General features: G+C 61.7%; 117 protein-coding genes and 2 tRNA genes (2 of these 119 cut by a window edge). 85 read left to right on the top strand and 34 right to left on the bottom strand.

The genetic code is table 11. The features are described 5' to 3' along the window. A protein-coding gene (locus tag JJ889_RS08610; protein WP_291893833.1) for a polyprenyl synthetase family protein crosses the window boundary here: on the top strand, window positions 1-730 show its 3' portion. The gene continues 164 nt to the left of window position 1, outside the view; 730 of the gene's 894 nt are visible here — the last part of the coding sequence; the start codon falls outside the window, past its left edge; the stop codon is at window positions 728-730. Between the two features lie 16 nt (window positions 731-746). Then, the gene (gene dxs / locus JJ889_RS08605) at window positions 747-2,672 is read left to right on the top strand and encodes a 1-deoxy-D-xylulose-5-phosphate synthase (RefSeq protein ID WP_291893829.1); all 1,926 of its coding nucleotides are present in this window, start codon (window positions 747-749) and stop codon (window positions 2,670-2,672) included. A gap of 190 nt (window positions 2,673-2,862) precedes the next feature. Here the strand turns inward: dxs and JJ889_RS08600 are convergent, their stop codons facing one another. Next, on the bottom strand, window positions 2,863-3,402 hold the full coding sequence (locus tag JJ889_RS08600; RefSeq protein ID WP_291893827.1) for a hypothetical protein: 540 nt from the start codon (window positions 3,400-3,402) through the stop codon (window positions 2,863-2,865). Between the two features lie 163 nt (window positions 3,403-3,565). On the opposite strand from JJ889_RS08600, the gene JJ889_RS08595 reads away from it, so the two are divergent. Next, on the top strand, window positions 3,566-4,291 hold the full coding sequence (locus JJ889_RS08595) for a TlyA family RNA methyltransferase (RefSeq protein ID WP_291893824.1): 726 nt from the start codon (window positions 3,566-3,568) through the stop codon (window positions 4,289-4,291). Window positions 4,292-4,362: 71 nt separating this feature from the next. Here JJ889_RS08595 and JJ889_RS08590 read toward each other — a convergent pair whose 3' ends face one another. The 4 genes from JJ889_RS08590 to JJ889_RS08575 form a co-directional block, all read right to left on the bottom strand. Further along, the gene (locus JJ889_RS08590) at window positions 4,363-5,124 is read right to left on the bottom strand and encodes a hypothetical protein (protein ID WP_291893821.1); all 762 of its coding nucleotides are present in this window, start codon (window positions 5,122-5,124) and stop codon (window positions 4,363-4,365) included. 406 nt (window positions 5,125-5,530) lie between these two features. Next, window positions 5,531-7,042, bottom strand: coding sequence for a glycine zipper domain-containing protein (locus JJ889_RS08585; protein WP_291893818.1), 1,512 nt, complete (start codon window positions 7,040-7,042; stop codon window positions 5,531-5,533). Window positions 7,043-7,142: 100 nt separating this feature from the next. Continuing rightward, window positions 7,143-8,234 carry a chorismate synthase gene (gene aroC / locus JJ889_RS08580; protein WP_291893815.1) on the bottom strand — a complete coding sequence of 364 codons (1,092 nt, stop codon included), beginning with the start codon at window positions 8,232-8,234 and terminating at the stop codon, window positions 7,143-7,145. Window positions 8,235-8,340: 106 nt separating this feature from the next. Then, a complete protein-coding gene (locus tag JJ889_RS08575; RefSeq protein ID WP_291893812.1) occupies window positions 8,341-8,847 on the bottom strand; it encodes a J domain-containing protein in 507 nt (168 codons plus the stop codon). 91 nt (window positions 8,848-8,938) lie between these two features. Here JJ889_RS08575 and pdxH point away from each other — a divergent pair, with 91 nt between their 5' ends. Together pdxH and JJ889_RS08565 are read left to right on the top strand one after the other, a co-directional pair. Next, entirely contained in the window at window positions 8,939-9,607 is a 669-nt protein-coding gene (pdxH, locus tag JJ889_RS08570) for a pyridoxamine 5'-phosphate oxidase (protein ID WP_291893810.1), read from the top strand. A gap of 29 nt (window positions 9,608-9,636) precedes the next feature. Next, window positions 9,637-10,497, top strand: coding sequence for a DUF1499 domain-containing protein (locus JJ889_RS08565; protein WP_291893807.1), 861 nt, complete (start codon window positions 9,637-9,639; stop codon window positions 10,495-10,497). On the opposite strand, the gene JJ889_RS08560 is transcribed toward JJ889_RS08565, so the two are convergent. Continuing rightward, window positions 10,473-11,381 (bottom strand): MBL fold metallo-hydrolase, encoded by a 909-nt coding sequence (locus tag JJ889_RS08560; protein ID WP_291893804.1) that lies wholly within the window; start codon window positions 11,379-11,381, stop codon window positions 10,473-10,475. The genes JJ889_RS08565 and JJ889_RS08560 overlap by 25 nt on opposite strands. After that, complete coding sequence (locus tag JJ889_RS08555; protein WP_291893800.1) at window positions 11,382-12,323, bottom strand: hypothetical protein; 942 nt, start codon at window positions 12,321-12,323, stop codon at window positions 11,382-11,384. Between the two features lie 363 nt (window positions 12,324-12,686). Between JJ889_RS08555 and JJ889_RS08550 the strand changes: the two genes are divergently transcribed. Both JJ889_RS08550 and JJ889_RS08545 read left to right on the top strand, forming a co-directional pair. Further along, window positions 12,687-13,619 (top strand): ABC transporter permease, encoded by a 933-nt coding sequence (locus JJ889_RS08550; RefSeq protein ID WP_291893796.1) that lies wholly within the window; start codon window positions 12,687-12,689, stop codon window positions 13,617-13,619. Further along, window positions 13,616-14,524 (top strand): ABC transporter permease subunit, encoded by a 909-nt coding sequence (locus JJ889_RS08545; protein WP_291893794.1) that lies wholly within the window; start codon window positions 13,616-13,618, stop codon window positions 14,522-14,524. The genes JJ889_RS08550 and JJ889_RS08545 overlap by 4 nt, the downstream gene beginning before the upstream one ends. Before the next feature lie 70 nt (window positions 14,525-14,594). Here the strand turns inward: JJ889_RS08545 and JJ889_RS08540 are convergent, their stop codons facing one another. Continuing rightward, entirely contained in the window at window positions 14,595-15,260 is a 666-nt protein-coding gene (locus JJ889_RS08540; RefSeq protein ID WP_291893792.1) for a hypothetical protein, read from the bottom strand. Between the two features lie 128 nt (window positions 15,261-15,388). Between JJ889_RS08540 and JJ889_RS08535 the strand changes: the two genes are divergently transcribed. Then, complete coding sequence (locus tag JJ889_RS08535) at window positions 15,389-17,011, top strand: peptide ABC transporter substrate-binding protein (RefSeq protein WP_291893789.1); 1,623 nt, start codon at window positions 15,389-15,391, stop codon at window positions 17,009-17,011. Between the two features lie 68 nt (window positions 17,012-17,079). Further along, complete coding sequence (locus JJ889_RS08530) at window positions 17,080-18,324, top strand: DUF3667 domain-containing protein (protein ID WP_291893786.1); 1,245 nt, start codon at window positions 17,080-17,082, stop codon at window positions 18,322-18,324. Window positions 18,325-18,406: 82 nt separating this feature from the next. On the opposite strand, the gene sppA is transcribed toward JJ889_RS08530, so the two are convergent. Then, window positions 18,407-20,191 carry a signal peptide peptidase SppA gene (gene sppA / locus JJ889_RS08525; protein WP_291893783.1) on the bottom strand — a complete coding sequence of 595 codons (1,785 nt, stop codon included), beginning with the start codon at window positions 20,189-20,191 and terminating at the stop codon, window positions 18,407-18,409. A gap of 205 nt (window positions 20,192-20,396) precedes the next feature. Then, a tRNA-Pro gene (locus tag JJ889_RS08520) sits at window positions 20,397-20,473 on the bottom strand. A 203-nt stretch (window positions 20,474-20,676) separates the two neighbouring features. On the opposite strand from JJ889_RS08520, the gene JJ889_RS08515 reads away from it, so the two are divergent. The 11 genes from JJ889_RS08515 to JJ889_RS08465 all read left to right on the top strand — a co-directional run bounded on the left by JJ889_RS08515 (window position 20,677) and on the right by JJ889_RS08465 (window position 30,209). Next, window positions 20,677-20,751: transfer RNA gene (locus tag JJ889_RS08515), tRNA-Gln, on the top strand. 524 nt (window positions 20,752-21,275) lie between these two features. Beyond that, window positions 21,276-22,070 (top strand): DUF3450 domain-containing protein, encoded by a 795-nt coding sequence (locus JJ889_RS08510; protein WP_291893780.1) that lies wholly within the window; start codon window positions 21,276-21,278, stop codon window positions 22,068-22,070. Window positions 22,071-22,094: 24 nt separating this feature from the next. Next, window positions 22,095-23,480 (top strand): MotA/TolQ/ExbB proton channel family protein, encoded by a 1,386-nt coding sequence (locus JJ889_RS08505; protein WP_291893777.1) that lies wholly within the window; start codon window positions 22,095-22,097, stop codon window positions 23,478-23,480. Window positions 23,481-23,494: 14 nt separating this feature from the next. Next, window positions 23,495-24,022: a MotA/TolQ/ExbB proton channel family protein gene (locus JJ889_RS08500; RefSeq protein ID WP_291893774.1), complete on the top strand. Its 528-nt coding sequence runs from the start codon at window positions 23,495-23,497 to the stop codon at window positions 24,020-24,022. A 2-nt stretch (window positions 24,023-24,024) separates the two neighbouring features. Beyond that, the gene (locus JJ889_RS08495; RefSeq protein WP_291893771.1) at window positions 24,025-24,438 is read left to right on the top strand and encodes a biopolymer transporter ExbD; all 414 of its coding nucleotides are present in this window, start codon (window positions 24,025-24,027) and stop codon (window positions 24,436-24,438) included. A gap of 16 nt (window positions 24,439-24,454) precedes the next feature. Beyond that, complete coding sequence (locus JJ889_RS08490) at window positions 24,455-24,859, top strand: biopolymer transporter ExbD (protein ID WP_291893768.1); 405 nt, start codon at window positions 24,455-24,457, stop codon at window positions 24,857-24,859. Between the two features lie 11 nt (window positions 24,860-24,870). Continuing rightward, window positions 24,871-25,488, top strand: a complete 618-nt coding sequence (locus JJ889_RS08485; RefSeq protein WP_291893765.1) for an energy transducer TonB — start codon at window positions 24,871-24,873, stop codon at window positions 25,486-25,488. Between the two features lie 134 nt (window positions 25,489-25,622). Continuing rightward, window positions 25,623-27,140, top strand: coding sequence for a tetratricopeptide repeat protein (locus JJ889_RS08480; protein ID WP_291893762.1), 1,518 nt, complete (start codon window positions 25,623-25,625; stop codon window positions 27,138-27,140). Window positions 27,141-27,334: 194 nt separating this feature from the next. Further along, window positions 27,335-28,774 (top strand): hypothetical protein, encoded by a 1,440-nt coding sequence (locus tag JJ889_RS08475; protein ID WP_291893759.1) that lies wholly within the window; start codon window positions 27,335-27,337, stop codon window positions 28,772-28,774. 11 nt (window positions 28,775-28,785) lie between these two features. Next, window positions 28,786-29,415, top strand: coding sequence for a hypothetical protein (locus tag JJ889_RS08470; protein ID WP_291893756.1), 630 nt, complete (start codon window positions 28,786-28,788; stop codon window positions 29,413-29,415). Window positions 29,416-29,600: 185 nt separating this feature from the next. Continuing rightward, window positions 29,601-30,209 carry an energy transducer TonB gene (locus tag JJ889_RS08465; protein WP_291893753.1) on the top strand — a complete coding sequence of 203 codons (609 nt, stop codon included), beginning with the start codon at window positions 29,601-29,603 and terminating at the stop codon, window positions 30,207-30,209. Between the two features lie 308 nt (window positions 30,210-30,517). Here the strand turns inward: JJ889_RS08465 and JJ889_RS08460 are convergent, their stop codons facing one another. From JJ889_RS08460 to JJ889_RS08450, 3 genes are read right to left on the bottom strand one after another with little or no spacing between them, the layout of a single operon-like run. Then, complete coding sequence (locus JJ889_RS08460) at window positions 30,518-32,779, bottom strand: S9 family peptidase (RefSeq protein WP_291893750.1); 2,262 nt, start codon at window positions 32,777-32,779, stop codon at window positions 30,518-30,520. A gap of 26 nt (window positions 32,780-32,805) precedes the next feature. Then, window positions 32,806-33,207, bottom strand: a complete 402-nt coding sequence (gene msrB / locus JJ889_RS08455; RefSeq protein ID WP_291893747.1) for a peptide-methionine (R)-S-oxide reductase MsrB — start codon at window positions 33,205-33,207, stop codon at window positions 32,806-32,808. Further along, window positions 33,191-34,501, bottom strand: a complete 1,311-nt coding sequence (locus JJ889_RS08450; protein WP_291893744.1) for an MFS transporter — start codon at window positions 34,499-34,501, stop codon at window positions 33,191-33,193. Before JJ889_RS08450 ends, msrB begins: the two co-directional genes overlap by 17 nt. A 129-nt stretch (window positions 34,502-34,630) precedes the next feature. On the opposite strand from JJ889_RS08450, the gene JJ889_RS08445 reads away from it, so the two are divergent. From JJ889_RS08445 to JJ889_RS08380, 14 genes are all read left to right on the top strand, one after another. Then, window positions 34,631-35,062, top strand: a complete 432-nt coding sequence (locus JJ889_RS08445; protein WP_291893739.1) for a DoxX family protein — start codon at window positions 34,631-34,633, stop codon at window positions 35,060-35,062. Window positions 35,063-35,362: 300 nt separating this feature from the next. Continuing rightward, complete coding sequence (locus JJ889_RS08440) at window positions 35,363-36,451, top strand: DUF2336 domain-containing protein (RefSeq protein ID WP_291893736.1); 1,089 nt, start codon at window positions 35,363-35,365, stop codon at window positions 36,449-36,451. A gap of 181 nt (window positions 36,452-36,632) precedes the next feature. Further along, window positions 36,633-37,136, top strand: a complete 504-nt coding sequence (locus JJ889_RS08435; RefSeq protein ID WP_291893733.1) for a Na+/H+ antiporter subunit E — start codon at window positions 36,633-36,635, stop codon at window positions 37,134-37,136. Further along, window positions 37,136-37,453 carry a monovalent cation/H+ antiporter complex subunit F gene (locus tag JJ889_RS08430; RefSeq protein WP_291893730.1) on the top strand — a complete coding sequence of 106 codons (318 nt, stop codon included), beginning with the start codon at window positions 37,136-37,138 and terminating at the stop codon, window positions 37,451-37,453. The genes JJ889_RS08435 and JJ889_RS08430 overlap by 1 nt, the downstream gene beginning before the upstream one ends. After that, the gene (mnhG, locus tag JJ889_RS08425; RefSeq protein ID WP_291893726.1) at window positions 37,450-37,821 is read left to right on the top strand and encodes a monovalent cation/H(+) antiporter subunit G; all 372 of its coding nucleotides are present in this window, start codon (window positions 37,450-37,452) and stop codon (window positions 37,819-37,821) included. The genes JJ889_RS08430 and mnhG overlap by 4 nt, the downstream gene beginning before the upstream one ends. Further along, on the top strand, window positions 37,818-38,384 hold the full coding sequence (locus tag JJ889_RS08420; protein ID WP_291893723.1) for a DUF4040 domain-containing protein: 567 nt from the start codon (window positions 37,818-37,820) through the stop codon (window positions 38,382-38,384). The genes mnhG and JJ889_RS08420 overlap by 4 nt, the downstream gene beginning before the upstream one ends. Beyond that, on the top strand, window positions 38,381-38,839 hold the full coding sequence (locus JJ889_RS08415) for a Na(+)/H(+) antiporter subunit B (RefSeq protein WP_291893721.1): 459 nt from the start codon (window positions 38,381-38,383) through the stop codon (window positions 38,837-38,839). The genes JJ889_RS08420 and JJ889_RS08415 overlap by 4 nt, the downstream gene beginning before the upstream one ends. Window position 38,840: 1 nt before the next feature. Further along, window positions 38,841-39,413 carry a cation:proton antiporter subunit C gene (locus tag JJ889_RS08410; protein WP_291893719.1) on the top strand — a complete coding sequence of 191 codons (573 nt, stop codon included), beginning with the start codon at window positions 38,841-38,843 and terminating at the stop codon, window positions 39,411-39,413. Further along, on the top strand, window positions 39,413-40,936 hold the full coding sequence (locus JJ889_RS08405) for a monovalent cation/H+ antiporter subunit D family protein (protein WP_291893716.1): 1,524 nt from the start codon (window positions 39,413-39,415) through the stop codon (window positions 40,934-40,936). The genes JJ889_RS08410 and JJ889_RS08405 overlap by 1 nt, the downstream gene beginning before the upstream one ends. Before the next feature lie 3 nt (window positions 40,937-40,939). Beyond that, a complete protein-coding gene (locus JJ889_RS08400; RefSeq protein ID WP_291893714.1) occupies window positions 40,940-42,415 on the top strand; it encodes a proton-conducting transporter membrane subunit in 1,476 nt (491 codons plus the stop codon). Next, window positions 42,415-42,720, top strand: a complete 306-nt coding sequence (locus JJ889_RS08395; protein WP_291893711.1) for a hypothetical protein — start codon at window positions 42,415-42,417, stop codon at window positions 42,718-42,720. Before JJ889_RS08400 ends, JJ889_RS08395 begins: the two co-directional genes overlap by 1 nt. Further along, the gene (locus JJ889_RS08390; protein ID WP_291893709.1) at window positions 42,713-44,452 is read left to right on the top strand and encodes a Na(+)/H(+) antiporter subunit D; all 1,740 of its coding nucleotides are present in this window, start codon (window positions 42,713-42,715) and stop codon (window positions 44,450-44,452) included. The genes JJ889_RS08395 and JJ889_RS08390 overlap by 8 nt, the downstream gene beginning before the upstream one ends. A gap of 157 nt (window positions 44,453-44,609) precedes the next feature. Beyond that, on the top strand, window positions 44,610-44,987 hold the full coding sequence (locus JJ889_RS08385) for a helix-turn-helix domain-containing protein (protein WP_291893707.1): 378 nt from the start codon (window positions 44,610-44,612) through the stop codon (window positions 44,985-44,987). A 53-nt stretch (window positions 44,988-45,040) separates the two neighbouring features. Continuing rightward, entirely contained in the window at window positions 45,041-45,679 is a 639-nt protein-coding gene (locus JJ889_RS08380) for a DUF6456 domain-containing protein (protein WP_291893704.1), read from the top strand. On the opposite strand, the gene JJ889_RS08375 is transcribed toward JJ889_RS08380, so the two are convergent. The 3 genes from JJ889_RS08375 to JJ889_RS08365 form a co-directional block, all read right to left on the bottom strand. Further along, window positions 45,676-46,092 (bottom strand): SufE family protein, encoded by a 417-nt coding sequence (locus tag JJ889_RS08375; protein WP_291893701.1) that lies wholly within the window; start codon window positions 46,090-46,092, stop codon window positions 45,676-45,678. The genes JJ889_RS08380 and JJ889_RS08375 overlap by 4 nt on opposite strands. 55 nt (window positions 46,093-46,147) lie before the next feature. Continuing rightward, the gene (locus JJ889_RS08370) at window positions 46,148-46,411 is read right to left on the bottom strand and encodes a hypothetical protein (protein WP_291893698.1); all 264 of its coding nucleotides are present in this window, start codon (window positions 46,409-46,411) and stop codon (window positions 46,148-46,150) included. A gap of 235 nt (window positions 46,412-46,646) precedes the next feature. Then, complete coding sequence (locus JJ889_RS08365) at window positions 46,647-47,636, bottom strand: hypothetical protein (RefSeq protein ID WP_291893695.1); 990 nt, start codon at window positions 47,634-47,636, stop codon at window positions 46,647-46,649. 197 nt (window positions 47,637-47,833) lie between these two features. On the opposite strand from JJ889_RS08365, the gene JJ889_RS08360 reads away from it, so the two are divergent. The 4 genes from JJ889_RS08360 (at window position 47,834) to JJ889_RS08345 (ending at window position 52,178) form a co-directional block, all read left to right on the top strand. Continuing rightward, entirely contained in the window at window positions 47,834-49,564 is a 1,731-nt protein-coding gene (locus JJ889_RS08360; RefSeq protein ID WP_291893691.1) for a HAMP domain-containing sensor histidine kinase, read from the top strand. Window positions 49,565-49,690: 126 nt separating this feature from the next. Then, the gene (locus tag JJ889_RS08355) at window positions 49,691-50,068 is read left to right on the top strand and encodes an SgcJ/EcaC family oxidoreductase (RefSeq protein WP_291893686.1); all 378 of its coding nucleotides are present in this window, start codon (window positions 49,691-49,693) and stop codon (window positions 50,066-50,068) included. Window positions 50,069-50,283: 215 nt separating this feature from the next. Continuing rightward, complete coding sequence (locus JJ889_RS08350) at window positions 50,284-50,973, top strand: DUF6445 family protein (protein ID WP_291893683.1); 690 nt, start codon at window positions 50,284-50,286, stop codon at window positions 50,971-50,973. Between the two features lie 227 nt (window positions 50,974-51,200). Then, window positions 51,201-52,178, top strand: coding sequence for a DPP IV N-terminal domain-containing protein (locus tag JJ889_RS08345; protein WP_291893680.1), 978 nt, complete (start codon window positions 51,201-51,203; stop codon window positions 52,176-52,178). Window positions 52,179-52,327: 149 nt separating this feature from the next. On the opposite strand, the gene JJ889_RS08340 is transcribed toward JJ889_RS08345, so the two are convergent. Further along, window positions 52,328-53,230: a hypothetical protein gene (locus JJ889_RS08340; protein ID WP_291893677.1), complete on the bottom strand. Its 903-nt coding sequence runs from the start codon at window positions 53,228-53,230 to the stop codon at window positions 52,328-52,330. Between the two features lie 43 nt (window positions 53,231-53,273). Continuing rightward, complete coding sequence (locus JJ889_RS08335) at window positions 53,274-54,956, bottom strand: cellulose biosynthesis cyclic di-GMP-binding regulatory protein BcsB (protein ID WP_291893674.1); 1,683 nt, start codon at window positions 54,954-54,956, stop codon at window positions 53,274-53,276. A 57-nt stretch (window positions 54,957-55,013) separates the two neighbouring features. On the opposite strand from JJ889_RS08335, the gene JJ889_RS08330 reads away from it, so the two are divergent. The 5 genes from JJ889_RS08330 (at window position 55,014) to JJ889_RS08310 (ending at window position 60,976) form a co-directional block, all read left to right on the top strand. Next, complete coding sequence (locus JJ889_RS08330; RefSeq protein ID WP_366940068.1) at window positions 55,014-55,349, top strand: DUF1491 family protein; 336 nt, start codon at window positions 55,014-55,016, stop codon at window positions 55,347-55,349. Between the two features lie 52 nt (window positions 55,350-55,401). Continuing rightward, window positions 55,402-55,815: a hypothetical protein gene (locus tag JJ889_RS08325; RefSeq protein WP_291893671.1), complete on the top strand. Its 414-nt coding sequence runs from the start codon at window positions 55,402-55,404 to the stop codon at window positions 55,813-55,815. A 41-nt stretch (window positions 55,816-55,856) separates the two neighbouring features. Next, complete coding sequence (locus tag JJ889_RS08320) at window positions 55,857-57,461, top strand: peptide chain release factor 3 (RefSeq protein WP_291893668.1); 1,605 nt, start codon at window positions 55,857-55,859, stop codon at window positions 57,459-57,461. Beyond that, a complete protein-coding gene (locus tag JJ889_RS08315; RefSeq protein WP_291893666.1) occupies window positions 57,461-58,627 on the top strand; it encodes a mechanosensitive ion channel family protein in 1,167 nt (388 codons plus the stop codon). Before JJ889_RS08320 ends, JJ889_RS08315 begins: the two co-directional genes overlap by 1 nt. A gap of 306 nt (window positions 58,628-58,933) precedes the next feature. Further along, window positions 58,934-60,976, top strand: coding sequence for a S9 family peptidase (locus JJ889_RS08310; protein ID WP_291893664.1), 2,043 nt, complete (start codon window positions 58,934-58,936; stop codon window positions 60,974-60,976). Window positions 60,977-61,258: 282 nt separating this feature from the next. On the opposite strand, the gene JJ889_RS08305 is transcribed toward JJ889_RS08310, so the two are convergent. Then, complete coding sequence (locus tag JJ889_RS08305) at window positions 61,259-62,341, bottom strand: DUF2336 domain-containing protein (protein ID WP_291893661.1); 1,083 nt, start codon at window positions 62,339-62,341, stop codon at window positions 61,259-61,261. A gap of 91 nt (window positions 62,342-62,432) precedes the next feature. Beyond that, on the bottom strand, window positions 62,433-62,813 hold the full coding sequence (locus JJ889_RS08300) for a PAN domain-containing protein (protein ID WP_291893658.1): 381 nt from the start codon (window positions 62,811-62,813) through the stop codon (window positions 62,433-62,435). 100 nt (window positions 62,814-62,913) lie between these two features. On the opposite strand from JJ889_RS08300, the gene JJ889_RS08295 reads away from it, so the two are divergent. Next, window positions 62,914-63,789: an ion transporter gene (locus JJ889_RS08295; protein WP_291893655.1), complete on the top strand. Its 876-nt coding sequence runs from the start codon at window positions 62,914-62,916 to the stop codon at window positions 63,787-63,789. Here the strand turns inward: JJ889_RS08295 and JJ889_RS08290 are convergent. Then, window positions 63,717-65,696 (bottom strand): transglycosylase domain-containing protein, encoded by a 1,980-nt coding sequence (locus JJ889_RS08290; RefSeq protein ID WP_291893653.1) that lies wholly within the window; start codon window positions 65,694-65,696, stop codon window positions 63,717-63,719. The two genes, JJ889_RS08295 and JJ889_RS08290, sit on opposite strands and share 73 nt — an antisense overlap. A gap of 72 nt (window positions 65,697-65,768) precedes the next feature. Between JJ889_RS08290 and JJ889_RS08285 the strand changes: the two genes are divergently transcribed. Beyond that, a complete protein-coding gene (locus tag JJ889_RS08285; protein ID WP_291893650.1) occupies window positions 65,769-66,227 on the top strand; it encodes a YcgN family cysteine cluster protein in 459 nt (152 codons plus the stop codon). Window positions 66,228-66,245: 18 nt separating this feature from the next. Here the strand turns inward: JJ889_RS08285 and JJ889_RS08280 are convergent, their stop codons facing one another. After that, window positions 66,246-67,271: a hypothetical protein gene (locus JJ889_RS08280; protein ID WP_291893645.1), complete on the bottom strand. Its 1,026-nt coding sequence runs from the start codon at window positions 67,269-67,271 to the stop codon at window positions 66,246-66,248. A gap of 311 nt (window positions 67,272-67,582) precedes the next feature. Here JJ889_RS08280 and JJ889_RS08275 point away from each other — a divergent pair, with 311 nt between their 5' ends. Further along, on the top strand, window positions 67,583-67,924 hold the full coding sequence (locus JJ889_RS08275; protein WP_291893642.1) for an STAS domain-containing protein: 342 nt from the start codon (window positions 67,583-67,585) through the stop codon (window positions 67,922-67,924). A 226-nt stretch (window positions 67,925-68,150) separates the two neighbouring features. On the opposite strand, the gene JJ889_RS08270 is transcribed toward JJ889_RS08275, so the two are convergent. Beyond that, window positions 68,151-68,405, bottom strand: coding sequence for a hypothetical protein (locus tag JJ889_RS08270; RefSeq protein WP_291893640.1), 255 nt, complete (start codon window positions 68,403-68,405; stop codon window positions 68,151-68,153). A gap of 109 nt (window positions 68,406-68,514) precedes the next feature. On the opposite strand from JJ889_RS08270, the gene JJ889_RS08265 reads away from it, so the two are divergent. Genes JJ889_RS08265 through JJ889_RS08245 form a run of 5 tightly spaced genes read left to right on the top strand, consistent with a single transcriptional unit; the run spans window position 68,515 to window position 72,692 of the window. Then, complete coding sequence (locus JJ889_RS08265) at window positions 68,515-69,726, top strand: terminase family protein (RefSeq protein ID WP_366940088.1); 1,212 nt, start codon at window positions 68,515-68,517, stop codon at window positions 69,724-69,726. Between the two features lie 26 nt (window positions 69,727-69,752). After that, complete coding sequence (locus JJ889_RS08260; protein ID WP_291893634.1) at window positions 69,753-70,790, top strand: phage portal protein; 1,038 nt, start codon at window positions 69,753-69,755, stop codon at window positions 70,788-70,790. Then, window positions 70,780-71,022 carry a hypothetical protein gene (locus tag JJ889_RS08255; protein ID WP_291893632.1) on the top strand — a complete coding sequence of 81 codons (243 nt, stop codon included), beginning with the start codon at window positions 70,780-70,782 and terminating at the stop codon, window positions 71,020-71,022. The genes JJ889_RS08260 and JJ889_RS08255 overlap by 11 nt, the downstream gene beginning before the upstream one ends. Continuing rightward, entirely contained in the window at window positions 71,022-71,459 is a 438-nt protein-coding gene (locus tag JJ889_RS08250) for an HK97 family phage prohead protease (RefSeq protein ID WP_291893630.1), read from the top strand. The genes JJ889_RS08255 and JJ889_RS08250 overlap by 1 nt, the downstream gene beginning before the upstream one ends. 18 nt (window positions 71,460-71,477) lie before the next feature. Next, on the top strand, window positions 71,478-72,692 hold the full coding sequence (locus JJ889_RS08245) for a phage major capsid protein (protein WP_291893627.1): 1,215 nt from the start codon (window positions 71,478-71,480) through the stop codon (window positions 72,690-72,692). On the opposite strand, the gene JJ889_RS08240 is transcribed toward JJ889_RS08245, so the two are convergent. After that, on the bottom strand, window positions 72,689-73,027 hold the full coding sequence (locus JJ889_RS08240) for a hypothetical protein (protein WP_291893623.1): 339 nt from the start codon (window positions 73,025-73,027) through the stop codon (window positions 72,689-72,691). The two genes, JJ889_RS08245 and JJ889_RS08240, sit on opposite strands and share 4 nt — an antisense overlap. Before the next feature lie 23 nt (window positions 73,028-73,050). On the opposite strand from JJ889_RS08240, the gene JJ889_RS08235 reads away from it, so the two are divergent. From JJ889_RS08235 to JJ889_RS08110, 26 genes are all read left to right on the top strand, one after another. Continuing rightward, on the top strand, window positions 73,051-73,641 hold the full coding sequence (locus tag JJ889_RS08235; protein WP_291893618.1) for a hypothetical protein: 591 nt from the start codon (window positions 73,051-73,053) through the stop codon (window positions 73,639-73,641). Then, window positions 73,638-74,057 (top strand): DUF3168 domain-containing protein, encoded by a 420-nt coding sequence (locus JJ889_RS08230; RefSeq protein ID WP_291893615.1) that lies wholly within the window; start codon window positions 73,638-73,640, stop codon window positions 74,055-74,057. Before JJ889_RS08235 ends, JJ889_RS08230 begins: the two co-directional genes overlap by 4 nt. Continuing rightward, on the top strand, window positions 74,054-74,470 hold the full coding sequence (locus tag JJ889_RS08225; protein ID WP_291893612.1) for a phage major tail protein, TP901-1 family: 417 nt from the start codon (window positions 74,054-74,056) through the stop codon (window positions 74,468-74,470). The genes JJ889_RS08230 and JJ889_RS08225 overlap by 4 nt, the downstream gene beginning before the upstream one ends. Further along, the gene (locus tag JJ889_RS08220; RefSeq protein WP_291893609.1) at window positions 74,470-74,709 is read left to right on the top strand and encodes a hypothetical protein; all 240 of its coding nucleotides are present in this window, start codon (window positions 74,470-74,472) and stop codon (window positions 74,707-74,709) included. Before JJ889_RS08225 ends, JJ889_RS08220 begins: the two co-directional genes overlap by 1 nt. Beyond that, a complete protein-coding gene (locus JJ889_RS08215; RefSeq protein WP_291893607.1) occupies window positions 74,706-74,906 on the top strand; it encodes a phage tail assembly chaperone in 201 nt (66 codons plus the stop codon). Before JJ889_RS08220 ends, JJ889_RS08215 begins: the two co-directional genes overlap by 4 nt. Continuing rightward, window positions 74,890-75,384 (top strand): phage tail tape measure C-terminal domain-containing protein, encoded by a 495-nt coding sequence (locus JJ889_RS08210; RefSeq protein WP_291893604.1) that lies wholly within the window; start codon window positions 74,890-74,892, stop codon window positions 75,382-75,384. The genes JJ889_RS08215 and JJ889_RS08210 overlap by 17 nt, the downstream gene beginning before the upstream one ends. Then, complete coding sequence (locus tag JJ889_RS08205; RefSeq protein WP_291893602.1) at window positions 75,381-76,004, top strand: DUF2460 domain-containing protein; 624 nt, start codon at window positions 75,381-75,383, stop codon at window positions 76,002-76,004. The genes JJ889_RS08210 and JJ889_RS08205 overlap by 4 nt, the downstream gene beginning before the upstream one ends. 1 nt (window position 76,005) lies before the next feature. After that, entirely contained in the window at window positions 76,006-76,671 is a 666-nt protein-coding gene (locus JJ889_RS08200) for a DUF2163 domain-containing protein (RefSeq protein WP_291893599.1), read from the top strand. Beyond that, window positions 76,668-77,099, top strand: coding sequence for an NlpC/P60 family protein (locus JJ889_RS08195; RefSeq protein ID WP_291893596.1), 432 nt, complete (start codon window positions 76,668-76,670; stop codon window positions 77,097-77,099). Before JJ889_RS08200 ends, JJ889_RS08195 begins: the two co-directional genes overlap by 4 nt. Window position 77,100: 1 nt before the next feature. Further along, window positions 77,101-80,826 carry a glycoside hydrolase/phage tail family protein gene (locus JJ889_RS08190; RefSeq protein ID WP_291893594.1) on the top strand — a complete coding sequence of 1,242 codons (3,726 nt, stop codon included), beginning with the start codon at window positions 77,101-77,103 and terminating at the stop codon, window positions 80,824-80,826. A gap of 71 nt (window positions 80,827-80,897) precedes the next feature. Next, entirely contained in the window at window positions 80,898-81,818 is a 921-nt protein-coding gene (locus tag JJ889_RS08185) for a DnaJ C-terminal domain-containing protein (RefSeq protein WP_291893591.1), read from the top strand. Between the two features lie 64 nt (window positions 81,819-81,882). After that, window positions 81,883-82,215: a PepSY domain-containing protein gene (locus JJ889_RS08180; RefSeq protein WP_291893589.1), complete on the top strand. Its 333-nt coding sequence runs from the start codon at window positions 81,883-81,885 to the stop codon at window positions 82,213-82,215. A 9-nt stretch (window positions 82,216-82,224) separates the two neighbouring features. Further along, on the top strand, window positions 82,225-82,902 hold the full coding sequence (locus tag JJ889_RS08175) for a response regulator transcription factor (RefSeq protein WP_291893586.1): 678 nt from the start codon (window positions 82,225-82,227) through the stop codon (window positions 82,900-82,902). Next, window positions 82,899-84,278: a sensor histidine kinase gene (locus JJ889_RS08170; protein ID WP_291893583.1), complete on the top strand. Its 1,380-nt coding sequence runs from the start codon at window positions 82,899-82,901 to the stop codon at window positions 84,276-84,278. The genes JJ889_RS08175 and JJ889_RS08170 overlap by 4 nt, the downstream gene beginning before the upstream one ends. A gap of 60 nt (window positions 84,279-84,338) precedes the next feature. Next, window positions 84,339-85,703 (top strand): hypothetical protein, encoded by a 1,365-nt coding sequence (locus JJ889_RS08165; protein WP_291893580.1) that lies wholly within the window; start codon window positions 84,339-84,341, stop codon window positions 85,701-85,703. 53 nt (window positions 85,704-85,756) lie between these two features. Continuing rightward, complete coding sequence (locus JJ889_RS08160) at window positions 85,757-86,422, top strand: DUF938 domain-containing protein (RefSeq protein ID WP_291893577.1); 666 nt, start codon at window positions 85,757-85,759, stop codon at window positions 86,420-86,422. Next, window positions 86,409-86,879: a cytochrome c maturation protein CcmE gene (ccmE, locus tag JJ889_RS08155; RefSeq protein WP_291893574.1), complete on the top strand. Its 471-nt coding sequence runs from the start codon at window positions 86,409-86,411 to the stop codon at window positions 86,877-86,879. The genes JJ889_RS08160 and ccmE overlap by 14 nt, the downstream gene beginning before the upstream one ends. A gap of 76 nt (window positions 86,880-86,955) precedes the next feature. Further along, window positions 86,956-88,176, top strand: a complete 1,221-nt coding sequence (locus tag JJ889_RS08150; protein WP_291893571.1) for a bifunctional alpha/beta hydrolase/OsmC family protein — start codon at window positions 86,956-86,958, stop codon at window positions 88,174-88,176. Window positions 88,177-88,295: 119 nt separating this feature from the next. Next, window positions 88,296-89,804 (top strand): Do family serine endopeptidase, encoded by a 1,509-nt coding sequence (locus tag JJ889_RS08145; RefSeq protein WP_291893568.1) that lies wholly within the window; start codon window positions 88,296-88,298, stop codon window positions 89,802-89,804. 23 nt (window positions 89,805-89,827) lie between these two features. Continuing rightward, the gene (locus JJ889_RS08140) at window positions 89,828-90,499 is read left to right on the top strand and encodes a response regulator transcription factor (RefSeq protein ID WP_291893565.1); all 672 of its coding nucleotides are present in this window, start codon (window positions 89,828-89,830) and stop codon (window positions 90,497-90,499) included. A gap of 30 nt (window positions 90,500-90,529) precedes the next feature. Continuing rightward, entirely contained in the window at window positions 90,530-91,954 is a 1,425-nt protein-coding gene (locus tag JJ889_RS08135; RefSeq protein ID WP_291893562.1) for a HAMP domain-containing sensor histidine kinase, read from the top strand. Window positions 91,955-91,984: 30 nt separating this feature from the next. Beyond that, window positions 91,985-94,855, top strand: a complete 2,871-nt coding sequence (locus JJ889_RS08130) for a bifunctional [glutamine synthetase] adenylyltransferase/[glutamine synthetase]-adenylyl-L-tyrosine phosphorylase (protein WP_291893560.1) — start codon at window positions 91,985-91,987, stop codon at window positions 94,853-94,855. A gap of 73 nt (window positions 94,856-94,928) precedes the next feature. Further along, window positions 94,929-95,444 carry an EF-hand domain-containing protein gene (locus tag JJ889_RS08125; protein WP_291893558.1) on the top strand — a complete coding sequence of 172 codons (516 nt, stop codon included), beginning with the start codon at window positions 94,929-94,931 and terminating at the stop codon, window positions 95,442-95,444. Window positions 95,445-95,487: 43 nt separating this feature from the next. After that, window positions 95,488-96,126: an RNA polymerase sigma factor gene (locus JJ889_RS08120; protein WP_291893556.1), complete on the top strand. Its 639-nt coding sequence runs from the start codon at window positions 95,488-95,490 to the stop codon at window positions 96,124-96,126. Then, on the top strand, window positions 96,123-96,524 hold the full coding sequence (locus JJ889_RS08115; RefSeq protein ID WP_291893553.1) for a hypothetical protein: 402 nt from the start codon (window positions 96,123-96,125) through the stop codon (window positions 96,522-96,524). Before JJ889_RS08120 ends, JJ889_RS08115 begins: the two co-directional genes overlap by 4 nt. Then, window positions 96,521-97,063, top strand: coding sequence for a periplasmic heavy metal sensor (locus tag JJ889_RS08110; protein WP_291893550.1), 543 nt, complete (start codon window positions 96,521-96,523; stop codon window positions 97,061-97,063). The genes JJ889_RS08115 and JJ889_RS08110 overlap by 4 nt, the downstream gene beginning before the upstream one ends. Before the next feature lie 7 nt (window positions 97,064-97,070). Here JJ889_RS08110 and JJ889_RS08105 read toward each other — a convergent pair whose 3' ends face one another. From JJ889_RS08105 to JJ889_RS08090, 4 genes are all read right to left on the bottom strand, one after another. Beyond that, window positions 97,071-99,689 carry an ATP-binding protein gene (locus tag JJ889_RS08105; protein WP_291893547.1) on the bottom strand — a complete coding sequence of 873 codons (2,619 nt, stop codon included), beginning with the start codon at window positions 99,687-99,689 and terminating at the stop codon, window positions 97,071-97,073. Window positions 99,690-99,766: 77 nt separating this feature from the next. After that, entirely contained in the window at window positions 99,767-100,336 is a 570-nt protein-coding gene (locus JJ889_RS08100; RefSeq protein ID WP_291893545.1) for a response regulator, read from the bottom strand. Between the two features lie 18 nt (window positions 100,337-100,354). Continuing rightward, window positions 100,355-101,920 carry an EAL domain-containing protein gene (locus JJ889_RS08095; RefSeq protein WP_291893542.1) on the bottom strand — a complete coding sequence of 522 codons (1,566 nt, stop codon included), beginning with the start codon at window positions 101,918-101,920 and terminating at the stop codon, window positions 100,355-100,357. Between the two features lie 77 nt (window positions 101,921-101,997). Then, window positions 101,998-102,549 (bottom strand): hypothetical protein, encoded by a 552-nt coding sequence (locus JJ889_RS08090; protein WP_291893539.1) that lies wholly within the window; start codon window positions 102,547-102,549, stop codon window positions 101,998-102,000. Between the two features lie 128 nt (window positions 102,550-102,677). On the opposite strand from JJ889_RS08090, the gene dusA reads away from it, so the two are divergent. Next, complete coding sequence (gene dusA / locus JJ889_RS08085) at window positions 102,678-103,673, top strand: tRNA dihydrouridine(20/20a) synthase DusA (protein ID WP_291893537.1); 996 nt, start codon at window positions 102,678-102,680, stop codon at window positions 103,671-103,673. Then, a complete protein-coding gene (locus tag JJ889_RS08080) occupies window positions 103,673-104,488 on the top strand; it encodes a sulfite exporter TauE/SafE family protein (RefSeq protein WP_291893534.1) in 816 nt (271 codons plus the stop codon). Before dusA ends, JJ889_RS08080 begins: the two co-directional genes overlap by 1 nt. Here the strand turns inward: JJ889_RS08080 and JJ889_RS08075 are convergent. From JJ889_RS08075 to JJ889_RS08065, 3 genes are read right to left on the bottom strand one after another with little or no spacing between them, the layout of a single operon-like run. Further along, window positions 104,485-105,183 carry a TIGR02281 family clan AA aspartic protease gene (locus JJ889_RS08075; RefSeq protein WP_291895185.1) on the bottom strand — a complete coding sequence of 233 codons (699 nt, stop codon included), beginning with the start codon at window positions 105,181-105,183 and terminating at the stop codon, window positions 104,485-104,487. The genes JJ889_RS08080 and JJ889_RS08075 overlap by 4 nt on opposite strands. 20 nt (window positions 105,184-105,203) lie before the next feature. Next, window positions 105,204-105,401 carry a DUF1289 domain-containing protein gene (locus tag JJ889_RS08070; protein WP_291893531.1) on the bottom strand — a complete coding sequence of 66 codons (198 nt, stop codon included), beginning with the start codon at window positions 105,399-105,401 and terminating at the stop codon, window positions 105,204-105,206. Window positions 105,402-105,443: 42 nt separating this feature from the next. Then, complete coding sequence (locus JJ889_RS08065) at window positions 105,444-106,166, bottom strand: DapH/DapD/GlmU-related protein (RefSeq protein WP_291893529.1); 723 nt, start codon at window positions 106,164-106,166, stop codon at window positions 105,444-105,446. Window positions 106,167-106,225: 59 nt separating this feature from the next. On the opposite strand from JJ889_RS08065, the gene JJ889_RS08060 reads away from it, so the two are divergent. From JJ889_RS08060 to JJ889_RS08035, 6 genes are all read left to right on the top strand, one after another. After that, entirely contained in the window at window positions 106,226-106,480 is a 255-nt protein-coding gene (locus JJ889_RS08060) for a type II toxin-antitoxin system ParD family antitoxin (protein ID WP_291893527.1), read from the top strand. Beyond that, window positions 106,477-106,797, top strand: coding sequence for a type II toxin-antitoxin system RelE/ParE family toxin (locus tag JJ889_RS08055; protein WP_291893524.1), 321 nt, complete (start codon window positions 106,477-106,479; stop codon window positions 106,795-106,797). Before JJ889_RS08060 ends, JJ889_RS08055 begins: the two co-directional genes overlap by 4 nt. Window position 106,798: 1 nt before the next feature. Beyond that, a complete protein-coding gene (locus JJ889_RS08050) occupies window positions 106,799-107,230 on the top strand; it encodes a PaaI family thioesterase (RefSeq protein ID WP_291893522.1) in 432 nt (143 codons plus the stop codon). A gap of 9 nt (window positions 107,231-107,239) precedes the next feature. Beyond that, a complete protein-coding gene (locus JJ889_RS08045) occupies window positions 107,240-107,506 on the top strand; it encodes a DUF3253 domain-containing protein (RefSeq protein WP_291893520.1) in 267 nt (88 codons plus the stop codon). Window positions 107,507-107,561: 55 nt separating this feature from the next. Then, a complete protein-coding gene (locus JJ889_RS08040) occupies window positions 107,562-108,092 on the top strand; it encodes a uracil-DNA glycosylase family protein (protein WP_366940087.1) in 531 nt (176 codons plus the stop codon). A 100-nt stretch (window positions 108,093-108,192) separates the two neighbouring features. Continuing rightward, entirely contained in the window at window positions 108,193-109,266 is a 1,074-nt protein-coding gene (locus JJ889_RS08035; protein ID WP_291893517.1) for a Glu/Leu/Phe/Val dehydrogenase dimerization domain-containing protein, read from the top strand. Between the two features lie 368 nt (window positions 109,267-109,634). Here the strand turns inward: JJ889_RS08035 and JJ889_RS08030 are convergent, their stop codons facing one another. The 3 genes from JJ889_RS08030 to JJ889_RS08020 all read right to left on the bottom strand — a co-directional run. Beyond that, complete coding sequence (locus tag JJ889_RS08030) at window positions 109,635-110,603, bottom strand: hypothetical protein (RefSeq protein WP_291893515.1); 969 nt, start codon at window positions 110,601-110,603, stop codon at window positions 109,635-109,637. 153 nt (window positions 110,604-110,756) lie between these two features. Continuing rightward, window positions 110,757-111,779: an ABC transporter ATP-binding protein gene (locus tag JJ889_RS08025; RefSeq protein WP_291893513.1), complete on the bottom strand. Its 1,023-nt coding sequence runs from the start codon at window positions 111,777-111,779 to the stop codon at window positions 110,757-110,759. Beyond that, on the bottom strand, window positions 111,776-112,195 hold the 3' portion of the coding sequence (locus JJ889_RS08020) for an iron ABC transporter permease (RefSeq protein ID WP_291893512.1). Its footprint extends 1,167 nt past the window's final position; only the last 420 of its 1,587 coding nucleotides appear in the window; the start codon falls outside the window, past its right edge; the stop codon is at window positions 111,776-111,778. Before JJ889_RS08020 ends, JJ889_RS08025 begins: the two co-directional genes overlap by 4 nt.

Raw genomic sequence — 112,195 nt, 5'->3', positions numbered from 1 at the left:
CATGGAGCTGGGTAATCTGGTGCACGGTGACGAGCGCGGTCTGTTGCGTGCAGCCTGTGCGGTGGAGTGCATTCACGCCTATTCCCTGATCCATGATGATCTGCCCTGCATGGATGATGACGACCTGCGCCGCGGGCGGCCGACCGTGCACAAGGCCTATGACGAGGCGACGGCGGTGCTGGCCGGAGACGGGCTGCAATCCATTGCCTATGAAATCCTGGCGCACCCGGACACACATACCCAGGGCGCCGTGCGGGCGCGTCTGGTGGAAAAACTGGCCCGCGCCAGCGGTGCCAGCGGCATGGTCGGCGGGCAGATGATCGACATTATCGGCGAACGCGAAACGCTCGATATTTCAGTGGTTACGCGCATGCATCGCATGAAGACCGGCGCCCTGATCAATTTCACCGCCGAGGCCGTGACCACGCTGAAGGATGTGGAAGATCACATCCGCCGTGCGCTAGAAGGGTTTGCACACGATCTTGGCTTGGCTTATCAGATCACGGACGACCTTCTGGATGCCACGGGAGATGTCGACGAAGCGGGCAAGGCTGTCGGCAAGGATGCCGGTCAAGGAAAAGCCACCTTTGTCACCATTCTGGGCGTTGAGGGTGCCGAGGAACGGTCGCGACACTTGGCCGCGCAGGCCAAGGAGCACCTTGATCCGTTCGGCGAGCGTGCAAATTTGTTGAGGGAAGCGGTCGACTTTGTCCTGAAGCGCCGCTCTTGAAAGGCGGGTAGCCGGAATGTCTGTAAAGACGCCGAATCTTGATCGAATTCAAAATCCTTCGGACCTCAAGAATCTCGACCTGGACACGCTTAAGTCGGTTGCCGACGAATTGCGCGCCGAGACCATCGACGCAGTTTCTGTCACCGGTGGTCATCTCGGCTCTGCCCTGGGTGTCGTCGAGCTGACCACGGCGTTGCACCATGTCTTCGATACGCCGGACGACAAGGTGATCTGGGATGTGGGCCACCAGTGTTACCCGCACAAGATCCTGACCGAGCGCCGTGACCGCATCCGTACCCTGCGCCAGGGGGGCGGACTGTCCGGTTTCACCAAGCGTGCCGAGAGCGAGTATGACCCGTTCGGTGCTGCGCATGCCTCGACGTCCATTTCCGCCGGGCTGGGTTTTGCTGTCGCGCGTGATCTGAAAGAGGAAAGCCGCAATGTCATCGCCGTCATCGGTGACGGCTCGATGACCGCGGGCATGGCCTATGAAGCCATGAATAATGCCGGCGCGCTGAATTCGCGCCTGATCGTCATCCTCAACGATAATGACATGTCCATCGCGCCGCCGGTTGGCGCGATGAGCCATTATTTCTCTCGCCTGGTCTCCAGCCAGAGCTATCGAAACATCCGCAAAGTCGGCAAGGGTGTCGCCAAGGCATTGCACGTCCAGGAAGCGGCGCGCCGGGCCGAGGAATACATGCGTGGCATGGCCATGGGCGGCACGTTGTTCGAGGAGATGGGCTTTCGCTATGTCGGCCCGATCGACGGTCATGATGTGAGCCAGCTGGTCCCCGTCCTGCGCAACGTGCGTGATGGCGAGGAAGGCCCGGTCCTGATCCATGTCGTCACCCAGAAGGGCAAGGGCTACGCCCCTGCGGAAGCGGCGGCTGACAAGTATCACGGTGTCGCCAAGTTCAATGTCGTCACGGGCGAACAGCAAAAATCCAAGGGCGGTGCGCCGTCCTATACCGGCGTGTTTGCGCATCAGCTGATCAAGGAAGCCGAGGCGGATGACCGTGTCGTCGGCGTCACCGCGGCCATGCCCGGCGGTACCGGCCTGGACAAGTTCGCCGAGCGTTTTCCCGATCGCATGTTCGATGTCGGCATTGCCGAACAGCATGCCGTGACCTTTGCTGGCGGTCTCGCCGCAGACGGTATGAAACCCTATTGCGCGCTCTATTCCACCTTCCTGCAGCGCGGTTATGACCAGGTCGTGCACGATGTAGCGATCCAGAAACTGCCCGTGCGTTTTGCCATCGACCGGGCGGGCCTGGTCGGTGCGGATGGTTGCACGCACGCCGGTTCCTTCGATGTCGGATATCTCGGCGCCCTGCCGGGCATGGTAATCATGGCTGCGGCAGACGAGGCCGAGCTCTGCCACATGATCGCGACCGCCAACCAGATCGATGACCGCCCGTCTGCCTTCCGCTATCCGCGTGGCAATGGCACCGGCGTTGACCTGCCGGACGTTGCGGACGTGCTGGAGATCGGCAAGGGCCGGATCGTGCGCGAGGGCGGTTCCATCGCCATTCTGTCGCTGGGCACGCGTCTGGAAGAATCCCTCAAGGCCGCCGACGAACTGGCCGCCAAGGGTTTCCCGACCACGGTTGCCGATGCCCGCTTCGCCAAGCCGCTGGATGAGGAACTCATTCTGCGTCTGGCGCGTGAGCACGAAGTGCTGATCACGGTGGAAGAGGGCGCTGTGGGCGGTTTCGGAGCCTTTGTCCTGCACATGCTGGCTGAACGTGGCGCGCTGGACCGCGGCCTGAAGATCCGCACCATGACCCTGCCGGACGTGTTCCAGGACCAGGACACCCCGTTCAACATGTATGAAACCGCCGGCCTCAACGCCCGCCACATCGCCGCCAGGGCCCTGGAAGCCCTGGGCCGCGAACAGGAAGCGGCACAGGTGATGGCTGCGGGCGTGCAGGCTGAGTAATTGTTGCTCCAGCTCGGTGGGTGGGCATCTACTGCCGGTTTTTCTGGTGAAACTGAGATCGCTTTAATGCTGGCGCGTGGGCTTGCGGCTGCCGGTAGGCGGCATCATTGCTGTGATTAGGACGAAGCCCCTGCAGATGTTGATCCAAATTCGATCCGATCCGTCGACGGGCGGGATGCGCGCGTAGACGTTAAGTGCGCCGCAAGCATTCCGGCACAGACCCGGATGAACGCCGCGTCTCATTGTGTAGTCGCAAGGCACGCTCGAGAGGTGAGCGGTTGTCGACGATCAGTGTCATGAACCAGCCCCTGTCCGGCCCATGCTCATGCGCTTGCCAGCCGCCCATGCGGCTTCTTCCAATCTCGCCCAGCGGTTGGTCCGCAGTAACTGACCATTGACCGGCTGCACCTCCGTCATTGCTCGTAAGAAGAAGGGTTGGGTGTCCGTTTTCGGTCAGCGCTATTTCCAAAGATGGAGTGGTTTGAGGCCGCGTGCCGGTCACCACCTCAATGATGTCGCCGCTGATGTCGGGGCCGAGAGCGAGTTGTCTTGGCGTCTCGCTCCACTCGAAATCATCGAATGTTACGTACCATTCAGCCGCCCGGTAATCGCAGTGGGCCATACCGATATGAACGTGCACAGTCTGTGACGTTTGATGGGCAGCGGGCGATACACAAGCGGATGCGAGCGCTGCGGTTATTGCGATCATCCCGAAGCGGGCAGGCAGCATGGCGGTTCCCCTCGGTCGCTAGAATTGGGGTGTCGGGCGTCGTTCGGACAGTAATAGCGGGTAGGGTTGTTCGTGCAAAGCAAAATACCTCTTAGGTCCTCCCTCGGATTATCTAAGCGCTATTGGAGCTTGCGAACTGCCGGTGTTCGAGTGAAAAGATGCCATGCGTGCAGACAAATACCTCGTTGAAAACGGCCATTTCGAGACCCGCGCGCGCGCGCAGGAAGCGATCGAGGCGGGGCTGGTGACGCTGGACGGGGTGGCCTTGCGCAAGGCGTCTCAGAAAGTGCCGGCCGGCGCGAAAATCGAGGCCCAGGCCCTGCATCCCTATGTCAGTCGTGCGGCGCTGAAACTGGTGGGCGGGCTGGATGTCTTCGGCGTCGACCCGACGGGTCTGATCTGTCTGGATGTGGGCTCGTCCACGGGCGGTTTTACCGAGGTCCTGCTGGAACGCGGGGCGATGAAAGTCTACGCCGTGGATGTCGGCCGCGAGCAATTGCACGCGCGCCTGCGCGGAGATGATCGCGTGGTCTCGATGGAAGCGACCGATGCGCGGGATCTAACGGCCGAGGATTTTGACGCTCCGCCCTCGCTGATCGTCTGTGATGCGAGTTTCATCTCGCTCCTGAAAGTCATTCCCGTGCCCCTGTCCCTGGCCGCGGAGCGGGCGGTCTTTGTGGGGCTGATCAAACCCCAGTTCGAGGTCGGCCGCGACGGTATTGGCCGCGGCGGGCTGGTCCGGTCCGAGGACGAGGCCCTGCGCGCAGTGGACAGTGTCCGCACCGCTCTGGACGGCATGGCAGGCTTTCGGGTCGACAATGTCATCCCCAGCCCGATCGCCGGTGGTGATGGCAATCAGGAATACCTGGTGGTGGCGCGCAAGGGGTAGGGGCCGCCCCCCCCAAACAAAACGGCGACCCGTTTCCGGATCGCCGCTTCGTGTTCGCACTACTCTATTCACTAATTGCCGACAATCGTGTCGTAGGGGCGCCAGATGCCGTCATCGCCCTGGCACATATAGACCTGGACTTCGCCGACATAACCATCCGGGCCGCGGCGGCGGGTGGTCTGGTATTCGCAGACCCAGTCGGCGGAATTATAGCTGGCGCCGGAGCTGTAACCGGACGAGGCGTTGTAGCTGCGGGCGTTCTGGCTGGGCTGGGCGCCGCCGAGCAGTTCACCGTTTGAATAGCTGTCGGACCCGTCGGTATAGCCATAATCATCCGAGGAATACCCGTCGTCATAATAGCTGTCCTGGTAACGATCATCCGGCTTGCCGGAGTAACGATCATCATACTGGTCGTCATAACGGCGGTCATAGCGGTCGTTATAGCGGCTATCGCGATAACGCAGGTTCTCGCAATCATCCCCGCTGGCAATACCCGCGCCAATCAGGGCGCCGACGCCTGCGCCGGCGACCGTGGCCGCATCGTCATCGCTGGCATCACGATGATGGCGGCGGCGGTGGTGGCGGTAGCCACCGCGACGGTGATGGCGGCCGCGATGGGCGCGGCGCTCGCGGCGGTTATCGATATTCTCGTCGGCGATCTCGCTGCCGATGACAGCGCCCAGAATGCCACCGATCAGCGCGCCGGCGACCTGGCGACCCTGGCGATCGGAAACGCATTCCTCGTAACTTTGATAGTTCGACTGTGCGTGGGCCCCATTGGCAAACAGGGCCATGGCGCTCGCGGAAAGAAGGGCGGTTGTCAGCAGTTTCATGTGCGGTCTCCTCGTGAGCCAATTACCACGCAGCTCGTCAAGTGCTGGAGCCAAGCTATAGCGCCGTCGATGAGCCCAACATGAACGGTCGGGTTCACCCGATTACCATTGTGCAAGAAAAGGGCCTGGTTTGGGTTTCGCCGCGGGAAGGGTGACCCCTGCCCCTCGTCTGTCCACGATCCCCAACACTTGTCATCCCGGACGGATAGCCGGGCCTGACCCGGCTGGAGATCCGGGACCCATGCGGTCAGCGCTGTGGGTCCCGGATCTGCGCCCCGCTTTCGCGGGGCCTTCGTCCGGGATGACAAGCTTGGTGGCTTTTTCACCCCACAGACGCGCGCTCTGCCTCACAAAAAAGAACCGGCCCCTCTCGGAGCCGGTTCTGCCTCGTGTGGTCTTGCGAGGGTTACTGGTAGCGGGCGACCTGCCATTCGCCGTAAGCGTCGCGGCACATGCGGACCTCGTCGAGGCGATAGGTGCCGTCCGGCATGTAGATCTCCGCATCACCCCAGCGACATTCATTGCCGCCGTAACGATAGTTCTCGCGGATGGTGATCGAGCCGCGAATGCCCGAGTGCGGGTTGGCCCAGTAATACGGCTCGCCATACTCGAAGGCATAGTTCATCGCGTACTGGTACTGGGCGCGGTCGCAGTTATCCAGGCGGTCGACACTGCTGCCCAGGGCGGCGCCAAAACCTGCACCCAGCAGGATGCCCACGGCGGTGTCGTCATCATTGGCGGCAGCTCCGCCGATAATGGCGCCCAGGATGGCTCCGATGACAGCGCCGTCATTGTTTCCGTCATAGCGGCACAGACCATCGTAGTAGGCGAAACGGCGGCGGTCATAACCATAACGGTAATACCGGTCATGATAGCGCCAGCGGCTGGACGGACCCCAGTGGCCGTAATAACGCGAGTTCGACCAGCCATGGTTCATGTGGCGGATCCAGCGGGTCTGCTGACGCAGGCGGCGCTGATCGCGATAGAATTGGCGGCGGCGTTCCGCACGGCGCCAGCGGCGCTCGTCACGACGGGCTTCACGATAGTCGCGCCGATCCCGGCGGGCGTCCCGACGGTCTTCACGACGATCCCAGCGGTCCTCGCGACGGTCCCGGCGATAGTCACGACGGTCCTCCCGACGATCACGGCGGGCGTCTCGGCGATCTTCCCGGCGGTCGCGGCGGTTTTCGACACGATCCCGGCGGCGATCACGGCGATTATCTACCGTATCGCGGCGTTGCTCCTCGAACCGTTCACGACGCCGGTCCTGGCGGTCCTCAACCCGGTCCCGACGGCGATCCGTCCGGTCCTCGCGGCGCTCGCGCCGGCGTTCCTGGCGGGCATCCGCGGCGCGGCCATTATTGATCCGGTCCTGCACCTGTACGCGGCGTTCCTGACGGTTTTCCGCGCGGTTCTCGCGACGTTGCTGGCGATTATCAGCGCGGTTTTCCTGGCGACGCTGCTGACGGTTTTCCTGCCGGCGCTCCTGGCGGTTTTCCGAACGGTTTTCCCGGCGCTGCTGGCGGTTCTCCGAGCGATTTTCCTGGCGTCGCTGGCGATTTTCCGAGCGGTTTTCCTGGCGTCGTTGTTGACGGTTCTCCTGCCGGCGCTCCTGGCGATTTTCCGAACGGTTTTCCCGGCGCTGCTGGCGGTTTTCCGAGCGGTTTTCCTGGCGACGTTGCTGACGGCTCTCGGACCGGCGTTCCTGGCGATTTTCAGCGCGGTTCTGTCGTCGTTCCTGACGACCCTCCGCGCGTCGTTCCTGAGCCGCACGAATGCGCCGCTCATTGACTTCCTGCTGAACCTCGAACGCGGCTTCCTCGACAATCGCGGAGGCTTCCGCGGAACCGATAAACATCACGGAGGGCAGCAGGGCGGCAGCCATTAAGGCGGCTTTGGAGAAGTTCTTCTGGTTCATCTCGATCGCTCCCTATCGATGGGCCGGGATGTCCGGCGTTAACGGGAAGCTAAAACCTGGTCGATGAGCCCAGCATGAACGGGTGTGTCATGTTGGGATTTTACCAGGCTGCCTGGGCTTCGTGACGCAGTTTCTGGTCTGCCAGGACAAGCGCGGCCATGGCTTCGCCGACAGGAACGGCACGAATGGCGACACAGGGATCATGGCGGCCATGGGTGACGATCTGGGTCTCCTCGAAGGACCGGTCCAGCGTGTCGCGCGGCACCCGGATCGAGGAGGTCGGCTTGACGGCAATGCGAACAACGAGATCCTGCCCGGTGGAGATCCCGCCCAGCACGCCGCCATTATGGTTGGAGAGAAATTCCGGACCGTTATCGCCCGCGCGCATCTCGTCCGCGGCCGCTTCGCCCCGCATGGCGGCGGAGGCAAAACCCGCCCCGATCTCGACGCCCTTGACGGCATTGATCGTCATCATCGCTGCGGCGATCTCGCTATCCAGCTTGGCATAGATCGGCGCGCCCCAACCGGCCGGCAGGCCCGAGACGACAACTTCGACGATGCCGCCCGTGGAACTGCCATCCCGGCGCAGTTGGTCCATGTCCGCTTCCCACAAGCTTACCGTCTCGGCATCCGGGCAGAAAAACGGGTTGTTGGCCACCTCGTCCCAGTTCCAGCGCGCACGGTCGATGGAGCGCTCACCGATCTGGATCAGCGCGGCGCGGATCCGGATATCCTCGCTCAGCACCTTGCGGGCAATGCCGCCGGCAGCGACGCGCATGGCGGTCTCACGCGCGGACGAGCGCCCGCCGCCGCGATAATCGCGCACGCCGTATTTCATGTCGTAGGTAAAGTCCGCGTGGCCGGGGCGCCACTTGTCTCGGATGTCACCGTAATCCTTTGAGCGTGCATCGACATTCTCGATCATCAGGCTGATCGGCGTGCCGGTGGTCACCGGCCCGTTGGTGCGGTCATCCTCGAACACGCCGGAGAGGATGCGGACCTGGTCCGGTTCCTGGCGTGGCGTGACGTGGCGGCTGGTGCCCGGGCGGCGCAGATCCAGCCAGGGCTGGAGGTCGGCTGCGCTCAGCGGAATACCTGCCGGACAGCCATCCACGACGGCTCCGATTGCGGGGCCGTGGCTTTCCCCCCAGGTGGTGACCCGGAACATATGACCAAATGTGTTGTGAGACATGATTCATCCGCCGTTTGCGCGAGATTAGCGAGCCGAGGTCTAGCCGTCACGCCACACACTGCGAAATCCGGATATGCACGATCCGGGTACATGCGGACCATTGGAGCTAGGCGACCGACTGGGAATTGCGGATCCAGCGGGCAAAGCGGGACATGGGTGAAGGGCGGGAGAACTCGTCGACGAAGTTGGACAGCGCCTCGTCATCATTCTCGCCGGTCAGTTTTTCCCAGCCATCCGCAGTTTCGCGAATGGAGATCGTGACCATGACATTGTCCTCGCCGACCGCGGCCAGCTGGGCGCCATCCTCGGTGCCGGCCGGAATACGGACGATGACAGGCTTGTCACCGAGTTTGAGGGCGCGGGAAACGCCGCGCTGGGCATCGGCTGCTGTCACCTCGATTTCGAGGCAGGCCGGGCGATTGGCCTCGATCATGCGGATCGCCGCGACGATATCGGCCAGCTCGGACAGGGTGTCGGGAGAGGGCGTTGAGACATCGGGGTGCAGGCGCTTGGCCGCGTCGCGGAAGGCGGATTTCGCAGCCTTGAAACCCGCACCCGGATCCAGTCCGAGCACGGCATAAGCTTCACGAATACTTCCAACACGCGATGTCATGTGTCCCAGAGTAAATCCGAAAGATTCCCGAAAGGTTGACGCGCTGCGTGGGATCTCTACCTAGCGGTAAAGACAGCAAGGAGCGCTCGCCATGTCCAGGGACCCGCTTATTCCGCCATCGCCCAGTGATGCGGAGTACCAGAAAACGGCTGACGCCAATGCGGTGGAGATTTTCGATCGCGAGGACCCGTACGAGCTGTTCTCCCACTGGCTGGAGGATGCCAAGAAAAAGGAGCCCAATGACGCCAATGCCATGGCCCTGGCCACGGCGGACGAGGACGGGCTTCCTGATGTGCGCATGGTGCTTTTGAAAGGCGTCGATGAGCGCGGTTTCATCTTCTACACCAATCTGGACAGCGCCAAGGGCCAGCAACTTGCCGAGAATGCCAAGGCGGCGCTGTGTTTCCATTGGAAATCCTTGCGTCGCCAGGTGCGGGTGAGGGGGCTGGTCGAGGCGGTTCCGGCTGAGGAAGCGGACGCCTATTTCGCCTCCCGGGCGCGGGACAGCCGAATCGGGGCCTGGGCCTCGAAACAGTCCCGCCCGCTGGAAAGTCGCTTTGCGCTGGAGAAATCCGTGGCCAGGGAGGCGGCGCGTTTTGGCCTGGGCGAAGTGCCGCGTCCGCAGCACTGGTCCGGATTCATCATACGCCCCATGAGCTTGGAGTTCTGGCGCGATCGTCCCTTCCGTCTGCATGACAGACTGACCTTCGCGCGGGACGATTTTTCCTCGCCATGGAGTACCTCCCGGTTGTATCCTTGAGGCTCCAAACGGGCTGACAGGGGGTAGCGATGGACCGGATAACGTCGGTTCTTCGTACAAGTGTGTCTGTGCTTACGTGGTGGTGCGGCCTGTTGATGCTGCTCGTACCCGCATGGTTCGCCCTGGCCTCTTTCGGGGTGAAATTCGATTTCATCAACTGGGAACTCGGCCTGGGCGTGATGATCAACCAGCTTGGTCTGAGCGTGCTGTTGACCTCGATCGTGTCGGGCGTGCTGGCGCTGGGCGTGATCATTGCCCACCGCATCCTGACGAAACGCGCCTTTGGTGTGATCGCCACCCCGGTGTGGGCGGTCGTGATGGGCGTTGTCGGCATTGGCTGGATGACGTTGACCCTCGATCAGCGCGGCGAGACGCCCTATCTGGTGGATATCTCCACCGATACCCAGGACCCGCCCGGGTTTACCCAGTCCAATGTTCGGCGCCGTCTGGCCAGTGACCAGGGGCTGGACTACGCGACCAAGACCGATGCTGAGGGGCGGGCCTATGCCGACGCCCAGGCGGAATATTACCCCCAACTGACAAGCCTTTACCTGGACATGGATCCGGAAGCGGCTTTCCGCCGGGCCTTGCTGACGGCGCGGGATATGGGCTGGCATGTCGGTGCCGCCTCCCATTCTGCAGGCATGTTCGAGGCCACTGCGGAGAGTTTCTGGTTCGGCTTTACCGACGACATTGTCGTGCGGGTGCGCGAGACCGAGGAGGGTGAGGGCTCGATCATCGATGTGCGTTCACTGTCACGTCGCGAGATGCATGACCTCGGGCGCAATGCACACCGTGTCGCCGCCTTCCTGGAAGCGGTTCAGGTCGAGCCGACGGATGTCGATGCCTGGGCCGAGGCCGGTGCTCAGGCGGGCACCGGCAGTGAATAGCGGGCCTGCAGGTCGGCTGCGCCATCGCAGATGACACGGTTGGTTTCCACCAGGTGGATCATGTGGGCCAGCACGGAGTGGGCGGCTGCCGGGTGCAGGCGCTTGTCCACATCGGCATACATCACCGAAACCATGTCACGGATGTTCTCCTGGCCGGCACGCAGCCGGACCAGGATCTGTTCCTCGCGTTGCAGGCGGTGGTCGATATAGGCCTGGATGAACTCTGACGGGGTCTCGACAGCCGGGCCATGGGTCGGCCACAGGCGGTCATACCCATTGTCGCGAATACGGGCGAGCTCGCGCAGATAATCCCCCATCGAACCATCAGGCGGAGAGATCACACTAGTCGACCAGGCCATGACATGATCGCCACAGAACAGGGTGTTTTCCTCTTCCAGCGCGTAACAGACATGGTTGGACGTATGTCCCGGCGTGTGCAGGGCGCGAATGGACCAGTTGGATCCGGAAAACACCTGCTCGTCATTGATCTGGACGTCCGGCTGGAAACCGACATCATCCCCGGCCTCGAGACGGACCTCGCCACCGGTCGGCGCAATGTTCTGCGGACCGAAACCATAGACCTTTGCGCCATGTTTCTTCGCCAGCGGGTGCGCCATAGGCGAATGATCCAGATGGTGGTGCGTAACGAAGACGTGGGTGACGCGCTGGCCCTCCAGCGCCTTGTCGAGCGCGGCGATATGATCGTCCTGCACCGGGCCGGGATCGATGACCGCAACATCATCCGTACCGATGATGTAGACGCCGGTGCCGGTATAGGTGAAGGGGCCAGGATTTTGTGCAACGACGCGACGGATCAGCGGTGACAGCTGGTCACAGCGGCCGTACTCGAAGTCGAAATCGCGCACAAAAGGAATACTTGTCATTTAGTTGAGTTCCCGAGCATTGGAAGTTGAAGCTTCCAGATACTCCAAAAACGCGTCGGCCAAACGCCGTGTCACGCGGATTTTATCATCAAGTGACATTGCGATAGGTGGACCCATGTCGGTCTTGTTCACATCGACGACGTAGAGACGGCCGTCCGTACGGTCGCGCAAAACATCGAGGCCGCCCCAGTCAAGGCCCATGGCGCGGGTGAAGCGCGCCAGCATGTCCTGTTCATCGCGGGAAAGGACCTGGTCCGTATCGGTGATCAGGACTTCGTCATTGGAGTTGGAAAAACGATCCTCGACCCGGCGACGCTTGGGCAGGACCAGCGGAATACGTCCGCCAATGGTTGGACAGCGCAGATCCTCGACCAGGCCGCGTTCAATGCGGTTGTCGATGACCCGTTGATAGACATAGCCCTCGACCGGTTCGCACGGACCCTGGACGATACGGCCGTCATGGGCGCCGTTCTTTTCCGACTTCATCACCATGGCGCCTGTACAGCTGGTCGGATCAACGCTCAGCGAATAGCCGAAGACTTCCTCGAACACCTTGGTGACATGGCTCTTGGCGATGCTGGCGCAGTGGCGGTTGATGACATGGGCGCCCGGCGGCACCGGAGTGTCGTCGCAGGTGGTGCTGTCATCAAAGTAGAAAACGACATCGGCCTCAGACGGTTGTTTGGCGATCGAGGCGCCCGCAGCGTGCAGCACACTCCAGATCAGATACCAGGGGCGGGGACGGTCCGGCGCGAACCAGATACGTGGCCCGGTTTGGGACGGGGTTTTCAGCCTCCAGGACTCCACCACGAAGTAAAACGGGAACCAGTTGAGCACCTCACCGATCAGACCGGGCTCGATCGGCAGGCGCGCACCCGTCTTCTTCACGGTGACGATACCGTTCGAATATTCGAAATCCTTCCACCACAGCGCGCTGTGCATGGCTGATATCCTTCTACTCCGCGCGACACGTCCAATATGGGAATTCGCATTGTGCCTGCAAATCACACCGCATCACACCCGGCCCAGATCTTGCTAGCAGGTTAGCAAGATCACAGAAAGGTGAATGTGAAGGTGGCGAAGTTTCTCAACAGGCGATTACTGCGATTGGCGTGGCTTTTTGTTGCGATACTCGCATTTAACATGGTCTGGGTAGCGATGCAGCCCGACCGTTCAAGCAGCCGATCTGTATCAATTGCACCTATAAGCGCAACAGATGCTGCGGTGCAACGGCATCCGGTTGATTGACAAGTGCGCCCTGAAATTGAAACTGCACGCCTGATTTGAAGAGCTGCGTCACAATATATGTTTTCCTTTGTACTGCGAAGATTACTCGTCGCCATCCCGACTTTGATTGTGATTACGGCTCTGGCCTTCTTCATGATGAAGGTCGCGCCAGGCGGTCCCTTCGACCTTGAGCGGCCGATGCCGGACGAGATCCGTGAGCGCCTGCTTGAGCGCTATGGCATGGATCAACCGGTCTGGAAGCAATATCTCGACTATATGGTTAATCTGGCCCAGGGCGATCTCGGCCCGTCGCTGAAATTCCATGACAAGGACGTCGCGGAATTGATCGGCGAGGGTTTCCCTGTCTCCATCATGATCGGCTCGCTGGCCATGTTGCTCGCCGTGTTTGTCGGCACGCTGCTGGGCGCCATTGCCGCGCTGCGCCAGAACAAGTCCAGCGACTATGCAGTTATGGGTTTCGCCATGATCGGGGTCAGTATCCCGCCCCTTGTCATGGGGCCGATCCTGGCCCTTGTGCTGGGTCTGTACATGAACCTGTTACCGACGGGCGGTCTCAATTTCAATCGCTATGGGCTGAGTGTGCTGGTCCTGCCAGTGATCACGCTGGCCCTGCCACAGATCGCCATCATTGCGCGCCTGATGCGGGCGAGCATGATCGAGGTGATCCGCTCCAACTATATCCGCACCGCCCGTGCCAAGGGCCTGTCGGCCCCGGCGGTCATGGTCCGCCACGCCCTGCGCTCCGCGGTTCTGCCACTGGTCAGCTATCTCGGTCCGGCCTCTGCCGCAGTGATCTCCGGCTCGCTGGTGATTGAACGTGTCTTCCAGCTGCCGGGCATGGGCGCGTATTTCGTCGATGCCGCCCTGCAGCGTGACTATACGCTGGTGATGGGCGTTGTCGTTGTTTACGCCAGCCTGATCATATTCCTGAATTTGCTGGCAGACCTGCTCTACAGCGTGCTCAATCCGAGGGTGAAGTTCGACTCATGACCACGATCGTCAATCCCAAGGAAAAACAAGAAATGCTGACCAAGGCGGCGGTCCGGGGCCGTTCGCTCTGGGATGATGCCCGCACGCGCCTGATGCGCAACAAGGCCGCTGTGGCCTCGATGTTCATCCTGGGCGTGCTGGTCGTGCTGGCGATTATCGGCCAGCTGGGCATCTGGGTGCATGATTATGACACGATCTATCGTGATCGTGTGTCCATCGCGCCGACCCTGGACAACTGGCACATCCTGGGCACGGATGCCCAGGGGCGGGACCTTCTGGCCCGCACGCTGGTCGGACTGGGCGTGTCGCTGATGGTGGGCGTTGTCGCCACCATTGTCTCGCTGGTCATCGGTGTGACCTGGGGGGCGACAGCCGGATTTGTCGGCGGGCGTATCGACCAGATCATGATGCGTTTTGTCGACATCCTGTATTCGCTGCCCTTCATCTTCTTCGTCATCATCCTGATGGTCGTGTTCGGGCGCAATATCGTCCTGATCTTTGTCGCCATCGGCGCGGTTGAATGGCTGACCATGGCGCGCATCGTGCGTGGCCAGACCCTGGCCCTGGCCAAGATGGAATTTGTCGAGGCGGCCGAGGCCGCAGGTGTCTCGCGTGGCAAGATCATCCAGCGCCACATCATCCCGAACGTGCTGGGCCCGGTTGTGGTCTATGTGACGCTGATGATCCCGGTTGTGGTCCTGGCCGAGAGCTTCCTGTCCTTCCTGGGCCTGGGTGTCCAGGAACCGCTGACCTCGCTGGGTCGCCTGATCTCGACAGGTGCGCAGGACATGGAAGTCGCACCGTGGACGCTGATCGTGCCGGCTGTGACGATGATGATCACGCTGTTCTGCCTGAACTTCATCGGTGATGGCCTGCGCGACGCGATCGATCCCAAGGATCGCTGATCGCATCCCCGGACATGAAAAAAAGGGCCGCATCGAGCGGCCCTTTTCTTTTGTGGAAAGCCTGTGTCGGCTAGCGGTTGTCGACGCGGCGGACGCGGATGGAACGGCCCTGGCCGTTGATGCGCATCATGTAGCTGTCCAGCGCAGCCTCGCTGATCTCGGCATAGATGTCGCCGCGCGGAATGCGAACGCCACGCTCGTCGGTCTGACGCCAGACCTGTCCGTTCTCCATCGTGAAGATATGCGTGCCCAGACCCACAACGCGATAGCTGGCGATCGGCATGCGCACCGTATCCGGCGTACCATCGCGATTGCGCTCGACGACCTGGGACTCGCCCCCGATATCGCTTTCGGCCAGGGATGGTTCACGCACCGGGCGCGAGCCGAACTCCGCGACGGCGTCATCTCCGCGATCGGCTTCGGCGACGGCGCGTTCCTCGTCACGATTGCCAAAACCGGGGAGACGAACCCGCGGGATCAGGCGGCGGCGTTCCGGTGCGGCCTCTGCGGCGGCCCCGGCCGCGTCAGCGACACGCGATTCGCGTTGACCGAATTGGCTGTCACGGGACATCTGTTCCACGATGCGATCGTAACAAACCAGGCGAGCAAGGCTGTCGCTCTCGCCGCGGCAGGCGATCAGGGCATCGCGCGTATTGTCCTGTGCCAGCGCGGGTGCCGCAATCAGTGCGGTCAGGCCCGTCGAGCAGGCGAGCAGGATCGAAAGGCGGGAATTCATCATTGACACTCCAGTACGGGCGTTTATTTGCCATTCACAAGCGGTGTGCGACTGTCGACCACTTGGCGACGATAGTCTAGAACTACCGCTGAAATCATTTTTCACGTGTCGGAGGGGAGACCGAAACCGTGCTGCGCAATCGTATCATCAAAGCCGCTCTTGTAACCACATCACTGCTGGCCCTGGCGGCCTGCGGCGGCGGACAGCCGAACAATAGTGATTCCGTTACGCTTCACCGCGGTAACAATGCCGAGCCTCTTTCGCTTGACCCGCACCGTGCCAGCGGCACCTGGGAGAACAATATCATCGGCGACATGTTCGTCGGCCTGTTCACCGAGGATGCCAGCGGTTCGCCCATTCCGGGCATGGCCGAGAGCTGGGAAGTTGCCGAGGACGGCCTGACCTGGACCTTCACCTTGCGTGAAGCTCTCTGGTCGGATGGCGAGCCGGTCACGGCCAGCGATTTCGTGTTCTCCCTGCGTCGTATTTCCGATCCGCAGACCGGCGCCCAATATGTTTCGCTGCTGTTCCCGATCGAGGGCATTGCCGCAGCCAGCCGTGGTGAGATCTCCCCGGACCAGATCGGTGTTCGTGCGATTGACGACCGGACGCTGGAGATTTCCCTGGAAAATCCGGCGCCCTACCTGCCGGGCCTGCTGACGCACTACACGGCCTTCCCGATGCCGCAGCACGTGGTTGAACAGTATGGCGATGAATGGGTGCGCCCGGAAAACATCCAGTCCAATGGTGCCTTCCGCCTCTCTGACTGGCGCACGAACAACTACGTACACCTGGTGCGCAACGAGAACTTCTTCGACAACTCGAATGTCTGCCTGGATGAAGTCTTCTTCTATCCGACGGTGGATAACAGCGCGGCCAGCCGCCGCGTTCGCAATGGCGAGCTGGACCTGAACATGGAATTCCCGGGCCAGCAGCTCGACTTCCTGATGCGCGAAATCCCTGAATATGTCCGCGTTCATCCGTTCATGGGTACGATCTACTTCTCCCTGAACACCCAGCTGGAACAGTTCGAGGATGCCCAGGTCCGCAATGCGCTGGGCATGGCCATCGACCGGACCTTCATCGCTGAACAAATTCTCCAGGCCGGTCAGCCGCCGGCCTATTCCATGGTGCCGCCGGGCGTGGCCAATTATCCGGGCGGTGTGGCTGCGAGCTGGTCCAATATTCCGGTTGAGCAGCGCCGTGAAACCGCGCGCGAGATCCTCGAGGCGGCCGGTTATGGCCCGGACAATCCGCTGCGTTTCGAATACACCTACCGGGCGACGGGCGATAATCCGCGTATTGCGCCGGTCGTGCAGAATGACTGGTCGTCAATCGCCGAGTGGGTCATCCCCGAGCTGATCGTCAACGATACCCAGATCCATTACGACAATCTGCGCGCCTCCGACTTCCAGGTCGCTGATGGCGGTTGGATCGCGGACTATAATGACCCGTACAACTTCCTCTTCCTGGCGGAGTTCCGGTCAGTGCCGATGAATTACTCGCGCTATAACAATCCGGAATATGATGCGCTGGTCACTGCAGCGAACCAGGAGCTGGACCTGGCGGCCCGTGGCCAGATGATGGCCCAGGCGGAACAGATGATGATTGATGACATGCCGATCATTCCGATCGTGTTTTATGTCAACAAGAACCTGGTCAGCCCGCGCGTCACAGGCTGGGTCGACAATGTCGTCAACATCCACCGTTCGCGCTACATCTGCTTCAACGACGTTGAAGCAGCAGAATAAGTCGCCTTGCAGACAATCCCGACCCGACCTAGCCTGTACGCAAGTATAGCGCAGGTCGGGGTAGGGATATGTCGGGCGCAGACACAGTAACTGATGCGATTATCGCCGGCTCTGGAGCCGGCGAGATCGAGGACGCGATCCACGCGTCCAAACGTACCAAGCGGAATCGCGACAGCGCATTCCAGTCTCCCACAGCCGAGGGCACGTGCTCGAATTGCGGCACGCAATTGTCGGGGCCGGTCTGTCACAGCTGTGGCCAGACGGCGGACAGTTTCCATCGACCGGTGTGGGAATTGCTGACCGAGATCTTTGACGGTCTTTTCGGTTTCGAAGGCCGCATGTGGCGCACCATCCCGCCGCTGCTTTACCGCCCCGGCCATATCACCCGCCAATACCTGTCCGGCGTGCGCGCACGTTATGTGATGCCGTTCCGTCTCTATCTGACGGCGAGTGTTCTGTTCTTCTTGGTCGTGTTCGGTGCGACGAATATGGATTTCGGAGATGCTCCGACTGCTGCTGAGATCGAGGCTCAGCAGGCAGCTGTCGAACAGGGCTTGGTGACGGCGCGGGAGCAGATGGAAGCTGCCGGCATGTCGGGGGAGGAGATAGACCAGGCGCTTTCAGCAGCCGAAGCGGGGCGCGAAGCGCTTGCCGAAGTTGCCTCTGACCCCGTTGTGCAAGCTGCGCAGGAAGAGAACTGGAAAGAAAGCGCGATCAATGGCGTGCGTGTCGCACTGGTCCCTGAACTGTACCCCGAACTGGTAGCTGAAACCTCAGATGAAGGTGATGCCGAGGCGGTTCCGGGCGGCGTGATCGAGCTGGAAGAGGGAGTCTCGGTCAGTGTCGGCGAAGATATATCAGACATGCCGCTGGAGATTCGCCGTTTCCTGGCGGACCAGGCCGAGAGCGTGATCAACGACGACGGCCAGCTGATGCGGCGTGAGCTGGAAAAGTGGATCCCGCGCGTGATGTTCATCATGGTGCCGGTATACGGCTTCCTGCTGGCCTTCATGCATTTCTACAAGCGCGGCTATTTTTTCTACGATCACATGGTCGTTTCATTGCATTTCCATGCCTTCTTGTACCTGTTCATGCTGGTCACAATGGGGATTTCAGCCATCATCGGTGCCGGCTGGGCGATATTCATCCTGTTGATATGGTCGAATTTCTACCTCTACCGGATACACCGGCGGGTTTATGATCATGGCCGGTTTTCATCGGCCTTGCGGGTGATTGTGCTCAACTTCGCCTATTCGATCCTGCTGGCTATTGGCACGATCATCGCGCTGTTCCTTGCCTTTCTCAGCGGCTAGGGCGGCACGCCTCCACAAGAACGTGTCACAAAAAAGGGCCCGCCGATCAGCGGGCCCTTTCTTTTTGGATATGGCGTTCGGCCTAGCGCGGTTGCGGGGCCGTAGAGCGGAGCTGGACGCCGCGGGCATCCATCTGCTGGCGTGCTTCCACGGCGGCCTGGACTTCCGGCAGGTCCATCAGCGCATTCATGCGTGCCATGGCCTCGGCGCTGTCAGCGGAAACGCCGAACAGCTGTTGGAAGGCCTCGAAACCGGTCAGCGGTTCCGGATAGCGGCGCAGGCGGATCTCACCTTCCGGTGCGATACCGGCCAGTTCCTTGGCGGCGCCAATAGCGTCACGGAAGCCGCCGATCTCGTCGACCAGACCCAGGTCCAGCGCCTGGGCGCCGGTCCAGACACGGCCACGGGCAATTTCCAGCACGCGCTCGAGCGGCAGGTCACGTCCATCGGCCACGCGTGAGGTGAAGTCCTCGTAGATGTCTTCCATCTGGGTGCGATAGGCCTCGCGCTGGCTTTCCGTCCAGCTCTGCTGGCCCGAGAATGCGGTTGCATACTCGCCGCCGACGGAAACAGACTCAGTGTTCAGACCCAGGCGGGCATAGGTGCCGGAAAGATCGACCTTGCCCCCCAGAACACCGATGGAACCGGTGATGGTGGTGGCGTGAGCAATGATGTAGTCCGCCGGCGCGGCCAGGTAGTAACCACCCGACGCGGCCGCATTGGCCATGGAGATGACAACCGGCTTGCCGGCTTCGCGGGCGCGGATGACGGCGTGCCAGATCTGGTCGGAGGCGATTGCGGAACCGCCACCGGAATCAACGCGGATGACGATGGCGCGGACATTCGGGTCTTCCGCTGCCGCGAGGATGTTCTCGGACATCGCGTCGCCGCCGATCATGTCCGTGCCGCCAAACGGACCGGCTGCGCCGGAACCGGTGACGATGGCGCCCTGGCCCTCGATGAGGGCGATGACCGGAGCCGAGCTGAAGTCGGCCGGTGCCTGGGCGTAGTCATAGATGGACACGGCACTGGAGCCTGCGCCCGCACGGGCGAGGGCCGCTTCGCGGGCTTCCACGACGTGGCCAAGGCGGTCGATCATGCCCGCTTCCTGAGCGGTCTCGGCCGTGTGCGGTGCAGTTTCAAAAACGCCGGTGATATCGGTGACAGACTGATCGCGATCATCAGCGATCGAGGCAACGGCCGTGTCATAGATCGAGGTCATGTAGGAGGTCATGGCCTCACGATGCGCTTCGGTCAGGCCGGTTTCGACGTATTGGTTGGCAGCGTTCTTGTACTCATAGAATTGTTCGAACTGGGGCACCGCATCGAACTGGTCGAACAGGCCGCCCAGGAAGGTGATTTCGGCAGCGAGGCCCGCTGGCGTGAAGCTGGCCGTATCCTGCAGCCAGATCTCGTCGGACGCAGCAACGGCATAGTATCCGGTCAGTGACGTGCCTTCAAAACCCTGGGCGTGGGTCATGACAAAACGACCGCTCGCCTGGAAATTGGTGATCGCGGTGCGGATTTCCTCGGCGGTGGCCGGGGACATGCCGAATTCGTTGGCGCGGATGAAGAGGCCCTGGACGCGCTCATCGGCTTCGGCGCGCTCCAGCGTGCGCACGACGTCCACGACAGACAGCGGCTCGGAAAAGGCGAAGGGCGAGCTCGACGGGCTGTCGAGACGGCCGGTCCGCAGATCCAGCTCCAGCACGATGCCGTCGACCGGCAGCGCCACTTCTTTCTCTGCGCTGCTCATGGCTGACGCAAAGAGCGAGAACAACATGATCGTAAATACGATGACGGCCAGAACTGACCCGACAATCACACCAAAGATCGAACCAAAGAAGGTGATCCAGAACTGTTTCATTTTAACCCCTTAATGTCGCTGACACAGCGATCCGCCCGGCTTGCACCAGAAAACTGCAAGATCCGGTCCGCCTTTGGAGGGAAACTAGTGCTCCTGAACGGCACGGTCGAGGGGGATTGCGAGGGAATGTGTCCACGCACGAATCAATATCGCACAGCGTGACCGAAAGGCCGCAGGGGATGTTGATGAAGGGCGGGAAAATGAATGGTCGGAGTGGCGAGATTCGAACTCACGACCCCTGCCTCCCGAAGACAGTGCTCTACCAGGCTGAGCTACACTCCGAACCGAGGCGCGGCTTATAGCCAACAATGTTGGTAGGTGCAACGCGCTAATATCAGCCAGCCGCACATGAAGTGCAGCAGTGGCCGATTGCACTGGTATTTGAGCACGCGTCTGCAATTGAACGGCATTTTACCGCACAGACCCGTTGCATCATTTGAGCCGAGTCGTTATTTAGCCCGCTCCGCTGGAAACGCGGAACCGGTTGGGGCATCGCCAAGTGGTAAGGCATCGGTTTTTGGTACCGACATTCCCAGGTTCGAATCCTGGTGCCCCAGCCAACTCTTCAAGAAAATTTGTACGCGATTTTCAGGCGAGGCCTGAAATTTAATGTTTGTGCCCGTTTTCGTGCGCTTTGAGACACGGGTGATAGATAAATTATCATTGTAGCCACAGGCAGATTTCAAGCTTTCGCAATCTGCTATCTGCAGGCGAGTTCACGACAATTGCGCGTCCTGTCAGGCGAATTTGGGCCGAAAAAGCGCAGTTATGGGACGGTTCCGCCCACATTGCTCTATTGATCGCCGCACTTTGCTGGTGTTAGCGTTCATCCAAATTTCAAGCGGCGTGTCTGCGCCTATGAGTCGGTGGAGCAACCATCGCGATGTGAGTGAACTGCAGTTTCAACAGGCTCGGTAACCACTCATCCAGAAATAAGCGCTATGTCGGCGTTATAGACGACGGCGGCAGTGCCGTTTGAATTTAGGGTAGGGGGCCAAACCGGCAGGCTGACGCCGGTTCAGCACGAAATTAGTAAGCGGGAATCTCGTATGGGGGACCCGCATTGACCATTGTGAGGCGAGAAATGGTGAACTTGAAGAATTTGGTTCGCGCGTCGCTTATGGCGGCGGTTGCGACGGCAGCCTTTGGGGGTGTCGCTAGCGCGCAAAGCGCGGTGCTCAACCAGACGCTGGACGTTGCAGAGCAGAGCACGAATAACGGTCGTGAGACCCAGCAGCAGGTCGATCGACTCGATGACCAGCGTACGGACATTGAACTGGAATATCGCGCTCTGCTGCAGCAGATCGAATCCCAGCGCCTGTTCGTTGAACAGCAGCAGGTTTTCATCCGTTCGCAGGAGAACGAGCTGACCTCCCTGCAGCAGCAGATCGAACGCGTTGACAATATCGAGCGTGACCTCGCTCCGATGATGCGTGAAATGGTTGTGCAGCTTGACCAGTTTGTGAACCTCGACCTGCCTTTCAACCTTGAAGGTGAAGATGGTCGCCGCGCTCGCATCGAGCGTCTCTACGAGCTCGTTGACGATGCCGAGGTCTCCCAGGCCGAGCGCTACCGCGTGATCCTGAACGCCTATGAAATCGAAGCGTCCTACGGCCGCTCCGTTGTCGTGTTCGAGGAAACGGTTCTCGAAGACGGCGCTCCGGTGATCGTTGACGTACTGCGCATCGGCCGCGTTGCCTTGATCCGCAAGTCTCGCACGGACCAGAGCCTCTCGATCCTCTATGCAGGTGCTTCCGGCTACCAGGACGTTCCGTCCAGCGCCCTGTCCAACGTAAACCGTGCCTTCCGCATCGCGGAAGAAGTCACGACCCCGTCTGTCTTCCTGGTCCCGCTTCCGGGCCCGTCGGCCGCGCAATAACGGTCAGGTTCGGAGAGTAGAACGATGAAAACGACGATGAAAATTCTCGCAGCTGCAATGTCTCTCGGCGTTGCCCTGTCCTCCGGTGTTGTCGCACAGACGCAGCCGGCCACGTCTCTTAACGAGCTGCTGAACCGCGTCCGTCAGGACACGCGTGAAGCCAGCCAGGAAAACCAGCAGCGCCTCAACGAGTTCACCGGCTCGCGCAATCAGCAGTCCGCACTGCTGTCTCAGGCTCGCGGTGAACTGTCGGCGCTCGAGCGTCAGGCGGATCAGCTGTCCGCTCAGTTCGACGCCAACCAGATCGCGATCGACGAGCAGGCTGACATCCTTCGCCAGCGCCAGGGTGCGTTCGGTGAAGTCTTCGGTACCGCTCGCCAGGTCGCCGGCGAATTTGCCGCTCAGATCGACAGCTCGATTGTTTCCGCTCAATTCCCGGGTCGTGCTGACGCCCTTGATTCTCTGGCGAACTCCAATGTTCTGCCGACGCGTGCCGAGCTGGACTTCATCCCGCGCCGCGTGATCGAGGAAATGATCCAGCAGCAGCGCGTTGTGAACTTCCAAAGCGTTGTCTACGGCGTCAATGGCGGTGAGCCGACCACGGTTACCCGTGTTGGTCCGTTTGTTGCCTGGTCCAACCACAACAACAATCAGCGTTTCGCGCTGTGGTCCCAGGAAGATGGCACCAATATCTGGCGTCTGTCCGACCTGGCTCGCCAGCCCCCGGCACAGTTCGTGTCCGGTGCATCTGCCATGTACAGCGCTGATGCCGGTGAAGTTGTCATGGGCGTGCTCGACCCGTCCCGTGGACCGCTTCTCGACATCTACAAGGACGTTCCGGATATTTCCGAGCGTATCGACCAGTCCGGTAATGTTGGTCTGGTGATCATCGGCCTGCTGGTCCTGTCTGCTGCTTTCGGTCTGTTCCGCATCTTCATGCTGTTCACGACGCAAGCTGCTGTCAGCGGTCAGAAGCGCAAGTCCAAGGCATCCAAGTCCAACCCGCTGGGCCGTGTTATGCTCGCTTATGAATCCGTCAAGGATCGTGACACCGAGACGATCGAGCTGAAGCTCGACAACGCCATCCTGCAGGAAACGCCGAAGCTCGACTTCGGTCTGAACTTCCTGAAGCTGGCTGCCGGTATTGCTCCGCTGCTGGGTCTGCTCGGTACGGTTACCGGTATGATCAAGACCTTCACGCAGATTACCCTCTTCGGTACGGGTGACCCGCGCGTAATGGCCGGTGGTATCTCGGAAGCCCTGATGACCACGGTGCTTGGCCTTATTGCTGCCATTCCGCTGCTGTTCATTCACAGCTTCGCAGCCAGCTTCGCGCGTGGTGTCCAGGCTGTCCTGGAAGAGCAGGCCGCTGGTCTGGTCGCTCGTCACGCTGAAGAATCCAACGGCTGATCGGAGGAAGCACGATGGATTTCCAGGCCGTATATTCCGGCCTTCAGGAGTTCCTCGAACGCGGGGGCCCCGTTCTGGTCGTCATCATGTTTACGACCTTTGTAATGTGGGCCTTCATGCTCGAGCGCTTCGCTTACTTCTTCCTCGCCCAGAAGGGTGATGCAGACAGAGCGAAGCGGGAGTGGGCCGCACGTGCAGACAAGAAGACTTGGTATGCACACGCGATCCGCGACCAGCTCATCTCGGAGGTCAAGGCAAGCGCCGATCAGAATGTCGAGCTCATCAAGACGCTCGTCGCTGTAGCGCCGCTCTTCGGACTGTTGGGGACAGTGACCGGCATGGTCTCAGTCTTTGACGTAATGTCCATTTCCGGATCGTCAGATGCCCAGGCCATGTCGGCCGGTGTATCGCGTGCGACGATCCCGACCATGGCTGGCATGGTGGCGTCCCTCTCGGGGCTCATCCTCGCCAATTACATCGAGAGAATGGCAAAGCGCCGCGTAGCGGTTCTTGCCGGCGATCTCGAGATTGAGGAGGCCTAGCCATGCGTCGTCGCAAGCAACAGGGAGATGAACAGGCAGAAGTCAACATGACGCCGATGCTCGACATCGTCTTCATCCTGCTCATCTTCTTCATCGTAACGGCTACTTTCCTCAACGAGGAAGGCATCAACATGCAGCCGCCGCCGGAGAGCGATGCTCCGCCGCCGGAGGATGCGCCGTCACCGATCGTGGTCCAGGTGGACGAGGACAATAATATCTTCGTCAACCGCGTGCGGACCGATGTCGACCGTGTGATTTCAGCCGTGAACCGTTTCCGTGCCGAGTCTGCCGGCAGTGCAGTTCTGATCGAAGCCAATGATGAAGCCTCCCACGGCATCATCGTTCGGATTTGGGATGACATGTCTGCCAACGGTGTGCCGGTCTCGCTGAGCCGCGCAAGCGGTCAACAGCAATAGCCGGGGAGGTGAGTTAATGGCTCGTCGCACTAGCCGAGTATCAACAGACGATAGTGATGTTGAACTGGATATGACGCCCATGCTGGACGTCGTCTTCATCCTCCTCATCTTTTTCATCGTCACATCCGTCTTCATCAAGGAACCGGGGGTGGATCCGCTCCGTCCCGAGGCCGTGACGCAAGACGATCTCAACCCGTCCATGCTCGTCGCCGTCACGTCGGAGAGCGAGATCTGGGTCAATCGCCGCGCCTATGAACAGGCCGAGCTTCGCACGGTGATCGAGCAGCTTCTGCAAGAGAACCCGCGTGCCCGCGCTACCATTCAGGGCGACCAAGAGGCCGAAATCGGTGTCATCCTCGATGTCCAGGACCTGCTCCTGGAGATGGGTGTGGATGTCACGATCTCGACCCTGCAGGAATAAGGAGAGGAATGATGGGAAGTATTATTCGTCTCGTTATCGGTGTTCCGATTGCCGCCCTGGTGACGATTGGTCTCTTCGTGATCATGTACAACCTCATCGTTCCCGATGAAGTTGATATTGGCGAGGAAGGTGAAAACCTCCGCATCTCGATCAATGACGAGGTTGCAGAGGTGGAAGCGCGTCGTCGTGACACCACGATTGACGATGTGGATCAGATTGATCCGCCGCCCCCGCCGCCGCAGATCGAACGCCAGGCCGCCGAACAGCCGACCGAAGGTCTTGACACCATCGTGGGTCAGATCCCGGAATTCGACACGCCGCAGCTGGGTTCTGACAGCGTAAGCTTCTCGGTCTCCGACCGTGATGCCCAGCCGCTGGTCCGGATCGAGCCGCAATATCCGCCGCGTGCTGCGGAGCGGGGTGTCGAGGGAACCTGTGCTGTACGTTTCGATGTGACACCGGACGGTACGCCGACCAATGTCACGATCATGAACTGTTCCAGTTCCATGTTCGAACGTGCATCCATCCGTGCTGTCGAGCGCTGGCGTTATAATCCCAAGGTCGAAAACGGTGTTCCGGTCGCACGTCGCGGCGTGGAAACCCAGTTCAACTTCGAACTTGCGGATTAAGATGTAGTCAGGGGTGGTCTCGCCACTGGGCGGACCACCTCATCTTCCGGCCCCGCGGCCCGTCTGTTCCAGACGACGCCAAGGCGCCAGAAAGCACCGGTCCAGGGAGAGGGACTGGTATGAAGGAGCCATCGATGACCCGTTTTGACGGATTCGATCTAGCGAAATTCACGCGCTCTGCGTCGATGATCGTGCTTGCCGGTGTGCTGTTCGGAACGGCTGTTTCCGACGCTGACGCACAGCGCCGCAATCGCCGTGATGCCGAGCAATCGGAAGAAGATGCTGCGGAACGCGTCTTCTCCGCCGCGATCGGTGAAATCGTGCTCGAGGCGCAGAACCAGCAGGCCGAGGAACTCTTTGCAGAGTCCATCGTGACGCTGAACCGCGCGCTCGGAAACAATAGTATCAACCCCTATGAACGTTCCATCGCGCTGCAAATGCGCGGTCGTGCCTATTATGAGCAGGAACAGGTTCAGCGGGCGATTACGGACTGGGAAACCGCGATCACGACCGGCGCTATGCTGCGCTCCGAGATTGCGAACCTGCGTATCAATATCGGCCAGCTCTACATTACCGAAGGCCAGTACGACCAGGGTATCAGCACGCTTGAGTCGGCCATTCGTGATGCCGGCGACGAGATCATCACGGCGCCGCTGGCCCGCATGCTCTCCCAGGCCTACGCCCAGGCTGAACGTTATGCCGACGGCCTGCGCTGGGCCGAGACCTTCTGGGAATTGCGCCCGGTCGCGGAACGGACACGCGGCGACTATTCGCTGATGCTGTTCTACTATCAGCAGATGGACATGGTTCCGCAGCAGATGGAAATCGTCGAGGCGATGGTCGCCCGTTGGCCTGACGAGAAGCGCAACTGGACGTCCTACGCATCCCTGCTGGCTCAGACGGGTCGTGAAACGGACGCGTTCGAAGCCAACAAGATCATGTACATCAACGGCATGCTCAATGAAGGTCCCGAGATCGAGCGGGTCGCGCAGTATTATTCCTTCTTCGAATATCCCTATCGGGGCGCTGTCATTCTCGAGCGCGAGATGAATGCGGGCCGTGTGGATCGTGACCAGGCCAATCTCAACCTGCTGGCCAATATGTGGCGTCAGTCGCGTGAGTGGGAGCGGGCAATTCCGGTTCTGCGTCAGCTGGCACAGCTGACTGGTGAAGGTGATGACTGGGTGAAACTGGCCGAGGCCCTCTACCAGGAGGACCAGCTGTCCGAAGCCGAGACCGCGTTCCAGGAAGCGCTGAACCGCGGCGGTATCAACCGTCCGGGCGATACCTGGAACCTGCTTGGCACGGTGCGCTACGAGCTGGGCCGTCGCCAGTCTGCTATCGCCGCCTTCCAGGAAGGTTCGCGTTATCCCTATGCGCGTTCGACGGCGAACGGCTGGGCGACCTTCATCCGAGCGGAGATCAATGGTGAGGCCGATCGTGCCCGCCTGCGCCGCCAGATTGCCCGTGACGAGTGCGGCTTCACCGTGACCGACCTGGTCAATGGTGCGCGCCTGTTCGGTGACGTTGACGAGGAAGGCCGCGTGAACATTGATGTTCCCGAGCGCTGCCAGCCCTTCTTCAACCGCTTTGGCGAGCCGATTGACGAAGTTGCGTCCAATGACGCTGCCGCGGAAAGCGATAACGGCTAGACCGCTGTCACCAAGGCTTTTGGATCAACGCCCCGGCCGTCTGGTCGGGGCGTTTTTCTATGTCCGGTATACACTGTTCACCCAATACAATTTCTGCGCGCCTTATTCTCGCCATCAGATGACGCGAGGCTTTCCACATCATGACAGCATGCACCGGGGCTGGGGAGTTCGTGTCATGAATTGGGGAGGTGCACATGATGGGACAGACCCGTCACGCCGGCTGGGCCGGTGTCTTAAGCGCGTTCGCGCTCATTCTGGCCGCCGCACCGGCCAGTGCTCTTGAATTCCAGACCGCCGAGGAGAACCAGGTCCTGCGTCCGCACGTGGGCGACCAGATCCTGCGCTATATCGAAGCCGAGCAGGAGGGGCTCTGGCTGGACGCGGCAAACGGATACACATCCTTGCTTGAGGAGGGCAGGCTGCAGCCCTTCGAGGAGGCGACCGTGCTGCAATTGCGTGGCCGGGTCTTTTACGAGCTTGAACAGCCGCAGCGTGCCGTGGAGGACTGGCGGCGTGCGATTGATCTGGGCGCGCTCGGTGTCGATGCGGACAACACATTACGTCTTAATGCCGGGCAATTGCTGATTGGTGAGGCGGATTATGGCGGTGGTACGCACATGATCGAGACCGCGCTCGCCCTGGGTGCACCGCTCAGTGCCGATATCGCCATGCGCATGGCCCAGGCCTATGGCCAGATGGAGGATTACGCCTCCGGACTGCGCTTTGCGCGCCAGGCCTTCGATCTCGCAGACAACCGGCGGCAGAACCATTACTCGCTGCTGCTCTTCTATTTCGAAAATCTCGGCATGGAGGGTGACCAGTTGGCGCTGATCGTGGACATGGTCGAGCGCTGGCCGGAGGAAAAGCGTTACTGGTCCCGCTGGGCTGCCCTGCTGGGCCGCCAGGACCGGGTCGAGGAAGCCTTCAACGTCAATGTTATCATGTATAACAACGGCCTGCTCAGCGAGAATGATGAGCTGATCCGGCTGGTCCAGTATTACGCCTTCAATGGTTATCCCTACCGGGCGGCGGACATCATGTCCCGCGAGATCAATTCCGGCCGGATCGAGGAAACTCCGGATCATCTGCGCATGCTGGCGAGCTATTGGCGTCAGGCCCGCGAATGGGATCGCGCCCTGCCGGTTCTGCATCGTGTCGCAACCACGACCGGCTTCGGCCCGGACTACGAGGCGCTCGGCGAGGCCCTCTATCAGCGCGCCGAATATGCCGAGGCGGAGGTGATGTTCGAACAGGCGCTCGAACAGGGCAATATCCGCCGCCCCGGCGACACCATGACGCTGATCGGCAATGCGCGATATGAACAACATGATTTTGTCGGCGCCATCGACGCGTTTGAACGCGCCTTGAGCTGGGAGTATTCGCGTGCGACCGCCCAGGGCTGGATCGACTTTATCGAACGCCGCATCGCCATCATCCGTCGGGGTGAGGAGCTGGTGCACGTGACGGCGATCGAACGCTGCGAGATCTGGCTGGAGGCGGAACGGCGATCGGTGCCCACCGATGAAACCGAGTTCACGGACGACAACCGCCGTGTGTTCGAACTGCCCAGTGAATGCGGGACCTATTTCAACCGCCTGGGCGAACGCCTGCCGGACTGGCAGGGGTTTTTGTAGGAACGAGGGGCATGTTCGGCGTGTTGGGAATGGCGTTGGCCGTTGGGCTGTTAAGTGGAGATCCGGTACACGGTGACTTGTGTCGCCCCCGGATCGCCCCTGATCCGTTGGTGACGGAAACGATTGCCGCTGACGCTTTGCAGACTCCGTACGCACGAGAAGTTCTTGATGTAATTCTGCGCCCTCACCCTGAGGACTTGCGGCAATCCGTGTTGGAATTGGAACATGCGCTGGCCCAACCCGCGTTCGGGGCAAACGAGCTGAATGCGCGGACCAGGGCGCTGGCTTACGTCTATCTCGGCGGCGCTTACTACAACCTGGATCGTAAGGACGCGTCTTTGGATTATTGGGAGCGGGCCGTGTCGACCAGGATGCTGTTCCCGGATGAGGCGGCGAGCGTTCATTTCAATCTGGCCCAGCTGTACATTCGGGCCAGCAATGTGCGCGACACGATCATCCATTTGCGGGCGACGGCGTGTTTGACGGATGCCGAGACAGAGCTGCCTGATCAGTTCGCTGACGTCGTTGGCCACGCCTCCCGTATGGAGGTGGTCCACCCAACGCTACTGGCCTGGCGAGAGCAGCTCGGTTTGATCGCCGCGAGACAGCGCCCAAATTCTCCCCCAAATGATCACAATTGATCTCAATCGCGGCACGCTTTTGCCGTGAGGCCGGGGTCTGATGAGGATGCGACGCGGTGCTGAGTTGTAGTCCGTGTCGCCCTCGGCAGACGGGTCAGAGGGGTTTTGATCCGGGGATCTGGCGAGGCTTCGGGGCGTTTGCCCGGTTGGGCCATGACGGCATCTGCCCATGGGGAGGTAGAACCGTGAATACAGCACTTAGAACACCCTTAGTCCTGCCGCTGGCGGCAGGCGCAACAGTCGGCCTTTTCCTGATGATGCGGGCGCTGATCGATATCGGCCCGGTGGTCTTCGAGGAGGCGCCGCCAGAGCTCGATATCGTGATGAATCTGGAAGTCCCGGACGCAGAAGTTCGCACACCACGACCCATGCCGGACGCTGAAACGATTGATCCGCCACCCGCGGTTCGTCCGAGTGAGGTGGAGCGCGCCGTGCCAGACAGCACGGCCATGACGACGAATTATGAAGTCCCGGCGATCGATTCACCCACGCTCAGCTCGACCGAGGTGAATTTTTCCCGCGACGGCAATCCGACACCGGTCGTGCGCATCAATCCGAGTTACCCGACCCTCATGGCGGAGCGCGGTATCGAGGGGCAGTGCGACATGATTTTCGACATCCTGCCCAATGGTACGACGACCAATGTGCGCGTCCTGTCCTGCACCAATCGCGCTTTTGAACGCACATCGGTCAGGGCCGTGGAACGCTGGCGTTACAACCCGCAGGTCCGCAACGGCCAGCCGATCACCTTCCAGGGTGCCCGCACCCAATTGCTCTACGCGCTGGAACAGTAAACAACAGCCTGGTCCTCGGTATCTGTGGTCTTGCGAGAACCAGGTCGCCCGCTGCGTCGTCGCAACGCAGCGGGCATTTTTTTATCTCACGCCAACTCGCTTTGCTCGCGGCTCCGACGGGGCGGCCTGACCGGCCGGAGCGCGGTCGCGCTCGCGAAGCCCGGAGGGCTTCGATTTGCGATGGTGGCTCTATCCCTCTCCCCACGGGGAGAGGTCGAGCGAAGCGAGGGGGAGGGGGCATGAGCGTAGCGAACAAAAAAGGCGCGGACCATTCAGCCCGCGCCTTTCCTGAAAACCTTGGAGCGAAGTTACTCCGCGGCGATGTCCTCGACTTCGCTATCGGCGAGGCCGGTGACCATCAGGGCGAAGGCCCAGTTGAGGGCGACCTCGCGCAGGCTGTCGAAACGACCGGACGCGCCGCCGTGGCCGGCACCCATATTCATCTTGAGTAGGGTGAGACCGTCATCGGTGCGGCGATCACGCATGCGGGCGACGTATTTGGTCGGTTCCCAATAGGTCACGCGCGGATCGGTCAGGCCACCGGTGGCGAGGATATGCGGATAGGCCGTCTCGGTGATCTGGTCGTACGGGCTGTACTCGATCATCGTCTGGTAATCCTCGGCACTCTCGATCGGATTACCCCATTCCGGCCATTCCGGCGGGGTCAGCGGCAGTTCGGCGTCGGACATGGTGTTGATCACGTCGACAAAGGGCACGGCTGCAATGGCACCGGCAAACAGGTCCGGCTGCAGGTTGACCGCTGCACCGACAAGGAGGCCGCCGGCCGAGCCGCCATAGGCGACGATATTGCCGCGCGAGGTGTAACCCTCAGCGGCCAGCGCCTCACCGGCCGAGACGAAGTCGCGGAAGGTGTTCATCTTCAGCTCGAGCTTGCCGTCCAGATACCACTGGTAACCGCGCGCCATGGAGCCACGGATATGGGCGATGGCGTAGACCATGCCGCGATCTGCCAGTGAGAGCGGGGTGACGCGGAAGCTGGCCGGGATGGTGATGCCATAGGAGCCGTAGCCATAGAGCATCAGCGGCGCGGAACCGTCGATCGGCGTGTCGCGGTGATGCAGGATGGTGACCGGGATTTCCACGCCATCATGACCGGGAGCCATGATACGGCGCACGACATAGTCGTCCGGATTGTGACCGGAGGGGACTTCCTGGCGCTTGCGCAGCACACGCTCGCGCGAGCGCATGTTGTAGTCATAGGTCTCTTCCGGCGTGGACGGGCTTTCATAGGAGAAACGCAGGCGGTCGACGGCGAACTCGTAGCCGCCCGACATGCCCAGCGAATAGGCCTCTTCCTCGAAGGCGATCTCGTGCTCCTCGCCGGTGGCGTATTCGTGCACGACAATGCGCGGCAGGGCGTTTTCACGCTCGGAACGCACCAGCCAGTCTTCAAAACCGATCACACCATTGACCAGCACGCCCGGACGGTGGGCGACAAAGTCTTCCCAGTTTTCCCGGCCCGGATTGTCCAGCGGAGCGGTGACGATCTTGAAGTCGACAGCGCCGTCCGCATTGGTGCGGAAGTAGAAACGGTCCGTGGCTTCGGTCAGATAGTATTCCACACCCTCTTCACGGGCCGCGATCAGCACCGGCTCGCCGGCCGGATCGGCCGCGTCGATGACGCGGATCTCGTTAGAGGTGTGACCCCCGGCATTGATGACGATGTAGTTCTCGCCGTCAGACGAACCGACGCTGACGAAGAAACCCGGATCTTCCTCGTCATAGATCAGCTCGGACGTGCCGCCATCGCGGTTCTGGCGATAGACGCGCTTGGAGCGGCCATTATCATCGCGCCACACCCAGTAGAGGGTGGAGCTGTCATTGGCCCAGACAAAATCGCCGGTGCTTTCATCCGTCAGCGTGGCGATGACCGAACCGGTGGCGACTTCGCGGATAATGATCTCATAGTATTCCGAACCGCGTGTATCCACGGCATAGGCCACGAATTCATGGTTCGGGCTGTGCTCGACATTGCCAAAGTCCAGATAGTCGAAATCACCGGCCTCGGCATCACCATCGATGAGGATCTCTTCCTCGCCCGTCGGCTCACCGGTTTCCGGGTCGATCGGACGGCGCGAGAAGACCGGATACTGGCCGCCTTCACGATAGCGGGTGAAGTATTCATAATTGCCGTGCGGCTGCGGGACAGAGCTGTCGTCTTCCTTGATGCGACCGCGGATCTCCTGGAAAATCCGCTCCTGCAAGGCCTCGGTCGGCTCCATGACGGCGTCGAGATAGGCGTTCTCGGCATCCAGCACGGCGCGGATGTCTTCCTGCAGCGTGTCAGGCTCGCGCATGACCTGCTGCCAGTTCTCGTCCTTGATCCACTGGTATTCGTCCACACGTGTGAAGCCGACCTGTTCAATGGTCACCGGGCGCTGTTCCACCTGCGGGGCTTCCAGCCCCCGGGCGCGCTCGATGAGGGCGGAGCTCGCCGTTTGAGGTGTCTCTGAGTTCATGGAAGTCTCCTGGCTGCAGGCGGCCAGCGTGACGGCCGCAAAGCCAGTCACCACGCCCCTGAGCATGGTCGTCGATAATCTGTGTTTCACTTTACTCTCCCCCGACCCGAAGGCGTTCAATCCTGTGCGGGTCGAAAATCCAGAACGTTCCCATTGATGCAGTATCGCAGGCCATCAGGACCGGGGCCATCGGGGAAAACATGTCCCAGATGTGCGCCGCAATTGGCACAATGCACCTCGGTGCGTGGCAGGGCCAGCTTGAGGTCTTCCTTGGTCTCCACCGCGCCCTGGCGCGCGACCTGGGAGAAGGAGGGCCAGCCGGAGCCGGAATCGTATTTGTCATTGGCGGCAAACAGGAATTCACCGCACACCGTGCAGTGATACTCACCGGGGCGTTTCTCGGTGTAGAGCGGGTGGGAGAAGGCGTACTCGGTGGCCTCGGCAAAAGCGATCGCGTCTTCTTCCGGGCTCAGCTTCTCGCGCAGCGTGGCGATTTCGGCATCACTCAGTCTCGGCATCATCTTTCTCCTTCGGCTCGTGTTTGAGCGCGACCGGTTCGGCGCGCTTCACCGACAAGATAGGTGTTGCGACGCAAATGAGAACCAGCACCAGGCCCAGGCCGATCATCGGGATGAGGGCGGCTGGTCGTGCGCCAATGGCACCGACGATCGGCCCCATCAGCAAAATGCCCGCTGGCATGCCGCCAAAAAGTCCCAGCTGGTACACCGACATGACCCGGGCCAGCTTGTCCGGCGGGGCCTGTTCCTGGACCACAGAACGGCTGAGCGAGATGGCGATGCCCGCGCCCAGCCCCCAGGCGAAGACGAGACCGTAGAGCGACCAGAAGGGAATGGGGGCGGCAAAGGCGCCTACGGCGAGCACGGTGACACCCTGGGCGGCGATCAGCGCCCGTCCCGGGCGTTCGATCTGGCCGAATTTCACCAGCAGGACATTGGCCACGAAGGCACCAAGCCAGAAGGTGACCATCAGGCTGGAGAGTTCGGGATATCCACCGCCATAAGCATCACGGATCAGAATCGGGATCAGCACCAGGAAGGCGCCGCCGACAATGAAAATTCCGATCGCCACCATGATCGCCGTCATCGGCATCAGCACGGGCGAGTGCAAAACGGCATCCAACCCGTCCTTGAGGTCGCGCAGCGGGTGTTCGGTCGACTTGTTCCGTTTCGAGCCCAGGCGCGGCAGGAAAGCGGCCGACAGGCCACCGATGACCAGGCCCACGCCCATCATCAGGAACAGCGGGCCCGGGCCCGTGATCGCGGCGAAATAGCCGGCGGCCATGCCGGCGATCTGGGCGCCGAACTGGACGGCAGAGGCCATGACAACCGCACGCTGCAGCTCGATCCCGCCATGACGGGTCTTGGCGGAAATGCGCACGATGGGATTGATGGCGCTGTCGCGGGCCGGCATGACGAATCCCCCGGCCACACCGACCAGGGCGGCGAAAATGACCAGGTTCATATAGGTCAGGATATCGCTCATCATCATGGAAGCGAGGCCGATCGTGCACAGGCCGGCAAACAGGTAGAAATAGAAGATGATGCCGCGCCGGTCCTTGCGTTCCGCGAGCACGCCGGCCGCAGGCAGCAAGAGCGCCATGGGCGCGGTAAGGGCGGCCTGGGCGAAACTCAGCCGCTCCGGGCTTTCCATCAGGGTGAAGGTGATCACGCCGGGAAACAGGGTGGTCTGCAGTCCGAAGCCGAAAAACCAGCCCGCCACCAGCACCAGGTATGCGCCGAAGGGCGGCATGCGCAGCTTGCGATTACCGGCGAGGGGACGAAACAGCGGCAATTGAGTTTTCCCGTTTGTCCTCACGAGACCGCCAAGCGCTCGTGATGGAGTGTGATTGGTATTGCGTCCTGTCTAGCAACATGTAGGGCTTAAGCAAATTCATCTGATGCAGGCCAAGGAGTGACTGTAATGAAAATGGTTCGTCTGGGTGGCAGCGTGGTGCTGGCGCTGTTCATGCTCTTCATGGGCGCGCAGAAGTTCGGCGCCTCCAATCCGGTTTTCTCCTATCTGGCCGCCAATTCCGGGATCGAGCTGTTCGAGCCCGTGATCCGCACTGCCACCGGTGTGGCGGAAGTCCTGGCAGCAGTGTTGCTGCTGGTCGGTGTCTTCGCCGGCAAGTTCCGCGGCCTCGGCGCGCTTTTGTCACTGGGCGTGATTGGCGGCGCGATCGGCTTTCACCTGTCGCCATGGCTCGGCATCAATGCCCCGGTCGCCTTTGCCGAAGGTGGTGGCTATGAGTTCAGCCCCATGCTGTTCGGCATGGCCGTCGTGTTCGGGGGCCTGTCCGCCGTACTGACGGTCATCGACCGCGAGCACCTGCCGGTGATCGGCAAGGGGTAGGGTGGATCTTCCTTACCCTTGATGGGCGGGAATGTACTTTTCTGCTCCACAAACCTCCGTCATCATCCGGCTTGTCCGGGTGACCTCAGCTCGCCTCTCGACAGGATAGCCGAGGTCCCCCGGATGTCTGCTTCGCAGCCACCGTGGGATGACGGCAGCGTTGATTGAAACAACAGATTTGATGTCAATCTTTGTATCGGCTTGCTCCAGCTAACCTTTCCCGACAATCCACCCCCTCCCGCGCACGCTTTTTTAACACCACACCGCCAGTCTGGCTGCGAACAAAACGGATCCAGCCCGATGGCCCAAGCTGAACCCTTTGACCTGGATCAGCCCGTCACCTCACGTGCGCGGGCTGTTCTGGCGCGTCGTCTGGCGGATATTGTCGGGCTGCCGACCTCGCGACTGACGCCGCGCGAGCGCTGGATTGTCGGCGACTTGCTGCATGATCTTTTGCGGCAGGGGGATGAGCAGCTTCGCAAGCGGGTGGCCCAGCGTCTGGCCGGGCTGAACGAAGCGCCGCACCGTCTCTTACGCATGCTGGCCGTTGACAAGTTCGAGATTGCCGAGCCCATTCTCGAAGAGTGCATGGCGCTGACCGATTTCGACATGCTGGAAATCGTCCAGGGCGGCACGGTGGATCATCGCCTGGCGATTGCCCGCCGGGAAAATCTCTCGGAGACGGTTGCCGCAGCGCTGGCGGCCTATGGCGAAGTTGCAGTCGTCAAACGCCTGCTCAAGAACAAGACGGCCTTGCTGGCGGCTCCGACAATTGACCATGTTGTCGCCGCAGCGCGGGAAGAGCCGAGTTACGCCCCGCTGATCATCCGTCGTGGCGAGTTGCGACCGGCCCAGGCGTTTCGCCTCTTCTGGGGCTGTGATCATGAAAACCGGCTGGAAATCCTCGAGCGTTTCGCCGTGGATCGCACCATTCTCATCGATGCCTCGGAAGACATTTTCCCGATGGCCCGGGCGGAGGGCTGGTCCGACCCGCTGGTGCGACGCATCCTGCGCTATATCGACCGGCGCCAGCGCAATCGTGAGGCCGTGACGCTCAGCCCGTTCGACAGCCTGGAAGGTGCTCTGGAGGCCATGCGTGTGGCTGGACCTCGCCAGGACATCATCTCCGAGGTCGCGACCCTGTCGGGTATTGATATCGGCCTGATGCGCAAGCTGGTCGACGACATGTCCGGGGAACCCTTTGCCGTCCTGTGCAAGGCGACGGGACTGAAATGGCCGTCTTTCGAGGCCTTCTGGGTTGGCGTGGGGCGCCAGACCGACAGCGTCCAGGCCGAACAGGCCCGCCATGTCTATGCCATGCTTTCGGTTGAAAAGGCCCAGACCGTGCTGCGTTACTGGAACCTGTCCACCGAGACCGGCGCACATTAACCCGCGAAAAGTTGGGGTTTTGGCGCTGGGAATCCCTGAAAGCGCGCAGTTTGCCAACCCTGCCGATCACATTTGCCTGATACAGTGTGGGTAGGTGTGCGAAATCCTGACGGTTTGTCTGGCCAAGCCAATTCCTGATCGCTAATAACCGTTACTGAGCGTTAACGCGCGGGGAGATTCCATGGCTTATGGTGTCGGCCTCACCGCCGTCCTGGTGGTGCTTTGGCTAGTTTTATCCGGTTCCTACACCCTGTCCGGCGACCACAAGGTCCTGCTGGTCATGTCCGTATTGAGCATTGCGGGTGCAGTCTATCTGACTGTTCGCATGCGTATTCTTGATCGCGAGACGGTGCCCCTGAAGCCCGCCTTTGCCCTATTCGGGTATTGGGGTTGGCTTGGCCGGGAAATCGTGGCGGCCAATCTGGCTGTTGTGAAGCTGATCATGAAACCCGAGATCGAAGTTGAGCCGCGCCTGATTCGCGTGCCGGTCGATCTGCGCACGGGCCTGGCGCGATGTGTGTTCGCCAATTCCATCACGCTGACACCGGGAACGGTGACGGTGGATGTGGAGGAGGATGGCTTCCTCGTGCACGCGCTGGACAATTCCTTCACCGCTCCGGAAGGCTTTGCCGAAATGGCAGCCCGTACGGATGAAGCGTCGGACGGACGCCGGGAGGCTGAATAATGGATCTTGTGAACTTTGTTATCGCGTTGGGTATGGCCGGTGCGATGGCGATCATGCTCGCTCGCCTGTTTGCCGGGCCGACATTGTATGACCGCGTCCTGGCCGCCAATTCCTTTGGTACCAAGACGGTGCTTTTCCTGCTGGTCTTCTCTGCGATTGCCGGACGCCAGGACGCCATCGATATCGCGCTGCTCTATGCGTTGATCAATTTTGTGGCGACGATCGCGATCCTGAAATTCTTCCGCTATCGCTCGCTCGAGATCGCCCTGGCGCGCATGTCGCTGCGCAAGGCCGTGGACGGGGATTTCGACGAATGACCCTGGTTGAATTCGGACAACACGCCCTGTTCGCCATCGCTGTGGGTTCCATGACCCTCGGTCTTATGCTCGTTCTGGCCGGCGCCATTGGTGTCATCCGCCTGCCGGATTTCTACACGCGCATGCACGCGGCCGGTGTCACCGACACGCTGGGCGCCGAGCTGATCATTCTCGGCCTGATCCTGCAGGCCGGTGACTGGCAGACCATGGCCAAGCTGGCGCTTGTCGGCCTGCTGCTCTTCCTGACCAGTCCGACAGCGACGCATGCGGTTGCAAATGCCGCCCACCGGGCCGGCCAGAAGCCGGACCTGTCCAAGTTCAAGCCGGAGCATCCCCGTGATGCCGTGAAAGAGGAGAGCGCGTCGTGACCGGTGCTGATCTCACTCAATTCCTGGACTACACGCTGATTGCCATGTTGCTGGCCGTCGGTTTTGCCATTGTCCGCCTGCGCAACCTGTTCGCGGTCGTCATGCTGACCGGGGTGTATTCACTTCTGTCCGCGGCCTGGTTCGTGTCCCTGGACGCGGTCGATGTCGCCTTTACCGAGGCTGCCGTCGGCGCAGGTATCTCAACCGTTCTGATGCTGGGCGCGATGCTGTTGACCGCGCGCGAGGCCGAGCCGGCCGGCGCTGGTCGCCACTGGGCCGCCTTTGCGGTTGTTGCCGTGGCAGGACTGGCGCTCTTCTTCGCCATTCCGGACATGCCGGTTTATGGCGATGCGCACTCTCCGGCCAATGCGGGCGTGGGCATGGAATACATGACCCGTACGCCGAACGAGATCTCGGTGCCCAACGTGGTCACGGCCGTCCTGGCCAGCTATCGGGGTTATGACACCTTCGGCGAGGTGGTGGTGATCTTCACCGCCGCGCTGGGCGTTATCCTTCTGCTGGGCTTCGGCAATGGCCGCAAGAAGGGGGAGGGCAAGTCATGAACCCGCACCTGATCCTTCGCGTTGTTTCCAAACTGCTGATCCCGATGATCGTCGTGTTCGGCTTTTATGTTCAGTTCCACGGTGATTATGGTCCCGGTGGCGGTTTCCAGGCCGGTGTGATCATCGCTGTTTCCGTCATTCTCTACGCCCTGATCTTCGGCATTGAAGAAGCCCAGAAGGCGGTTCCGCCAAATGTTGCGCGCATCGGCGCGGCAACAGGCGTTCTGATCTATGCCGGTGTGGGCGTGGCGACGCTCTTTCTGCCGTTCGCGGGCGAGGCGGTGAACTTCCTTGATTATGACGCGCTGCATCCCGACCAGGGTCACCACAGCGGCCAGCACTACGGCATCCTGCTGATCGAGCTGGGCGTTCTGACCACGGTCGCCTCGGTCATGCTGGCGATTTTCTACGCCTTCGCCGGACGTGTGCCGGATATCCCGGACGAGGAGTGGTAGAATGCTCGATATCATCCTCGAACGTTTCAACTATATCCCGATCATCATCCTGATGATGACGGGCCTGTATGTGGTCATCGCGACCGGCAATCTGGTCAAGCGACTGGTTGGCCTGTCGCTGTTCCAGACCTCGGTCTTCCTCCTCTACATAACCATCGGCAAGGTGTTTGGCGGCCAGCCGCCCATTCTCGATGGCGCCCATCACGGCGATGAGGAGGGCTCCCACGGTGCCGGTTACGCTGCTGCGGGGCACGGCGAGGCAGGCGGTGACCACGCTGCCGCGGACAGTCACGCCGAACCGGCTGCGGACGCCCATGCCGGCGATCACGCAACTGAGGCTGTCGAGCACGCGTCCGATTATGCCGCCGGTGCTGATGCCGCGCATCACGCCAGCGAAGTGCTCTATTCCAACCCGCTGCCGCACGTATTGATCCTGACTGCGATCGTCGTCGGCGTCGCGACCCTGGCTGTTGGCCTGGCCCTGGTGGTCCGGATCCGCGAAGCCTATGGAACCATTGAAGATGATGGGCTCAACGCCGCGGACTACAACCGCGAGACGGGGGGCAGTGAATAATGGATTTTCTGGTCAATCTTCTTCCTTCCGGACTGGCCCACCACGCTCCGGCGCTGGTGATTGTCATCCCGCTCGTCGCCGCGGCTGTCGCAGCGCTGATGCCAAACGGCCGTCTCGGCTGGATCGTTGCCATGGTCACAGCCTCGCTGGTGGCTTTCTTCTCGCTTGTCGTCCTTGGCCTGGTGCTGAGCGACGGGCTGATCAGCTATCACATGGGGGGCTGGGAGCCGCCCTATGGCATCGAGCTGCGTGTTGATGCGCTCAACGCCGTCGTCCTTGCCCTTGTCGGTGTTGTCGGACTGCTCTGTGTGATCTTTGCCCTGCCCAGCGTGGGTGACGAGATCGAAGAGGGCAAGCAGGCGCTCTTCTACTCCGCCTTCCTGGTGGCGCTGGCGGGTCTGCTCGGTGTGACGATTACAGGCGATGCGTTCAACGTCTTCGTCTTTCTCGAGATCTCCTCGATCTCGACTTACACGATTATCGCCATGGGCGCCGGCAAGGATCGCCGGGCCCTGACCGCGTCCTACAACTACCTCATCCTGGGCACGATCGGCGCGACCTTCTTCGTGATCGGCGTCGGTTTCCTCTACATGGCGACCGGTTCGCTCAACATGGCCGATATCGGCCAGATCCTGCAGGAGCAGGGGCATAACCGGGTCACCCAGGCGGCCTTTGCCTTCATCGTGGTCGGGCTGGGCCTGAAGGCCGCGATGTTCCCGCTGCATGTCTGGCTGCCCAATGCCTATGCGTTCGCACCGAATTTCGTGACGGCCTTCCTGGCGTCGACAGCGACCAAGGTCGCCTTCTACGCCCTGATCCGTTTCCTCTTTTCCGTCTTCCATCCCGATGTGGCCTTTGTCGAACTCTCCTTCACCTGGGTCTTCGCAGCCGTTGGCGTCATCGCCATGATGGTGGCGTCCAGCCAGGCGATCTTCCAGACCGATGCGCGGCGTCTGCTCGCCTATTCCTCTGTTGCCCAGGTGGGCTACATGATGCTGGGTCTGGGCATGGGGACGGCGGCAGGCCTGTCGGCCGGTATCCTGCACCTGATCAATCACGCCATCATGAAGGGCGCGCTGTTCATGGCGCTCGGCGCGTTTGCGCTGCATTTCGGCGTCCGTCAGATCCGTGACCTCAACGGTCTTGGCCGCACCATGCCGGCCTCGGCAGGGGCGTTCACCATTGCCGGCCTGTCGCTGGTCGGTGTGCCGCTGACGATCGGCTTTACCTCGAAATGGTATCTCATCACCGCAGCGCTGGAGCGCGGCTGGTGGTGGGCGGTGGCCGCCCTGATCATCTCCTCGCTGATGGCGCTGGCCTATGTGGCTCGCATGCTCTCGGCGATCTGGATGGAAAGCCCGCCAGAACATCACGGTGCCAAGCCCGCCGCGCGTCATGCGCCTTACATGGTGCTGGTGCCGATGGGCATCCTGGCCTTTGCCAATCTGTATTTCTTCTTCCACGCCGATGTTCTGGTCGGTCTGGCCGAGGCTGCGGCGAACGCCGTGACGGGAGGGCATTAAGCCATGTGGTCTGCTGAACTCTCTCTCGCCCTGGCCCTGACCATTCCGGCCGTTGGCGGTGTCTTCGTGGCGCTGCTGGGCAATAAACCCAATCTGCGCGAGGGTGCGACCCTGGTCTCGGCCGTGCTGCTGGCGATCAATGTCGCCTACCTGGTCGAGATTGCTCCGAGCGAACCGACCCTGGTCCTGGCCAATATCGCGCCGGGCCTGCAGCTGACCTTCAAGCTGGAACCGCTGGGCGCGATCTTCGCGGCTGTGGCCTCCGGTCTGTGGATCGTCAACTCGCTTTATTCCATCGGCTATATGCGCGGCAATAACGAGAAGAACCAGACGCGTTTCTATGTCTGTTTCTGTATCGCCATCGCCTCGGCCATGGGGGTTGCCCTGTCTGGCAACCTCTTGACCATGTTCCTCTTCTATGAGGTGCTGTCGCTGTCGACCTATCCGCTGGTCACGCACAAGGGCGATGAAAACGCCAAGCGTGGCGGCAAGATCTACCTGACCATTCTGATGGGCACCTCGATCGGTCTTTTCCTTCCGGCCGTCATCGCGACGCATTTCCTGGCAGGCTCTACCGACTTCGTCGCCGGTGGCCTGCTGGCGCTCAATGACGTCCAGCCGATGATCGCCGGCATCCTCCTGATCATGTTTGCCTTTGGTATCGGCAAGGCGGCGCTGATGCCGATGCACCCCTGGCTGCCCAATGCCATGGTCGCGCCGACCCCGGTCTCCGCACTCCTGCACGCTGTGGCGGTTGTGAAGGCCGGCGTTTTCTCCATCCTCAAGGTGGGCACTTATATCTTCGGACCGACGCTGATCGCGGCCGCGCCGAGCTCGGAGCCGCTGGCCTGGATCGCCGCGATTTCAATCGTGCTGGCCTCCGTGGTCGCCATCACCAAGGATAATCTCAAGGCGCGCCTGGCCTTTTCCACTGTCTCCCAGCTCTCCTATGTGACGCTGGGTGTGATGCTGGCCTCGCCGCTGGCGATGCTGGGCGCTGCGCTGCAGATCATCATGCACGCCTGGGGCAAGATCACGCTCTTCATGAGCGCCGGTGCGATCTATACCGCGACCAAGAAAACCGAGATCTCGCAAATGCGCGGTCTGGGCAAGTACATGCCCTGGCTGTTTGGCGCCTATACGGTCGGTGCGCTGTCGATCATCGGTCTGCCACCGCTGGGTGGGTCCTGGCCCAAGCTCTTCCTGATGCAGGGCGCCTGGGATGCCGGGCAGGCGATCATGATCGTGGCCCTGGTCGCATCTTCCATTCTCAATGTGGCCTATCTTCTGCCGCTCTCGGCGCGGGGCTTCTTTGCTCCGGCTGACGAAGCCAAGCTGAAGAAACAGCCGCCGGCCCTGGTCATCCTCCCGCCGGTCATCACCGCTGCGGGCGTGATCGTGCTCTTCTTCCTGATCGGGCCGATCCGGGATTATCTGGAACCCGTCTTCATGCCGCTGGCCAGCGCAGGAGCTCTGTGATGAGTGACGACAACAAGAAAAACGACGAGCTGATACACCCGTTGGCGCGTCCCTTCCTGTGGCTGGACGCCAAATGGCTGAAGTCCTCCATGTTTTGGATCTTCGGAATCCTGACTGTGGCCTTTGTTGCAGCGGATGTTTTCCATCCGCGTCATGAATATGTGCACCTCGCCGAGATCACCGGTTTTTACGCCATGTGGGGTTTCGGTGCCTTTGTCCTGGCCGTGATGATCGGCTGGATCGTCATCCGCGGCGTGCTTGGTCGCGAGGAAAACTACTGGGACGAGGAGGGTGACAATGATTGAGACCTTCCACATTGAAAGCCTGGCGCATGTCTCTCCGGCCTGGCCGGTCATCATTGCGGGCCTCGTTGCCGCGCTGATCTCGAACAATCATGTGCGCAAGGCGCTGGCGCTGCTGGCCCCCATCGTCGCACTGGTGCTGTGGTTCAATCCGGTCACGACGGGCACCTATGGCCTGATCGAGTTCGGCGGGTTCACGCTCGAGACCTTCCGCTACGACAATCTTTCGCGCATCTGGTCGCTGGTCTTCATCATCGCCGCCTTTATCAACGGGCTTTACGGCCTGCACGAGAAGGATCGCCTGGCCGATGTCATGGGGCTGATCTATTCCGGTGCCGGTCTGGGCGCTGTGTTTGCCGGTGACTTGCTGACGCTCTTCTTCTTCTGGGAGCTGACGGCGATCTCGTCTGTCTTCCTGATCTGGGGTTCGCGCAACAATGCCTCCTACAAGGCTGGCCTGCGGTATCTGGGCATCCACATCCTGTCCGGCGTACTGCTGCTGGCTGGCGCTGTGATCCGTGCCAGCGAGACCGGCAGCTGGGCCTTTGATGGCAGTCTGTCGATCGACACGGTTGGCGGCTTCCTGATCTTCATCGCCTTTGGCATCAAATGCGCCTTCCCCTTCCTGCACAACTGGCTGCAGGACGCCTATCCCAAGGCGACGATCACCGGCGCTGTCGTGCTCTCTGCCTTCACCACCAAGCTGGCGGTCTATGCCCTGGCGCGGGGATATGCAGGCACCGAGATCCTGATCTATATCGGCGCCGTGATGACGGCCTTCCCGGTCTTCTTTGCTGTGGTCGAGAATGATCTGCGCAAGGTGCTGTCCTATTCGCTCAACAACCAGCTCGGCTTCATGGTCGTTGGTATCGGTGTCGGCACCGAACTGGCGCTCAATGGTGCTGCGGCGCACGCCTTTGTGCACATCATCTACAAGGCGCTCCTGTTCATGAGCATGGGCGCGGTGCTGCACCGTGTCGGCACGGTCAAGGGCTCGGAACTGGGCGGGTTGTTCAAGTCCATGCCGGCGACGACTGTGTTCTGTCTCATCGGCGCGGCCTCGATCTCGGCATTCCCGCTGTTCTCCGGTTTTGTCGCCAAGGCGCTGACCCTGGCAGCGGTCGCGCAGGAACACCACACCCTGGTCTGGCTGGTCCTGGTCTTTGCCTCTGCAGGTGTCCTGGAACACTCCGGTATCAAGATCCCGTATTTCGCCTTCTTCGCCCATGATCGAGGACTGCGTGTCCGCGAGGCGCCGGTGAACATGCTGATGGCTATGGGCCTGGCGGCGCTTCTGTGTGTCTATCTGGGTATCAATTACGGCGTGCTCTACGAGCTGGTTCCGTATCCGGAAGCGGCGCTGCACTACGAGCCTTACACCTTCGATCACATTGTCGGGCAGATGCAGTTGTTATTGGCGGCCATGTTCGCCTTCACACTCCTGGTGAGGTTCAACCTCTATCCGGAGGAGAAGCGGTCGGTGAATATCGATTTTGACTGGGTCTATCGTCGTTTCCTGGACGGTACGGCGCGTTGGGGCTGGCAGATGATTGATCGCCTCAATGCGGCTGTCGGCAATATCGTCACTGCGACCCAGGCCCGCATGGGCGGCAAGGCCTTCGAAATCTTCAGCCCGGGCGGACAGCTCAGCCGGGATATCCCGAGTGGTGTCCTTGCGATCTGGACCAGTGCGCTCTTGGCGGTGGTCCTGCTCATCGCTTACCTGGCGCCCTGATATTTCCTCGCCTTACAGCGGAAAGCTCAGAGTTGCACGTCCTGCGTGTAATCTCTGGCTTTGCGTGAACAGTAGGAATATAATCCACACCCGGGCGTAGCCTCCTAGCATGAACGGGAAGTCGAAAACGGCTTCTCGACCAGAACGGGAGAGCAGGATGATTGAAAGTACAGCACGTCCCCACCCAGCCGGGACGCCGATGAGAAACCGGACCAGGCTCCAGGACCTGGCCTGTGCGCAACTGGCCGCCAGCGCGGTCGCCTACAGTTTCGGCATCGCCACCCAGGATGTCGTGGCGCCAACCCGACGTTCCCGCGAAGCCGCCTTTGCCCGCCAGATCGCCATGTATCTGATGCATGTCTCATTCGGCCTGCCGCTGGCGCGCGTAGCCTCGGCCTTTGACCGTGATCGCTCGACCGCAGCCCATGCCTGTCACCGCATCGAGGACGAGCGGGATAACCACGATTTCGACACCTGCCTGGAACAGCTGGAGGCCTGCCTGCGCACCGCGCCGCGTCCGGCCATTGTGAACTGATGGGCCGACCAGCGCGATGGGAGCGCTGTCTGGCACGGGCAGGGGCCCGGCTCTTGCCATTGCCGGGCGGATCAGACCGGCTTGGTGTGTTTCCCGACGGAGACCGGCGCAGGCGTGCCCTGGCCAGGCTGGACAGGGCCGAGGCGCGCGAGGCCATCTCGGAGGGGCGCCTGGAATTTTGCGTTGATGAATACCGTCAGACCGAAGCGGGCCGGCTGGCGGTCAAGCGGGAGCGTGGCGGATTTCACAGCCAGCACCGCGTCCTTGCCCTGCGGGAAATTTTCGACCGCAAGGGCCGTGTGACCCGCGTTCTTGCCAATTGTAATGAAAGCCCTGTGGCGCGCTGGGCGCATTTCCTCACCGCAGCCCAGATCAATGCGGCTGAGAACTTCCTGCGCGATTATCACAGCTCGACCCTGACCCAGCCGGTCACTCGCAACTGGAACCTGGACGCCCAGGCACGGAGCGGCCGTGGTGGTAACGGCCAGGAGACCGCGACCCTGTCCCGGCTCGCCGCGACGAAGCGGGTGATGTCCGTGTTTGACCGGCTGGGACGACGCGACGGCGAGGTATTGCTCGGTGCACTGGTGCGCGAGGAAAGCCTGGCCGCCCTGGGACGTCGTTTCGCGGGCAATCCCCGGCAGGGCCGCAGCATTGTGACGGAAGCGCTGGAAGGTCTGGTGAACGCCTAGCCTGCCGCGACCGTCTGGATGCGCTTGATCATTGAGGCGAGGCCGTTGGAGCGCTGGGGAGAGAGGTGTTCGGCCAGGCCGATAGTCTGCAGGACCTCGCGGGCATCGATGGAAAGGATCTCCTCGCCGGTGCGGCCGGAATAAAGGCGGACGAGCAGGGCGGCGAGGCCCTTGACGATGTGGGCATCGCTTTCGGCGCGGAAGATGTGGGTGTCGTCGTCGATCTCGTGCACCAGCCAGACCTGGCTGACACAGCCCTTCACCTTGGTGATGTCGTTTTTCTCGGCGGCGTCGAGCGGCTGCAGCGCCTTGCCCATATCGATGAGATATTTGTAGCGCTGTTCCCAATCGTCGAGCAGGTCGAATTCCTCGACCAGTTCCTCGACCTCGTCCTGGATGCTGGATGTGTTCATACCCGCGACCTAGTGCGAGAGGTCGCGGGGCGCAAGTGTGTTGTGAAGTCGCGACCTAGCGGGCGCTTTCGTCTTGGTCTTCGATCGCTGCTTCGATCCGGTCAACGGCCATATCCGCCAGGAATGCGCCGAGACGCGCCGCTTCCTCGCCGGCATCGCAAATCTCCTGGCGTTCAGTACACCAGTCTCCAACAGCGCCTTCTGCATCGATGCGCGTTTCTGCCACGGCCTGCGGCAGGACAATTTCGCTGCCTGCGAATTCCTTGGGAACAAACAGGCTGACTACAGCGAGCCAAAATGCAGCACGAATAAGGAACATGCTCTAACCACCTCATCGACAGCCTTTGCGGCTGTTCTTCTTCTTTGCAGGATAGAGGCTAGGTGAGAGAGCCCGAAATAGCGAGCGTTTGTAGGGTTTACCGACAATAACGTGCGAATTTGGAGCACAGGTTTTGTCTAAAATTTGTGCGCAATTTTATCTTGTCCCGGAGCGAGACACTTTTTGGTAAGGAATGTTAAAATTACGCCGGATCCGTTAACGCCCTGGCGAGGCCCTAATTGGTCGCGGTGGAGGCACCGATACAGCGGCTGACATCGAGCAGGGCGTGTTCTGCGATACAGAAACTGTCCTCATACTTGAAATGGCCGGCGGCGATGCATTGCTGAAGGTCCAGCCGCACCCAGGCCATGCAGCGTTCCACGACCGGATCAGACAACAGCGCATCGATCACCTCGCGGGAACGTTGCGGGTCGGCGGAGAGATCTTCCAGGGCGGCCACAGAGAGTATGCGGCCAATACGCTGGCGGTCCGGATCAATGGCCGTTTCGCCCACGGTGAGGGAAAGCTGCGGTGCCATGGCTGTATCGTCGGCGGCAGCGCCGGTTTCAAACAATTCAGACGCTGCGCCGGAACCGATCCGGTTCTGGACATCGCTGTCCAGGGCAATATTGCGCTGGGCAGCATCTTCGATTGCGGCGAGACGGCTTTCACGATCGCGAGCGCGGACATTGGCCCAGCGAGCGGTCTGCAGGTCATAGGCGGCGGCGCGGTAACGTTCGGAGACTTCGCGGATCTGGGCCGTATCACGCTCGAGCGCATCCACCACGGATTGCTGGGCGTCGCCGGAATTTTCAAAACTGGTGGCATAGGCCGGATCATACATCAGCCCCGACATGGCGGCCTCCGGACCATAATAATCCGCCAGCTCACGCACATCATCGAGATATTCCGGGTGCCGGGCGGCGATCATGGCCGTATAGGCGATCCAGGCGCGCACCAGACGATCCTCGCTATAGAAGGAGGAAAGGGTGTCCATGGCATTGTCGAGATCCTCGGCCGAACCGATCGGGGCATCGCGCAGGTCCGCGATGACACTGTGATAGGCGGCATAGGAGGAGGCTTCCTCGCGCAGGGCCGAGGGATCTTCGGCCGGGGCTTCCAGCTGGAGGACCGGCGCGGTGTCAGCTTGCGCGGTTTCGGGCTGGGTGGTTTGATCCTGCAGTGACGTGCTTGCGAGAAGACCTGCAACAAACAGTTTCAACATCTCGATGCCTCCATAGCCCTTGGACAATCACTATGCCCCGCGGCAGGCCCGTCTCCAAGACTGGAATCATGAATTGTTCAGCACAGGATTTCTTATTCACAAGCGTAAACGCTCAAGCTTTAAGATTCAGGCTTTGTTAACCGTTGCGGCGAAGATTAACGAGGTGGATTTGTGACTGAGTCGCGCACTGTGAGGACATGAAACAAGCCCGCCGAGACATAACGCTCTGGATCGCAGAACATGGTGGCCCCGTGGTCAACCTGATCTGGCTGGCAACTGTCGGCTGGGCGGCCAGTCGTATCTGGCCGATGCTGGATATTGCGGTGTGGATGAAGGTCGCCGGCATTGGTGTCCTGGCTCTGCCCGCGGTCGCCGGGCTTGTGCTATCTGCCCGTCTTACCAAGGATTTCGACCGTTTCCTGATCGCCATGTTGTGGACTTCGCTGGCGGTCGCCGTGACGGCGGCTGGCGGCGGCATCAGCGGTCTGGGCGTCATTCTATTTCCGCTCGCACCAGCAGTGGCGGCCGCCTATGGCGATCGTGAAGCGGTGATCAAGGCAAGCGCCGTGGCACTGATGGCGTTTGCCGTCACGCTGGCGCTGGACATGACCGGTTTCATCCAGCCCGCCCCGCAAATGGTAAACTTTCACATGCCCTTCGTGCTCGGCGCGCTGAGCATGCTGGCCTATGGCTTCACCTGCGCGTCCATTCGCGCGATCAAGCTGGCGGATCGTATCCGGGAAGAGGCCGAGGCCGGCCGCATCCGCGCACGTGCCTTTGACGCTGCACCGGCGCCGCTGGTGGCCTGTGACCAGAAGGGCCGCGTGCTGGCGGCCTCCCAGGGATTGCGTGAACTCTCTCCGGGACTGCCGCGCTCGATCGTCGACCTGCCGGTCAGCGATCTGGGTTTTGAGGACGAGGACCGTGTCCTGCTCACCACCGCAGCGCGCAAGAGCGCTGGCCGTGATGTCGAGGAACTTCTGTCCATCCGCGGTGATCGCGGTCGTCCGGAAACCGTCAAGCTGAGTGCCACGCCGATCTCCGGTGGTTCGGTCGCCTCGCTGGCCAGTGATGACAGTGTCGTTGTGGAAACCGCACTGCGCGAAGCCGAGGAGGCCCGCCGCGAAGCGATCGAGGAGGCCTTGTCCAAATCGCAATACCTGGCGTCTGTCAGCCATGAACTGCGCACGCCGCTGAACGCCATCATCGGTTTCTCCGATGTGATGAAAACGCGCCTGTTCGGCCCGATGCCGGCGCGTTATGCGGAATATGCCGACCTGATCCATGAAAGCGGCCAGCACCTGATGGAGCTGATCGGTGACGTGCTGGACATGTCCAAGATCGAAGCTGACCGTTACGAACTGGCGCCGGAAGCGTTCGACATTGCCGAGGTTCTCTCGGTCACCGCCAAGATGATGCGCCTGCAGGCGGAAGAGGCTGGGCTCACCCTGTCCGTGGATCCGCTGGACGAGCCGATCGAGGTGACGGCTGATCGCAAGGCCCTGCGTCAGATCCTGCTCAATCTCCTGTCCAATGCCGTGAAATTCACGCCGGCGGGCGGTGCCGTGGTCGTCATGGCGCGTTCCCTGGGCAGCAATCTCGTTCTGGCTGTTGGCGACAGCGGTGTCGGTCTCGACCCGGAAGAAGCCGAACGCCTGGGCCAACCCTATCGCCAGGCCACCAATGCCCGCGATATCGAAAACCGTGGCACCGGCCTCGGCCTGTCCTTGGTGCGTGCCCTGTCCGAACTGCATGGCGGCACGATGAGCATTGCCAGCCGAAAGGGCGTTGGCACCACGGTCACGGTTACGCTGCCCATCCTGGTGGAAACAAAGGGCGAGGTCGTCGCGGGTTCCGATGATATGGGTGTGCGTGCTCAGATCGAACGTGCCCAAGCCGCCTCCAAGACCCTGGCCTCGGCCGGCTAAGCGCACGACGCTGCCAAAAGTCCTGTCGCGCCGGTGTTCACCTGCTCTGCTCTCCTGTAATTCTGCCGCCAGGAACAGGACCGGGCGGTATCAAGCCGGGCGGTCGGAAATATCGGGGAAGTATCGATGAACGCGACGAGCGAAACCATTGCGGCGTTGTTTGACCGCTGGAATAACAGCCTTCAGACAGGTGATCCCAAACAGGTCGTGGCCAATTATGCAGAACAGTCCATCCTGCTGCCGACCGTCTCCAACACGCCGCGCCTGACACCGGCGGAGAAGGAGGATTATTTTGTCCACTTCCTCCAGAACAAGCCGTCCGGCGTCATCGACATGCGCCAGATCGAGATCAGCGGTGACATCGCCGTAGACAGCGGCCTCTACACCTTCACCATGGGCGCTTCCGGCGCCGTTGTGAAAGCGCGCTACACCTTTGTCTACAAATGGGATGGCACCAACTGGCTGATCATCTCCCACCATTCTTCCGGCATGCCGGAGGGGTGACAGTGTCGCCTCGCAGGTGACGCTGGCAACGAAACCATACTGTGACAGTCAGGCGTTAGAACGCCACAAGCGTGGGTGCCACTCCGCTCATCGATGGGTGTGGGATGCGCCTTGATGATGGTCGGCGTGAGAAGCGCCGAAACATCATGCGTTTGCTATTGCTGAGCTCTCTGTTCGAACTAGCTAGAGCTGAAAGTGAGAGATCGACGGCTTCCATGTCCAAAACAGAGTATCGAGCTGGCTATACTGTTCAATTGTTGGGGCAGGAAGCCGAGCCCCTAGTTGTGATCGACGATTTTTTCGCGCATCCTGATGCACTGGTTGCCGAGGCGGCGCGCAGCGCCTTCACAACTCCGCCGCCTGGTTATCCCGGTGTCAGGGCGAGAGCGCCCTCGGAGTATCTGATGACCCGGGCCGCATTGCTGCGTGAAATTTTGGCCGATGTGTTTGGCTATACCCGCGATGCCAAGTTGATCGAGTGTAGTTTTTCGCTCGTCACCACTCCACCAGAACAGCTCTACTCCGCGCAACGAATTCCCCACCATGACTCCACCGATCCCAACCTGATCGCGATGCTCCATTATCTGTCAGGCCCGGAGAAGGGCGGCACGAGCCACTATCGCCATGCTGCGACCGGCTATGAGACTATTCGCCAGGAGCGTTTGGATACATATCTCGAAACGCTGGCGGATGAAGAACAGAAAGACGGTGCACCGTCCCCAGCCTATTTCGATGGCACCAATTCTCGCTTCCAGCGAATTGCCCGGACAGAAGCGCGCTTTAATCGCGTCGTGATGTATCGTGGTGTGCTGCTGCATTCGGGTGATATTCCCGAGGATTTCTCCTACGCAACAGACGTGAATGCGGGCCGGTTGACCGTGAACTCATTTTTCCTGCAGGGCTAGGTCGGGCTCCGGGCAGGGCTCAGCTTCCCGCCTGTCCCAACGCGTATGGACGGCCGCCGCTTTAAGGGCGCGGTGCGTCATGGGGATAAACTGCAGCATGATGGAAGGATTACTCACCTCTCATCCGTGCTATCGCACCACTCATCACTTGCATTCTCGTCACCGACCGCGGTGCGGCTAGGCCTGTTGCTGCTTGATGCTCTGGGCGCCGATTGGGAGTTGTAAGGATGAAGATGTTTTTTGCCGCCGTTCTGGCGGGTGTGCTGGCAGCGCCGGCGTTTGGCCAGATCGGGGATGAGCCCTGGGACTGGAATCCGGATATATCGCCGGACGGGCGTTATGTGGTCTTTCACAGCGAACGCTCGCGCACGGATGATGACCTTTATCTGTGGGACATGGAAACGCGCACGCTGACCCAGCTGACGCAGACGCCGGACCAGCACGAGAAATTCCCGCGTTTCAGCCCGGACGGTCAGTGGATTGTCTACCAGGTCGGAAATGATGACGGTTCGGTCTGGTCGCTGCGCCGGGTGGCGCTGGATGGGTCCCACAACGCGGAAATCGTCACGCCGGGCAATCTGGCCATTAATCCGGATGTCTCCCCGAATGGTGAATGGATCACCTTTGCCGGTCAGGTGTCCGAGGACGCCACACGCAATGATATCTTCATGATGCGCCCGGACGGGTCCGACTTGACCAATCTGACGGGCGGGGCCGATGCGCTCGGCTATACCATCCTGCCGTCCTGGTCGGCGGATGGGGCGACGATTGCCTTTACCGGCGGTGATTTCGATGCGGATACGGCGGATATTTTCCTGGTTGATGTGGAGAGCCGTGAGGTCAGCCAGTTCATGGAGATCGAGACCTACAAGGAAATGGGTGTAACCTATTCCCCGGATGGCCGTTACATTGCGGCGTCAGTGGGTTTCCAGAATTATGATTTCTACCGGGTTGTGATCTTCGATCTCGAAGAGGGCGGGGCACGCCAGATCGAGAGCTCCTCGGAATACCATGCCCGCCCCGCCTGGAGCGCGGACAGCAACTCGCTTTACTACCAGGAAATCGTCCAGGGCGGAGCCCGCATCGCGCGCTACGACATCGCGGAAAACGAGGTCTACAATCTCGGCATCCCCGGCGGTTGGGAAGAAGAACTGATGCGCCGTGCCATGGCCGCCTATGGCGGCGGTCACGAAGGTGGTCACTGATTTTCCCTCGATGGGAAAGGTCCCTCAGTAGCCTTGGCGAAGGAGGGGGATAGGGTGCGGCCCAGGAGGGCCAGCTTTAGAGGCGCCTTCGGCACGCACCTGCATCGTCTTCTCCTGCGCTCACGCCCAGCGAGGACGAGGAGCGTCCGCTAGCCCGTGCGTCCGGATTCGTCCTGATTGAGATGTGCACGCGATCTGACAAACGCGATCGCGGCGCCCAGGTCTCCGACTTCGAAATAGTAGGATGTGATGCGTTCGCCGCGGCGGTTCATCAGGTCGATGCGAGCGGCTTCTCTGGGGTCGCGCTCGGCGATGCGTTCGGCGTCGGCGACGGAGAAGCGGAAGATCTGGCGGGCCCCGGCGGGATTGAGCTCCACAGCGGTTTCGGCATTGATCCGCCCGCGCGAAAAGACCAGCTGGCGGGCATAGTCCGGCGCACTCCAGCGTAGCCAGGGGGCTTCTGCCGGGGTGGGGAAAAGCCCACCCACTGTCGGGTCGTAAAGATCGGGTTCGCGCCGCATGTCGCGCAGGACCAGGACAGCAGAGGCGACGCCGGAGACCTCCGGCAGGTCGACGACAAATTCCAGCTCACCATTGACCAGGGCGAGGCCTGCAACGACGGGCGCTGCGTCCTGGCGCGCCAGCCATTCGGTCTGGGACAGTCCGATGGGGGCATTGGCCTCCCAGCTGAACTGGTCGGCCGGGAAACTCATCCGCATCAGGCGTTCAAAGCCGGCATATCCTTCATTCACACGCTGATAGATCAGCTGTGCGTGTTCGGACTGGCAGCCTTGCTGGGACGCGGCATCGTCCAGGCTGGCACGGTAATCATCCAGCTCGACAGCGTTTTCGCCGGCCCTGATCAGGGCGCCGCGAGCCTGCAGGTAAAAGACGGACAGCGCGTCGCGCTGGTCAGGCGTGAACAGTTCGCAAAGCTCGTCCATCGCCAGCGCATATCCGCGCTCGGCAAAGACCTCTTCGGCATTCTGGGCTGCTGCTTGTGTTGTCGTCACAGTCAGCCCGGCTGTTATCGCCAGGAGCGATTTACGCATACATAACCCCACTCATCCAAGCGAGGTTATATCAAAGGAGGTTTTACGACGCGTTTACGCTGCGACGACGATGCCACATGCCGCGCAGCAGCATGAAGAACGCCAGGCCAAACAGGATGAAGGCGGCGTCACGGGTGTGATCCAGCGCGAACTCCTGAACGCGTTCCTGCAGCGTTGGTGCAGAGATGGAATAGTCCAGCGGCGTGACACCGCGGGTGCTCCAGACAGCGGCACGGCCTTCCAGCGATGCCCACAGGGTGGAGCGGGCCAGGCTGCGACCGGCGGCCTCGAAAGAGGCTTCGGAGGGGGCTGTCAGCGTGCCGATCCAGCGACCGGCCTGGGCCCGGTCCTCGAACAGCGAGGCGACACCGATATTGGGCGCGTTCTCATTGCTGTCGGCAGCAGAATTGTCGTCGGCATAGGCCGCAGCCGCCAGGCGCATCATGCCGCGATCACCCTGGGAACGTGCCGCAGCACGAAGGGCGGCGCGCAGCTCGGCCGGAGCATTCTGGTCGATAGCGGCGAAATCCGTGCTGTTCGGTCCGATGACGAGCAGGTTGTGATCGCTGGGAACGACCTGTTGGCCGTCACCATACCAGGCATAGAGCCAGGCTTCGCCGCTGGTCAGCGCCGCGCGGGCGAGGACGGAGAGGGCGCCAAAACGGTCTTCCGCGCCATTGCCCACGATCTGGACAGCGGTGCGTGATCCCTGATCCGCCGCGAAGGGCAGGCCGGAGGTAGCAAAGGTACGCAGGTCCGCCTCGCGCGCCATGTTGCGGGCATCGCGAGCCTGGCGCATGCCCAGGCGGCTGGCGGAAATCGCGTCAGCGGCGAGGAAGTGCGTCTGATAGCCTTCAAAGGAGCGTGCTGCGAGCAGGCGGGCTGCTGCAGTGGTTTCCTCGGCGTTGCGACCGGTAATGATCAGTTCCGGGGTGCCGTCATTACGAAAGGCGATCTCCGGGCCGGCGGCGCCTTGCGGATTACGCAGGACGGCAAGATCCTCGTCCGGAAGTTCGGAGAATTCCGCGATATGCACGATCAGGTCGGAATTCTCGATATCATTGGTGAAGATCGGAACCGTGCCGGCACGCAGGGCAATACCTTGGGCAATGAGGCTTTCCGCCGTGGCGCGTTCGCTATTGTCTTCGGAGATCAGGGCAACCCGGCGCAGGGCCGCGTAATCGGACGCCAGGGTCTCTTCCAGCTCGTGCAGGGAGCCGATTCGCTCCTGACGCTCCAGCGACAGGCGCAGTTGCGACCGGGACGCGTCAACGATCCAGCCCGCCGTAGCCGTTTCGGTGCTGAACTCGATTTCCAGCGTATTCCCGCCCGGACGGACATCGCCGGAATACAGCGCAAAACGCGCTTCCATGGCACGCGCTTGCGGGCGGATGGTGATCGGGTCGCCGCCATTGACGGAGACGTGGATCAGACCGGTGGTGGTTTCGCTTGCCGGGCGAGCGGCGAGGCGCAGCCAGGCTTCGGTGGCTTGGGCGTTCGGCGGCAGCTCGAAGGCAATGCTCTGACGATTCTGGGAGGGTGAGAGGACGAAGGCGTCCATGCCGGACCGGAGGTCAGCCAGACTACGCTCTTCTGTATACACAGACTCTTGTAAAGCCAGTTCAGTCGCCAAAACCTCGGTTTCGGCTTCCGTCTCGACAGCCAGGCTTCCCCCAGCCATAACTGCCATCAAAGCAATAGCGGCGCACGCTACTCGTACCGACATGGAACGCTCCCTCACCCATTTACAGATTATTAAGCAATTGAGCTGCCATCAACGAAAATGATGCATCTAAGAGCAAATTTTTGGGTGGATGCCTTGATTAGAAGGGCTGAATCGGCGCTCGCGTCGGTTTATGTGATTCGCCGTGGAGACGAAGATGCTGGCGCGGTGCTCGTAAAGGTGGTGAAATCCCGGGACGTGTGCCAGCTCTATGTCCCGCAACGGGACGAAAACGGCGAACGAATCTGGGTGCGTCATTCGCGCGACGACTGTGAAGAGCGCGTGATCGACGAATACTGCCAGAGGCGCGTCAATTCGGACCCGGATTTATGGATCGTGGAGATCGAGGACCGCCAGGGCAGGCACTTCCTGACTGAGCCGGTCGAAGATATTTAACGAATCGCTGCCAGACTGCTTTCATCAAATTGCTCCTATTGGTGTCTTGGTGATGTTGTTTTTATTCAACGATGTCGTCTTCGATCTGGGTGATCTGAGCACTCTTCTCAGAGACGGCACGATTCCTCTTACGGTCTCGCAATTCGAGACCCTCACACCGGCCCACCTGACCCAATTGGTCAGGGAGGCGGTCTTTGTTGATCCGAATATTGCCCAAACCAAACCGGACCAGTGCCAGCATTTGTGCGCCCTGATCGCCTATCGGGCGCCGGGGGCGAATGCCCTGCTGGCCGTACGCCATGCGGGCGCCAATGGTCCGGAAGATGTCGGTTTGCGCTTTGCCAACGTTCCCATGACGACGATCGCCTATCTGTGGCGACGCCAGAATGAGGAGCATCTCACAGCGCACGAGATCAATTCGGAAGTCTGGGCCAATGTCACCGGGACCTTGCATAGCGCCCACTGATCAGGCTAACCGGGCGGCTGACATCTTGTGTGAGCCGATCCATGACAACTCCGACCCCTGACCAGCCCGAATGGGCGCGTCGCCGTTCCTACGCCATTGTCTCTCACCCGGACGCCGGCAAGACGACGCTGACCGAGAACCTGCTGTTGTCCGCAGGCGCCATCCGCCTGGCCGGCCAGGTGAGGGCGAGGGGCGAGAACCGCCGGACCCAGTCCGACTGGATGAAGATCGAGCAGGAGCGCGGGATCTCGGTCTCTGCCTCTGTGATGACCTATGAACACCGCACCTTGCTGTTCAACCTGCTCGATACGCCCGGTCACGAGGATTTCTCCGAGGACACCTATCGCACGCTCACCGCTGCCGACAGCGCCATCATGGTGCTCGATGCGGCCAAGGGCGTGGAGCCGCGGACACTGAAATTGGTCGAGGTCTGCCGCCTGCGCGATATCCCGATCGTCACCTTCATCAACAAGATGGACCGCGAGGCGCTGGACCCCGTCGAGCTGCTGGAAGACATCCAGGAGAAGCTGGCGCTGGACACGGCGCCGATGCAATGGCCGGTCGGCTCGGGCAATCGTTTCAAGGGCGTGATGGACCTCAAGACTGAAGGCTTCCACATCTATCAGCGCCCGGGCGAGGAGCGCTCTCCCGGTGAGCCCAGCGAAGTGGTCGACATCAATTCCAACATGATCGCGGAAGTTCTCTCCGAAGAGGAGCTGGACGAGGTCAAGGAAGGCGCCGAAGTCGCACGCGAGCTGTGCCCGCCCTTCAAGATGCAGAGCTTCCTGGAAGGCCATCTGACGCCGGTCTTCTTTGGCTCGGCCTTGCGCGGCTTTGGTGTGCACGAATTGCTGGACGGGCTGGCGGACAATATTCCAGGCCCCGCAGCCGTCGCGGCCGATATCAATGGCAAGCCGGGTGAGATGGAACCGGGCGGCAAGGAAGTCGCGGGCTTTGTCTTCAAGGTCCAGGCGAACATGGATCCGAACCACCGCGACCGCGTCGCCTTTGTGCGCCTGTGTTCGGGCAAGTTCAAACGCGGCATGAAACTCAAGACCGAGACGGGCAAACAGCTGACGGTGTCCTCGCCGACGCTATTTTTCGCCCAGGACCGCGAAATCGCCGACGAGGCCTTTGCCGGCGATGTGATGGGCGTGCCCAATCACGGCACCCTGCGGGTCGGTGACAGCCTGTCCGAGAGCGGCAAGATCCGTTTTTCCGGCATTCCCAATTTCGCCCCGGAAATCCTGCGCCGTGCCCGCCTGGCCGATCCGTTGAAGGCGAAACACCTGAAAAAGGCGCTGGAAAGCCTGGCCGAGGAGGGGGTGACCCAGCTCTTCCGCCCGATCATTGGGGGCGATTTCGTGGTGGGCGCCGTCGGTGCGCTGCAGATCGATGTGATGCGCGAACGCGTGGCCGCCGAATACGGGCTGGAAGTGACCTTCGAACCGGCACCTTATGAGACGGCGCGCTGGCTGACCGGCGATGATGCCAAGATCGAGGCGTTTGCGGACCGCCATAAATCTGCGATGGCCGAGGATATAAATGGCGATCCGGTCTTCCTGGCCAAGAGCGCCTGGGAAGTTTCCTATTCGGAGGAGAAATTCCCCGATCTCACCTTCCACCGTGCCAAGGAGCGCAGCTGATGCGGACGTCCTCGCAGTCTGAAGTCATGAGTGAGCTGGAACGGCTCTGGGCCATTACGGTCGAGGTCTGGAACACTTCTTTCCTGGGCGTGAGTGTCGGGCATGGCATTTCCGCTGTGCTGATCCTCTTTCTGGGCCTCAGCCTGCGGTCCGCAATTGCCAGCTGGATCGTCGCCTCCCTGCGGCGCCTGGCCGCCAAGAGCGAGACGCAGCTGGATGATGCGGTGGTCGACGCGCTGGCCGGACCGCTCAAACTTGTGCCGGTGATCATAGCGCTCTTCTTTGCGCTCAACACGCTGCAGGCGGGCTCGGCGGACAGTTCCTTCTTCATCGGCGATGGCGAGAACATCATCCGCACCCTGATCACGGTGGTGATCTTCTGGGCGCTGCACAATGCGGTCGATCCGGTTATGCACCTGTTCAAGGGGCTGCAGAACACGCTGACCCCGCTGATGCTGGACTGGATGAACAAGGCGCTGAAAATCGTCTTCATCATTGTCGGCGTGGCCGCCATCCTGGAGCTGTGGGGCATCTCTGTCGGTCCGATCATTGCCGGGCTGGGCCTGTTTGGTGTTGCGGTCGGTCTGGGCGCCCAGGATCTGTTCAAGAACCTGATCGCCGGCCTCCTGATCCTGACCGAGAAGCGTTTCCTGCCGGGGGACTGGATCAAGGTGGATGGTGTGGTCGAGGGCACTGTGGAGGAAGTTAATTTCCGCTCCACCCTGGTGCGCCGCTTCGACAAGGGGCCGGTCTATGTGCCCAATGCGAAACTGGCCGACAATGCCGTCATCAACTTCTCCCGCATGACGCACCGCCGGACCTACTGGATCATCGGTGTGCGTTACGATGCCACCGTCGAACAGCTGCAGCAGATCCGCGACCAGGTGCTGGACTATGTCCTCACCCATCCCGAATACGCCCACCCGCCGGAAGTCTCGACTTTCATGCGCGTGGACAAGTTCTCCGACAGCTCGATCGACTTCATGCTGTATTGCTTCACCAAGACCACGAACTGGGGTGAATGGCTGCGGCTCAAGGAAGATCTCGCTTTCAAGATCAAGGAAATCGTCGAAGCCGCCGGCACCGATTTTGCCTTCCCGTCGACCAGTGTCTACCTGGAACAGGGCGCAGAGGTATTCAATCCGCCCGGGGCAAAGCCGGAGTAGTTTATCGCGCTTTGAGGACGGACTTTCTGCTGGCCCTTCGGGTCGCACCCTATCCCCCTCCTTCGCTAAAGCTACGGAGGGACCTTTCCCGTCAAGGGAAAGGATGAAGCAAAGGCGGCGACACAGCCATCCTCGCCCTTGATGGGCGAGGGGGACCATTGCGCAGCAATGGTGGAGTGGGTGCGCACCGAAGGTGCCATTCAACACAACCACGCACCCGATTGGACACCCCCTCACACGCGAACTAGTCTCCCTTTGAATCCGCATGGCGTGAAACCGTGCGGGCAACACCTTGGGGAGGGCAATATGCGTAAGTTTCTGATGGCCGGTCTGGCCGCTGTGTGTCTGACGTCTCATCCTGTGGCGGCGCAGGAGGAGGGCGGAGTCGATACGCTCCAGCTCGAACAGTATCTGGAGTGGGAACAGGCCGGGTCGCCGCAGATTTCTCCGGACGGCAATACCATCATCTATACGCGCCGCCGGGTGGATCCGGTTAATGACGGTTTTACCAGCGAGCTGTGGATCATGGAGGCGGATGGCGACCGGCATCGTTTCCTGACCAATGGCGGTGGTGTGACCTGGTCACCGGACGGGCGGCGGATCGCCTTCATGCGCGGGGTTGATGGCAAGCCGCAGATCTTTACCCGCTGGATGGATGCCGAAGGCGCGGAAAGCCAGGTCAGTCATTCCGAGTACCGCATCAAGGCCATTGAATGGTCGCCGGACGGCCAGCGTATCGCTTTCCTCGGCGAGGTTCCGATGGGGCCGGCCATGTCGATCTCGCTGCCGGGACGCCCGAGCGGCGCCAACTGGACCGCTGACCCGATGGTCACCGATGACCTGAATTACCGCATCGACCGGCAGGGGCTGAAGACCGGTTACGACCATCTCTTTGTCATTCCCTCTGACGGCGGCTCCGAGCGCCAGCTGACCGAGGGGGAATGGGATGCGACCATGCGCATGTCCGGTGTCGGCTCGGGCAGTTTCGCCTGGACGCCTGACAGCCGCAGCATCGTCTTTGACGGCAATCGAGAGCCCTCGCCAACCGGTGACAGTCGCCGGTCTGATGTTCACATCATTGATGTGGCCAGCCGCGAGATCACCACGCTGACCTCTGGCACCGGTTTCTGGGGCAATCCGTCGGTTTCCCCCGACGGGCGACGTATCGTCTATTCCGGCTTTCCGGAAGACAATGTGAACTATCCCGCAACCCATCTGATGATGATGAATATCGACGGTTCCGGCGGCACGGCGATCCGCGAGGACCTGCCTGACGGAGCTGGCCAACCGATCTGGGCCGGCAATAGTCGCGGCGTCTACTACTCGATGAATTACCGTGGTTCCACTGAGCTCAACTTTACGGACACGGGTGGTGGTACTCGGGTGTTGACCGAGGGCATGCACCGGTTCGGCCTGTCATCCATGAGCCGCAATGGACGTGCTGCAGGAACGATCAGTTCCCCCGATGTGACCCGCAATGTCGGCCTGGTCGGCCGCAATGGCGAGATCGATATCCTGACGGATCTCAATGGCGATATTCTCGACGGGGTCACGCTGGGAGAGATCGAGGAGATCAATTACAGCTCGGCCGACGGGACGCCGGTCCAGGGCTGGGTGATCTATCCGCCGGATTATGATCCTTCACAGACCTATCCGATGGTAATGCATATCCATGGCGGACCGCACGCCATGTACGGGGTGAATTTCAACTTCCGTTTCCAGGAGTGGGCGGCGCGGGGCTATATCGTCCTGTTCACCAACCCTCGGGGGTCGACCGGCTATACGCCGGCGTTCGCCAATGCCATCGACAATGCCTATCCCGGAAGGGCTGATCTGGAAGACCTCCTGGGTGGTGTTGATCACCTGGTCGAGCGCGGACTGGTCGACGAGGAACGCCTCTATGTCACCGGCTGTTCCGGCGGCGGTGTCCTGACCACCTGGCTGGTGGCCCATACCGACCGTTTCGCGGCTGCGGCGTCCCTGTGCACGGTGTCCAACTGGATCAGCTTTACCGGACAGGCCGATATCGGGGCATGGAGTTTTGATCGTTTCCGCCCGAACTATTGGGAAGATCCGACCGAGTGGCTGGAACACTCACCCGTCATGCACGCGCATCGCATCACGACCCCGACGCTCTACATGACCGGCGCCGAGGATTTGCGTACCCCGCTGGCCCAGGCCGAGGAAGTCTATGCCAACCTCGTCCGCCGCGGTGTTCCGTCCATGCTGATTTCGATGAACCGGGAATATCACGGCACGTCCAGCGTGCCCTCCAACATGCTGCGGACCCAGCTTTACCTGCAGGAATGGTTCGATCGCTATCCGGGCGATGAGGAGGCGGAAGAGTAGTCGTTTTCCTCTGAGTTTTTGTCATCCCGGCCCATCATTGCGTCGGGATGACATTGATCTGGGCGCCGTTTTGTCCCTCCTTTCCCTTGATGGGAAAGGTCCCTCCGAAGCTTTAGCGAAGGAGGGGGATAGGGTGCGGCCCGACAGGGCCGATAACAGACTCTTGATTGCGCCTTTGGCGCGCACCCACTCCGTCTCCGCCTGCGCTAAAGCTTCGGCGGATCCACCTCGCCCATCAAGGGCGAGGATAAGCGCAATATTGCTTGTCGGAGTGCCTTGGCCCTAAGCCGCCACGTCCCGGCGCATGCGCCAGAAGCGCATGGCGCGTTCGCTGTCTTCCAGGGTGATCTTGTCGTAGAGGCGGCCGAGTTCCTTGGCGTCGTTGAAGGCTTCGGCATTGGCGGCGCTTCGCAGCACAGCCAGGGTCACAAACAGCGCCTTGTCGAAACCGGCAGCCTTGCAGATCAGGGCCAGCGGGTCGATGCAGTCCTGTTCGATGGCCCGGCGGGCCGCCACCAGGTCGACGCCGGTCATCTCGGAAAACCCGACATGGAAACGCATGAATTCGCGCTCGCGCAAAAGCCGGGCGAGCAGGCTTCCGTTCAGCTGGCGGCGGACCTGTTGCGAGCGGATGTATTTGCGCGCTTCCTCGATCTCCCGATCTTCTTCAAGACGCGCAGCGAGGCGCTGGCGAGACGCTTCCATGGCCTGTTCCAGCACTGACGGGTCAACCTCGTCAAAGCGTTCAACAATGCGATCGCGCAGGCGATTTTCCACCGTCAGCATCAGATCGGCAAGGATATCGTTTGGTGTATCGGAGCGCTCGACCAGGGGTTCCTGCAGAACCGCCGAATTTTCAGCACGTTCCGAGACGGCCTCGAAGGTCTGGTGCGAAATCTTGGCGCCTTCATTGCGCACCAGGGTCGCCACCGTGTGATCGTCGCCGCGGCGGACAATCGTGTCGGAAATCCGCTCGGAAACCGTCTCCCGCTGGGAGATGGCTTTCAGGTGGGTCTGTTCCCCGGTCTCGGCGATGGAGAGCAGGTCCTTTTCCTCCAGCACGGTCGACTTGGCCAGGATGGGGGCGGCGACCTCGATGGCATCCTGGGCCAGTTTCAACACCAGGCCTTTCGGCGCCAGCGGGGAATCGGAGAAACGCTCGGACAATTCCGCCCGCGCTTCCTGGGCCGTCTGTTCGGCCAGGGCCGAGAGGACATCGTCAAACTGTTTGGAAACTTCGGTGTCGCGGCCGGGTGGTTCGTCAAAGAACAGATCGGTCACTTCCCGCAGCAGGGTGCGTCGTCGTTCCGACGATTTCTCCCGGGCGAGATCGACCAGATTGTTCAACTTGCTGACGACCGCCATTGGTCACTCCTCGACACCAGTCCTTGGCACTCTCCCACAGACCCGTAAAAAAACCGTACGGGCGATCGTTCAAATTGCGCACAATCGCTGTTCAGCGCTGCGGGCCGTCATCAACCGCACGCAGGGCCTCGATCTCGCGCTCTGTTAGCGGGCGTTCATAGGCCGCCTCGATACGTTCACGCAGAACCTGGCTGAGACCGGTCACGCGGCCCGGCGCCAGGCGCGGTGTCGGAGGGGAGGACAGAAGGGCGCACTGGGCGTTGTCGCCATACAGGCCCGGACGGGCCCAGACCCAGGACTGGCAGGCCATGTCGCCATCACACAGGGCGGCGCAGCGGTCGGCGGACCGGGTGCCAATATCCAGTCGTTCGTAGATCGATCCTGTACGCTCATAGCCCTCCATCACATCCTGCGCTGCAAGCGGCGCGGAAATCTGTGTGAAAACAAGAAAAAGCGTCAGGAAAATCCTCATTTGCCGCATTCTTGTCCCAGTGCGCTAATAATTCCTTCAAATCACCGTTGAATTTGTACAATTCCGGCGATAGGGGATGGCGCGCAAGCGAGGGGCAGACATGCAGCGCACTCAGGACAGTTTTACCAATCGGCTGATCGCGTTTATCGAAAGCGCGGGCTTCAGGAATTTCATTCTCGGACTGATCGTCCTGAATGCGATCACGCTGGGGCTGGAGACTTACCCCTATGAGGGGCTCTGGTTCACCACGGTTCTGCCGATCGTTGATCGCATCGTGGTCTCGGTGTTTGTGTTCGAGATCTTTCTCAAGCTGATTGCCTATCGCCATCGCTTCTTCATGTCGGGCTGGAACTGGTTCGACCTGATCGTGATCGGTGTTTCCATCATGCCGGATGCCGGCGGTTTTGCGGTCCTGCGGTCGCTGCGCATCCTGCGGGCCTTCCGCCTGTTCTCGGTGATGCCGGAAATGCGCAAGGTCGTGGAAGCCCTGTTGCGGGCGATCCCGGGCATGAGCTCGGTCATCGCCGTGCTGGCGCTGATCTTCTATGTCTCCTCGGTCATGGCGGCGAAGCTCTTTGCCGAAAGCAATCCGGAATTGTTCGGAACGCTGGGCGAAAGCGCGATCACCCTGTTCCAGGTGATGACGCTGGAAGGCTGGGCGACCGAGGTTCAGAACCCGGTGCGTGAACACCATCCCTGGGCCTGGTCGTTTTTCCTGATTTTCATCGTCCTGACCAGTTTCGCCGTCCTCAACCTGTTCATCGCCATTATCGTGGACAGCCTGCAGGCCAAGCATTTCGACGATGAGGATGCGCGCGACGAGGAAGCCCAGGCTGACCGGGCTGAACTGCATCGCGAGATCTCGGAATTGCGGGCGGAAATCCGCCAGCTGGGCGGCATGCTTCAGCGCTCGTTGGACGCGTCCTCGGAGGAGGGTTCCAGCAACGCCTCGAAAGCCCCTGACAGCTCGGAATAGAAGGCCGCCAGGCGCTCTTCCCGTTCCGAGCGTGTACGCGGTGCAGAAGCGCTGAGATCGCGTGGCGGAAGGTTCGCGTGCACATCCGTCATGAAGGCCTGCCAGATCTGGGCCGGCAGGCCGCCACCGGTGACATTCTGCATCGGGCTGTCGTCATCATTGCCGACCCAGACACCGGCCGTGTAATCCTCGGTGAAACCGATAAACCAGGCATCGCGGAAGGACTGGCTGGTGCCGGTCTTGCCGCCCACGGAACGGTCCGGCAGGGCCGCGCGGCGGCCGGTCCCGGTCAGCACCACATCCTGCAACATGGTCGACATGTGCTGGGCGACATCGCGGGTGACGACCTGTTCGCCTTCAAGCTCGGTGTGTTCGTACAAGACGTCGCCGCGGGAATTGGAGATCGAGGTCACGAAGTACGGATCGAAGCGCTGGCCATTGCGCGGGAACACGGAATAGGCCGCGGTCAGTTCCAGCAGATTGGCTTCTGCTGCACCCAGCGCGATCGAGGGCAGGGCGGGCAGGTTGGAGCGGATGCCCAGGCGATGGCCGACCTCAACGATACGCTCGATTCCCAGCTCGTCGCCGATCTGGGCGGCGACCGTGTTGATGGAGCGTTTGAGCGCTTCCTGCAGGGTGACCAGGCCGCGATAGTTTCCGGAGAAATTCTGTGGCGTCCAGCCTTCCAGATCGACCGGTTCGTCCCACACTGCGGTGGAGGGGGCATATCCCGCTTCCAGCGCGGCGATAAAGACGATGGGCTTGAAGGCCGAGCCCGGCTGGCGCTGGGCCTGGAGGGCGCGGTTGAACTGGCTGTCCAGATAGTCGCGGCCACCATGAAAGGCGCGGATCGCCCCGTCCTGGGCAAGCAATACGATGGCCGCCTCGCTGGCGCCCTGACCTGAACCATCATTGCCCAGCACGCCGTCTGCAGCCCGGTGGGCCGCCAGGGTCAGGTCCGGATCAATGGTCGTGCGGATGACCAGGTCGGGAATGTTTTCCGGCCCCAGCAGGCGTTCCGCTTCCACCACGGCATAGTCAAACACATGGCCCCAGGTCACACCGGCCTGCGGGTCGATATCGGGCTCGACCGGAACCGCCGGATTGGCGATCGCGTCATCATGCGCCGCCTGGTCGATAAAACCGGCATCCAGCATGGCGTCGAGGACTGTTGCTGCGCGGGCCTGGGCAGCTTCCAGATTGACGGTCGGGTCGAGCCGCGAGGGCGCTTTGGGCAGGGCGGCCAGCAGGGCGGCTTCTTGCAGGGTAAGCTCGGTCGCGGACTTGCCGAAATAGCGCTGGCTGGCAGCTTCGACGCCAAAGGCACGGGCGCCGAGATAGATGCGGTTGAGATAAAGCTCCAGGATCTCGGTCTTGGTGAGATTGCGCTCCAGCGCCATCGCCAGGCGGATCTCCTGCAGCTTGCGGCGCAGGCGACGTTCCGGTGACAGGATCAGGTTCTTCACCAGCTGCATGGTGATGGTCGAGCCGCCCTGAACGCTGCGCCCGGCCTGGAAATTCCGCCACAGGGCGCGCATCACGCCGCGACGGTCGACCCCGTCATGTTCGTAAAAGCGCTGGTCCTCGATGGCGAGGAAGGCCTGGGGCACATGTTCAGGCAGGGTGTCCAGGCCCACAGCCCGCGCATAGAGCGGTCCGCGCACGGCGAGCACGTCACCGTTCATGTCCTGCAGGGTGACAGACGGCTCCCGCCGGGTGATCCACAATTCGGAGGCCGAGGCCGGTGCATCAGGCAGGTCATGGAAGGCCCAGTGCCAGAGCCCGCCGGAGAAAAGGACGCCGAACAGCAGCACAAATGCCGTCACCCCGCCTGCGATCAGGCGGTTGCGGCGCTCGCGGCGCTGCCTTTCCATCATGTGATCCGCGCGAAACGGCTCCATGATCATGTTATACGTCCCCACATATTTCGTGTGTGTGACCTAAGGCCCCGAGAAAAGGGCCAAATTCAGGCGATATCCATGTCCTTGCCTTTCTGGAAGATGAAAACTCTATCAGAGATGACCCGTGATGAATGGGAATCTCTTTGTGATGGCTGCGGAAAATGCTGTCTGATCAAGCTGGAAGACGAGGATACGGGCCTGCGTCTGGAAACCGATGTCAGCTGCAAATTGTTCAACCCGACGACCTGCCGCTGCAAGCAGTACGAGCTGCGCAAGACCGTGGTCCCCGATTGCGTTGTGCTGACCCCGACCAGCGTGCACGAATTGCCCTGGATCCCGAAGACCTGTGCCTATCGCCTGCTGGCCGAGGGCAAGGATCTTTACGACTGGCATCCGCTGGTCACCGGCGATCCGGACAGCACGCACAAGGCCGGCATGTCGGTTATCAACCAGGTGCGCTCGGAGGAGAGTTTCTCCGGCGAGATCGAGTGGGACAAACACATCGTGGAATGGCCCGGCGAAGGCGATGAGGACTAGGCGCCGGCGCGCCCGGGCTCAGTCTTCCGCGGGTCCACCGCATTGCGGCGGGTAATTGGCCAGTTCACCGGTTTCAAGGGCGTGAGCAGCCATCTGTTCCAGGGTAATGGCCGGCAGATCGGTGGTGAAGCTTTCACCACCCATTTCGCCCCGCCCGGTCAGGAAGTTCACATCACAGCGCGGGATAACCGTCACCGGATATCCGACCTGCATCGCCTCGCGGGTCAGACCGGCCACGCGGAATGCACCATCGCGATAGGCGATCGTCGCTGTCATCGGAGCGTGGTTGACAGGCCCGAACGAATGCCACCAGCTCACCTGGATCGAGCCGTGCGACGTCAGCGCCATCTCGTGCCCAGACCCGATGAACATGGGTGAATAGCGTTGGGGATCATTCCTGCTCGTCTCAATTGTCAGGCTTGCCGCAAAGCTTCCACCGTCCAGCGTGACACGGTCATCACTGCCGTCTCCGTCGAAACCGCCTGACAGCACGACATCGTCCTGCACGAATTCGCGGCACGCCGCGCTGACGAGATCTCCTGAAGCGGTCGATGGGCTCCATCGCCTCGGTTCGATATCTGCGCTGACTTCAACGCCGTTGCGAACGCCTTCGCCGGTCCGCAGGTCGAAGTCGCACTCGCCCCGGTTGGACGGGTTATTGCCATCACGCCAGCTTGTCGTGCGATGGACGATATAGAAGGCGTCACCGCGATACTCGAGCGTATCAGCATTGGCCCAGTTTCCGCGGCTGGCGACATTGCTGCTGTAGTGATAGCGGATCAGCCCGTCTTCGCTCGTCTCAATGCCAAGCCCGCTGCCACTCGATCGGTGGTCTGAATGGATTTCGACAAGGCCGGCGGATGAAAGCTCTGCCGTGATCCGGACCCAGCCCTCATCGTCCATAGTCAGCCGGACGATATCCTGCGTACCGTCATTATCGAAATCCCCGACGATTTCCTCACGAATCTCAACTTCAGGCAGATCGCTCAGCTGGTTAGCCGACGACATGGCGTGCGCGGCCAGCAGAACCCAAAACGCCAACATGAATTTCCCCCATCCCAGTCGCTATCATCCAGAGGCATCGGGCGGATGCAAGCGAGTTGTTCTCGCGAAACGAAAGGTCTGGCCGAGGGATGCTCAGTATAGTTGGTGCAATGCTTGTTGCTGCTATCGGCGAACAAAGAGCATACTTATATTATACTATATCGGTGCACCGAATTTTAACTAAACAAGCTGGATATTGTATAAAATTGGAGACAAATGGGATATTTCTCCGTCTCCAGTTCACGAGCGTGAGACAGATATCGCCTTTGGGGGGCGGATCTTGCGGCGCCAGTGCAGGGTAAGACACGGGCATGTCGACAAATACAGCGAAGACGACCGAGCTGCGCCAGACGACGCGGCGTGACGGAGATGCCTTGGTGATCGAACTGGAAGGTCAGCTGGCCTTCAAGGAGCACCAGAGCTTCAAATCCCTCATCGAGATGATCGAGAAAAGCGATGCCGAACGTGTGCGTCTCGATCTGAAAAAGCTCGGCCGCGCCGATGTCACCACGCTGGGCCTGTTGATGGTCCTGCACGATACCGTTGTGAACAAGGGCATGGAGCTCCAGTTCGTCAACGCGTCCCGCGCCATGGCCGAGATTTCCAAACTCTCCCTCACCGGCCGCAAGCTGGACCTGGGCTCTGCTGCCTGAGGATAGTGCGGGGCCAATCCCGTTGCGACACGGGGGCAGGTCACTGAGAATGTGACGTTTTTCAATTTCATCTGCGAAACAATCCCGGGCATGCAGCCGCGGGGTATAAATCGCTATGCCCAGAAAAACCGACAGACGCTTCCGCGACAATGCGGACTGGTTCCCCTTTTTCCGCAAATACCAGGGCGGTGCCTCGCTTGAGGCCGTGGCCCGGGAGGCTGGCCGTTCAAAGAACTGGACGGCCCGCTGCATGCGCCGCCTGGCCGCCCTGGACGAGGATCAATGGCGCGCCCTGCGTGAAGTGGCCCTGCAGCGCCTGGTGGCGCGGGCAGATGCCGAACTCATGCTGGGATCGCCCGCCGAAGCTGCGCGCCTGGCTGCCGGCATTACCGCCATGGCCAAGGCCATCGAGGCTGAACAACAAAGTCGAGAGACGATGAGTGACAACACCCAAGACGATACAACAGATCCTGGAGACCATCAGGCCCTGCGCCGTGAAGTTCGGCGAAAATATATTGAGCGTGCCCTGGTCTTCCGCCGAGCTGCTCGCCTTGAAAAGGGAAGAGGATGCGACCCGGTCCGCCCGCCGCATGCTGGAGCTGGGCTGGAGCCCGCACGAGAACCAGATCCCCCCGGGCGGGGCGTGGCACACCTGGCTGTTCCTGGGCGGCCGCGGAGCGGGCAAGACCCGGGCGGGGGCTGAATGGGTCCGCGGCCGCATTCTCGAGGGTGCACGCCGGGTGGCGCTGGTGGGGCCGACCTTCTCTGATGTGCGCGAAGTGATGATCGAAGGGGTCTCCGGCCTGCGTTCCATCGGCCCGCCCGATGAGAGGCCGGTTTACGAGAGCAGCCGCCATCGCCTGGTCTGGCCCAATGGCGCAGAGGCCTTTGCCTTTTCCGCCACAGACCCGGACGGGTTGCGTGGGCCGCAATTCGAGCTCGCCTGGATCGACGAATTTGCGGCCTGGCCGGATCCACAGATGGCGCTGGATACGCTGCGCATGGGGGTGCGTCTGGGCAGTGATCCGCGCATCGTCATCACCACGACACCGCGGCCCATCGCGGCGCTGAAGGCCCTGTTGAAACAGTCCGGTGTGCGCGTGACGCATCAGCCGACCTCGGCCAATGCCGATCATCTCGCGCCGGGGTTTGTGACGGCCATGCAGGCCGCTTACGGCGGCAGTGTTCTGGGGCGCCAGGAACTGGAAGGCTTGCTGATCGATGATCCGCCCGGAGCGCTGTGGAAACGCAGCGAGGTGGAAGCGGCCTTCGTCGCTCCGCCGCCGGATCTTGATCGCCTGATCGTGGCCGTCGACCCGCCGGTGACCTCGCATGCCCGCTCCGACGAGTGCGGCATCGTCGTGGCCGGCGCTGTGGGCGAGGGGCATGCGCGGCGGGCCTTTGTGCTGGCGGATGAGAGTTTCGGTCCTGCAGCGCCTGCAGACTGGGCCGAGCGCGTGGTGGCGGCCTGGCACGCGCACCAGGCCGATGCCGTGGTTGCCGAGAGCAATCAGGGTGGTGAGATGGTGTCCGAAATCATAGCCACGATTGACCCGAACGTTCCCGTCAGGCGCGTGCACGCCACCCGGGGCAAGCGGACCCGGGCCGAGCCGGTTGCTGCGCTCTACAGCGCGGGACGGGTTTTTCATGCCGGGCGGTTCAGCGCCCTGGAAGACCAGATGTGTGCCTTTGGCGCGCCGGGCAGCACGGCGTCCAGCCCCGACCGGGTGGATGCGCTGGTCTGGGCGATCAGTGCCTTATTGCTGGCCAGTCCGGCCATGCCGCGCCTGCGGCGTCTCTAGACATTTCAATTTCAAGGGAGGGGCTTATGCCCGGATGGATCGACCGCCTGCTGGGGCGGGAGAGCAAGAGTGGTGTGCCGCGCGCACTGTATGAACTGGCCCGCAATACGGCCGTGAACCGCATCGTGCGCGATGTGCAGGGCCTGGTGCGGACCGGTTATGAGCGGAATGCCATCGTGCATCGCTGTGTACGCCTCATTGCCGAGGCCGCCGCCAGCCGGACCCTCGCGTCGCCCGGGCCTGCCGCGCAATTGCTGGCTGGCCCCAATCCAGACCAGTCCGGTCCGGAATTCTGGGAGAGTTTTTACGGCCATCTCATCCTGGCTGGAAACGCCTATGTCGAACTGTCCACGCTGGAGGGGCGTCCGCGCGAAATGTATGTGCTGCGCCCCGACCGGGTGCGGGCAGTGCCGGGCGTGCGCGGCTGGCCGCAGCTCTATGAATACCGCGCCGGGGAACACAAGCGTGTCTTCGAGCGCGATCCCGTGACCCAGCGCAGCGCGTTGTTTCACATGCGGCTCTTTTCGCCGGCGGATGACGCCTATGGCTATTCCCCGCTGCAGGCAGCAGCGGCGGCGCTGGACCTGCACAATGCGGGCGGACGCTGGGCCAAGTCTCTCTTGGACAATGCCGCGCGCCCCTCCGGTGCGCTGGTGGTCGACAATGCCGATGGCCGGTTGAGTGTGGAACAGTATGAGCGGCTCAAGTCCGAGCTGGGCGAGACCCATTCCGGCCCCGAGAATGCAGGCCGTCCCATGTTGCTGGAAGGCGGGCTGGACTGGAAACCCATGTCGCTGACGCCGGCGGATATGGATTTTGTCCAGGCCCGGCGCGAGGCGGCGCGCGAGATCGCCCTGGCCCTGGGTGTGCCACCGCTTCTGCTTGGACTTCCTGGCGATAATACGTATGCGAACTATGTCGAGGCGAACCAGGCCTTCTGGAGCCAGACCATCGACCCGCTGGTCGACAAGACAGCCGCTGCGCTGACCGTCTGGCTGCGTCCCTGGCTGGGCAGGGCCACACAGGTCACGGCCGCTCACCGCGGAGGTGGCGATGACGGATAATCCACGCTGGCACCTGCAACGCCAGATCACGCTGGGCGTACTGATCGCCATCCTGGTGCAGACTTCCGGCGCCCTGATCTGGGCCGGGCGTGTGGGCGAACGTCTCAATCACCTTGAACGCGCCAGCGTGCGCGCCTCGCCCTTTGCCGAGCGACTGGCCGGGGTTGAAACCGAGATGCGCCTGGTCCGCCAGAGCCTCAATCGTATCGAACAGCGCATGGAGGATGATTGATGTCGTCTCTGGCAATTGAAGGCTATGCCAGCCTGTTCAACCTGGAAGATCTGAGCGGCGATATCGTCCTGCCAGGCGCCTTTGCTGACGGGCTAGCTGGCGGGCGTACAGCCGGGCGCAACGTCCCCATGCTCTACCAGCACGAGCCAACCGAGCCGGTCGGACGCTGGCAGATCATACGCCAGGACAGGAAAGGGCTGTGGGTCGAGGGCGAGATCGTGGATGCCAGCGAACAGTCCCGCTCCGTGCAGGCGCTTGTCCGGCGCGGTGCGCTCAATGGCCTGTCCATCGGATTTCGCACCCGTTCCTCCCGTCCGCGCCCGTCGCGCGGGCGTTTTCTCGAGGCGATCGAGCTCTGGGAAGTCTCGATCGTCACCTTTCCGATGCTGCCCCAGGCCCGGCTTTCCCTGGCCGCCAGCGACCGCCGGGCTGCTTGAACCCCACAGGAATTCTCCATGACCAAGGAAGTGAAAATGACCCCTGTCTCCACCGAAACCCGTGCCGCCCTGGCCGAGGTGATGACCGCCTTCGAGGCGTTCAAGTCCGCCAATGACCAGCGTCTCGGCGAGATCGAGAAACGCGCCAGCGCCGATATCCTGCTCGAGGACAAGGTCTCGCGCATCGATGCGGCGCTGGACCAGCAGAAAACCGCGCTGGATCGTCTGCTTCTGGACCAGCAACGCCCGGCGGTCAGTGGCACCGACAAGCTCAACAATCCCGGCTGGCAGCGCTATGTGCGCCAGGGCGATGTGGCGGCCTTTCAGGAGGCCAAATCGCTTAATGCCGGTACGGCGGGTGAGGGCGGATATGTTGTGCCGCAGGAGACCGAGGCCCTGATCGACCGCCAGCTGGCCGAGGCTTCGCCGCTGCGCGCCATCGCCAGCGTACGGTCTTCCTCTGCCGCGGTCTTCCGCAAGCCGGTCTCGCGAGGCGGGGCTGCATCGGGCTGGGTCACCGAGACGGCCGCCCGCCCGGAAACCACTTCACCGGATCTCGACCTGCTCGATTTTCCGGCCGCCGAGCTCTACGCCATGCCCGCCGCGACCCAGCAATTGCTGGATGATGCCATGGTCGATATCGACCAATGGCTGGCGGATGAGATCCGCGATGTCTTTGCCGCCCAGGAAAGCGCTGCCTTCATCTCCGGTGACGGGGTCAACAAACCGCGCGGTTTCCTCAGCTATACATGCAATGTCGAGGGGGGGCAGGCCTGGGGTGAGCTGGGTTATGTGGCGACGGGGGTGGAGGGCGGTTTCGCCGCCACCGATCCCGGCGATGCGCTGATCGATCTCATCTATGCGCCGAAGAATGCCTATCGGGCCAGCGGGCGTTTCCTGATGAACCGCCGCACGGTCTCCGCCGTGCGCCGCTTCAAGGACGCGGATGGCAATTATCTCTGGCAGCCCGGTCTCAGCGAGGCCGGCACGTCCACCCTCCTGGGCTATCCGGTCAGCGAGGCGGAAGACATGCCCGATATCGCTGCCAATGCGAGTGCGATTGCTTTTGGAGATTTCCGCAAGGGCTATCTGATCATCGACCGCCAGGGTGTGGAAGTGCTGCGCGATCCGTTCAGCGCAAAACCCTATGTGCTGTTCTACACGACCAAACGCGTGGCCGGTGGCGTGCAGGATTTTGACGCCATCAAACTGCTCAAATTCAGCGCGGCCTAGTCTTTTCCAAGCTCGTCGCGGAGGCGATCGGCGAGGGCATTTTCTGCTTCATCGCTGATCGCATCGCCGTTCGAGAGTTTTGTCGTTTCTTCAACGGACTTAAGCCCGTAGCCGAGATGACGGATGAAGTTCTCAAGCGGTCTGAGGGCGAAAAACGCCCCGATCAGGCCCAAAACGCTCCAAATCGCCCAGAAAACTTCCGGTTCTGATTCAGCAAATTCGGCTATCGCGCTGAACAGGCTCAGAAATCCATAGCCGCTCGCAAGGGTGACCAATGCACAAATGCCGATCGCCAGTGTCCAGGCGATGAGGGCGTTGATGGCATTGTTCGTCATTCCCAACCCCGACAGGAAAACCCATGTCCCTCGAACTCGCAGAGCCGCCGGCGCTGGAGCCGGTCACGCTGGCCGGGATGAAGGCGCGTTTGCGATTCACCCACACCGACCAGGACGACCGAATACAGGCGGTCATATCGGCAAGCCGCCGACGCGTCGAGGCCGAATGCGGCCTGGCGCTGATCGAACAGCGCTGGATTGAGCGCCACGACAGCTGGCACGAGGGTGGGCGGTTAAGCGCGTTTGGCACGCGGTTCCGGCTGGGCCTTGGCCCGGTCATCGCGGTTGAGAGCGTCAGCATCACCGCGGCGGATGGCACGTCAGAGATCTGGGCGGCCAGCGCCTATGAGCTGGTGCGGGATGTCCGATCTGCCTGGCTGGTGACCCGACCAGCGGGCAGTTTCCCCACAATTGGCAGTCCTGCCAACGGGCTGGAAATTCGTTACAGGGCCGGCTTTGGCGTTGAGGCCTCTGCTGTCCCGCCGGATCTGTGTGAAGCCGTCGCCGGGCTGGCTGAACATCTCTTGCTGACGCCATCCCGCGAGCCTGAAGGCGTAGCCTTGCCGTCGCCCGTTTCGCTGTTGCTGGCCCCCTGGCGGAGGGCGGGCCTGTGAGCGCGGCCAGCCAGATCATCCGCGAGGCCATCAGCACTGCGCTGGCCGCTTCGCCGGAAGCGCAGGCCCTCTTCGGTGATCCCCTGCGCCTGGCCGACCGGCCAAGCCGTCACCTGGCCTTTCCTCATCTTAGCTGGGGCAGGGCACAGACCTCTGACAAATCTGCCGACGGGGTCGATCTGATCGAGCTGCGCCAGGACCTCATGGTCTGGGAACAGGAGGGTGATGCCCCGGCGCTGACCGGTCAGCTGCGCACCCTCCTGCGCCAGCTGACCATCAATGTGGCGGCGCCCTGGTGTGTCATCAGCCTGGTCCCTGTTTTCACCGACACCTTCAACACCAACCGCCTCGGCGTGCGTCGCGGACTGATCCGCCTGCGCGCTGTCATGGGGCAGATCGAGGAGCCAACATCATGAGTATTGCTGCAGGCCGGGACCTGCTTTTGAAACTGGGCGATGGCGCCGAGCCGCAGGCCTTTGCCCCGGTGGCCGGGTTGCGCACGCGCACCCTGTCGCTCAATGCCCGCACCGTTGACGTCACCCATGCCGACAGTGCCGGGGGCTGGCGCGAGCTGCTGGAAGGCGTGGGGCTGAAAACCTGCACGATCTCCGGGGCCGGGGTGTTTGTTGATGACGCCGCCGCCATCCGCCTGCGCCAGCTCTTTTTTGACCAGCAGGCTGCGGACTGGCAGCTCGTCCTGGCGGGGGCCGGGGTGATGGCCGGGAAATTCCTCGTCGCGGCGCTGGATTATTCCGGGCGTTTCGACGGCGAGGCGAGCTGGTCGATCAGCCTCGCCTCTGCCGGCGAACTCGCTTTTACAGCCACATGATGGCCAATCCGGCACGCGGCGAGGTTTCGCTGGAACTGGGCGGACGCAGCTATCTGCTCTGCCTGACCATGGCCGGGCTGGCGCGCTTGCAGGCCCTGCCAACAGATCAGTCCCCGCAGGACCGTCTGGAACGCCTGTTCGAGATCCTGTCCAGTGAAAAAGTTTCGCTTGCGAATAATCTTGCGGCGATCCCTGAAATCCAGGATGCGATCGAACAGGCGCTGGAGGATCTGGTGTGAGCGGATCCCACTGGACCGCCGCCCTGGCGCTGGCAGCCCGGCTGGGCCTGACACCGGCAGAGTTCTGGGCGCTGAGCCTGCGCGAATGGCGCGCCCTGACCGAACCGGACGCGGCCCGCCGACCGCTTTCCCGCGCGGAACTCAACACGCTGATCGAAAACCACACATCCGGAGACCGACATGAACCGCAAGGCTGAAACCGCCGCGACCCGTTTGCAGGACCTCGCTGATGGCCCGGCCAGCGAAGCTGCCGTCACGATCGAGGCCGCGTTTGAACGGGCCGGCCAGGGCATTGAGCGTTCGCTCGCGGCTGCGGCCCGTTCGGGCGAGCTGGATTTTTCCCGCATGACCCAGTCCATCCTCGCCGATCTCGCCCGTCTGGCCGTCGACCGGTTTGTTGTCCAACCGGCGCTGGGCGCCCTTGCCCCATCGCCACCGGCAGTCACTGGCGCCCGCGCCGAGGGCGGGCCGGTCGCAGCGGGAGGGGCATATCTGGTGGGCGAGCGTGGTCCGGAAATCCTCATGCCGGGCATGGGCGCGCAGGTCCAGCCACTGGAACCGGGCATCACCGTCAATCTCGCCATGCCTGCCATTGAGGCCGGCAATCCACCCAGTGCCACGCGTCTCGCCCGCCAGATCGCCCGCGCTGTCCAGAAAGGGAGCCGATACCTGTGAGTGATTTCCATGACATCAGCCTGCCGTTTGCGATCAGCCTGGGCGCGGTTGGCGGCCCGCAGCGCCGCACCGACATCACCCGCCTGGCCTCCGGCCGTGAACAGCGCAACACGCCCTGGGCCGACAGCCAGCGGCGCTGGGATATCGGCCTCGCCGTCCAGACGCTGGACGATATCGCCGCCCTGATCGATTTTTTCGAAGCGCGGCGCGGACGATTGCACACCTTCCGTTTCCGTGATCCGCTGGATTACCAGTCCTGCCGCCCCTCACAGACGCCTTCAGCGCTGGACCAGCCTGTGGGAACAGGGGATGGCAGCACGACCCGTTTCCGGCTGACCAAGCGCTATGCCAGCGGCAGGGAAAGCTGGACGCGCGTGATCACCAGGCCCGTGGCGGGTTCGGTTCTCGTCGCCCTGGATGGCAGTCCCGTCTCGCCACAGGTCGACACGCTGACCGGCGAGATCGACTTTGCCAGCCCGCCCGCAGCCGGGCAGGCCATCACGGCTGGGTTCCGTTTTGACTGTGCCGTGCGTTTCGACACCGACCAGCTGGACATCGCTCTTGACCATGTCCGCGCCGGCCAGGTGCCGTCAATCCCGCTGGTCGAGGTGAGGAGCTGACATGCTGACAATTCCCCCATCCATCAGTGCCCAGCTGGAAGCCGGGACATCCACGCTGTGCTGGTGCTGGCGCCTGACGCGGCCGGACGGTTTCAAACTGGGCTTTTGTGACCATGACCAGGCGCTGGAGATCGACGGGCTCGGTTTTCTGCCCATGGCCCGCATGGCGTCTCCCGATGCTGAAACGGAAACAGGTCTGGCCCCCGACCAGGCCGGGCTGAGCCTGGTGCTGGAGGATGATCGCATCACGCTGGGCGAATTACGGGCCGGAGTGTGGGACGAGACACAGGTCGAGCTGTTGCGTGCCGACTGGTCTGCGCCGGACCAGAATGTCCGCGTCCAGGCCTGGTGGTTCGGGGCAGTCGCGATTTTCAACCAGGGCTGCGAAGTCGAGCTGCTGGGACGGGAACACAGGCTGGAGCGCCAGATCGGCCGCGTGTTCGCGCGCAGCTGTGATGCCAGCCTGGGAGATGTGCGTTGTGGTGTCGAAGCTATGCACGCGAACTACCCTCTGGGCTGTGACCGGGCTTTCGCGACCTGTCGCGACCGGTTTTCCAACACATCCAACTTCCGTGGTTTTCCCTATCTCGTCGGCAATGACGTGCTGATCGCCAGCCCCGCCAATGAGAACGCGCGTGATGGCGGATCACGGGGGCTGGGCGGATGAGGCGCGCGGATATCATCGCCAGCGCCCGTCGCTGGATCGGAACGCCCTATCGCCACCAGGCCAGTTGCTGTGGGGCGGGTTGTGATTGCCTCGGGCTCGTCCGCGGCATCTGGCGCGAGCAGGTGGGCGCGGAGCCTCAGCCATTGCCCGCCTATACCCCCGACTGGGCCGAGCGAAGCGGGCAGGAAACCCTGCTCGACGCGGCCCGGCAATACTTCCAGGAAAGATGTCTCGAAACAGCAGCGCCCGGCGATGTCCTGCTCTTCCGGCCGCGCCGGGAGGGGCCAGCCAAACACTGCGCCATCCTGTCTGCACCCGGCCGCATCATCCACGCCTATTGGGGACGCGCCGTTGCCGAGACCGCGCTGACCCCCTGGTGGCAGGCCCGCTGGGTCGCGGCTTTCAGCTTTCCGGATCTGGAGGATTGAGATGGGAGAAATGCTGCTCAGGGTCGGTGCCGAGACGGCCCGGCATGTCCTGCCACGCCTGGCCCAGGCCGCCGTGCATCACGCGCTTGCGCCGGGAGCGCCGGACGGGCCGCGGATTGACAGTCTGGATATCCAGACCTCGGTCTCCGGTTCGCCCATGGCGCGGATCTGGGGGCGTTATCGCCTGGCTGGTGAGGTGATCTGGGCGTCGAACTATCGCGAGCACGAACACTCCAGCGGTGGCAAGGGCGGGGGAGGGTCGAGCCAGTATACCTATTCCATCAGCCTGGCCGTCGGACTTTGCGAGGGCGTCATTTCTGGCATCGGCCGGATCTGGGCCAATGGCGAACCGCTCGACGTCTCGACGCTCAACATGCGGCTTTATACCGGCACGCCCGCGCAAGAGGCTGACCCGCTGATCGAGACGATCGAGGGCGCCGACGCGCCCGCTTTCCGCGATACGGCCTATGTCGTGCTGGAGGATCTGGCGCTGCAGCCCTTCGGTCATCGCATTCCCAATTTTTCCTTCGAGGTTTTTCGCCAGGGTGAGACGGGCGCGCTGGAAAACCTGGTGCGCGGCGTCAACCTGATCCCGGGCAGTGGCGAGTTTTCCCTGACGACCCAGCCGGTGAAACGTTTGCTGGGACCGGGCGATGAGCTGGCCGAAAATCGGCACTCCTGGAGCGGTGAGGCGGATGTATTGAGCGCGCTGGACCAGCTGCAGCGCGATCTTCCGGCCTGCCGTTCGGTGCAGCTGGTGCTGAGCTGGTTCGGTACGGATCTGCGCTGCGGGGAATGCGAGATCCGGCCCGGGGTCGAAACCCGGGACAAGCAGACGCGTCCCGTTGAGTGGTCGGTGGCGGGCGAGGATCGCGGTTCTGCCTGGCTTGTCGGTACGCTGGAAGGCCGGCCGGTTTACGGTGGCACGCCGGACGATGCCGGAGTGATCGCCCTGATCGGTGAACTCAGGGCGCGCGGTTTTGCCGTCACGATCTATCCCTTCATCCTAATGGATATCCCGGCGGGCAATGGCCTGCCCGACCCGCATGGCGGGGCAGAGCAGGCGGCCTTTCCCTGGCGCGGACGGATCACGGCGCAGACAGGGCCGGCTGTTGCCGGTCAGATCGCCGAGTTTTTCGGCACAGCCAGCGCGGCGGATTTCACCACGACTTCGGCCGCAGTCAGTTATGCGGGTCCCGCGGATTGGCGCTTCCGGCGTTTCATCCTGCACTGTGCGGCGCTGGCCAAGGCGGCTGGCGGTGTGGACGGGTTTCTCATCGGATCGGAAATGGTCGCGCTGACGACCTCGAGCGAAGCCGGTGTCTTTCCCGCTGTTTCAGAACTGGTCGCGCTGGCGGTTGAAGCGCGCCAATTGCTCGGCCCGGATTGCCGCCTCTCCTATGCTGCGGACTGGAGCGAATATGCCGGTGTGTGGGGTGAGGGCGGCGAGCGGATCTTCCATCTCGACCCGCTCTGGGCCTGCGCCGAGATCGATGCTGTTGCCATCGACTGGTACGCGCCGATGACGGACTGGCGTGACACGCCCGGGCATCTCGACAGCGCCCTGGCAGAGCGCATTCACGATCCGGATTATCTGGCGGCGGGGCTGAGCAGCGGTGAGGGGTATGACTGGTATTACGCGTGCGAGACTGATCGCGCGGCCCAGGTCCGCACGCCGATTCAGGATCTGGCGCATGGCGAGGGCTGGATCTGGCGCATCAAGGATCTGCGAGGCTGGTGGGAGAATGCCCATCATGATCGCCCGGACGGTGTGCGTTCCGCTGTGCCAACGGACTGGGTCCCGAAGGGCAAGCCTGTCTGGCTGACCGAGGTGGGCTTTCCTGCGGTCGACAAGGGCAGCAACCAGCCCAATGTGTTTTTTGATCCCAAGAGTTCCGAGAGTGCCTTGCCGCATTTCTCCAGTGGTGCGCGCGATGACCTGTTGCAGCGCCGCGCCTTGATGGCGCTGTTGTCACACTGGGGTGAGGGCGGGGCCGGGAATCCGGTGTCGCCGGTCTATGCCGGCCCCATGGTGATGCCGGACTGGGTGCATGTCTGGGCCTGGGATGCGCGGCCCTTCCCGGAATTTCCCTCCCGCGGGGACATCTGGTCCGACAATGAGAACTGGCAGCGCGGGCACTGGCTCAACGGGCGAGTTGGGGCTGTACCGGTCGGTCAGGTCATCACCGAGATCTGTGCGCAGGCAGGGCTTTCCGAGGTCGATACGAGCGCTGCACTGGGCATGGTGTCCGGTTATGCGATGCACGGGCTGACGGCAGCACGGGCTGGCCTTGAACCCTTGCTGTCGCTGCTGGGCATCGAAGCCTGGCCTCGGGTGGACCGGCTGGCCTTTGTATCGTCCGGGCTCGGGGCGGGCGAGATCACGCTGGAAGATCCGGCCTATCTGGCGGGCGAAGCAGATCTGCAATTGAGCCCGGCCACCAGTGATGCGCGTTTTGGCGATGTCAGCCTGTCCTTTGTCGATGACGGCAAGGCCTATCAGCCCGGCTGGGTCTGGGCGGACGGGGAGGCTGGCGGTCACCGCCGACTGGCCCTCACCGGACGGTTGTTGCTGGATGAAGGCCTGGCACGCGCCCTGGCGCAGGACCGGCTGGGCATGGCGAACATGCAGCTGGAAAGCCGACGCATCGTCCTGCCGCCACAGGCGCTGGCGGTTGAACCGGGCGATGTCCTGCTTGTCGATGAAGAGCGCTGGCAGGTCAGTGCGCTGGATCGCCAGGCCGAGCTGCGCGCGCAACTGGTCCGGCCTGTGAAGACTGGCCAGGCTGAATACAGGGCCTCCCGCAGCGCGAGCGGAACAGGACCTGCGAGCCCCAGCCGACCGGTGCTCGCCGTGATGGACCTGGCGGAGGCGGGGCTCTGGGTGGCTGCCGCCACACGCCAGGGCCAGGCGCCGCTTTTGATCTCGACCGGCAGTGCGTCTGCGGGCTGGACGGCTCGCCTGCAATTGCCTCGGCATGCGGTGATGGGCGTGCTGACCACTCCGCTTGCGCCCGGGCCGCTGGGGCGCTGGGACGAGGCGGCAGTGATGGAGCTGGATCTGGTGCGTGGCGAGCTGGCCAGCCATACAGACCGGGCCGTGCTCAATGGCGCCAACAGGCTGGCGGTCCAGCAATCGGACGGGCGTTGGGAAATCCTGCAATTTGCCCGCGCCGAGATGATCGCGCCTCGACGTTATCGCCTGAGCCGCCTGTTGCGGGGCCTGCATGGCAGTTTTGCCGAGGGCACAGCTGAGACGGGCGCTATCTGTGTGCTTCTCGATGATGCTGTCGGCACGCTGGCGCCGAGGGACAGTGAGATCGGGCGGCAGGTAAGTGTGCAGGCGCGTCTGACGGGCGCTGGCGAGGCGGATGCGACGATGGCGAATGTCCTGCCTCAACACGGCGGGCTCAAACCGTTTGCGCCGGTGCATTTGCGGCTGGAAGCGGGCGTGCTGCGCTGGCGGCGGCGAACCCGTGTGGATGGTGACCGCTGGGATATTCACCCCCTGCCGCTTGGGGAGGTGACCGAAGCCTATCGTGTCAGCCTGCGACGGGACGGGTATGGTGACTGGGCCACGCAGACCGACACACCGCAGCTCACCTTGCCGGCGCTGGAAATCCTCAGCTCTTCTGCCGGCGGCGATGAGGTTTGTGTCATCGAAGTCGCGCAGATTTCCGACCGGGCGGGCGCAGGCCATCCGGCCCGGCTGGAAGTGATGCTGTGAGCAGGCTTTGCGATCCGCCCCAAAGCCCCTTACATGCATGGGGAAAGTAACGCGCAACCGGACCGCTCTGCATGGACGATCCCTACAAGACACTCGGTGTTTCCAAGACTGCCTCCCAGGAGGAGATTCGCAAGGCTTACCGCAAGCTTGCGAAGGAGCTGCATCCGGATGCCAATCCGGGTGACAAGGCCGCCGAAGAGCGGTTCAAGAATGTCTCCGCGGCCTTCAACCTGCTGTCTGATTCAGACAAGCGCGCCGAATACGATGCGGCTGCGCGCGCGGGCCTGGGCTCACAATATGCGTCCGGAGGCATGGGGGGCGGGCGCCATCAACGCAGCCCGTTCAATTTCCGCCAGGGGCGCCAGAGCGGGCGCGGGTTTGACGATATCGGCGATATCTTCTCCGACCTGTTTACCGATTTCGGTGCAGCCGGTGCCCAGCAGAGTCATCAGCCGCGCCGCAAGGGAGAAGATCTTCGCCAGAGCCTGGTGTTGGATTTCATGCAGGCGGCCGAGGGCGGCAAACACCGCGTTGTCCTGCCCGGTGGCCGGTCCGTGGACGTGGCTGTTCCGCCGGGTGCCAGCGAGGGACAGGTGCTGCGCCTGCGCGGCCAGGGCCACCCATCTGCCACTGGTGGTGCCCAGGGCGATGCGTTGGTCGAGATCCGCATCCGCGAACACAAGTATTTCTCCCGCGAGGGCGATAATGTGATGCTGGATCTGCCCATCACACTGAAAGAAGCGGCGATGGGCGCCAAGGTGCGCATACCCACGATCGATGGTGATGTGGATGTGCGTATTCCGCCCGGTTCCAACAGTGGCGGTCTGCTGCGTTTGCGTGGCAAGGGGTTTGCAAGTGCCAAGGGTGCGCGCGGCGACCAGATCATCCGTTTGATGATTTCCCTGCCGGAGCGTGACCAGGCCTTGCAGGAGTTCCTGGAAGCCTGGAGCCCCGCTGACGGGCATGATCCGCGCAAGGGATTGAAGTCCTGAGCGTGAAAAAGTGTTAGCATATCGTTCAGGCCGCGTTCAGCGGCAGTCCTGCAGTGTGTGTCGCATGTTGAAGAAACTCGTAGTCACATTAGGCGTAACCACCGCTCTGCTCGCACCGGGAGCTGTCATCGCGGAACCTTTCGAAGCGAAAGTGTTCCAGTCGCGTGACCGCTATACGGCGGGTGAGGCGCGGGATGCGCGTCGGCAGGGCGATGTCGTCCCCGCCATTCGAGTCATCAGCCAGGTGCGACAGCGCTATCCGCGAGCCAGCGTCCTCGACGCCGAGCTCGAGGGTGGTTCCAATCCGCGCTACATCGTCAAGATCCTGACCGAGGATGGTCGCCGGATCGATGTTGTGGCGGATGCGCGTACTGGCGCTATACTGTTCGAACGCTGAGAGGGAATCATGCGCGCATTAGTCGTTGAAGATGATCCGGACCTGAACCGCCAGCTCGGCCGAGCGCTGGAAGACAGCGGTTATGCCGTGGACAGCGCCGTGGATGGCGAAGACGGGCATTTCCTGGGCGATACAGAGCCTTACGATGTTGTTGTCCTCGATCTGGGCCTGCCCAAGCTGGACGGCGTGACGGTGCTGGAACGCTGGCGTTCCGAGGGCCGGGACTTCCCGGTTCTCATCCTGACAGCCCGCGATCGGTGGAGCGAAAAGGTCGCCGGATTTGATGCGGGCGCTGATGATTATCTCACCAAACCTTTCCACACCGAGGAATTGCTGGCGCGCTTGCGGGCGCTGACCCGTCGTGCCGCAGGGCACACGTCCTCGACGATTGAATGCGGTGATCTGAGCATTGATACACGCGGTGCCCGCGTCTTCATCGAAGGCGCGCCGGTCAAGGTGACCTCGCACGAATTCCGCATGCTCAGCTATCTCGCCCATCACCAGGACCGCGTGATTTCTCGCACCGAGCTGGTGGAACATATCTACGACCAGGACTTTGATCGTGACAGCAATACGATCGAGGTATTTGTCGGCCGCCTTCGCAAGAAGATCGGGCCTGACCGTATCGAGACCGTGCGCGGTCTGGGATATCGCCTGGTTGATCCGGTGGCTCGACCGGTCTCGTGAGGTTACCCAGGTCGCTCGCATTCCGCCTGTTCGCAGGCGCAGCGGCCTGGGCCTTTGTCCTGTTGCTGGTCGGCGCCATTGCGCTGACCACGCTCTACCAGCGCTCCGTTATCCGCACACTTGATGGCCGCCTGACCAGTGTCGTCGGCGCGCTGGTAGCCGCTGCGGAAACCGATCCGGCTGGCGATGTCGTTTTGGCCAGGCGCCCCTCTGATCCTGAATACGCACGTGTCTTTTCCGGCCGTTACTGGGAAGTCCTGGATGTGGCCGAGGACGGCAATACACGTATCCTCATCGTCTCGCGCTCGATGTGGGACGAGCAGCTGGCCGCGCCCTACGAGCTGATCGAGCGCGCCATGGCCCAGCCCGGTGCTATCCTGACCAGCGAGACCAAGGGACCGGACCGCGAGCCGCTTCGTATCGTTGCCCAGGCCGTGCGTCTGCAGAACCGCACAAACCTGTCTCTCATGCTGGCGGCGGAGGATCGCAGTCCGGCGGACCGGGAAGTGCGCAATTTTGCCATCACTTCCGGGCTGATGTTCCTGGGTTTTGCCACGGCCATCGCGGCGGGCGTGTTCCTGCAGGTCCGGATCGGTCTGGAACCGGTCCTGCGCATGGGCCGGACGGTGGCGGAAGTGCGCCATGGTGATGCCGAACGTGTGGACGGGGAATTCCCCGACGAGCTGCAGCCGCTGGCCGACGAGCTCAATGCGACGCTGGATCATTCCCGCGAGCTGGTGGAGCGATCACGCACGCATGTCGGCAATCTGGCGCATGCCCTGAAAACCCCTGTGGCCGTGCTCACCAATGAGGCGCGCAGCCAGGATGGTGATTTCGCCGAACTGGTGGGCAAGCAGACAGAGATCATGTCCAAACAGGTCGACCACCATCTGCGCCGGGCGAGGGCGGCGGCTCACGCCAAGGCCGTGGGCGCGCGTACCGAAACCGGCGGCGTGCTGTCCGATCTCGCACGGACGCTGGAGAAAATCTATTCACGCCAGGGTATCGCTGTCAGCGCCGAGATCGAGCCGGGTCTGATCTTCCGCGGCGAACGCCAGGATCTGGAGGAAATGATCGGCAATCTGATGGACAATGCCTGCAAGTGGGCCAGTTCACAGGTTCGCGTCAGCTCTGTACGCACGGGCGACCGGGAGCTGGAAATCCGTATCGAGGATGACGGTCCGGGCCTGACGGATGAACAGGCACAGACGGCGCTCAAGCGCGGCGTACGCCTGGACGAGAAAGCGCCGGGCTCCGGCCTGGGCCTGTCGATCGTGACCGATCTGGCCAAGGCCTATGAGGGCGAGGTTGAGTTTTCCCGCTCGGAAATGGGCGGTCTTCTGGCAAGTGTAAAACTTCCGGCAACTTCTCGATAAAGCTAAATTAACTGTACTTGGGCAAGACTGTGGTCTGTATCGCAGTGGTTTGACTTATACATGACCCGTTTAACGCCTAACCAGAAAGCAAAGCTGGAAGCGCTCTGGCGCAGCATGCCTGTGCATATGCGCTCTGCACTGGTGGCTTCCGCGCAGGCGTCTGCGGGGCAGGACGAGGCGTCAAACCGGCTGATCGGTGTCTTCAAGGAATTGCAGGACGCCATCCAGGAACCCGCGGGCGCTCTCGCCAAGGCCTATCTTCTGGCGCCGCTCAAACCCCTGATCGGGGATCCGGACAGCGTGCAGCCGTCACGTGCCCGTTTCAGCCCGGACCAGGTCAGCAAGCTTTGGGGCTGGCTGGGACGTCACCTGGCCAAACAGACCATCGAGACGGCGAAGAAGTGCAAGAAGCCGCCCACCGACGAGATCTGGTATGAATTCCGTGCCCAGCTGGGCGAGGCCCTGAACGAGGGTATCCAGAAAGCCGAGCGTGTTCCCAAGGACATGACGGCACTGGCCAAGCGTTTTGGCGGCGGCGACAGCGCTGACATGCTGCGCGACGCCGTGGTCCTGCTGCGCAATGCCAAGCCGATTGATGACTGCATGAACCGCGTGCCGGCACGGGTCTATGACCTCGATGAAGACCTGGTAACCCGCATCACCCAGATGCACGAACAGCTGATGGAAGAAGCGCCGGACGGAGCTGTCTGGATGCTGCTGCTGACCATGGGGCGGCTGGAACAGCCCTGGGAGATCTTCCGCGTCATCGAGCGGATCGGCAAGCGGGGCGATGATCTGGTCGTCTCCAAGACCGAGCTGGCTGCTGTGGGCGATGCCGTGCTTGCTGATACCGGTTTCTTTGCCGCGAAGCTAAAATCGCCGCCAGCTGATCTGGACGAGGCGAAAAAGACCTATGAGCGTTATGACCGCTTTGTCTCCTATTCCACGGGCATGACCCAGGAGTTCGGCATCCGCAAGGCTGGTCGCTGGGGGCAGGCCCTGTTCAGCCTGCGTGCCGAAGCCTCGACCAATACAGAGAAAGTATTCGAGAAAGTGCCGCTGGCGCTGGATTCCGGACTGCCGGAGCCGCGCCGTGGCAAGAGTGGCCGAATTATCCCGGCACAATTGCCGCCGGAAGCCTCGGTCGATCGCGCCGAAGGTCTTATCTATTTCCTCGCCAAGGCTCGCGAGCATGCCAACGCCGCCGCTGTTGCGAGCACCCAGAAACGCATCGCTGATGCGTCGGTCAAACGCCTGCAAGACGCCGGTGAATTGCTGGTCGACCTGGTCGCTTCCAGCGAGGGTCAGAACCGCAATGTGGCGCAGGAAGGCCTGATGATTACCGCCCGGCTGCTCGAAGCTGCCGATGCCACGGCCGAGGCTGCGACACTGCGACGCCGCGGAAACTCTGCCGCTGCCGCATGATGCGGCGATAAGGCCGCTTGCCGAGACCGGGCAGGCTGTCTAATTGCCTCCCTATGGACACGTCTGACACGCCCACCGCGCTGGAAAAGCGCGCGCAGATCGGTGATCGCCTGAGCTCGCCCAGTGCCGAGCGCAACAAGGGCGTGATCGCGAAACTGCTGGCCGAGACCCTGCCGTCCGGCGCCCGGGTGCTGGAAATTGGCTCCGGCACAGGTCAGCACGCGCTGGAAGCTGTCTCCTGTCGCAGTGATCTTCTCTGGCAGCCCAGTGATCCCGATGTCATCTCCCGGGCCAGCCAGGATGCATGGGCCCTGGACGCGCCGGATCAGATCATGCCCTCGAAGGATCTCAACCTGCTCCAGCCTGACTGGGCGGCCGGCCTGGGCCCTTTTGATGCGCTGGTCTGCATGAATGTCATCCACATCTCGCCCTGGGGCGTGTGCCAGCAGATCGCTGCCCAGGCGCGTCGGCTGTTGAGTGGCCACGGGGTGGTTTTCCTGTACGGCCCCTACAAGGAAGGCGAGGCCACCGCCCCGTCCAATCTGGATTTCGACCGTTCCCTGCAATCGCGCAATCCGGAATGGGGGGTGCGCGACCTGGATGTCGTGCTTGCGGAAATGGCCTCTGGAGGCCTAACCCTTGAGCGCCGGGTCAACATGCCCGCCAATAACCTGTCCCTGATCTTCAAGTTCGCCGGAGCCGAACATGCGTCATCGTAATCGCCGCCTCGCCACTATCGCTGTTGCCGGAGTTGTTCTGGCCGGAGCCATAGCGCTCGCCATGTTCGCGATGAAGGATGCTCTGGTTTATTTCTACTCCCCGACCGAGATCGCCGAGGAAGGCGTGGAGATCGGCGAACGCATCCGCGTCGGCGGCCTGGTGGTGGCCGGTTCCATCGACCCGGGCGATGGTGATCTGGTCTCCTTCAGCGTGACTGACAACGCCAATGACGTGCTGATCCAGTATGAAGGCATCCTGCCGGACCTGTTCCGCGAGGGGCAGGGCGTTGTGGTTGAAGGCGCCTTCCTGACGCCGACCGTGTTTACTGCCGAGACCGTGCTGGCCAAGCACGACGAGACCTACATGCCGCCGGAGGTCGCTGAAGCCCTGCAGGAAAGCGGTGTCTGGCAGGGTGAGGGCGAAGCTGAAGACAGCGCGCAAGAGGGCGGCTACTGACGATTTTGTCAGCCGAGTTGAGTTGTGATCTGACTGCGCGATACTAGCTCTCTGGTAGACAATCAGGGAGCTTGGCATGGCCAGTACTGTTCGCGTGGAGTTTACCGGATCACAAGGTGATGCCCTTGCCGCCCGTATGGAATGGCCGGCCGGCACGCCGCTGGGTTATGCGATCTTCGCGCATTGCTTTTCCTGTTCGAAAGACATTTTCGCCGCCAACCGCATCGCGCGGCAACTCGCAGGGCATGGCTATGCTGTCTTGCGTTTTGACTTCACCGGGCTTGGGCATTCGGAAGGTGATTTCGCGAATACGAATTTTTCTTCGAATATTGATGATCTCGTCGCGGCAGCACGTTTCCTGGAGAACGAATACGAGGCGCCAAGCCTGTTGATCGGTCACAGCCTGGGTGGTGCTGCGGTGATCGCGGCGGCCAGTGCCTTGCCGTCCGTGAAAGCCATCGCGACGCTGGGCGCGCCATCAGACGCGGAGCACGTCAAACACCAGTTCATCGATCGGGTCGAGGAGATCGAGCGCGAAGGCGTGGCCGAGGTCTCGCTTGGCGGGCGTCCCTTCACCATTCGCAAGCATTTGCTGGAGGACATCCAGGGGCATACGCTTGAAAACGCGCTCGCCAGTCTGCGCCGACCCTTGCTGATCGCGCACTCTCCGGTGGACGCCACGGTCGGGATCGACAATGCCTCGCGTCTCTTCCTGGCAGCCAAGCATCCCAAGAGCTTTGTCAGCCTGGACGGTGCGGATCATCTGTTGAGCCGGGAAGAGGACGCCGTCTTCGCCGCCGACATGATCGCCAGCTGGGCCGGCAAATATCTCGCAGCCCCCGCACGTCGCGCGCCGCCTCGGGCGAAGCCGAATACCGTCGTGGTTTCAGAGACCGGCGCCGGAAAATACGAAAACTGGGTCGTGGCCAATGGTCATGTCTCGCTGGCGGGTGAACCGCCCGCGGTCGGTGGAACGGGTAACGGTCCCACGCCCTATGAATTGCTTAGCGCCTCGCTGGGAACCTGCACTTCAATGACGCTGCGCATGTATGCAGACCGCAAGGGCTGGCCGATCGATGACATTCTCGTTGAAGTCATCCACGCCAAGGATCATGCGGAAGATTGCGAAACCTGTGTCGAGGGCCGGGACGTCAAGGTGGATATCTTCGAGCGCACGATCCGCGTGAAGGGGAATCTGAACGCGGAACAGCATGGTCGCTTGCTGGAAATCGCCGACAAATGCCCTGTGCACAAAAGCCTGCACAGCTCGGTCGTTGTGCGCACGAAACTGGCCTGATTCCGGCTTACCGGAAAATTACGGTTTGTAATGTAGTTGTAATGTAAGGGACAGCCAACGGATAACTCGCGGCTGGCAATGATACGTCCATGTTCGAAAAAGAAGGGTCTTTCTTTCTCATGAAGTCTGTAAAACGTCTTGGAATTCTTGGTGGTGTTTCCCTGGCTGTGCTGAGCCTGGCTGCAGCAGGCATGGTCATTGACCATACCGGTGCCGCCGCCCATGCCCAACAGTCCCAGCCGCGTTTCTCTGCGGCGGTTCCGGCCGGCGCGCCGATGTCGTTTGCAGACCTGATCGAAAGTGTCAGCCCGTCCGTTGTGACCATCCAGGCCAGCGCCTCGCCGGAAGATATCCAGCTTGAGGGCTCGGAAGGCGAGGAAATGCCTCCGCAATTTCGTGAGTGGCTGGAGCGCCAGTTTGGTGGCCAGGCGCCACGCCAGCCCAATCCGCAGCCGCGTCGTTCGCTGGGATCGGGCTTCTTCATCTCTGCTGACGGCCTGGTCGTAACCAATAACCACGTCGTTGCCGGCGCCACCGAGATCGAGATCGGCACGTCTGACGGAGAGACCTATTCCGCACGTGTGATCGGACTGGACCCGCAGACCGACCTGGCCCTACTGAAGGTCGATGAGGACATTGAATTTCCCTATGTAACGCTGGATCGCAATCCGCAATATCGCGTGGGCGACTGGGTCGTGGCTGTCGGCAATCCGTTCGGCCTGGGCGGTACGGCAACGGCCGGTATCATCTCTGCGACCGGGCGCGAGATCGGCAATTCCACCTATAACGACTTCATGCAGATCGACGCGCCGATCAACCGCGGTAATTCCGGCGGTCCGACCTTTGATCTCGCCGGTAATGTCGTGGGTGTGAACTCCCAGATCTTTTCTCCGACTGGCGGCAATGTCGGTATCGGCTTTGCCATTCCGTCTGATGTTGCCTCGCGCATCATTGACCAGCTGCGTGAAGGCGGCCGTGTATCGCGCGGCTGGCTTGGCGTGCAGATTCAGAACGTTACCGAGGATATCGCGTCCGCGATGGGCATCGAGGGCCGTACCGGTGCCATCGTCAGCTCCATCGTGGCGGGCGGCCCTGCTGACGAGGGTGGTTTCCAGCGTGAGGATGTCATCCTGGCCGTCAACGGCAATGACGTGGAAAGCTCCCGCGATCTGACCCGCCGTATCGCGGATATCGCGGCCGGTGAGCGTGTCCGTTTCACCATCCTGCGTGATGGTGAGGAACAGACGCTGCGTGTGCGCCTGGGCGATCGCCCCAGCGAAAATGATCTGAACGAGATGCCGAGCACGGAAGACGAGACGGTCGAGGTCAGCCGCTATTTCGGCATGAGCCTGGCACCGCTGACCGACGAGCTGCGCGAGATGCGCGGCCTGTCCGCGGACCAGACCGGCCTGGTTGTTGAAGAGGTCGATCCGGGCAGTGAAGCTGCTGAAAAGGGCTTTGCCCGCGGTGATGTCATCCTGGAAGCCGGCGGTCAGGCGATGACCGATACTGAAACCCTGGGCAATGTCGTCGAGGAAGCCCGCACCGATGGCCGTTCAGCCATCCTCCTCCTGGTCGAAGGGCGTGGCGGGCAACGCTATTCCGCTCTCCAGCTCGACGACGAATAAGTACAAGAACAGAGGGACACAACATGCGTATTCTGATTGTAGAAGATGACCGCGAAGCGGCGAGTTATATCCGCAAGGGCATGCGTGAATCCGGTCATGTGGCCGATCACGCGGTCGACGGCTCGGAAGGCCTGGAAATGGCTCGCGCCGCTGAATATGACGTGCTGGTCGTTGACCGCATGATGCCGCGCATGGATGGCCTGACGATGGTGGAAACCCTGCGTCAGGACGATGACCACACCCCGGTTCTTATCCTCTCCGCCCTGGGCGAGGTGGATGACCGCGTTGAAGGTCTCAAGGCCGGTGGCGATGACTATCTGGTCAAGCCCTACGCCTTTGCCGAACTTCTGGCCCGCGTCGAGGCCCTGGCCCGTCGCCGGGATCCGGAAACCGTGCGCACCAAGCTGGTTGTCGGTGATCTGGAAATGGATCTGCTGGCTCGCACGGTCAATCGCGGCGAGGAGGAAATCCTGCTTCAACCTCGCGAATTCCGCCTGCTGGAGTTTCTCATGAAGCATTCCGGCCAGGTCGTGACCCGCACCATGCTGCTGGAAAAAGTCTGGGATTATCACTTCGACCCCCAGACCAATGTCATCGACGTGCACATCTCCCGCCTGCGCTCGAAAATCGACAAGCCGTTCCCGCGTTCGCTGTTGCACACGGTTCGCGGCGCCGGCTACCGCCTGCAGGCGTAAACCGGGGTGAGTGCGCGCAGTCCCGCATTCTTGCGGACAACAGCCTTCCGACAGACCATGCTGTCGGCGGCGCTGTTCGCCCTGTCCAGCTTCGTCATTCTCGCCTTTGTCTATGTGGCATCGGCGGGAATGATGCTGCGTCGGGCCGACGCCTCCATCAATGAAGAGGTGACGGCGCTCGAGGCACGTTTCCAGGCTGGCGGCATCCGCTCGATCAACCGCTACATTCTGCAGCGCACTGTCGGGGGTGGGGCGGATTATCTTTATCTGCTGGTGCACCCGTCCGGGCGCAGCCTGTCGGGCAATCTGTCCGATCTTCCCGAGACTGTTCCGGACAATGAGGGGCGCCTGCAATTCACCTATCGCCGCCCGGTCGTGGCGGGGGCGACGGCCGAGGACGACGAGAAGGATACGCGTGCCGCGCGTGGCCGCCTGGTCGAATTGCCCAGCGGATATCAGCTGTTTGTGGGACTGGATGTCGACGAGGAGAATTCGCTAGTCGGCAGGATGCTCAACACCATTTTTGCGGCCTCTGCCCTGGCCCTGGCGCTGGGGGTCGCCGGTGGCATCTTCATCTCGAGGCGGTTTGTCGCCCGACTGGACGCGATCAACAACGTGGCGCGGAATGTCCGGGCCGGTGACCTGACCCGACGGGCGCCGCGCAACAATACCGGCGACGAGCTGGACGAGCTGTCCGAGAATTTCAACAACATGCTCGACCGGGTCGAGGCGCTGATGCACCGCATGCGTCATACCGGTGACAGTATCGCCCACGACCTGAGAACCCCACTCACACGCATGCGCAACCGCCTGGACGAGGCGCTGCGTGAGGAAGGCGATCTGGTTGCCCGCGAGCAAACGCTGGAACGCGCCGTTACCGATACCGATGAGTTGTTGGGCATTTTCAACTCCATCCTCTCGCTCTCGCGCCTGGAGTCCGGCGAAAGCCGCAAGACGATCGGACGCATGGATCCTGCTGTCGTGGCCGAGGACCTGGCCGAGACCTATGAATATGTGTGTGAGGATGAGGGCCTGGAATTCTCTCTGGAAGTCGAGCGGGGCATGGAAGTCTTCGCCGATCGCGGCCTGTTGTTGCAGGGGCTGGATAATCTCCTGGGCAACGCTGTGAAATACACACCGTCCGGTGGCGCCGTGACCCTGCGTCTGCGCCAGAATTCGGAAGGCTGTGCCGAGTTTTCAGTCACCGATACAGGCCCGGGTATTCCGACCGAGGATCGTGAGCGGGTGACCCAGCGTTTTGTGCGCCTGGACAATTCACGGACCCTGCCCGGTTCTGGCCTCGGGCTGTCGCTCGTGCAGGCGATTGTCGATGTGCACAATGGCCGCTTCGAACTGGGCGAAGGTCCCGGACATGCCGAAGGCGATCACGGGCCGGGCCTGCGGGCCGCCATGTGTTTCCCGCTGGCACCGGAAGAACGGGACGAGGGGGTTTAAGACTCACCCCGAAGGGTTCAGTTTGGCGTCATGACGACGCCAGCTGATCTCCTCTCCCAATGCCATCCCCTGCCGACACCGGACCTGGAGCAGGGACGCTATTGCCTGGGTGAGCTTGAGCGTGAACTCCAGGCCGAGCTGGCGCCGCACGACGCGTTCCTGACCAGTGTTTTCAGCTGTGCGCCCCATCTCAGCCGGCTCGCCCAGCGATTCCCGGATGTACTGGCGCAAGCCGCCCGCCTGCCACTCTCCGACATTCTAGCCAATCAGCTCGCCGAACTCCCACGCATCGCGGCAGAAGCCAGCGACGTCGCTGAACTCGATCAGCGCCTGCGCCAGGCCAAGGCGGGCATGCACCTCGTGGTTGGACTGGCCGATCTCGGCGGGGCCGCAGATGTTGAGACGGTCACCGGTGCCGTTACCGATTTCGCCGACGCGGCTGTCCACACTGCCCTGCACGCTCATACGCGCCTTGCAGCCGAACAGGACCACTGCCTGCCGGTCGAGGACCCGGATAACCCGCTGCCTGGGCTGGTGATCCTGGCGCTGGGCAAGATGGGTACGCGCGAGCTCAACTATTCCTCCGATATTGACCTGGTTGTCTTCTACGATGGCGAACAGCTGGCGCTGCCGGAAAGCCAGGAACCGCGCAAACGTCTGCCGCGCCTGGTCCAGGCGATTGTCAAAAGTCTCAATGACATCACGGCCGATGGCTATGTCTTCCGCACCGATCTGCGTCTGCGACCGGACCCCGGGGCGACCCCGGTTGCCATCTCCACCGATGCAGCGCTGAACTATTACGAGACGATGGGCCAGACCTGGGAACGCGCGGCCTGGATCAAGGCGCGTCCATGTGCCGGTGACCGGCCAGCGGCAGAGACTTTCCTCAATTTCCTCCAGCCCTTCATCTGGCGACGCGCGCTAGATTATGCGGCCATTGACGATATCCGCAGCCTGGCAACGCAGATCCAGACCGTGGGGCGGCGTGCCGAGATCCAGCCTGCAGGACATGATCTCAAGCTCGGCCGGGGCGGTATCCGGGAAATCGAGTTCTTTGCACAAATTCACCAGCTGGTCTTTGGCGGGCGCAACAAGGCGGTCCGGGTGCCCGGCACGCTGGCGGCGCTGGACCGGCTGGCGGACGAGCTGGCGATCGAATCCGGGACCGCTGTGGCGCTAAGCCAGGACTATCGTTTGCTGCGGAGCTGGGAACACCGAATCCAGATGCGCCAGGACGAGCCGACCCAGCTCCTGCCCATCCGCGATGAAGACCGGCTGCAGGTGGCCCATATGGCCGGGTTTGGCGAGCTGGCGGAATTCGACCGGGCCGTCGAGGCTGTCCTGCGCCGCGTGCATGGCTATTTCTCCGACCAGTTCGAAGCGGATATTCCGCTGTCATCGCGCGCCGGCAGCCTGGTTCTGACCGGTGTCGAGCCGGAGCCCGATACGTTGGCCACGCTGACGGAGCTGGGTTTCAAACGCCCCGAACTGACCTGGCGACAGCTCAATGCCTGGGGCGCAGGCCGGGCCAGGGCCGTGCGCTCGACACGGGCGCGTTCCCTGTTTGCCAAGCTGGCACCAAAGCTTGTCGACATGATCGCCGAGACCGGTGAGGCCGATGATGCGTTCGCGCGCTTTGCGTCCTTCTTCGAGAACCTGCCGATGGGGGTGCAGCCGCTCTCGCTGTTGATGAACGAGCACGAGCTGGCCGGTGATCTCATCGGTATCATCACCATGGCGCCGAAAATGGCGACGGATCTGGCGCGACGGCCCAACCTTCTCGACACCATGCTGGATCAGCGTTTCTCCATCCCGCTGGATCAGGACCCACCCGGTGCGGCGCTGGACATGTTGCGCCGGGAGATCACGCTGGACACGCCTTACGAGGTGGCGCTGAACACGTCGCGACGTGTCCTTCGCGAACAGAAGTTTCGCATCGGCAGCCAGATCCTGCGCGGCAGTATCGAGGGCCAGACGGCCGGAGCGGCCTATTCCGACCTCGCGGAAGCGGCCATCGAGGTGCTTGCGGACGCAGCCCGGATCGAGACCGAACGCAAATACGGCGAGATGCCGGGGCGGTTTGCCGTGCTGGGCATGGGCAAGCTGGGCGGGCGGGAGCTGGCGGCCGACAGCGACCTCGACATCACGCTCATCTATGACGGCGACGAGATGACTCAGACCTGGTTCTCGCGGTTTACCCAGCGTCTGGTCAGCGCGCTCTCGGTGCCGACCGAAGAGGGCGAACTCTACGAGATCGACATGCAACTGCGTCCTTCGGGCAAGTCCGGGCCCGTGGCCGTGCAGTTCTCGCGGTTCGACCCGTATTACACCCGTGAAGCCTGGACCTGGGAGTTGATGGCGCTGACACGGGCCCGCACCGTGGCCGGTGATGCGGGCCTTTGCACGCGGATTGACGAGACCATCGAGGGCATCCTACTGCGTGAGCGCGATGTCGAGACCGTGCTGAACGATGCTGCGGACATGCGCGTACGCCTGCAGGAGGCCAAGCCGGCGCAATCGGTCTGGGACGTCAAGGCACGGGCCGGTGGCATCCAGGACATCGAGTTCATCGCCCAGACCCTGCAGCTGGCGCATGCGCGACAGCTGGGCGGCGTGCGCCAGTCCACGACGGCCGCAATCGCGGCGCTGGGGCATGCCGGCATACTGGCCGTTGATGATGCGCGTTTCCTGATCGAGACGCTGACACGACAACTGGGCATGTTGCAGGTCCTGCGCACGACCCACGGCAGCGGTTTCACCCCGGAACGGGCCAGTCGTGCTTGCCAGGCGGGCCTTGCTCGTACTGCAGGCCACCAGACTTTGGCCGAGCTGGAGGAGGATCTGGTCGAGAGGTGTGGGCATGTGCGGACGCTGTTCAACCGACATGTGCGAGAAATCTGATATCAAGCGACGGAATTCCGGCGACCCTGCGTTGAACTGACATGCGAGGTCAAACTGACAAGGAAGAAAGTCAATGAAACGCTCGAAAATGGTCATTTTGCTGTGTAGTTCCGCGGTGATGATCTCCGGTGCCATCGCCGAGGCCCAGCGCGGCCCGCGTGGCGGCCAAGGTCAGGACGGTATGCGCGGTGGCGGTCCTGCCCGCACGATCATGTTGCTGCGTGCATCCGATGCCAATGGCGACAACACCATCACCCGCGAGGAAGTCGCGGAATTGCAGTCGGAGATGTTCGACTGGATGGACCGCAATGCCGACGGTTATCTCGATGATTCCGACATGTCCCCGATGAACCGGCGCCTGCGTGAAATGCGCGAGCGTGAAGGTTCTGATGGCCGAGAACGTCCGCGTCGTCGCGGTCGCCGGGCCGATACAAATGAAGACGGGCGGGTCTCCCGCGAGGAGTTCATGAACGTCGAGCATCGCTGGTTTGAACGTCTGGATTCGGACGAGAATGGCTCGATCACGCCGGAAGAGCTGGACGCAGCCGCGGAACGTCGTGAAAATCGTCGTTTCTGGTGGCGTGACTGATACGTCTTTGATGTTGGACGGGCGCGGAAGGGTAGCAGCAGACATGAGCCTCAAGGGCCGTTCGGCCTTCCGCGTTATCACGTCAGATCGTCCTGTGGCCGACGAGGAGCTCATCGAGCGCGTCGGCCGCGGAGACCGTGATGCTGCGCGGGTGTTGATGGATCGCATGCTGCCCAAGATCCTCGGCCTGGCCCAGCGCATGCTGAGTGATCCCCTGGAAGCCGAGGACGTGGCCCAGGAAACGTTTATCCGGGTCTGGAAGGCAGCGGACCGCTTCGAGAAGGGGCGGGCACAGGTGTCGACCTGGATCAGCAGGATTGCCATCAATCTGTGTTACGACCGGCTGCGCAAGCGCCGCGAAGTGCTGACTGATGAAGTGCCTGAACGGGCCGACCAGGGTATCAGCCAGGAAACAGCCATGGTACGCGATGAAAGCGCGAACCGGGTGGTGGACGCCGTGAACAGGCTTCCAGAGCGTCAGAGAATGGCCATGGAGCTCGTTCACTTTCAGGAATTGAGTAATATCAGGGCGGCAGAGATCATGTCTGTAAGTGTGGAAGCACTCGAATCCCTGCTGGCCCGTGGACGGCGCAAGTTGAAAGCACTGTTGATGGAAGACGCCGGAGACCTCATCAGCTCCTACGAGGGCGAGGCTCAGGCACATGAGGAGTTGGACCGATGACCCAGGACAGGGTGCTTGAAATCCTCCACGCCTATGGCGCCAATCCGGCACGCTGGCCGGGCGCGGAGCGCGAGGCTGTCGAGGCTTTCCTAGACCTGCATCCCGAATTGCTGGCCGAGGTGGATATCGAAGCCGAGCTGGATGCTTTGCTGGCCATGCCTGATCCCGAACCGAGCGAATTGTTGCAGCACCGCATCCTGCGCGCAGTGCCGGAGCCGGTCGCGCAATGGGGATGGCGGGCGCCGATCGCGGCGGGCATCGCCCTGGTGGTCGGTGTGAGCATCGGCTTTGCGGGCGGTTATGTTGCTCCGGCTGAACAGGATGTCGAAGCCATCTATGCTGACGCCTATGACAGTCTCGGCGAAGACTGGGTCGACTGGCTGGGAGAGGATACGTGAGGTCTGCCACACCCTGGATCATTGCGCTCCTGGTCTCTGTCCTGGCCAATGGCGCACTGATCGGATTTGTTCTCCAGCGAGAAGTCGCACCGGACGTGCCGACCGAGCGAGAAGCGCGGTTGCAATTGCGCGGTGCGGGCGGGCCGGGAAGTTTCGATCTGCGCGGTTTCATCGAAGCCCTGCCGGAAGAACAGCGGGCCTCCCTGCGTGAACGCATGGAAACCGAGATGGGTGACATGCGCGCGCTGATGCGCGAGGCGCGTGAGGCTCGTATCGATGCCGCTGAAGTCCTGCTCGAGGAACCGTTTGACGCTGCCGCTGTTCAGGCGGCGCTGGAACGTCGCCGTGAGACACGGGCAGCCATTGAGGCTCATATCGAACGTGCGATTGTCGAAATAGCCTCCGAGCTCGATCCCGATGTTCGAGAAGAGGTGCTACGCTCGGCTCGTCGGGGCCCGCCCCAAAGCGAACGCCGGGGGCCGCCACGTTTTGATCGCCGCGGACCACCTCCGGAGCGTCGTCGCGGCGACAGGGATTAGATCCTGATTATTCGGCCGCCCGGGGCGGTTCACCATCGACGAACTCGATGTCTTCGCCCAGGAAACCCTCATCATCCAGATCTCCTGCCAATGCGGCTTCCGGGTCGATGAGTTGAGCTTGGGTGATCGGCAGGACAAAGCTGACCGTGGTGCCTTCACCCAGCTTGGAATCAATCGCCAGCGAGCCGCCGTGCAGATCGATGAGCGATTTGGACAGGGCGAGGCCCAGGCCGGAACCCTGATAACTCTTGGCGTGCTGGCTCTCGATCTGTTCGAACGGACGTCCCAGACGCGGCAGGTCTTCCTGGGCGATGCCGATACCGGTATCAGAGACCTGGAAGGCTACGCCCGGCCCGGACAGGAAGCCGCGAATGGTCACCCGGCCGCCTTCCGGGGTGAATTTCACCGCGTTGGAGACCAGGTTGATCATCACCTGTTTGAAGGCGCGCGGGTCCAGTTCGATCTCAGGCAAATCGGTGACATCAGCGTGCAGCTGAAGCTGTTTCTCCTCCGCACGGCCGCGCACGATGCGCAGGCATTGCTCGACCAGCTCGGCGGCATCGGTCGGCTCGGTCTGAAGGGTCATCTTGCCGGCTTCGATCTTGGACATGTCGAGAATGTCGTTGATCAGTTCAAGCAGATGCTGGCCACTGTCAAGGATATCCTTGGTGTATCCCTTGTAACGCTCGTCCCCGAGCGGGCCGAACATCTCGCGCAACATGATTTCCGAGAAGCCGTTGATGGCGTTGAGCGGCGTGCGTAGCTCGTGGCTCATATTGGCCAGGAACTCGCTCTTGGAGCGGTTGGCTTCCTCGGCGCGGATCTTCTCGACCTCGTATTTCTTGGCGAGATCGGAGATATGCGTCCGGCTGGTTTCCAGGTCATCAACTGAGCGGCGCAGCTGGGACTCGTTCTCCGTCAGTGCCGCTTCGTGGCGCTTCAGATCGGTAATGTCCGCGCCAAAACTGACCAGGCCGCCATCGGCGGTCGGGCGTTCCGAGTAATGCAGCCAGCGGCCATCGGCCAGTTCGATCTCGTAGGCATCCACGCCATCTGTTTCGCCATGCACAGTCTTGATCGCCCGCGCCGCAGTCTTTTCGACCATGGCATAGGACAGACCCGGCTTGAGATGACCGTCTCCGAGGTCAAAGAAGTCGCGGAACTTGCGGTTCCACAGGACGAGGCGGCGGCGGGAATCCCACAGCACAAAGCTCTCCGACATGGATTCCAGCGCTGCGCGCAAACGGCTCTCCGCAGCAGCAACCCGCGCCTGGGCGCCCTTGCGCTCGGTAACGTCGATGGCCACACCGACGATGCGCGCCTCGCCGTCCGGAGCGGCAGAGAGCAGGCGACCGCGGATCTGCAGATAAACCGGAGCGACCGAGGCCAAAACTTCCAGATCAACTTCCGTGCCCTTGGGTGCGGACCGCATGGCCGCGCGCAGGCGGTCACGGTCCGGGCGGCTGAACAGGCGCAGGAAGTCCTGGCCTGAGCACTCGATTGCAGCTTTAAGTCCGAGCATGCGCGCCAAGCTATCGGTGACATAGACCGTGTCCGCGTCCGGGTTCCAGTCCCAGACACCACAGCGCGCGCCCTCGATGGCGAAACGGAAACGCTGTTCGCTGTCCGCCAGCTGGGCACGGGTGGAGCGCAAGCGGCCCATTTGCATGAAGACCAGGGCGACAAGGCCCAGTGCAACGATGATCGGCGCAACAAACATCAGCCCGTAAAAGGAGATGGTTCGCATCCAGGCGCTTTGATTGATACGGGTGGCGCTCAGCGCATAGACCTGGAAAGGCGTGCCCCCGACCGGAGCCACGGCAAAGGTCACATCCTCGCCGCCAAAACTCGCATCCGATGTTGCGCCGCCACCGCCACCGGCCAGATCGGCGACATAACCGCGGGTAAGTCCGAAACGCTCAGCCAGCGGCGTGCCGGCCGAGACGCCGTTCATCACCGGACGAAGCGCCAGCATCTCGCCGTCATTATTGGCCAGGGCGACCACCCTGTTGGTGCCCCAGTCGGGCAAGGCGTTGATGGCCGGGATGCGTGCTGTCAGTGCACCGACGGTACCGTCTGCCAGGGCAACCGGCTGGGTCAGGGCAAAAACGGCGAGCCCGTCATCAGACAGGCTGGAGACGACCGCTTCCTCCGAGTTGAGCGCCAGGCCGGTCAGTTCGCGCATGGCGTTTGGTGTGACCGTCTCGCCCGCCACAAAGGTGCGGCCATCGGGCAGAAGCAGGCCGATCCCGTCGAGCAGTTCGGACTGCATCAGGGCCGTCAGCCGGGTTTGTGCGACACGTTCGATATCGGTGTCAGGCAGGGCGCCAAAATCACTAGAGGCAACGGCCAACGCATAACGGACCTCGCTCAGCCGGGCGGAGACACGTTCGGCCAGGTAGCCAGCCGCATTGGCTTGCGAACGCTCGGCCTCGGAGACCAGCGAGGCACGCTCCTGCTGAATCTTGACGGCAAAGATGCCGCCATATCCAATAGTGAAAATCGCAATGGCCAGGACGATCCAGCCGACGCCTGAGCCGCGCGCACGATTCTTGTCCGGTGAAAGCTCACCGGCACTGGCGCGGGACCTGCCCGCCTCACGCGTATGCGACGCATTCTGTGCCATTCTCGTCAAACTAAGGTGCGTCGCGCGTCGATGTCGACAGGCACGTGCGCACTATCCACGGCTAAGCCGTGCCGCGATCAAGCCGCGGAGGTTGCGTCATCGCCCGAGGGCGAGACATCCATACCGTCATCTTCGTCTCCACCGGCGACTTTTTTAAGGCCTTTGCGGCGTTCGGAACCCTTGTAGTTGGATTCCTCAGTCGGCAGGCGCCGGCGATCCGGGCCAAAATAGGTCTTGTTGCGGATGAAGGGACGCGGTTCGTTGATGACTGCAGCGATTTTCGCAAACATTTCCTTGGCGGTGATCGGCTTGCAGCAGAATTCGGTAACACCGGCATCACGCGCGCCTTCGACCCGGGATTTTTCCGAGTAGGCGCTGAGCATGATGATGGGAATCAGCGGATTGGGGCTGTCATCGGCGGTGCGAACCAGACGCACGAAATCCAGACCGTCCAGGATTTCCATCTGGTAGTCGGTGATAATGATGTCGACACTGTCGGAGCGCACCATATCGAACGCGTCTGCCGGGTCCTTGGATTCGAGAATCTGCTTGATCCCAAAGCCATGCAGGATCGTCCGAAGAATGGTCAGCATGTAGCCATTGTCATCGACAATCAGCACTTTCACGCGGCTCATATCGACGGCCATAACACTCTGCCTCTTCTTCTACGCCGCCTTTGTGGCGCGATTCCTTGGGTCTGTGAGCGTTTTTAGCGGGATAGGCTTACCGAAATAGTAACCCTGTCCATAAGTGATGCCGAAGGACTTCATGCGCTTGGCCATGCTCTCGTTCTCGATCATCTCGGCAACGGTCTCGGTGCCCAGCTGCTGGCACAGATCCACCATGCCCTTGAGGATGGTCGTGTCGCGCTCCGTGCGTCCTGCGCGCTTCACATAGGATCCGTCGATCTTGACAATGTCGGCGGGGAAATCGCGCAGATAATGGAAGCCTGCCGCGCCCGCACCGAAGTCATCCAGGCAGACATGGTGCCCACGCTCACGGACCTTCTCGATCACGGCATTGGCCGCCTTGATGTTCTTGATCGTCGCGGTCTCGGTGAGTTCGAAGCTCAGGCGTTTCCGGTCGATCTTGATATCCGCCAGCATTTTCAGGAAGCGCTTGGACCAGGTCGTGTTGGCGATGGACTTGCCCGACAGGTTCACGGCCAGGGACGGGCGGTCGAAATCATCGCGCAGGAAGGTCGCGGCTATCTCGGTCATGGCGAAGTCGATCTCGTAGATCAGACCTGTGCTCTCGGCGAAACCCACCGCCTCCTGGATCGGTTTGCCGCCGGGCAGACGCAGGAGCAATTCGTAGTGATGGATCTCGCCGGTCTTCAGGTCGACGATGGGTTGGGCATGCGGCTCGATAACCCGTCCCGCGATCGTCGTGCGCAATTCCTTCATGCGCTGTGTCGTCGATTCCATCATCTCGGCCGCCGCATCCTTGAGGCTGCGAATATCCAGAGCCGCATCGGTATCGGCGGCCTGGTTCACGGCATGGATAAAGGCCTGGACGGCGATTTCCGGCTCGAGGTCCGGCGCATCCGGCACCGTGTCGATCTTGACCTCTGCATCGCCGAGCTTGCTGTCGGCGAGGATGGCCTCGACCTCTTGCTTCAGTTCGGCGAGATCGGCAGAGGTTTCGTGGATAAGGGCGGTGCGGCTATTGTCGACATGTTTGGCCACGCCCAACTCGCCAACGGCCAGCCCGCAGGCGGCACTGATCGCGTCGTGGACCTGGGTGGCCGCGGCAGGGCCGATTTGGCGATCGATATCCTCGATGCCTTCAATGCGCATGACTGACATGGACAACGCCGTGCCGGCGCTGCGGGCCGAGGCGATAGCGTCGCCCGCTGATCGTTCGAACGCCTGCGGTTCAACTTCCTCCGGTGCCGTCAGGGCCTCAAAGGACACGGTCCAGCGGATCTTGTGATCATCGCCCAGCGTCCAGCCGCCCAGCTTGGCTTCACGACCATTCAGGGTGACCCGGACAGGGCCGACACGACGACCGGGGCGCACGCTTTTCAACAGGGCCATGATAATAGGGCGGGAGGTGCGGTCGAAACGGTCAGCCAGATGGCAGCTCGTGTCCTCGATGGGCGGCTCGCCAAGCGTGGCCGTCGCACCGGAGGCGTATTCCGTCGTTCCGCTAAGATCTGTTTCGATCAGCACATCGGCCGATGCAAACGCAAAGGAAAGGAACCTGTTGCGTTGTTCAATCAAAGACATGGCTTGCCCAATACCATTTTCCAAGCCTCAGTAGAGGACAGAAAGTGTTATTGTGGACTTAAGTTTCCGGAAATTCTTTATGCTGCTTTCGCAGCGTTGGTTCTCTGCGCTTTTGCTGGCGTTGAACTAATATTACGGATGACTTCACGGGTTTTCTTGACCAATTCTGCCCATTCGGCGGGAAGATCGGTTTCCTGCTCCGTCAGCTGCGACAGGTCTTCGGCGATGGCGAGAAGCTGGGGGGCGTGCACGATCAGTCGCGCCTGGGCTTCCACCTTGGTTGGGTCACGGTCATATTCCGCCGCAGGAACACGCCAACCACCCCAGTCCATGCTGTCCGTCACAATAACCGGAAACGTGCCCGGGTGCGGATGGCGCGCGCATTCCTCGTCGCTCTGCCACTTGTTCTTGGCGCGCAGCAGCCGCCAATGGCCCGTCTCGACGATTTCGGAATGTTCGGCCGAAAGCTCCTCCGCTGTGAAGTCACGGCCAAGCCCGCAGTCATAGAAGACCCGAACGGGTTCCTCGACATCCTTCACCCATTGCGGTTTTACGTGCTCGACAAGCGCCCAGGTCCCGACCGGCTGAACGAAAACGCGCTGGTGTTTGTGGAATATTGCTTTTGCCATGACATCCTCCCGAACCCACATCTGAGCAAAGAGAGTTTGAAATCCGCTGAACGGATTAGGACAAATTTGAACAGATTGATTGCAGGCCCCTATTTGGACTTCGCCGCCGGACAGGCTAAGTGGCGCATATGAGTGTTGTCGATAAAATTGATCGCCGCCTGAGCGTCGCCCCGATGATGGACTGGACCGACCGGCATTGCCGGGCGTTTCACCGGGTGCTGACACGCAATACCTTGCTGTACACTGAAATGGCCGTCGACATGGCGGTGATCCATGGCAATCGCGATTTCCTGATCGGTTTCGACCCGACAGAGCAGCCTGTCGCGCTGCAACTGGGTGGATCGGACCCAGCCAATCTGGCCAAGGCCGCGAAAATCGCGGTGGCTTATGGCTATGTCGAGATCAATCTCAATGTTGGCTGTCCCTCGGACCGGGTCCAGGCGGGACGTTTCGGGGCCTGTCTGATGCAGGAGCCGGAGCTGGTGGCCGATTGTGTAAAGGCCATGCAGGACGTGGTCGATGTTCCGGTCACGGTCAAAAGCCGCATCGGAGTTGACGATCAGGATCCGGAAACCGCGCTGTTCGACTTTGTCGAGACTGTCGCGGCAGCCGGGGTTAAAAGCTTTACCGTGCATGCGCGCAAGGCGTGGCTGAAAGGGCTGAGCCCCAAGGAAAACCGCACCATTCCGCCGCTGGACTATGAGCTGGTCCGGCGTCTCAAGCGCGAGCGTCCGGAGCTGGAAGTCATCCTCAATGGCGGGCTTGAGGGGCTTGATCATGGTCTGGCCGAAAGCGCGGAGCTGGACGGGTTCATGCTTGGCCGAGCAGCCTATTACACCCCCTGGGTGCTGGCGGAGGCGGACAGCAAGGTGTTTGGCGCGACGGATCCGGTGAAGACCCGGATCGAGGCGATTGACGCCTATTTGCCCTATATCGAGCGGCGCATGTCCGAGGGTGTGCAGCTGCATTCCATCACCCGGCATATTCTCGGTCTTTTCCATGCCCAGCCGGGCGGTCGCAACTGGCGGCGTATCCTGTCGGAAAAGGGCGGGCGCCACGGTGCCAGTATTGATGTGATCGAAGAAGCCAAGGCGGCCGTCACCCCGCGCGACGAGGCGGCTTGATGGAAGAGTATTACGTGTTGATCCTGGCGCTGGCGGCGACCGGCGCCCTGGCCGGGCTGATTGCCGGCCTGTTTGGAATCGGCGGCGGTATCGTCATGGTCCCCGCCATGTATTACGTCTTTGGTGCGCTGGGATATGAAGGCGACCGGGTGATGCATGTTGCTGTCGGTACGTCGCTGGCTGTCATCATCGCCACCTCCCTGCGCAGTGTCAGTGCCCACGCCAAGAAGGGCGCGGTGGATTTCGCCGTGCTGAAACAATGGGTGCCATTCATCGTCATCGGTACGCTGATCGGCACGGTCGTGGCGGACTACATCCCAAGCCGTGGCCTGACCGGACTGTTTGGCGGGATGGCCCTCCTGTTGTCGTTACAGTTTTTCTTTGGTCGCCCCAGCTGGAAACTGGCCGAGGAGATGCCCGGAGGTCTGCCGCGCATTGTTCTGGGCAATACGATCGGTGTGCTCTCGGCCCTGATGGGCATCGGCGGCGGTGTCATGGGCGTGACCCTGATGACGCTGTGCGGGAAGACCATCCACCGCGCCGTGGCAACGGCTGCCGGTTTTGGCGTGGCGATCGGTATCCCCGGAGCTTTGGGCTTCATCATCAATGGATGGGGGGCGAATGAAGTCCCGTTCTCGCTGGGCTATGTGAACATGCCCGGTTTTGCCCTCCTCGCGGGATCCGCATTTTTCGTGGCACCGCTGGGGGCGAAACTCGCGCATTCCCTGCCGGAAAAGAACCTCAAGCGCTTCTTCGCACTGGGCCTGGCGATTGTCGGGGTGATGCTGGTGCGCGAGGCCGTGCTGGGCGGTTAGCGGCGCAGGGTCAGCCGGTCCCCGGATATTTCCACTGACGAGAATTCCGACAACACGCTCATGCCCAAAAGGGACCTCTCGCCATTGCGCATGACGACCGCGCGCACATATTCGAAACGGTGCCCGCGAATGATCAGTTCGGGGATCACCACGCCGGCGCCATAGGCGATGCCGTCTGCAGTCGACATTGGCAGGTCGAAGCTGAGCGCTTCAACGCGGATCCCCATACGGCGGGCATCTTCATAGCTGATCGCCACACCCGTCGCGCCTGTATCAACGAGGAAGTCCACCCGGGCCTGGCCCGCCCAGGCATCCAGATAATAATGGCCGTCACGCTGGCGCTGGAGGGTGATGGTGTCTTCGCGCTCATCCATGGCAGCGCGCTGGTCAGTGCGGGTCGGGGCCCACATGCGGTCGAGTTCCCATTCGCGAAACTCATTGTTGAAGAGGGCCATGCCTATGAAACCGGCGACAACTCCACTCCACAATACCTGATTGCGCCGCGGATAGCCGTGTGGTGAGTGTCCCGCAAACATCACCGCTGCGAACAGAACCGCCAGGATGGTCAGCGCGTAAATCATGCGCACCAGCGTGTTCATATCATCCCAGAGGGGCCAGCTGACCAGACGCAGGGCCAGAAGGGTGAGGGCCGTGCCCAGCAGGGGAAGGGCTGCGCGACTGATAAACCGATCCATCACTCGAAGCTCATCACTGTTTAACCAGCCGGGTTTTCGCGTGCGCCATAGGCATCGCGGCGGCGGGGTAGATCCTGCATGATGCCGTCACGTTCCGCATCGCTGTAGCGTGTCCACTTTCCCAGCTCTTCCATGGTGCGGAAACAGCCGACGCAGACGCCCTGTTTCGGGTCGACGAAACAGACTTTGACACAGGGTGTTTTGATGGGCGTGCTCATGCTCACTACATCTGACCTGTTCGCGCAATTGGCAAGGGCCAATCAGTCGCCGCGGCGGGGAAACAGCTTGGACCGCAGCCAGCCCCAGGTGGAATTGCCCTTCATCGCGTCGCGATAGGAATTTTCCATGAAGCGGTCCAGCGTCTCCAGCTCGCCGAGAAGGTCGGCGCGGGTTTTCATGGGTTCATCCGCGTCCAGGCGCTTGACCAGTTTGGCCGGATTGCCAGCCATGACGGCATAGGGTTCCACATCCTTGGTGATGACGGCGCGGGCGCCGATGACAGCGTGATCGCCGATGGTCACGCCCTTGCCAATGAAGGCACCGTCGCCGATCCAGACATTGTTGCCGATCTTCACGGGCTTGAATGGCGGGTTGGGATCGACACGGTCATAGAGCCCATGCCAGTCGCAATCGGTAATCGTTGCCTCGCGCGCGATGAGACAGCTGTCGCCGATCTCGACCCGGCCGGCTGCGAGAATACGCGTACCGCCCGCCATGAAGACATAATCCCCGATCTCGATCGTGCCGGCCTGGTCCTGCGGTGACCAGACGGTGAAACGGATCGGATCTGCGGCGCTGGCGACGAGGTGCAGCTGGTGACCAGCATGAATGTTCGGCCCGAACACCTCGATATGCCACGGACGCACCAGCTTGGGTTTGCGGCCAAGCGTTTCGAAATGCGGCCGGGTGAAATGACCGGTCCACCAGTTCTCGAACTGCTCCCACAGTCGGTGCATCCAGTATGGGCGGTGATCGCGTCTCATGGTCCAGCCTTGGAGTGTGTAGCCAATAATGCTACATTGTCGGGGTCAGGGAGACAGTAATGTCGAGAAATCCAAGCATTTCAATGACCGAACATCAGCAGGCTTTTGTCGAGCGGATGATCAGCTCCGGTCGCTATCATGGCGTCTCCGAGGTCGTCCGGGCCGGACTTCGCCTGCTTGAGGCGCACGAGGAGCGACAGGTCGCAGCGCTGGGCGGCCTGCAGGACCTGGTCCAGCAGGCCTATGAGAGTGGCGAACCGGAGCCGCTGGAAAGTCTGGACGACATTATCGCCGAGGCTGAGCGCAAGGCATGAACCCCGGCTCGTGCGAAGCCGGGGTGCTCAAAGTGGTGCGACGCCCGGTTGTGCGTCGTGATCTGATATCCATCTATCGCCATATTGCTGCCGATTCACCTCGCGCTGCTCGCACGGTTCTGGAGGATATCGAGCGGAAAATTCAAGGCTTGGCGACGTTCCCGGATATGGGCAGGGTGGTCGCCCTGCCGAAACGGACGGTGCGCATCCAGCCGGCGGGTAACTATCTGATCGTCTACACGGCGAGGAGGGACAGTCTGGAATTGCTGCGCATTCTGCACGGAGCGCGCGACTGGATGTCTCTGTTGGAGGATTGAAGTGAGCCTGACAGTTGTGATGAATGCCGAGGAGGTTACCGCCTTTCTCGACCAGGCCTTCCAGCAGGATACGGCCGGGCGTGGGCGGTTTGTGGTCACCCAGATGCAGCCCGGCGAGACCGAGGTGCGCTTTGCCACCAATGAGCGTCATTTGCGTCCCGGGGGAACCGTGTCCGGTCCGACCATGTTCGCCATGGCAGATGTCTGCGCCTATGCGGTGGTGCTGGGGCATGTCGGTCCCAAGGCGCTGGCGGTGACGACCAATCTCAATATCAATTTCATGCGCAAGCCCGAGCCGGGTGTGCTGATCGGCCGGACGCGACTGCTCAAACTGGGCAAACGACTGGCGGTGACGGACTGCGAGATCTACACCGAGGGCTCAGACGACATGGTGGCTCACGCCACGGCGACCTATTCCATCCCCACCAGCTAGGAGCGGACGATGAGCGAGATGAGCGAAGAGAACCTGAATGATCCTTTCGAGGATGCCATTCGCAAGCTGGTGGCCGAGGTGAAGGAAGGGCGCAGCGTCTCTCCGGCTGATGTTGCCAAACTGGTGGATCCGGACAATCACACCAAGCGTTTCGGCCATGTTCGCCAGGCCGCGGTGCGCCTGCACAAGGCAGGGGAGATCGCCATCCTGCGCAAGGGCAAGCCGGTGCCGGATACCGACACGTTCAAGGGCGTTTATCGTCTGGGCCGTGTCTGAGCCGCTCGACGATCTGCTCGCGGAGATCCGCGCCTGCCGGGTCTGCGAAGAGAGCATGCCGCACACCCCGCGCCCGGTGATCCGGGCGTCATCGACAGCACGCATAGCCATTGTCGGCCAGGCGCCGGGTACGCGCGTGCATGCTTCCGGCAAGCCCTTCACCGACCCGTCGGGTGATCGCCTGCGCGAATGGATGCAGGTGGATGAGGCGACCTTCTATGATGAAAGCCGCATCGCCATTGTGCCGATGGGTTTCTGTTTTCCAGGCCTGGACGCCAAGGGCGGCGATCTACCACCACGCAAGGAATGCGCGCCGCTCTGGCAGGAAAAAGTGCACGCGTTCATGCCGCAGGCCGGGCTGACCCTGCTCGTCGGACAATATGCACAGAAGTTTTATCTGCGTTCGCAGGCGCAAAAAACGCTCACAGATACAGTTAAGAATGCGGCGCAATATTTTCCTCGATATCTGCCGCTTCCGCACCCGTCCTGGCGTAATAATGCGTGGTTGAAGAAGAATCCCTGGTTCGGGGAAAAAATTCTCCCGATGCTGCGGTGCCGCATCGCTGAGATGTTATCGGCACCATGATTTTTAGTGTTTTCGCGCGCTTGCCGCAGCTCTCGTGAAAGGGTATGCCACGCGCGAATTTGCAGCGATGCTGTTCTCGCACAGAAAGGGTTTGCGCGTCATGAGTGTTTTCGAACACCCGTCTTACGACAACCACGAGAAAATTCTTTTCGCGACCGACAAGGTCACGGGTCTCCAGGCCATCATCGGCGTTCACTCCACGGTCTCCGGACCGGCGTGTGGTGGTTGCCGTATGTGGTCCTATCCCAGCTCCGCGGAAGCACTGGAGGACGTTCTGCGTCTGTCCCAGGGCATGAGCTACAAGAACATCATGGCCGATCTTCCGATCGGTGGCGGCAAGTCCGTAATCATGAAGCCGGAAGGCGAATTCAACCGCCAGGAACTGTTCGAGGCCTTTGGTCGCGCGGTCGAAAGCCTGGGCGGTCAGTACATCACTGCCGAGGACGTGGGTGTCAGCCCGGACGACATGATGGCCGTTCGCCAGTCCACCAAGCACGTTGTTGGTCTGCCCGAGGGCAAGGCCGCGTCTGGTGACCCGTCGCCAATCACGGCCGAAGGTGTGTTCCGCGGCATGAAGGTCTGCATCGAGCGCGGTCTGGGCAAATCCGACCTGTCCGGCGTTCGTGTTGCCATCCAGGGCGCTGCCGGTCACGTCGGTGCCTATCTCTCCGGTCACCTGGCCGAAGCCGGTGCCGAGTTGATCATCACCGATATCAACGAGCCGGGCCTGAAAGAACTGGAAGCCAAGTACGGCGCCAAGATCGTCGGTCTCGACGAGATCTATGACCAGGACGTCGACGTGTTTGCACCATGTGCGCTGGGCGCCATCGTCAATCCGGACACGATTGACCGCATAAAGGCTAAAATCATCGCCGGAGCAGCCAACAACCAGCTGGCCACCCGCGAGATGGGCGCTGAAATCCAGAAGCGCGGCAAGATCTACGCGCCGGATTACGTCCTCAACGCTGGCGGCATCATCAATGTGATGGGCGAGATCCAGGGCGATTTCGACCCGGCCTGGGTCCAGGGCAAGCTGGTTGGTCTCGAGAACACGCTGGGCGAGATCCTCGACCAGTCTGAAAACGAGGGCCGCCCGTCCAACATCATTGCCGACGAGATCGCGCGCAATCGCATCGAGGACAAGCGGTCCTCCAAGACGATGGAACCGGCGTAAGCCGCTGCATCCATTTGAATTAGAAAGGCCCGCTCGATCGAGCGGGCTATTTTCTTTGCCTGCATCATCCCTATAGCGGATTTCCTTTCCCTTGATGGGAAAGGTCCCCCCCGTAGCTTAAGCGAAGGAGGGGGATAGGGTGCGGCCCGAAGGGCCAGCTTTAGAGGCGCCTTCGGCGCGCACCCACTCCGTCTCCGCCTACGCTAAAGCTTCGCCGGATCCACCTCGCCCATCAAGGGCGAGGAGGGTAAGGCTCAGGCCTTGAGGCGTGTGTGAAATCGGGATCCAGAACTACGGAGGCGCTGGCACCGACCGAGAGGAGCTGGGTTGCCGGGATCTGGGCGGTCCGAGGCGAGCCGTCCAGCGCTTTACGAACGGCAATCAGAACACGCCTCTCGCCAGTCAAAGCCATCCGCCTCCATGCGTTGACGCACGGCTGATATGAGCGGGTCGGGCTCAACGTCCGTGGTCGGCGGCAATTGATCAAAGGGCGCGCTCATCATGCAATGATCGACTCGCCCATTGTCCAATCCCCTGTCCTTCCGCAACGCAAACACCAACAGTGCTTCAACCGGTAGCCTTACAAATGGGCCCAGATCGTAATCGATGAACTCCTCCCCGCGCTTGCCCACGCTGCGATACATATGGAAATCGCAGACTTGAGAGAGATCGTCCACGATCTCATCGAAATTCTCCGAATAGAGGTTCGCAAGCAGCTGATTGAGGGGACCAAATTCCATCTCGCCGTTGAGTATGTCCGGCACACCGGTGTCGTAGTGCTGAGCCATCAGACGAAACTGAAACCGATAGGCCGGTAGATAATCCTGATCAAACACACACCCTCTCTGGGCATAGGTCGCATAAATCCGGAACAGAGCGGCTGAACGCTGAGTTTGCCCAAGAATGGCGCCCAGCGCGATTTTACCCACTGTTTTCGCTGTCATCATCCTATCTTCGCGTCCAAATCTCTGCGAATAACGCTTGCACTGAACTAGATCTAACGAAGTAAGGAGTTCGAACGCCTCGAATGCTCTAAATGCGGCTAAGAAATTGAAGCTCTCGTTTTCTTCCGAGTTCCGTTCAGCTTCAAAACAGCGGATTTCCCCTAGTGTCGCCAAGGCCCCGCAAAGTCTGACACTTTCCCAATCCTCAAAGGGCGGCTCTACTTGTGGACGTTCGCGCGCAACTGGCAGGACAAGTTTTCCTGTTTCGATGTATTCACGAAGTTCACCGATGGATTTGTCCAGTTCTGCACGATGGAGCTTTTCCATATCGGATTTGGTGATCCGCCAACCTCTACGCCACTTTTGTTCAATGTTCTCTGGAATAGTAACCATGCAGGCCTTCTTTCAGTTTCCCGTCGCGGTGCGGGAGCGCGTCGCCTTGCCCAGTCTCGGGGATGGCCATTCAGTGCGCTGAATTCCTTCGCTTTCGTCCTGTACTGCAGCGAGTGGGTATAACAACTCGCCCCGATGACGCATGACGCACGCTCATCTTTCCAACAGGGTGACAAAGGCCGGGTCGAGGTTCACAGAAACCTTGTCTCCGACACAAAGTGCTTGGGTTGCCGGGGCTTTGGCGGTCCAAAGCGTGCCATCCTTCGCCTTCAAGGTGACGTCACAATTGGGACCGGAATAGGTGGTGCCGACAATCGAGAACGCGTCACCCTCAACGACGCGAACAGCCTGGGGGCGGATCAGTGCAAGGATGCTCGTGCCGTCTGGCAGGTCCGTCTGGATCGTGCCGAGCGGCAACACGGCCGTGCCAGCGGCCACGACTGTCTCGCAGGTCTGAACATCTCCCACCAGACGGGCGGCGGTTTCGCTGACCGGGTTGAACCAGACATCCTGCGGCGCGCCGCACTGGATGATGCGTCCGGCATCCATCAGCGCAAGCTGGTCTGCGCTTTCCAGCGCTTCCTCGGCGTCGTGGGTGACGAACAGCACGGCCGTGCCGGCAGCGCGCAATACATCCATGGTCCGCTGGCGCACATCGCCGCGCAGGCGCCGATCGAGGCCGGAGAAAGGTTCATCCAGCAGGACAACACCAGGCCGGGGCGCGAGCGCCCGGGCGAGGGCCACGCGTTGTTGTTCGCCGCCGGAGAGTTCGTGTGGATACTGGCTGGCCTTGTGCTCCAGCTCGACCGCCCGCAGCTGGTCCAGCGCCCGGGACTTGCGGTCAGTGCCGGTGAGGCCAAAAGCGACATTCTCGACGGCGGTCATGTGCGGGAAGAGGGCGTAGTCCTGGAAGACCAGTCCGACCCGGCGTTGTTCGGGGGCGAGGAAGGTCTTGGGCCCGGTCCAGGTAACGCCATCCGCGGTGATCTCGCCGGCATCGAGCTGTTCCAGGCCGGCGACGGCTCTCAACAGGGTCGACTTGCCGCTGCCGGACGCCCCCAACAGGGCCGTGATCTCGCCGGCATGCAGCTCCAGCGACGCGCTTTCAAGCGCTGCGTGGTTCTTCGTGAAGGCCCGGCGCGCGCCGCGGATACTCAGTGTTTCGACACGGCTCATGGCCTGGCCCCGTTCTCCCCAGACGAAGAGAGATATCGCGCCACGAAAATCATGGGAAGGGTGGCGATGAGCGGGATCAGCAGTGCCGGCGCTGCGGCTTCGCCCAGGCGCTCATCCGAGGCGTATTGGTGGGCGATGATTGCCAGGGTGTTGAAATTGAACGGGCGCAGGATCATCGTCGCCGGCAATTCCTTGAGAATCTCGACGAAGCTCAGGATCAGGGCCGAGGCGACACCCGGCGCGATCAGCGGCAGGTGCACGGCCAGCAGGCGGCGGCGTGTGTTGGCGCCCAGCGTCTTGGCCGCACCGTCCAGCGACCTGGTCACGCGGGCCAGCGCGGTCTCGCACGGGCTGATGGCCGCTGCGACAAACCGGCTGAGATAGGCGAGGACGAGGGCGGCGGCCGTGCCCGTCAG

It is taken from the genome of Maricaulis sp. (assembly GCF_017643475.1).
Taxonomy (GTDB): domain Bacteria; phylum Pseudomonadota; class Alphaproteobacteria; order Caulobacterales; family Maricaulaceae; genus Maricaulis.
This window is presented reverse-complemented; position numbering and strand designations above follow the sequence as displayed.

Coding starts and splice junctions, on each gene's coding strand:
- dxs (WP_291893829.1), top strand. CDS start 747: ATGTCTGTAAAGACGCCGAATCTTGATCGAATTCAAAATCCTTCGGAC.
- JJ889_RS08600 (WP_291893827.1), bottom strand. CDS start 3,402: ATGCTGCCTGCCCGCTTCGGGATGATCGCAATAACCGCAGCGCTCGCA.
- JJ889_RS08595 (WP_291893824.1), top strand. CDS start 3,566: ATGCGTGCAGACAAATACCTCGTTGAAAACGGCCATTTCGAGACCCGC.
- JJ889_RS08590 (WP_291893821.1), bottom strand. CDS start 5,124: ATGAAACTGCTGACAACCGCCCTTCTTTCCGCGAGCGCCATGGCCCTG.
- JJ889_RS08585 (WP_291893818.1), bottom strand. CDS start 7,042: ATGAACCAGAAGAACTTCTCCAAAGCCGCCTTAATGGCTGCCGCCCTG.
- aroC (WP_291893815.1), bottom strand. CDS start 8,234: ATGTCTCACAACACATTTGGTCATATGTTCCGGGTCACCACCTGGGGG.
- JJ889_RS08575 (WP_291893812.1), bottom strand. CDS start 8,847: ATGACATCGCGTGTTGGAAGTATTCGTGAAGCTTATGCCGTGCTCGGA.
- pdxH (WP_291893810.1), top strand. CDS start 8,939: ATGTCCAGGGACCCGCTTATTCCGCCATCGCCCAGTGATGCGGAGTAC.
- JJ889_RS08565 (WP_291893807.1), top strand. CDS start 9,637: ATGGACCGGATAACGTCGGTTCTTCGTACAAGTGTGTCTGTGCTTACG.
- JJ889_RS08560 (WP_291893804.1), bottom strand. CDS start 11,381: ATGACAAGTATTCCTTTTGTGCGCGATTTCGACTTCGAGTACGGCCGC.
- JJ889_RS08555 (WP_291893800.1), bottom strand. CDS start 12,323: ATGCACAGCGCGCTGTGGTGGAAGGATTTCGAATATTCGAACGGTATC.
- JJ889_RS08550 (WP_291893796.1), top strand. CDS start 12,687: ATGTTTTCCTTTGTACTGCGAAGATTACTCGTCGCCATCCCGACTTTG.
- JJ889_RS08545 (WP_291893794.1), top strand. CDS start 13,616: ATGACCACGATCGTCAATCCCAAGGAAAAACAAGAAATGCTGACCAAG.
- JJ889_RS08540 (WP_291893792.1), bottom strand. CDS start 15,260: ATGAATTCCCGCCTTTCGATCCTGCTCGCCTGCTCGACGGGCCTGACC.
- JJ889_RS08530 (WP_291893786.1), top strand. CDS start 17,080: ATGTCGGGCGCAGACACAGTAACTGATGCGATTATCGCCGGCTCTGGA.
- sppA (WP_291893783.1), bottom strand. CDS start 20,191: ATGAAACAGTTCTGGATCACCTTCTTTGGTTCGATCTTTGGTGTGATT.
- JJ889_RS08510 (WP_291893780.1), top strand. CDS start 21,276: ATGGTGAACTTGAAGAATTTGGTTCGCGCGTCGCTTATGGCGGCGGTT.
- JJ889_RS08505 (WP_291893777.1), top strand. CDS start 22,095: ATGAAAACGACGATGAAAATTCTCGCAGCTGCAATGTCTCTCGGCGTT.
- JJ889_RS08500 (WP_291893774.1), top strand. CDS start 23,495: ATGGATTTCCAGGCCGTATATTCCGGCCTTCAGGAGTTCCTCGAACGC.
- JJ889_RS08495 (WP_291893771.1), top strand. CDS start 24,025: ATGCGTCGTCGCAAGCAACAGGGAGATGAACAGGCAGAAGTCAACATG.
- JJ889_RS08490 (WP_291893768.1), top strand. CDS start 24,455: ATGGCTCGTCGCACTAGCCGAGTATCAACAGACGATAGTGATGTTGAA.
- JJ889_RS08485 (WP_291893765.1), top strand. CDS start 24,871: ATGGGAAGTATTATTCGTCTCGTTATCGGTGTTCCGATTGCCGCCCTG.
- JJ889_RS08480 (WP_291893762.1), top strand. CDS start 25,623: ATGACCCGTTTTGACGGATTCGATCTAGCGAAATTCACGCGCTCTGCG.
- JJ889_RS08475 (WP_291893759.1), top strand. CDS start 27,335: ATGATGGGACAGACCCGTCACGCCGGCTGGGCCGGTGTCTTAAGCGCG.
- JJ889_RS08470 (WP_291893756.1), top strand. CDS start 28,786: ATGTTCGGCGTGTTGGGAATGGCGTTGGCCGTTGGGCTGTTAAGTGGA.
- msrB (WP_291893747.1), bottom strand. CDS start 33,207: ATGCCGAGACTGAGTGATGCCGAAATCGCCACGCTGCGCGAGAAGCTG.
- JJ889_RS08445 (WP_291893739.1), top strand. CDS start 34,631: ATGAAAATGGTTCGTCTGGGTGGCAGCGTGGTGCTGGCGCTGTTCATG.
- JJ889_RS08440 (WP_291893736.1), top strand. CDS start 35,363: ATGGCCCAAGCTGAACCCTTTGACCTGGATCAGCCCGTCACCTCACGT.
- JJ889_RS08435 (WP_291893733.1), top strand. CDS start 36,633: ATGGCTTATGGTGTCGGCCTCACCGCCGTCCTGGTGGTGCTTTGGCTA.
- JJ889_RS08430 (WP_291893730.1), top strand. CDS start 37,136: ATGGATCTTGTGAACTTTGTTATCGCGTTGGGTATGGCCGGTGCGATG.
- mnhG (WP_291893726.1), top strand. CDS start 37,450: ATGACCCTGGTTGAATTCGGACAACACGCCCTGTTCGCCATCGCTGTG.
- JJ889_RS08415 (WP_291893721.1), top strand. CDS start 38,381: ATGAACCCGCACCTGATCCTTCGCGTTGTTTCCAAACTGCTGATCCCG.
- JJ889_RS08410 (WP_291893719.1), top strand. CDS start 38,841: ATGCTCGATATCATCCTCGAACGTTTCAACTATATCCCGATCATCATC.
- JJ889_RS08405 (WP_291893716.1), top strand. CDS start 39,413: ATGGATTTTCTGGTCAATCTTCTTCCTTCCGGACTGGCCCACCACGCT.
- JJ889_RS08400 (WP_291893714.1), top strand. CDS start 40,940: ATGTGGTCTGCTGAACTCTCTCTCGCCCTGGCCCTGACCATTCCGGCC.
- JJ889_RS08395 (WP_291893711.1), top strand. CDS start 42,415: ATGAGTGACGACAACAAGAAAAACGACGAGCTGATACACCCGTTGGCG.
- JJ889_RS08390 (WP_291893709.1), top strand. CDS start 42,713: ATGATTGAGACCTTCCACATTGAAAGCCTGGCGCATGTCTCTCCGGCC.
- JJ889_RS08385 (WP_291893707.1), top strand. CDS start 44,610: ATGATTGAAAGTACAGCACGTCCCCACCCAGCCGGGACGCCGATGAGA.
- JJ889_RS08375 (WP_291893701.1), bottom strand. CDS start 46,092: ATGAACACATCCAGCATCCAGGACGAGGTCGAGGAACTGGTCGAGGAA.
- JJ889_RS08370 (WP_291893698.1), bottom strand. CDS start 46,411: ATGTTCCTTATTCGTGCTGCATTTTGGCTCGCTGTAGTCAGCCTGTTT.
- JJ889_RS08365 (WP_291893695.1), bottom strand. CDS start 47,636: ATGTTGAAACTGTTTGTTGCAGGTCTTCTCGCAAGCACGTCACTGCAG.
- JJ889_RS08360 (WP_291893691.1), top strand. CDS start 47,834: ATGAAACAAGCCCGCCGAGACATAACGCTCTGGATCGCAGAACATGGT.
- JJ889_RS08355 (WP_291893686.1), top strand. CDS start 49,691: ATGAACGCGACGAGCGAAACCATTGCGGCGTTGTTTGACCGCTGGAAT.
- JJ889_RS08350 (WP_291893683.1), top strand. CDS start 50,284: ATGTCCAAAACAGAGTATCGAGCTGGCTATACTGTTCAATTGTTGGGG.
- JJ889_RS08345 (WP_291893680.1), top strand. CDS start 51,201: ATGAAGATGTTTTTTGCCGCCGTTCTGGCGGGTGTGCTGGCAGCGCCG.
- JJ889_RS08340 (WP_291893677.1), bottom strand. CDS start 53,230: ATGCGTAAATCGCTCCTGGCGATAACAGCCGGGCTGACTGTGACGACA.
- JJ889_RS08335 (WP_291893674.1), bottom strand. CDS start 54,956: ATGTCGGTACGAGTAGCGTGCGCCGCTATTGCTTTGATGGCAGTTATG.
- JJ889_RS08330 (WP_366940068.1), top strand. CDS start 55,014: ATGATGCATCTAAGAGCAAATTTTTGGGTGGATGCCTTGATTAGAAGG.
- JJ889_RS08325 (WP_291893671.1), top strand. CDS start 55,402: ATGTTGTTTTTATTCAACGATGTCGTCTTCGATCTGGGTGATCTGAGC.
- JJ889_RS08320 (WP_291893668.1), top strand. CDS start 55,857: ATGACAACTCCGACCCCTGACCAGCCCGAATGGGCGCGTCGCCGTTCC.
- JJ889_RS08315 (WP_291893666.1), top strand. CDS start 57,461: ATGCGGACGTCCTCGCAGTCTGAAGTCATGAGTGAGCTGGAACGGCTC.
- JJ889_RS08310 (WP_291893664.1), top strand. CDS start 58,934: ATGCGTAAGTTTCTGATGGCCGGTCTGGCCGCTGTGTGTCTGACGTCT.
- JJ889_RS08305 (WP_291893661.1), bottom strand. CDS start 62,341: ATGGCGGTCGTCAGCAAGTTGAACAATCTGGTCGATCTCGCCCGGGAG.
- JJ889_RS08300 (WP_291893658.1), bottom strand. CDS start 62,813: ATGAGGATTTTCCTGACGCTTTTTCTTGTTTTCACACAGATTTCCGCG.
- JJ889_RS08295 (WP_291893655.1), top strand. CDS start 62,914: ATGCAGCGCACTCAGGACAGTTTTACCAATCGGCTGATCGCGTTTATC.
- JJ889_RS08290 (WP_291893653.1), bottom strand. CDS start 65,696: ATGATCATGGAGCCGTTTCGCGCGGATCACATGATGGAAAGGCAGCGC.
- JJ889_RS08285 (WP_291893650.1), top strand. CDS start 65,769: ATGTCCTTGCCTTTCTGGAAGATGAAAACTCTATCAGAGATGACCCGT.
- JJ889_RS08280 (WP_291893645.1), bottom strand. CDS start 67,271: ATGTTGGCGTTTTGGGTTCTGCTGGCCGCGCACGCCATGTCGTCGGCT.
- JJ889_RS08275 (WP_291893642.1), top strand. CDS start 67,583: ATGTCGACAAATACAGCGAAGACGACCGAGCTGCGCCAGACGACGCGG.
- JJ889_RS08270 (WP_291893640.1), bottom strand. CDS start 68,405: ATGGTCTCCAGGATCTGTTGTATCGTCTTGGGTGTTGTCACTCATCGT.
- JJ889_RS08265 (WP_366940088.1), top strand. CDS start 68,515: ATGCTGGAGCTGGGCTGGAGCCCGCACGAGAACCAGATCCCCCCGGGC.
- JJ889_RS08260 (WP_291893634.1), top strand. CDS start 69,753: ATGCCCGGATGGATCGACCGCCTGCTGGGGCGGGAGAGCAAGAGTGGT.
- JJ889_RS08255 (WP_291893632.1), top strand. CDS start 70,780: ATGACGGATAATCCACGCTGGCACCTGCAACGCCAGATCACGCTGGGC.
- JJ889_RS08250 (WP_291893630.1), top strand. CDS start 71,022: ATGTCGTCTCTGGCAATTGAAGGCTATGCCAGCCTGTTCAACCTGGAA.
- JJ889_RS08245 (WP_291893627.1), top strand. CDS start 71,478: ATGACCAAGGAAGTGAAAATGACCCCTGTCTCCACCGAAACCCGTGCC.
- JJ889_RS08240 (WP_291893623.1), bottom strand. CDS start 73,027: ATGACGAACAATGCCATCAACGCCCTCATCGCCTGGACACTGGCGATC.
- JJ889_RS08235 (WP_291893618.1), top strand. CDS start 73,051: ATGTCCCTCGAACTCGCAGAGCCGCCGGCGCTGGAGCCGGTCACGCTG.
- JJ889_RS08225 (WP_291893612.1), top strand. CDS start 74,054: ATGAGTATTGCTGCAGGCCGGGACCTGCTTTTGAAACTGGGCGATGGC.
- JJ889_RS08220 (WP_291893609.1), top strand. CDS start 74,470: ATGGCCAATCCGGCACGCGGCGAGGTTTCGCTGGAACTGGGCGGACGC.
- JJ889_RS08210 (WP_291893604.1), top strand. CDS start 74,890: ATGAACCGCAAGGCTGAAACCGCCGCGACCCGTTTGCAGGACCTCGCT.
- JJ889_RS08200 (WP_291893599.1), top strand. CDS start 76,006: ATGCTGACAATTCCCCCATCCATCAGTGCCCAGCTGGAAGCCGGGACA.
- JJ889_RS08195 (WP_291893596.1), top strand. CDS start 76,668: ATGAGGCGCGCGGATATCATCGCCAGCGCCCGTCGCTGGATCGGAACG.
- JJ889_RS08190 (WP_291893594.1), top strand. CDS start 77,101: ATGGGAGAAATGCTGCTCAGGGTCGGTGCCGAGACGGCCCGGCATGTC.
- JJ889_RS08185 (WP_291893591.1), top strand. CDS start 80,898: ATGGACGATCCCTACAAGACACTCGGTGTTTCCAAGACTGCCTCCCAG.
- JJ889_RS08180 (WP_291893589.1), top strand. CDS start 81,883: ATGTTGAAGAAACTCGTAGTCACATTAGGCGTAACCACCGCTCTGCTC.
- JJ889_RS08175 (WP_291893586.1), top strand. CDS start 82,225: ATGCGCGCATTAGTCGTTGAAGATGATCCGGACCTGAACCGCCAGCTC.
- JJ889_RS08165 (WP_291893580.1), top strand. CDS start 84,339: ATGACCCGTTTAACGCCTAACCAGAAAGCAAAGCTGGAAGCGCTCTGG.
- JJ889_RS08160 (WP_291893577.1), top strand. CDS start 85,757: ATGGACACGTCTGACACGCCCACCGCGCTGGAAAAGCGCGCGCAGATC.
- ccmE (WP_291893574.1), top strand. CDS start 86,409: ATGCGTCATCGTAATCGCCGCCTCGCCACTATCGCTGTTGCCGGAGTT.
- JJ889_RS08150 (WP_291893571.1), top strand. CDS start 86,956: ATGGCCAGTACTGTTCGCGTGGAGTTTACCGGATCACAAGGTGATGCC.
- JJ889_RS08145 (WP_291893568.1), top strand. CDS start 88,296: ATGAAGTCTGTAAAACGTCTTGGAATTCTTGGTGGTGTTTCCCTGGCT.
- JJ889_RS08140 (WP_291893565.1), top strand. CDS start 89,828: ATGCGTATTCTGATTGTAGAAGATGACCGCGAAGCGGCGAGTTATATC.
- JJ889_RS08130 (WP_291893560.1), top strand. CDS start 91,985: ATGACGACGCCAGCTGATCTCCTCTCCCAATGCCATCCCCTGCCGACA.
- JJ889_RS08125 (WP_291893558.1), top strand. CDS start 94,929: ATGAAACGCTCGAAAATGGTCATTTTGCTGTGTAGTTCCGCGGTGATG.
- JJ889_RS08120 (WP_291893556.1), top strand. CDS start 95,488: ATGAGCCTCAAGGGCCGTTCGGCCTTCCGCGTTATCACGTCAGATCGT.
- JJ889_RS08115 (WP_291893553.1), top strand. CDS start 96,123: ATGACCCAGGACAGGGTGCTTGAAATCCTCCACGCCTATGGCGCCAAT.
- JJ889_RS08105 (WP_291893547.1), bottom strand. CDS start 99,689: ATGGCACAGAATGCGTCGCATACGCGTGAGGCGGGCAGGTCCCGCGCC.
- JJ889_RS08100 (WP_291893545.1), bottom strand. CDS start 100,336: ATGGCCGTCGATATGAGCCGCGTGAAAGTGCTGATTGTCGATGACAAT.
- JJ889_RS08095 (WP_291893542.1), bottom strand. CDS start 101,920: ATGTCTTTGATTGAACAACGCAACAGGTTCCTTTCCTTTGCGTTTGCA.
- JJ889_RS08090 (WP_291893539.1), bottom strand. CDS start 102,549: ATGGCAAAAGCAATATTCCACAAACACCAGCGCGTTTTCGTTCAGCCG.
- dusA (WP_291893537.1), top strand. CDS start 102,678: ATGAGTGTTGTCGATAAAATTGATCGCCGCCTGAGCGTCGCCCCGATG.
- JJ889_RS08080 (WP_291893534.1), top strand. CDS start 103,673: ATGGAAGAGTATTACGTGTTGATCCTGGCGCTGGCGGCGACCGGCGCC.
- JJ889_RS08075 (WP_291895185.1), bottom strand. CDS start 105,183: ATGGATCGGTTTATCAGTCGCGCAGCCCTTCCCCTGCTGGGCACGGCC.
- JJ889_RS08070 (WP_291893531.1), bottom strand. CDS start 105,401: ATGAGCACGCCCATCAAAACACCCTGTGTCAAAGTCTGTTTCGTCGAC.
- JJ889_RS08065 (WP_291893529.1), bottom strand. CDS start 106,166: ATGAGACGCGATCACCGCCCATACTGGATGCACCGACTGTGGGAGCAG.
- JJ889_RS08060 (WP_291893527.1), top strand. CDS start 106,226: ATGTCGAGAAATCCAAGCATTTCAATGACCGAACATCAGCAGGCTTTT.
- JJ889_RS08055 (WP_291893524.1), top strand. CDS start 106,477: ATGAACCCCGGCTCGTGCGAAGCCGGGGTGCTCAAAGTGGTGCGACGC.
- JJ889_RS08045 (WP_291893520.1), top strand. CDS start 107,240: ATGAGCGAGATGAGCGAAGAGAACCTGAATGATCCTTTCGAGGATGCC.
- JJ889_RS08040 (WP_366940087.1), top strand. CDS start 107,562: ATGCCGCACACCCCGCGCCCGGTGATCCGGGCGTCATCGACAGCACGC.
- JJ889_RS08035 (WP_291893517.1), top strand. CDS start 108,193: ATGAGTGTTTTCGAACACCCGTCTTACGACAACCACGAGAAAATTCTT.
- JJ889_RS08030 (WP_291893515.1), bottom strand. CDS start 110,603: ATGGTTACTATTCCAGAGAACATTGAACAAAAGTGGCGTAGAGGTTGG.
- JJ889_RS08025 (WP_291893513.1), bottom strand. CDS start 111,779: ATGAGCCGTGTCGAAACACTGAGTATCCGCGGCGCGCGCCGGGCCTTC.